The organism is Streptomyces marincola (assembly GCF_020410765.1).
In the GTDB taxonomy this organism is placed as follows: Bacteria; Actinomycetota; Actinomycetes; order Streptomycetales; family Streptomycetaceae; genus Streptomyces; species Streptomyces marincola.
The window spans coordinates 3,326,032-3,437,846 of sequence record NZ_CP084541.1 but is presented as its reverse complement, the minus strand read 5'-3'; the positions used below and the strand labels follow the sequence as shown (position 1 = coordinate 3,437,846).

The window sequence follows — 111,815 nt, the reverse complement described above, 5'->3', positions numbered from 1 at the left end:
TCCGGGGTCAGGAGCCCGTGGAGCCGGACGGCACGGAGTCGGTCGCCTCCGTCCACAGGTCCTGCTCGGCCTTGTCCGCCTGGATCTGGCGGTACACGAGGAGGCCGCCGATTGCGGCCAGGGCGACCAGGAGGAGCTTCTTCACCGCGCTACCTCGTCCTTCTTGAACGTGATCGGACCATCTGGCGCCCGATGATACCCAACGGCCAGAACGCGCAAAGGGCTCGGTGCGGGCGCGTGACTTCTCGCCGACGGCGAACAGCGTGCCGCGTGCGGAACTCCATCCCCGGTCGCTCCCCGTTTTCCCGACCGGATTTTCCTTGATAGCCGGGGACTTTGTGACCCCGTGTGCCCGGGTGGCGGCCCAACGGAATTACCGGTCGCGATCACCGGCCACGCGGTTCCCCGGCGCGGAGAGCGACGTGCCGCGGCGCCGCGGCGGGCCGCCGTCCGCGGGCCGCGCGAGTGCCGCGGCGGGCCCGGCGGAAAAACGCGCCCGCGCGCGAAAACCGGCCGCGGACGGCCCGCGATCCGGCGCATCCCGCGACGTGGGACCGAGGCGTTTTCCCCCGGTGTTCGAGGGCGTTCCGCGCGGGTATTCCCGCCGCCGGTTCTCGGCGGTTCCCTGCGCTTCCCACCGCGCGCGCCGTCCGTTCCGCAAGCGGACGGCGCGCCGTGCCGAAGCGGATTTCCCGCCGTGCTCGCGGCACGTTCCGCCGCGCTGCCCGCGCGGCCGGAAAGCGCGTCCGCGGCGCCCGTGCCCGAGCCCCGCGGCCCGTGCCCGCCCGCGCTCCTCCGGGCCCCGGGGAGGCGCCCGGATGCCCCCGGAGGACGGGAGGGGCGGGGCACCCGGCGCACGGCCGTGTGCGCGGCTGCAAGGGCTGCGGAACGCCCCCCGCGACCGGGGCGCCGGCGCGGCGAGCCGTTCCGCGCCGGCGCCCGGTTCGGCCCGCCCGCGGACGCAGAACGGCCCTGGTCCGATGACCAGGGCCGTTGTGCGCGATGTGGGGCTAACAGGACTTGAACCTGTGGCCTCATCCTTATCAGGGATGCGCTCTAACCATCTGAGCTATAGCCCCGCGCGGTGCACGGAAAGGCTAGCGCATGTGCACCCCGACGCCCAAATCGCTACTCGTCCTCCGCCAGCGTCACTTCGACGCCGCCCACGAAACCGGCCGAGAGGTTGTACAGGAACGCGCCCAGCGTGGCCAGCGCGGTCGCCAGCACCACGTCGATCAGCGCGATCACGGACGTGAACAGCATCACGCGCGACAGCGACAGGAAGGCCACCAGGTCGAAGCCGCTGTCGGTGTCCGTCTCGGTGGCCTCGGAGACCGTGTCCCCGATCGTCGAGAAGACCCCCATCGCGTCCATGACCATCCACAGCACGCCGACGGCGATGACCGTGCAGATCCCCAGGGCGATGGACAGCAGGAAGCTGACCTTCATCACCGACCACGGGTCCGCCTTGGCCACCCGGAGCCGCGCCTTGCGGGTCCTCGGGACCGTACGCGCGTCCGTGCGGGGCCTGCGGACCGTCGCCTGCCCCTGGACCCCGTGCGCGTCCTGCGGGGCTCCTGCGGCCTGCTGTGCCGCGCGGGGCTGGTGCTGCTGCTGGCCGACCGACGGGGTACCGCCGGGCGGGGCCGGGTACGCCTGCGGGGGGCGGTAGTGCTGCTGCGCGTCCTTGGCCGAGCCGCCCTGGCCCTGCGCGTAAGGATCCACGGGTCGTGCGCTGGTCATCGTGGTCCCCCCACGAGTCGAGTCCTCAGAAGATTTCTTCCGGGCGCGGGTGCGCCCCGAAGCCGTGCCGGAGGGGCCCGCGGTCGGCGGGCCAGAAGCAGAACGGTCCGCGGGCCGTTCGTCGTTCCCCGAGCCGCCCGCGGGGGCGCCCCTTCCGCTCACGCGCTACTCCTCATCGCCCGCGGCCTGCGCCGCCTCTCCGGGCGACTCGGCCTCGACTTCCTCGGCCTCACGGCCGGCCTCGGCGTTGCGGGCGATGCCGACGACGGCGTCCCGCTTCCCCAAGTTGATCAACTGGACGCCCATGGTGTCACGGCCGGTCTCCCTGACCTCGTTGACCCGCGTGCGGATCACTCCGCCGCCCAGGGTGATGGCCAGGATCTCGTCCGTGCTCTCCACGACCAGCGCGCCGACCAGCGAACCGCGGTCCTCCACGATCTTCGCGGCCTTGATCCCGAGGCCGCCGCGGCCCTGCACACGGTACTCGTCGACCGGCGTCCGCTTGGCGTACCCGCCGTCCGTGGCGGTAAACACGAACGTTCCCGTCCGCACCACGTTCATCGACAGCAGCTCGTCGCCCTCGCGGAAGCTCATGCCCTTCACGCCCGAGGTGGCCCGGCCCATCGGCCGCAACGAGTCGTCGGTCGCGGTGAACCTGATCGACTGCGCCTTCTTGCTGATCAGCAGCAGGTCGTCGTCGGGCGACACCAGTTCCGCCCCGATCAGCTCGTCGTCGCGGCCGTCCTCCATCTGGCGCAGGTTGATCGCGATGACACCGCCCGAGCGCGGCGAGTCGTAGTCCTTCAGCGCCGTCTTCTTCACCAGCCCGGACTTCGTCGCCAGCACCAGGTACGGCGCCGCCTCGTAGTCCCGGATCGCCAGGATCTCCGCGATCTGCTCGTCCGGCTGGAACGCCAGCAGGTTGGCCACGTGCTGACCGCGCGCGTCGCGCCCCGCGTCGGGCAGCTCGTACGCCTTGGCGCGGTAGACCCGCCCCTTGTTGGTGAAGAACAGCAGCCAGTGGTGCGTGGTGGAGACGAAGAAGTGGTCGACGATGTCGTCCTCGCGCAGCTTCGTGCCGCGCACGCCCTTGCCGCCGCGCTTCTGCGCCCGGTAGTCGTCCGTCCTGGTCCGCTTGACGTAGCCGCCCCGCGTGATCGTGACGACGATGTCCTCCTCGGCGATCAGGTCCTCGATGGACATGTCGCCCTCGAACGGGATCAGCGTCGTCCGCCGGTCGTTGCCGAACTTGTCGACGATCGCGGCCAGTTCCTCGGAGATGATGCCGCGCTGCCGCTCCGGGGAGGCGAGGATCGCGTTGTACTCCTCGATCCTGGCCTGGAGGTCGTCGTGCTCCGCGGTGATCTTCTGCCGCTCCAGCGCGGCCAGCCGGCGCAGCTGCATCTCCAGGATCGCGTTGGCCTGGATCTCGTCGATCGACAGCAGCCTGATCAGGCCCCCGCGCGCCACGTCGACGGTGGCGCTGCGCCGGATGAGCGCGATGACCTCGTCGATGTTGTCGAGCGCCGCGAGCAGGCCGCGCAGGATGTGCGCGCGCTCCTCGGCCTTCCGCAGCCGGTAGCGGGTGCGGCGGACGATGACGTCGATCTGGTGCGCGACCCAGTTGCGGATGAACGCGTCGAGCGACAGCGTGCGCGGCACTCCGTCGACGAGCGCCAGCATGTTGGCGCCGAAGTTCGTCTGGAGGTCGGTGTGCTTGTACAGGTTGTTCAGCACGACCTTGGCGACGGCGTCCCGCTTGAGGACGATCACCAGGCGCTGCCCGGTGCGCGATGACGTCTCGTCCCGGACGTCGGCGATGCCGCTGACCCGGCCGTCCTTGACCAGTTCCGCGATCTTCTGAGCGAGGTTGTCCGGGTTGACCTGGTAGGGGAGTTCGGTGACGACCAGGCACTGCCGGCCCTGGATCTCCTCGACCTCCACGACCGCGCGCATCGCGATCGAGCCGCGGCCGGTGCGGTACGCCTCCTCGATGCCGCTGCGGCCGACGATGAGGGCGCCGGTGGGGAAGTCGGGGCCCTTGATGCGCTCGATCAGCGCTTCCAGCAGCTCGTCCGGCGTGGCCTCCGGGTGTTCGAGGCACCACTGGGCACCGGCGGCGACCTCCCGCAGGTTGTGCGGCGGGATGTTCGTCGCCATGCCGACGGCGATGCCGGCCGAGCCGTTGATCAGCAGGTTCGGGATGCGCGCGGGCAGGACGGTCGGCTCCTGGTTCCGCCCGTCGTAGTTGTCCTGGAAGTCGACGGTCTCCTCGTCGATGTCCCGCAGCATCTCCATGGCGAGCGGCGCCATGCGGCACTCGGTGTACCGCATCGCGGCGGCCGGGTCGTTGCCGGGGGAGCCGAAGTTCCCGTTGGAGTCGACCAGCGGCATCCGCATCGCCCACGGCTGCGCGAGGCGCACCAGCGCGTCGTAGATCGAGGTGTCGCCGTGCGGGTGGTACGTGCCCATGACGTCGCCGACGACGCGCGCGCACTTGTAGTAGCCGCGCTCCGGCCGGTACCCGCCGTCGTACATCGCGTACAGCACGCGGCGGTGCACGGGCTTGAGCCCGTCCCGCACGTCGGGCAGCGCGCGCGACACGATCACGCTCATCGCGTAGTCGAGATAGGAGCGCTGCATCTCCGTCTCAAGCGTGACCGGCTCGATGCGCAGCGCGCCGGCCGCTTCGGCGCGCGATTCCTCGCCGGTGGAGGTGGTGGGGTTGTCGTCGGCCATGAGTGACGTCCGAGTCCTTTCGAGCAGGGTGGGGTGACCGGGTGCGCCCGGCCGTCAGATGTCCAGGAAACGGACGTCCTTGGCGTTGCGCTGGATGAACGACCGGCGGGCCTCCACGTCCTCCCCCATGAGGATCGAGAACAGGTCGTCGGCCGCCGCCGCGTCGTCCAGCGTCACCAGGCGCAGCACGCGGTGCGCGCGGTCCATGGTGGTCACCCGCAGCTCCTCGGCGTTCATCTCGCCGAGGCCCTTGAAGCGCTGGATCGAGTCCTCCCTGATCCGCTTGCCGCGCTCGCGGCCGAGCTGGATCAGGCTGTTGCGCTCGCGGTCGGAGTAGGCGTACTCGAACTCGTCCCGGCCCCACTTGATCTTGTACAGCGGCGGCTGCGACAGGTACACGTGCCCGGACTCGACCAGCGGGCGCATGAAGCGGAAGAGGAGGGTGAGCAGCAGGGTGTTGATGTGCTGGCCGTCGACATCGGCGTCGGCCATGAGGATGATCTTGTGGTAGCGGAGCTTCGAGATGTCGAAGTCCTCGTGGATGCCCGTGCCGAACGCCGAGATCAGCGCCTGCACCTCGGCGTTCTGGAGCACCTTGTCGATGCGCGCCTTCTCCACGTTCAGGATCTTGCCGCGGATCGGGAGGATCGCCTGGTACTGCGGGTCGCGGCCCGACTTGGCGCTGCCGCCGGCCGAGTCGCCCTCCACGATGAAGATCTCGCACTGCGCCGCGTCGTTCGACTGGCAGTCGCTGAGCTTGCCCGGCAGGGAGGCGGTCTCAAGCAGCCCCTTGCGGCGGGTCAGGTCGCGCGCCTTGCGGGCGGCGACCCGGGCGGTGGCCGCCTGGATGCTCTTGCGGATGATGTCGGCCGCCTCGGTCGGGTTGCGGTCGAGCCAGTCGGAGAGGTGCTCGTAGACGACCCGCTGCACGAAGGTCTTCGCCTCGGTGTTGCCCAGCTTCGTCTTCGTCTGGCCCTCGAACTGCGGCTCGGCCAGCTTGATCGAGATGATCGCGGTCAGACCCTCGCGGATGTCCTCGCCCGTGAGGTTGTCGTCCTTCTCGCGCAGCAGCTTCTTCTCCCGGGCGTACTTGTTGACCAGCTGGGTCATCGCCGCCCTGAAGCCCTCTTCGTGGGTGCCGCCCTCGTGGGTGTGGATGATGTTCGCGAAGCTGTACACGCTCTCGCTGTACTGGCTGTTCCACTGCATCGCGATGTCGACCGAGATGTTGCGCTCGGCGTCGTGCGCCTCGATCTCGATCACCGAGGGGTGCACCGGCTCGCCCTTGCGCGAGTTCAGGTGGCGCACGAAGTCCGCGATGCCGCCCTCGTAGTGGTACGTCACCGTGCGCGGCTCGTCACCGCCGTCGGGAGCCGCGGAGTCCGCGCCCGAGGTCTGCTTCGCGGCCTCGCGCTCGTCCGTGAGCGAGATCGTCAGGCCGCGGTTGAGGAACGCCATCTCCTGGAAGCGGCGCGACAGCGTCTCGAACGAGTACTCCGTGGTCTCGAAGATGTCGCCGTCCGCCCAGAACGTGACCGAGGTGCCCGTCTCGTCCGTCGCCTCGTTCCGCGCGAGGGGCGCCGTCGGCACACCGCGCCGGTAGTCCTGGGTCCAGCGGTAGCCGTCCGTGCGGATCTCCACCGCGACCTTGCTCGACAGCGCGTTCACCACGGAGACGCCGACGCCGTGCAGACCGCCCGAGACCGCGTACCCGCCGCCGCCGAACTTGCCGCCCGCGTGCAGCACCGTGAGCACGACCTCGACCGCGGGCTTGCCCTCCGACTGCACCACGCCCACCGGGATCCCGCGCCCGTTGTCCACGACCCGGACGCCGCCGTCGGCCAGCACCGTCACGTCGATGGTGTCCGCGTGGCCGGCCAGCGCCTCGTCCACGGAGTTGTCCACGACCTCGTAGACGAGGTGGTGCAGACCGCGCTCGCCGGTCGAGCCGATGTACATGCCCGGCCGCTTGCGTACCGCGTCCAGCCCTTCGAGCACCGTGATCGCACTGGCGTCGTAGGAGGGAAGCCCGTCCGCGGACGCGGCGGGGACGGCGGAGCTGGGAGTGTTGTTGTTGGCATCGCCGGAATCGGCCACGAAGCGCCCTTTCTGGCACAGCACGAGCCTGCTCCGGGCAACGGGAGCGGCTACGTCGTTCGACATGGTCCGCAACAGGGCGGGGTTACTCCAGTCTACCGCTAGCGCCAACCGTAATGGCGGTTTCCGGGCCCCTGGGTTCGCATGTGCCGCCCTGAACCGCCATCCAGTGACTCCCTATATGAGGCCCGGGGCCCTGATCCGCTCACAACGGCGCTCAGCGCTTCGGCCTGTCAACCTCTGCGAACGTGACCGGCATCACTCCCGCCCCCCGTTGCACATCCGTGCACGGGTGCCCCGAGCCCTGCCGCGGGCGGCGCCTCAGCCGTAGGTGTCGCCGGGGCCGCGGCTGCCGGGCGCGCGCAGCGGACCCGCCCGCCGCGTCGGGGCGGCGGGACCGAGCACCCGCAGCGACGTCACCGTGCCGCGCCCGAGATCCCCGTTCAGGCGGCGCAGCAACTGCGGGGCCAGCAGCCGCAGCTGGGTCGCCCACGCCGTCGAGTCGCAGCGCACCGTCAGCACGCGGGACTGCTCGTCGTATCCTTCCGGCGCGCAGTGCTGCGCCACGTCCGGGCCCACGAGATCCGGCCAGCGCCCCAGCACACCGCCCACCGCGATCGGCATCTCCCAGCCGCGCTCCACCGTCAGCCGCTCCACGGCGGCGCCCAGGAGCATCGGATCGCGCCCGCCGGGGCGCGCGCCCGAGCGCAACCCACCGCGACGCGCCTGCCTGCGCTGCTGCGTCACCGCGCCCCGCTCGCGCGCCTGCTCGCGGGCCGCGCGCAACGCCACGCGCGCCAGGTCGACGCCGGACAACTCGGCGCCGGCACCCGGCCCCTTCGCCCGCGCGCCGTCACTCACGGTCCACCTTCCCTCCGGCCACCGCGAAGCGGGCCCCCACGAGCCCCGCCGGAACGTCCTGCGGGACCGCCGCCGTCACCAGCACCTGCTCGCCCGGCGCCACCAGCTCCGCGAGCCGTTCCCTGCGCCGCGCGTCCAGCTCGGCGAACACGTCGTCGAGCACCAGCACCGGCTCGGGCCCCTCGCTCTTCAGCAACTCGTACGAGGCGAGCCGCAACGCGAGCGCGAGCGACCACGACTCGCCGTGGCTCGCGTACCCCTTCGCCGGCAAGTCACCGAGACCCAGCACGAGATCGTCCCGGTGCGGCCCCACGAGCGTCATGCCGCGCTCCATCTCCCGCGTCCGCGCCTCGCCGAGCGCGGCGAGCAGCAGCTCGTACAGCTCCTCGCGCGGCGCGGGCGCGCTCGCGACGCCCCGGTAGGCGAGCCCCACCGGGCCGCCCCCCGGCGCCACCTGCTCGTACGCCTTGTCCGCGAGCGGCAGCAGCGTGTCCACCAGGGCCAGCCGCTGCGCCAGCAACTCGGCCCCGGAACGCGCCACATGCTGGTCCCACACGTCCAGCGTCGACAGGTCGGCGCCCCGCCCGCCGCCGTGCCTGCGGGCCATCGCCGCCGACTTCAGCAGCGCGTTCCGCTGCTTGAGCACCCGCTCGTAGTCCGACCTGACCCCGGCCAGCCGCGGCGTCCGCGCCGTGGCCAGCTCGTCGAGGAAGCGCCTGCGCTCGCCCGGGTCCCCCTTCACCAGGTGCAGGTCCTCCGGCGCGAACAGCACCGTGCGCACCACACCGAGCACGTCCCTCGGCCGCACCGGGGAGGAACGGTTCAGCCTCGCGCGGTTGGCCCGGCCGGGGTTCAGCTCGATCTCGACGAGCTGCTGCCTGCCGCCCTCCGTGACGGCGGCCCGCACCACGGCCCGGTCGGCGCCCGCCCGCACCAGCGGCGCGTCGGAGGCGACCCGGTGGCTGCCCAGCGTCGCCAGGTAGCCGACGGCCTCGACCAGGTTCGTCTTGCCCTGGCCGTTCGGCCCGACGAACGAGGAGACGCCGGGGCCGAGCGGCACCTCGGCCCGCGCGTAGGAGCGGAAATCGGCGAGCGACAGATGCGTGACGTGCACCCCTGGGCCAACCTCCTGGATCGCGCGCCTGCCGGGCGCCGCCTGCCGTGTGCCGCGGCGCGCCCGGCGAGCGCGCCGCGTCGTCCCGTCCGAACGCCGCTACGCCGACTTGGCGTTCTCGACGGCGTGCCCGCCGAACTGCTTGCGCAGCGCCGCCACCATCTTCATCTGCGGCGAGTCGTCCTGCCGCGAGGAGAACCGGGCGAACAGCGACGCCGTGATCGCCGGCAGCGGCACCGCGTGGTCGATCGCCGCCTCCACCGTCCACCGGCCCTCGCCCGAGTCGGCCGCGTAGCCGCGCAGCTGGTCCAGGTGCTCGTCGTCGTCGAGGGCGCGGACCGCCAGGTCGAGCAGCCAGGAACGGATCACCGTCCCCTCCTGCCAGGAGCGGAAGACCTCGCGCACGTCGGTCACCTCGTCGGCCGCTTCGAGCAGTTCCCAGCCCTCGGCGAACGCCTGCATCATCGCGTACTCGATGCCGTTGTGCACCATCTTGGCGAAGTGCCCGGCGCCGACCTTCCCCGCGTGCACGGCGCCCGCGTCGCCCTCCGGCTTCAGCGCGTCGAACACCGGCTGCACCTTCGCCACGTGCTCGGCGTCGCCGCCGTACATCAGCGCGTAGCCGTTCTCCAGGCCCCAGACGCCGCCGGAGACGCCGCAGTCCACGAACCCGATGCCCCGGGCCGCCAGCTGCTCGGCGTGCCTGGCGTCGTCGGTCCACCGGGAGTTGCCCCCGTCGACGACCACGTCGCCCTCGGAGAGGAGGCCCGACAGCTCGTCGACCACCGACTGCGTGGCCTCGCCCGCGGGCACCATCAGCCACACGACGCGCGGGGCGTCCAGCGCGTCCACCATGTCCGCCAGGGAGTGGGCGTCGGCGGACGGGGTGTGCGGCGCGTACCCGACGACGGTGTGACCGGCCCGGCGAATGCGCTCGCGCATGTTTCCGCCCATCTTGCCGAGGCCGACGAGACCGAGCTGCATGAGGACTCCATTCATTGCGATATGTCCTGGGGCGAGCCTACGCCCGCGCTCCCGTGCACACCTGTGGGGTCCCACCGCTCAACGGAGCCGACCGCGCCGGAACGGCCAGGTCAGCGCGGCAACGGTCCGCCCGGCGGCGCCGCCCGCCCCGCCACGGGGGCGGAGCTCCGGGCCGGGCGCCCGACGGGTCAGCCGCTCAGGCGCACCGGCATGATCAGGTACTTGTACGCGTCGTCGGCCTCCGCGTCGACGGCCGGCCGGCCGCTGAGCAGCGCGGGCTTCGTCGAGGTGGTGAACGACAGCTGCGCCACCGGGGAGTCGATCGCGCTCAGCCCTTCGAGCAGGAACCCGGGGTTGAACGCGATGGAGATGTCGTCGCCGTCGAGCCGCGCGTCCACGCGCTCCACAGCCTGTGCGTCGTCGCTCGACCCGGCTTCGAGGATCAGCACGCCCTGCTCGAAGCTCAGCCGCACCGGCGTGTTCCGCTCGGCGACCAGGGCCACGCGCTTGACGGCCTCGACGAACGGCGCGGTCTCGATCACGGCCACCGAGTTGAACTCGGTGGGGAACAGCGTGCGGTACTTCGGCAGGTCGCCCTCAAGCAGCCGCGTGGTGGTGCGCCGGCCCGCGCCCTCGAAGCCGATGAGGCCCTCGCCCGCCCCGGCCCCCGCGAGCGCCAGCGAGACCGTGTCACCGCCGCTGAGCGACTTCGCCGTGTCCAGCAGCGTCTTGGCCGGGACCAGGGCCACCGCGGAGATGTCGGGCGTCTCCGGCTTCCACAGGAACTCCCTGACGGCGAACCGGTAGCGGTCGGTGGAGGCGAGCGTCACCGAGTCGCCCTCGATCTCGACGCGGACGCCCGTGAGCACCGGCAGGGTGTCGTCGCGGCCCGCGGCGATGGCCACCTGGGCGACGGCGGACGCGAAGACCTCGGCGGAGACGGTGCCCGTCGCGGTCGGCATCTGCGGCAGCGCCGGGTACTCCTCGACCGGGAGCGTGTGCAGGGTGAACCGGGAGGAGCCGCAGAGCACGGTCACGCGCACCCCGTCGGACGAGATCTCCACCGGGCGGTTGGGCAGGGAGCGGCAGATGTCGGCGAGCAGGCGGCCCGACACGAGGACCGTGCCGCCCTCCTCGACGTCGACCTCGACGGCGACGCGGGCGGACACCTCGTAGTCGAACCCGGAGAGGCTCAGGGACCCCTCCTCGGCCTTCAGCAGCAGCCCCGCGAGAACGGGCACCGGCGGTCGGGCCGGCAGGCTGCGGGCCGCCCAGGCCACCGCCTCCGCGAGCACATCGCGTTCCACCCGGATCTTCACTTCCGCCGCCTCCTGCTGTCGCTGGCCCCTCGCCTGATGGCTCCCTACCGGCCACCAGTCTGACGCACGGCACTGACAGTAGGCGCTTCCGCGAGTCAAATCGAAGCCGGGCGGGTAGGACGCCGAGGGCCGAGTTGTCCACAGCACCCACTTCGAAACGAGTCTCGCGGCTTATATCCGTAGTGGTAGTAGTAGGGCCTGTGGAAACGGTGGATAACCTCGTTTTCCCAGCTCAGGCCCGGTTTTTTGTACACAGGCCCTGTGGGCGGACCCGTGGATGAACGGGGGGTCCCTGTGGATGCCGCGAAGTTGTGCACAGGCCATCCCCAGGCGACCCCGACTTCTCAACAGGTTCATCCCCAGATTCGGGGCGGTTCCCCACAGGCCCGCGGGGCGCCCGCTGTGAGCTGATTCACTCGTCCCGGTGAGAGCGCGCGTTGCGTTGCCGAACAGTGGACAAACCTGTGGATTGCCTGTGTACAACTTCCCTTTGCCTGTGGGCGGGCGGTGGACAACGCTCCGCGGCCCGGATGCCCCGGTCGGCTTGTCCACAGCTGTGGACAACGGCTCTCCACATTCCCACAGGCACCTGACCTGTATCTTCGCCCTCCCAACCGCCTGCCTGTGGACGAGTCTTGGGACGACACGCCGTTCCCACAGGGTGTGGACGGCGAAAACCCGGCGGATCTGTGGAGAACGGGGGGTTGCGGGGCAAGAATCGAACAGCGCCCCCGAGGTGTCTCGGGGGCGCCGGCGGGAGGCGGGGGGCACGGGCGGGGACACCGCAAGGACACCGCGGAGACACCGCGGGGACCCCGGGGGGCGCGCCGGAGCGGCGCGGTCCGGGCGCGGGGCGGGCCGGTCAGCCGTTCTTGATGCGGTTGGTGAGCTCGGTGACCTGGTTGTAGATCGAGCGCCGCTCGGCCATCAGGGCGCGGATCTTGCGGTCCGCGTGCATGACCGTCGTGTGGTCGCGACCGCCGAAGTGCTGGCCGATCTTGGGCAGCGACAGGTCCGTCAGCTCGCGGCACAGGTACATGGCGATCTGCCGGGCGGTGACCAGGATGCGGCTGCGCGATGAGCCCGCGAGGTCGTCCACGGTCAGGCCGAAGTAGTCCGCGACGGCCGAGGTGATCGCGTCCGCGGTGATCTCGGGCGCGGCCTCCTCACCGCCGGGGATGAGGTCCTTGAGCACGATCTCGGTGAGCCCGAGGTCCACCGGCTGCCGGTTGAGGCTCGCGAACGCGGTGACGCGGATCAGCGCCCCCTCCAGCTCGCGGATGTTGCGGGAGATGCGCGAGGCGATGAACTCCAGGACCTCGGGCGGCGCGTTCAGCTGCTCCTGCACGGCCTTCTTGCGCAGGATCGCGATGCGGGTCTCCAGCTCGGGCGGCTGGACGTCGGTGATCAGGCCCCACTCGAAACGGTTCCGCAGCCGGTCCTCCAGCGTGATCAGCTGCTTCGGCGGCCGGTCGGAGGACAGCACGATCTGCTTGTTGGCGTTGTGCAGGGTGTTGAACGTGTGGAAGAACTCCTCCTGCGTCGACTCCTTGCTCGCCAGGAACTGGACGTCGTCGACGAGCAGGATGTCCATGTCGCGGTACCGCTTGCGGAAGGCGTCCGCCTTGCCGTCGCGGATGGAGTTGATGAACTCGTTCGTGAACTCCTCGGAGCTGACGTACCGCACCCGCGTTCCCGGGTAGAGGCTCCGCGCGTAGTGGCCGATGGCGTGCAGCAGGTGCGTCTTGCCCAGGCCGGACTCGCCGTAGATGAACAGCGGGTTGTACGCCTTGGCCGGGGCCTCCGCGACCGCGACGGCCGCCGCGTGCGCGAAGCGGTTGGACGCCCCGATGACGAAGGTGTCGAAGAGGTACTTCGGGTTCAGCCGGGCGGTCGGCTCGGGCGGACCGCCGGACGCGCTGCCCGGACCGCCCGCCGGCCGGTTCTGCTGCGGCACCGCGGGCGGCCCGGGGGCGGCGTACCGCTGCGGCTCGTCGTACCGCTTCTCCTCGTACCGCTTCTCGTCGTACCGCCGGTCCTCGTACGACGGCTCCTCGTACCGCTGCTGCTCGTAGCCCTGCTGCTCGTAGCCCTGCTGTTCGAAGGACTGCTGCTCGAACGCCTCGGGCCGCCCGTACCCCGGGTAGTCGCGGCGCTGCTCCCAGGTCACGGGCCGCGCGACGGGCCGGGGCGCGTGCGGGTGGTCCGGGTAGGCGGCCCGCGCGGCCGGCGGGCCCTGGTAGCCGCCGTCACCGCGGTACGCCTCGTGCGACTCGGCGGGCATCGGCGGGCGGGCGGGCTCGGCCGGCTGCCGCGGCTGGGGCAGCGTCTCCGCGGGCGGCGCGGTGACCGTGATCGCGAGGCGGATCGGCTGGCCGCACTCGCGGCTGAGCGTCTCGCTGACCAGCGGGGCGAGCCGCCCTTCGAGGACGCTCTTGGCGTACTCGTTCGACACGCCGAGCAGCGCGGTGCCGGACACCAGGGCCAGGGGCTGGCAGTCCTGGAGCCATCGGTGGTCCTTGGTCTCCAGGCGCTGACCGTCGGCGAGCATTGACGTCAGTGCGCGTGGCCAGACCGCGGAGAGGTCTGTGGGAAGGTCAGCCACGAGGGCACGCTCTCTCACTCGCAGGGGTGGTGCTGGCTTCGTCAGCCGCCCACGGGTGTGACGGCGAATGCGGTCGGGAAGGGATTCCGAGTTCAGCAACGGTAGTCAGCGCGAGGTACGCGCATCAAGTCATTGTCCACAGGGTGTGTACAACGCTGCGCCGTCCGGGTTTGACCGGCGGGATGCCGCGCGCGTACCGTTACGAGGTCGAGTCGTCGACGGATGCTGCCGCCTGCCTCCGAGGGTTTGAGAGGCGGCCGACTCGCGCGTTGCGATCCTCGTGGGCGCACGGTGACAGCCGTCGGCGGTCCACACCCTGTCTCGGCAAGCCCGTGCCGGAACACCGAAGAATTACTGGAGCCCCCGAGTGAGCAAGCGCACTTTCCAGCCGAACAACCGGCGCCGGGCGAAGACCCACGGCTTCCGGCTGCGGATGCGGACGCGTGCCGGCCGCGCGATCATCGCCAACCGTCGCAGCAAGGGCCGCGCCCGCCTGTCGGCCTGAGCGGCTGACCAGGTCCATGCGGTGCTGCCTGTCGAGAACCGGCTGAGGCGACGCGAGGACTTCGCGACCGCGATGCGTCGAGGGCGCAGGGCCGGACGCCCGCACCTCGTCGTCCATCTGAGCGGTGGAACGGACCCGCACTCGGTGGGAGAACCAGCTTCTCCGCCGCGTGCGGGTTTCGTCGTGAGCAAGGCCGTGGGAAATGCCGTCGTCCGCAACCGCGTGCTGCGCAGGCTGCGCCACCTGATACGGGACCGGGTGGCCGGGCTGCCCGCAGGTAGCCTGGTTGTGGTACGGGCCCTGCCTGGTGCGGGGGATGCGGCCTTCGATCAGTTGGCCCGGGACCTCGATGCCGCGCTGGAGCGGCTGCTGGGAGGGGTACGGCCATGAAGTACCCGCTGCTGCTGCTGATCAAGCTGTACCAGTGGACCATCAGCCCCCTGCTCGGCCCTGTCTGCCGTTACTACCCGTCTTGTTCCCACTACGGGTACGGGGCCATCGACCGGCACGGGGCCGTGAAGGGGACGGCTCTGACCGCTTGGCGCATCCTGCGGTGCAACCCCTGGTCCCGCGGTGGAGTCGACCACGTGCCTCCCCGGAAGCGCCCGGTCTGGCATCAGCGGGTGCGTGGCCGTCTGCGGCCCCGGGCCCTGTCCCACGCCGCACCCGGGGGTGCCCACAACAATGCCCAAGGAGCCTGACCCGTGGACACGATCAATTCGATCCTGAGTCCCCTGTACTGGGTTGTCACCCAAATCATCGTCCTCTTCCACCGGGGCTACAGCCTCGTCTTCGACGAGGACAGCGGATGGGCGTGGGGCCTGTCGATCGTGTCCCTGGTCGTCGTGATCCGCATCGCGCTGATCCCGCTCTTCGTGCGCCAGATCAAGGCGACCCGCAACATGCAGGCGCTCCAGCCGCGGATGAAGAAGATCCAGGAGCGCTACAAGAACGACCGGCAGCGTCAGTCCGAAGAGATGATGAAGCTGTACCGGGAGACGGGGACCAACCCCCTGTCGAGCTGCTTGCCGATCCTGGCGCAGTCGCCGTTCTTCATCGCCCTCTTCCAGGTGCTGAACCACATCGCGAACGACGACCAGGTCGGCGTGCTCAGCGAGGACGAGGTCGACAGCGCCCGGCAGGCGACGATCTTCGGCGCCCCCATCGCGGCCCGCTTCCTCGACAGCGCCGAGAAGCTCGCTGAGCTGGACGCCTCGCAGGGCACGGTGCGCATTGTCACCGTCATCATGATCATCCTGATGTCGGCGTCGCAGTTCTACACCCAGCGCCAGCTGATGACGAAGAACGTCGACCTCACGGTCAAGACGCCGTTCATGAATCAGCAGAAGATGCTCATGTACATCTTCCCGATCATGTTCGCCGTCTTCGGCATCAACTTCCCGGTCGGCGTCCTCATCTACTGGCTCACCACCAACGTCTGGTCCATGGGTCAGCAGATGTTCGTGATCACCCGGAACCCCACGCCCGGCAGCCTCGCCTACCAGCAGCGCCAGGAGCGGCTGCGGAAGAAGGGCAAGCTCAAGGAGGACCCGGCCGAGGTCGAGGCCAAGAAGGCGACCGAGACGGCCCGCGCGAACCGGACGCAGCCCAAGCGCCAGTCGAAGGCGCAGCGCCAGTCGGCCGCCGCCCAGCAGCCCAAGAAGCCGGCCACCCCGCAGGACGGCCAGGGCATCGACCTCGGGAAGCCGTCGGAGCCCGGACAGCAGCAGGCGAAGAAGACCGCCCAGCCGAACCGGCAGAAGGGCAGTCGACCGCAGCCGAAGAAGTCCCGGAACGGCAAGTCGAAGCCGTCCGCGAAGAGCAAGAAGTAGAGCGCGAGAAGGGTCCCACCTGTGACGGACACGAAGTCAACCGCAGCCGAGGACACCGACGTCCTCACCCGCCTTGAGCAGGAGGGCGAGATCGCGGCCGACTACCTTGAGGGGCTCCTCGACATCGCGGACCTCGACGGCGACATCGACATGGACGTCGAGGGCGACCGTGCCGCGGTCTCGATCATCGCGGAGGGCACCGCCCGCGACCTCCAGAAGCTCGTCGGCCGGGACGGGGAGGTACTGGAGGCCCTCCAGGAGCTGACCCGGCTCGCGGTGCACCGGGAGACGGGCGAACGCAGCAGGCTCATGCTCGACATCGCCGGGCACCGTGCCCGCAAGCGGGAGAAGCTGACCGCTCTCGGCAAGGAAGCGGCGCAGCAGGCCAAGGAGGCGGGCGAGCCGGTCAAGCTCAAGCCCATGACGCCCTTCGAACGCAAGGTGGTCCACGACGCCGTGGCAGCGGCTGGGCTGCGCAGTGAATCGGAGGGCGAGGAGCCGCAGCGCCGCGTGGTCGTCCTGCCGTGAGGCGCGACGGCGATCCGCAGGACGCGGCGGCGGAGCTGCCCGAGCCGCCCGCGGCGGCGCGCGAGGTCTTCGGGGACCGGCTGCCGGACGCCATCCGGTACGCCGGTCTCCTGGCCGACGTCGGTGTGGGCCGTGGACTGATCGGTCCCCGCGAGGTCCCGCGGCTGTGGGAGCGCCACCTGCTGAACTGCGCGGTCCTCTCCGAGGTCGTGCCCGAGCAGGTGACGGTGTGCGATGTCGGCTCCGGTGCCGGCCTGCCCGGCATCCCCCTGGCCCTGGTGCGGCCGGATCTTCGCATCACGCTCCTTGAGCCACTGCTGCGGCGGACCAACTTCCTGAACGAAGTGGTGGAGCTGCTCGGCCTTGAGGAGCAGGTCACCGTCGTGCGCGGGCGTGCCGAGGAAGTGATGAACACCTTCGTGCCGGTGCACGTCGTGACGGCTCGGGCCGTCGCCCCGCTGGACCGGCTCGCCGGTTGGGGGATTCCCCTGCTGCGGCCCTACGGGGAGATGCTGGCGCTCAAGGGCGACACGGCGGAGCAGGAGCTGAAAGGCGCGCGTGCCGCTCTGGCGAAGCTGGGCGTCGTGCGCAGCTCCGTGCTGCATGTCGGGGCCGGCCTGGTCGACCCGCTGTCCACGGTGGTACGGGCGGAAGTCGGCGAAAGCCCCGGTGGGGTGCGGTTCGCGGCCAAGCGGGCCAAGGCGGCGCGGCGTGGCGCGCGGAGCGGGCGGCGTTCCTCGTAAGGGGTCGGCGTGGGGCCCGGTGAGCGCACGGCGCTCACCGGGCCCCTTCGTATGGGCGGGCCGACACGACGCTCAAAGAGCCGAATATGCTCGGGGCGCGGAGTGTCTGGCCCGGCGACTCTCTGAAGCGTGGGCATCGTGTTTCACGTGAAACGCCGCTCGCTGCTCCAAGGAATCATCAGTCGTGGACGCGTAGCCGCTGAGCCACGCAACCGCCGCTCCCGCGCCACCTCCGAAAGTGTGACGGGGTTGTCCACAAAGGGGTCGCTGTCCACAAGTAAGCCGTCCTCGCTGGTTCGTAACCCCCGGGACATGGCAGGCTTTGAAACCACGAACCCTGCATGTGTCGAGGAGAGTGAACCATTGCGGTCCGACGCCAACATCGCTGGGCCGACGGCCGATCCGGTGCCTGGCCCCCGAGCCGAGCCGGTCGACGCTCCGGGAGGTGCGGTCGACCTGGCTCCGGCGGCTCCGCCGTCCCCAGGCCAGCTGCCGAGCCGCGCTGCCCAGCAGGCCGTTGCGGCGATGTACCGTTCCGGCGGCAGCCTGCCGCGACCGGAGCAGACCCGGATCATGGTCGTTGCGAACCAGAAGGGCGGCGTCGGGAAGACCACGACCACGGTCAACCTGGCCGCTTCCCTGGCCCTGCACGGCGCCCGTGTCCTGGTCATCGATCTTGACCCCCAGGGGAACGCCTCCACGGCTCTCGGGATCGATCACCACGCGGAGGTCCCGTCGATCTACGACGTGCTGGTGGAAAGCAAACCGCTCTCCGATGTCGTTCAGCCGGTGCGTGACGTCGAGGGGCTGTTCTGTGCGCCGGCGACGATCGACCTGGCGGGTGCGGAGATCGAGTTGGTCTCGGTGGTCGCCAGGGAGAGCCGTCTGCACCGGGCGATCAAGGCCTACGAGCAGCCCCTGGACTACATCTTCGTCGACTGTCCGCCCTCGCTGGGACTGCTCACGGTCAACGCCCTGGTGGCCGGCGCCGAGGTCGTCATCCCGATCCAGTGTGAGTACTACGCGCTGGAGGGGTTGGGCCAGTTGCTGAGGAACGTCGAGTTGGTGCGCGGGCACCTCAACCCGCGGCTGCATGTGTCGACGATCCTGCTGACGATGTACGACGGCAGGACTCGGTTGGCCTCGCAGGTGGCCGAGGAAGTGCGCAGCCACTTCGGTAGCGAGGTGCTGCGGACGAACATCCCGCGGTCGGTGCGCATTTCGGAGGCGCCCAGCTACGGGCAAACAGTGTTGACGTACGATCCGGGCTCCAGCGGATCGCTGTCGTATCTCGAAGCGGCCCGGGAGATCGCGCTGCGCGGCACGTCCGCCCAGCCAGCAGTGCCACCGCAGGATCAGCACAACCCGGTGAAGGGGACGCAGTGAGCGAACGACGGAGAGGGCTCGGACGAGGGTTGGGCGCACTGATCCCGGCCGCGCCCACGAGCGGGGAGCCACGGGACGCGGGTGGGGAGGTGACGGCGTCCACCTCACCGACCTCTGTTCCGTTGCTTACCGCGGACCGGGGCATGGTGATCCCCACGAACTCTCTGAGGGCGGACGAGGAGCCGGAGTCCGTTTCACGTGAAACGACGCCGCCGGCGACCGAGGCGCCGGAGCCCGTCGCTGAGATGGGAGTGGCCGGGGCGCACTTCGCTGAGCTTCCCCTGGATGCGATCACGCCCAATCCGCGGCAGCCGCGTGAAGTGTTCGACGAGGACGCACTGGCCGAGTTGGTCACCTCGATCAAGGAGGTGGGCCTGCTCCAGCCGGTGGTGGTCCGGCAGCTGGGGGCGGAGCGCTATGAACTGATCATGGGGGAGCGCCGCTGGCGCGCGTGCCGCAAGGCGGGTCTTGAGGTCATCCCGGCCATCGTGCGGGCCACCGAGGATGATCAGATGCTCCTCGATGCCCTGCTGGAGAATCTGCATCGGGCACAGCTCAATCCCCTCGAAGAGGCGGCGGCCTACGATCAACTGCTGCGCGACTTCAAGTGCACGCACGATGAGCTCGCCGTCCGGATCGGTCGTTCCCGACCGCAGGTCTCGAACACCTTGCGTCTGCTCCGGTTGTCTCCGGCTGTGCAGCGGCGTGTTGCCGCCGGCGTGCTGTCGGCGGGGCACGCTCGTGCCCTTCTGTCCGTGGACGACGCGGAGGAGCAGAACAGGCTGGCCCAACGCATCGTGGCCGAGGGGCTGTCGGTGCGAGCCGTGGAGGAGATCGTCACCCTCCAGGAGAGCGGGCCGACGAAGCCGGAGGGACGCAGCAGGGGGCCGCGGGCGGGGAAGCGTGTCTCCCCGGCGCTCGATCACCTTGCGGGACGGCTCTCGGACCGCTTCGAAACGCGGGTGAAGGTGGACCTGGGCCAGAAGAAGGGAAAGATCGTCGTCGAGTTCGCGTCGATGGAAGATCTGGAGCGCATCCTCGGCCAGTTGGCTCCCGGGGAGGGGCCGGTGCTGGTCGGGCAGAAGGATGAGGAAGGCACGGCGGAAGGCGCCGACTGAGTCCGTGGCCGTGACGTGGTGAGGGCCCGCACCGTTTCACATGAAACGGTGCGGGCCCTCACCACGTGCGGGACCGAGAGGCGGTCAGCCGATGAAGTCGCTGAGGTCGCGCTCGATGGCGGCCTTGGGCTTGGCACCCACGATGGTCTTCACGACGTCTCCGCCCTGGTAGACGTTCATCGTCGGAATCGAGAGGATGCCGTACTTCGCAGCGGTGGCCGGGTTCTCGTCGATGTTGAGCTTGACGACGGTGATCTTGTCGGCGTGCTCGGCGGCGATGGCCTCCAGGCTCGGGGCGACCTGGCGGCAGGGAGCGCACCACTCGGCCCAGAAATCGACCAGGACCGGCTTGTCGCTGTTGAGGACCACTTCCTCGAAGTCGGCGTCAGTGGCGGTCACGGTGGCACCGGCCATGATGCATCTCCTTCATTCTCGGTGTATCAGGTGGGGGTCGGGCTCTGTAGGGGCGCCGTCAGACCGTCACGTCGGAGGACGTCACGGCCGTGGCGTCGGCCAGGGCGGCGAGATAGCGTTCGGCGTCGAGCGCGGCGGAACAGCCCGTGCCCGCCGCGGTGATCGCCTGGCGGTACGTGTGGTCCACGACATCGCCGGCGGCGAAGACGCCCGGGACATTGGTACGGGTCGTAGGGGCGTCCACCTTGAGGTATCCCTCGGCGTCGAGGTCGAGCTGCCCCTTGAACAGTTCCACGCGGGGGTCGTGTCCGATGGCGACGAACAGGCCCGTCACCGCGAGCGGCGAGGACTCGCCGGTCTTGGTGTTGCGCAGGGTCAGGCCGGAGAGCTTTCCGTCCGCTCCGTGGATCTCGGCGACCTCGCTGTCCCAGACGAACGAGATCTTCGGGTCGGCGAAGGCACGCTCCTGCATGGCCTTGGAGGCGCGCAGCGTGTCCCGGCGGTGCACGATGCTGACCGAGCGGGCGAAGCGGCTGAGGAAGGTCGCTTCCTCCATGGCCGTGTCGCCGCCGCCGATCACAGCGATGTCCTGCTCGCGGAAGAAGAACCCGTCACACGTGGCGCAGTAGGACACACCGCGACCGGACAGCTCGTCCTCGTGCGGCAGCCCGAGCTTGCGGTGCTGGGACCCGGTGGCGACGATGACCGCCTTGGCGCGGTGCACGGTGCCGGCCGTGTCGGTGACCGTCTTCACCTCACCGGTCAGGTCGGCGGCGACGATGTCGTCCGGGACCAGCTCGGCACCGAATCGCTCGGCCTGCGCACGCATGTTGTCCATCAGGTCGGGACCCATGATCCCGTCCTTGAAGCCCGGGAAGTTCTCCACGTCGGTGGTGTTCATCAGCGCGCCGCCCGCGGTGACCGCTCCCTCGAAGACGAGCGGGTTGAGCGAAGCACGTGCTGTATAGAGCGCAGCGGTGTAGCCGGCGGGTCCTGAGCCAATGATGATCACGTTGCGGACATCGCTCACGGGTTTCTTCCTTGTCTCGGGGGTCTCGCCCAGGCCCCGGCGGGGCCCACAGTCCTTTAACGGCTCTTAGGGTCCCAGACATTCCCGGCACGGAGGTACGGTCATTCGCGAGGATAGCTCTCTCGGACCAGGATCTCCCCCGAAGCCGGTGAGGCCGTGGCCTCGCAGGTGGCGGCGACGACATAGGCGTCGACCTGTTCGGGGTCGGCGGCGTGCGGGAGTACCACGAGATAGGCGTTGACGCCGTCGTAGCGCTCCTCCTCCACGGCGAGTGGCGCCTCGGTGCGACCGATGGCGGCCACGACGCAGGCGGGAATGGCCGTGGCGGATTGCGTCTCGGGGCTGGGCCGATCGGGTGGGCCTTCGGCGCCCATCCCCTCCTCGGCCATCATCGGGCTGTTCGTCTCCGTCGTGGCCAGCAGCGCCTGGACCTGATCTTCCAGCGGTTCGCCGTCGGCGGCCTCGGGCACTTCTCCGCCCTCCATAGCCGCTTCGCTCCCACTGTCGCCCTCGTTGCCGCCGCCACTGCCACTGAGCGCCGGCAGGAGGGTGCCGCCCACGCCGAGGAAGACCACGGCACCTGCCGCGGCGAGCGCCAGGCGCGCGCGGCGCGCTCTGCGCTCAGCGGCCGAGACCGGGCGGGGCGTTGTTTCACGTGAAACGGAGGCGGCCGACGCCGCGGTCCGTTCGGCGGCGAGCGCGGTGTCGATACGGTCCGCGATGTCCTCCGGGATCGGGCCGGGGTCGGGTAGATCGCCCAGTGCCTGCCGGAGCGCGGCCAGATCGGCGTGGACGTCGGCGCAGGTGGCGCAGCGATCAAGGTGGTCGCGCAGGCGCGCCGCGTCATCGGGCGGCAGCAGATCCTCGTCGAGCGCGGCGATGTCGGCCGGCTCGGGGTGAGCCTCGTTCACGAATGTGTGCCTCCTCCCCGCATGGCGCCGGTATCCCCCGTGTCTCTTGCTGGTGGGACGGATGTACCAGGTGTCCGGTTCCTTGCCGGATCCTCCTCGGCAGCCCGGGGGTGCAGGTGCCGCAGCAAGGGGAGGAGCCGGGCCCGAGCGCGTGCGCACCGACTTTTGATCGTGCCCACGGGTACGTGGAGGATGTCGGCGGCCTCGGCCACGGAATAGCCCTGCATGTCGACGAGGACGAGTACCGCCCGTTGTTCCTCGGGGAGCTGGGTCAGCGCGGCGCTCAGTTGGCGGCGCAGGTCCTGGCGCTCCGCCGGCACCTCGGCGGACTCGTGGGGGGTGAGGAGGTTCTCCAGCCTCTCCGGCTCCGGCATGGGGTCGGTCCGCCGGGTCTTGGCCTTGCGCACGCGGTCCAGACAGGCGTTCACCGTGATGCGGTGCAGCCAGGTCGTGACCGCTGCCTGGCCCCGGAAGGTGTGAGCGGCGCGGTACGCGGAGACGAAGGCGTCCTGGAGCGCGTCGGCGGCCTCCTCCCGGTCGCCGAGGGTGCGCAGCGCCACGGCCCACAACCGGTCCCGGTGGCGGCGGACGATCTCGGAGAAGGCATCGGGATCACCCGCTATGTGCCGCTCAAGAAGCTCTTTGTCGGAGGGAACGGCGGGCTCGCCCGGTGCGTGATCGACCACGGCGGAACCTCCCCTGCTCCCCGGCCGGCTATCGGATGACGGTGACGTCGGTGATGCGGCCGCGGTAGTTTCCGTCGCCCCCCTGCGGCAGCTCGGTGAGCCAGACCAGTACGTAGCGGGTCTCGACGGGTTCGTCGGCTTCCAGGGTCAGGGAGTCTCCGGTGCCGTCGGAAAGGGGCTCGAACCCGTCGAGGCCGGACGGCATCGAGTCGGCGTCGGGCGCCGCGGCGCGGAACTCGACGGTGGTGCTGCCCATGGCCTCGACGGTGATGCCGGAGATCGGCTGCGTCTCCCCGAGGTCGAGAATGAGACCGAGGCCGTCCTTGAGATTGCCGAAGGACGGTCCGTAGTAGTTCTTCGTCTGCCAGGCGGTCGTGGGGTCGCCGTCGATCGCATGGGGAGCCAGCTCTGGGTTCTGCCCGCTTCCTGTGCCCTCGGGATCGAACTCGGTGACGCTCTCGACCTGGACCGGGCCGGCGGCGGGCGGCGCTTCCTCCCCCTGGACGGGGGGCGCCGCGGGCGGCGTGGTCTCGCTGGGAGGATCGCCCTTGAGCAGGGCGTCGGCCAACTGCCAGCTGCCGAGACCGAGGGCGGCGATGAGCAGTGCGGACACGCCCCACTTGAGGACCGTGCCGGCGCGGCCCGGCAGAGCCGGAGGGGCGGGCACCGCGGCCGGCCTGGCGGGCGGGACGGGCTGCTGCCGGTGCGCGCCCAGCTGGAATGTCGTGTGCTGGTAGCCGGCGAGCGCGGTCGGCGTCGGGTCGGGCGGCGGGATACGGGGCAGGGCGGCGAGTGCCGCGCTCAACTCCTGAGGCGTGGTGAACGGGGGATCCTGACTGGCCGCGGTGGCCCCGTTGTTGTCCAGCGCCCGCATCGCCAGCTCGGAAAGGCCGCGGTGAATGCCCGCCCGGACCTGTTCCGGCGTGGCCAGGGAGTCACGGGCGCTGAGGCCCGCGACGCCGTTGAGGCCGTAGGCACCGTCACCGTAGGGCCAGCGCTGGGTGAGCGCGGCGTACAGCAGCGCGCCCACGGCTTCCGTGTCCGCGCGCTGCGGTGTGGGCGAGGAGATGCCGCGCAGGGCGGCGTCGACGGCCAGGCCCCGAATGCGGAACTGGCCAGGGCCGGTGCGCAGGACGGTGGCCGGGGTGAGGCGGAGATGGGCGAGGTCCTTGCGGTGGGCGGCGGAGAGTGCCTGCGACACCTGGGTGGCCAGCGCGTATGCCTCATGGGCGTCCAGCGGCCCCGCTTGCAGTACGGTGCTCAGCGGTACCGCGTCGGGCAGCCATTCGTGGATGACGTGCACGAGGCCGTTCTCCTCGACGGCGTCCAGCACCTGCACGAAGCGCAGGTCGCCGAGGAGTGCCGTGGAGCGGGCCGCCGACAGGACGGTCCGGGCCCGGTCGTGCGTGGCGGGCAGCAGATGGATGCCCACGGCACGCCGCAGCTTCTCGTCGACCGCACGCCAGCTGCTGAAGCCGTCCAGTCGGGTGATGCACTCTTCGAGCCGGTAGCGCTTGGCCAACCGGTGGCCGCTGTGGACCTCGGGCGTCGAGGAGGGCGCGGTGGCCTCGGTGGCCTCGGGGGCCTCCTTCACGGCCGGTGAGACCGGCTCCGGGGCCTCGGAATCCGTGGCGTGCTGGGCGCTCGCTGGACGCTGCGACGAGCTCGTTGCCGTGCTCCGTTCCGCCACCGTGGCTCCCGCCTCCCCGTTCTCGGCTGTCGGATGCTTGACACTGCCAGAATCATTGTGCCGTTACTCGGTCACCCCGCACGACATGTGAGTACGCGCTCAGGTTGTACGGCACGTGGCGGGCGGGTGTCGGAGACGGACTCGTCCTGGAACGATCCCGCCGAAAGCGGTGGTCAGCGGCCCAACCGGGCTCGGGCCATTCCGACCAGCGCCGTCATTTCCTCGATGCGCATCCTGCGGGCCGCGAGATAGAAGACGCCGAGCAGCACGATACCGCCCACCGTGACGGCAACGAGAGAGCCCGTCAAACCATCCCCGAGACCGCGCTGGACGGCGAGTCCGGCGGCGCCGCCGAACAGCGCGGCGGGGACGCTCGCGCCGGCCAGCCGGATGTAGGTCCGCACGATGCGCGCGCCGTCCAGGTCGGCCGCCATCCGGGCACGCAGCCGGCGCCAGGCGACGCGGACGCCGATGGCGTAGGCGATGCCGTACGAGAAGGCCACGCCGGCCACCACCCAGCGGTCGGGCAGGACGAAGTAGCACAGCACGGAGAGGGCGATCCAGCAGACCGAGACGACGACGGTGTTGTAGAACGGCGTGCGCGTGTCCTCGTAGGCGTAGAACGCGCGCAGCACGACGTACTGGGCGGAGTAGGGGATCAGGCCGATCCCGAAGGCCATGAGGATGTAGCCGAAGGACCGGGCGCCGTCGGCCGTGCCGAAGAGCAGCGTGCACATCGGGATGCCGAGCGCGAGGAACGCGAACGAGATCGGGACGATCGCGACGGCCGAGGTCCGCAGCCCCTGGGAGAGGTCGTCGCGGACGGCCGCGGTGTCCCCGTCCGCCGCGGAGCGCGACAGGCGGGGCATGAGAGCGGCCATGAGCGACACCGTGATGATGGCCTGCGGCATCTGCCAGATCAGCAGCGCGCTGCTGTAGGCGAGGATGCCGGTGCCCGGGTGGCCCGCCTCCGCGGCGCTCTCCCCGGCGCGGGTCGCGATCTGCGTGACCACGACGAGGCCCGCCTGGTTGGCCAGCACGAACAGCAGGGTCCACTTCGCCATGGTGGCGGCCTTGCCGAGCCCTTTGCCGCGCCAGTCGAAGCGCAGACGCATCCGGAAGCCGCTCGCCCGCATGTAGGGGATGAGGGCCAGGGCCTGCACGACGAGGCCGAGCAGGGTACCGACGCCCAGCAGCCGCATGCCTTCCGGCGTGATGGTGGTGACGCTCAGCCCCGAGGTGCGCTGGGTGCCGTACACCCACAGGAACATGCCGAAGGTGAAGATCACCACGATGTTGTTGAGGACCGGGGTCCACATCATCGGGCCGAAGCTGCCCCGGGCGTTGAGGATCTGGCCCAGGACGACGTGCACGCCCATGAAGAAGATCGTGGGCAGGAAGTAGCGGGTGAAGGTGAGCGTGACATCGTTCGCGGGCCCGTTCTCGGCGAACGACGTCGACATCGTCCGCACCAGCAGCGGGGCGGCGAACATGGCGACGACGATGAGCGCGCCGAGGAGGACCATCACGAGGGTCAGCAGCCGGTTGGCGAAGGCCACACCCCCGTCCGCGTCGTTCTTCATGGCACGCACCAGCATGGGCACGAACACGGAGTTGAGCCCGCCGCCGATGATCAGGATGTAGATCATGTTCGGCAGGTTCCAGGCGACGGTGTAGGTGTCGCCGAGCACCGCCGAGCCCAGGGCCGCCACGAGCACGAGCTGGCGCACGAAGCCGGTCACGCGGGAGACGAGGGTGCCCGCCGCCATGACGGCGCTCGACCGGAGGAACGAGGAGGCGCGGCCCGGCTTCTTGGCGCTTGGCACCGGTTCCGGCGCCGGCTGCTCGGGCGCGGGCGGCTGCACCGGCGTCCCGTGCGGCGGCAGGCTGGGCGGCGGCCCGTCGGGCCGGCCCTGGCCGCCAGGTGCCGCGCCCTGGTCGCGGAACAGGTGGGCGAAGGCATCCGTCGCGGGCGGCTGCCCCTCGCCGGCCGGAGGGTGCGGGCCCGAAGGGCCGTTGTCGCCCGGCGACCGGCTCATCAGCCCGTCGATGCCGGTGAACTGGGTGGCGTCCTGGTCCTCGTGGCGCGGGTGGTGGGGCCCGGCGCCCGGGCCCGGCGGTGGTGGGGCGGCCCAGTGCCGCGGGTCCTGCGGGTAGGCGCCCGGAGCCGGCTGCTGGTAGGGGGCCGACGGATCGGGAACGCCTGCCTGCGAGGACGGCGGATAGGCGGAACGGTCGTACAGCGCCTCGCCGAGCGGGTCCTGGGCCAGTGGATCGCGGCCCGCGTACGGGTCGTGGTGGTAGCTGTCGGAGAGATAGGGGTCGTAGGAGGGCTGCTGTCCCTGCTGCTCCCCCTGGTGCCCCGGCCGGCCGTACCCGGGCTGCTGGTGGCCCTGCTGGTCAAAACCCTGCTGCCGGGAACCGTAGGGGTCGGGTGCGTGCGGCCCGGGCGCGTATCCGGGCGGCTGCTGGTGCTGGGCGGGCCCGTACCCGCCGTGGCCGTACCCGTTCTGCTCGTAGCCGCCGGACCCGTACCCAGGAGGAGGGTAGCCCTCCTGGTGGTAGCCGCTCCGACCGTAGCCGCCGGCGCCGTACCCGCTCTGGTCGTAGCCGCCCTGGCCGTACCCGTCCTGTTCGAATCCGCCCTGGCCGTATCCGGTCGGGTCATAGGTCGCCGGGTCGTACCCGGGGGGCTGGTACGGCGCCTGGTAGGGCTGCTGACCCGGGTAACCGGGGTGCTGGGGGTGCTGACCGTACGGCGGGTGCTGCGGGTGCTGGGCATGGTGGGGATGCCGGCCGTCGTAGCCCTCGGGCGCCTGGTGGTGCTCCGGCCGCTGACCGTGGTGTCCGTGCTGGTCGTTCCCCCAGCCGGACGGATCGCCGCCACCCGGCGCCTGGCCGCGTTCACGGTCGTACGGCGCATGCATCTCGCTACCCCACCTTTGGTTTCAAGGGCCGGTGCGGATTCCCGGCCGGCAGCTCACTCGTCGGGGTCCAGCCTCTCACTCCCCGGGCGGGCGCCGGTGGTTCCGTCGCCGGTGTCGGCACCGCTCTCACCCTGGGCGCCGTCCCGGTCCGCGCTCACCGCGACCGGCTCACGGGCGGCACGCTTGCGCTGGGTGTACATGCGGATACCGGCGAGCACGACGAGCAGCAGGCCGCCCGCGATGACCATCATGACCGCCGAGGTGATGGAGGTGACACTCGCCTGGAACTGGATCGGCTCCCCGTACGGCCTGTTGTCCGGCGTGTAGAGCTGCGCTTCCAGAAACGTCCGGCCGTTGGCCCGGGCCGTGGCGGAGAACTTGACCGACTGGCTGTGCCCGCCGCTCACGACGATCTCCTGCTGCTCGCTGACCTCAAGACCGAGCGTCCTGCTCGACGTCAGCCGCAGCTCCAGGTTGTGCACGTCCTGCACCAGGTTGTTCTGCACGGTGACCGGAATCGTGGCGCTGCGCCCCGAGAGAGTGATGGGTGACTTCGGGATCACGTGCACCCGTTCGGTGAGCCCCGTCAGGCCGTCCTGCACCGTCTCCCGGTAGTCGGCGGCCTCCTCCGCGTTCCCCCGCCAGGACGTCGACATCTCCCGCCGTATGGCGTTCCCGAACGGTGTCGCGACCCGGTCGTCGCGGGTCAGGATCACCTGGAAGTCCTCCAGCGTCCGCTGCGTCTCCCGCATCGCCTGGAAGGCGCTGGTGGGCAGCTCCTGCTCCCGCAGCTCCTGGGGGTAGTCCGAGGCCGGGGGCACCTCCCGGTTGGCGTCGGGGTCAGGCGTCGCGGCAGCGGCCTCGCTGAGGTCGGTGAACTGCACCCAGTCCGTCGAGTCCCGCGTCGCGAGCACCGCGTCGGCCATCGCCTGGGCCTGTACCGCGGTGGGCATCCGCTGCGGCGCCAGGACGATGCTGCGTTCATCGGCCGGGGCCTGCCGCGTGATGGCGAGCGTCTGGGCCAGCAGCAGCTGCCGCGCCAGCGCGGCGTCCGCCGCCCCCGCCATGTCCTCTTCGAACAGCGTGGACAGCCGGGCGTCCGCCACGATGGCCGTGGTGCCGTCCCCGATGGGCCGGGCGGCCGTCGGGGTGTAGTTCAGATCGCCGGGCCGGAGGCTGTCGCTGCGTGCGATGACGTGCTGAGCGCCGGCCGAGGTCGCCACCGACACGATGGAGGGGTCGATGGCTCCTTCCACCGGCCAGGCGAAGTCGGTGCTCGCGTCCACGTCGAGGACCGTCTGCACGGTCACCTCGGCCGCGTCGGTGGCCTTGGCAAGCTGGCCGAGGGCGCCCAGCACGTCCTTCCCCTGGTGCGCCAGGGAGGCCACGTCCGGGTCGGCGAACGGCAGCGCGACGACCTCCTTGCCCTGTACCGCCTCCTGGAGTTCGCGCAGCCACTCCCTGGCCCGCTCCTGCCCCGTCCCGTCGACCAGCCGGTCTCCGTCGTACACCTGGTAGGGCTCGGTCATGGCGTCCACGGAGGCCAGCAGGTCAGGATCGATCACCCAGGTCACCGGCAGGTCCGCCCCCAGGGACACCAACTGGTCGAGCCGGCCCCCCGGCGAGATCTCCGTGAGCAGCGCGTCGTCGCGGAACGCCGGGGTCTGCTCCTCGTCGGCACCGGTCTGCGCCGTGAGGTGAGTGGTGGAGATGAGCGGCCACAGCACGGTCAGGTCCGTGCGGGGGGACTCCTCGCCCGCGCCGGGCTGCCAGGGGAGCACCGTCCGGCCGACGCCGAGTATCTGGTCGCCCCACCGCTCGCGCTCGGTCTGCCCGGTGAGCCCGACCCCCAGTTCGTACACGCCGTCCGCGCCGAGCGAGAGGGCCGACACCGGGACGTCGAGGGAGAAGGTCGCCGACATGCCCGGCTGGATGGTGGGCAGGTCCTGGCCGTGGCCGACGACGATCGGCCCGGTGGCCGCGTCGAAGCCGGTGCGGGAGACCGCCTCGTCGATGCCGCTGCGGCCGGTGAGCGGCACGCCCTGCCGGGCGTCCACCCGGCTGTCCACGATCGGGGAGGTCCCCTCGTTCGTGATCGTGCCCCGGATGCTGAGCGTGTCGTCCTCGTCGGGCACTTCCGGGCCCAGGTCGGTGATCGCGACCGTCGCGGTACGGTTGCCGGTGCCCGTTTCCTGCGCGGGCGCCCCCGCGGGCGAGGCGGGTGCGCCGGCCGCCGAGGCCGGTACGAGCCCGGTCATGATCGGGAAACCGGTGACCACGGCGAGCAACGACACCAGCCGCTGCCGTCGTCGGCGGGTCGCTCCCCGCCGCTTCCCCGACACAGTCACGCGACAGCCCCATTCCCTCGTTCGCAACCGGCCCTCATGGTAACGAGGATCGGTCCCGCGGAGTGTCCAGGACCGGTGGGGCCCCGGGGGAGCCCTGGAGTGATCCGGTGCACGTACGCTGTGCTGTTGTGCCGAACGACAGGAATGAAACCCAGCACCGTCAGGAAGCGCCCGGGCTCGGCCAGGCGCAGCGCCAGGCCGTGGGTGAACTGCTGCGGGTCTCCCCCGTTGCCGACGACTTGGCGGAGCGCTTCGCGCAGGCCGGGTTCGCCCTCGCCCTGGTCGGCGGCTCGGTGCGCGACGCCCTGCTGGGGCGTCTCGGCAACGATCTGGACTTCACCACGGACGCGCGCCCCGAGGACGTGCTGCGCATCGTCAAGCCATGGGCGGACGCGGTGTGGGAGGTCGGAATCGCGTTCGGCACGGTGGGGTGCCGCAAGGCCGGGCCGTCCGGGAACGGCGACGGCCGGCAGGACTACCAGCTGGAGATCACCACATACCGGTCGGAAGCCTACGACCGAAGCTCGCGCAAACCCGAGGTGGTGTACGGCGACTCCCTCGTGGAAGATCTGCGGCGCCGTGACTTCACGGTCAACGCGATGGCCGTCGCCCTGCCGCGCAAGGAGTTCATCGACCCGCACCACGGACTCGCCGACCTCGCCCGGCGCGAGCTGCGCACGCCCGGGACGCCTGAGGAGTCCTTCTCGGATGACCCCCTGCGCATGATGCGTGCCGCCCGGTTCGCCGCGCAGCTGGGCTTCGACGTGGCCGAGCCCGTGCGCACCGCCATGGCGGACATGGCCGACCGCATCGACATCGTCTCCGCCGAACGCGTCCGGGACGAGCTGAACAAGCTACTCCTGAGCGACCACCCGCGCACGGGTATCACGCTGCTCGTCGAGAGCGGGCTGGCGGAGCGCGTGCTGCCCGAGATCCCCGCGTTGAGGCTGGAGCGGGACGAGCATCACCGGCACAAGGACGTCTACGAGCACAGCTTGACGGTCCTGGAGCAGGCGATCGATCTGGAGGACGGCGAGCCCGACTTGGTGCTGCGCCTGTCCGCGTTGCTGCACGACATCGGAAAGCCCAAGACACGGCGCTTCGAGAAGGACGGCCGGGTCTCCTTCCACCACCACGAGGTGGTGGGGGCGAAGCTCACCAAACAGCGGCTGACCCGGCTCAAGTACCCCAATGACATCGTCAAGGATGTGGCTCGTCTGGTCGAGCTGCACCTGCGGTTCCACGGTTACGGGACCGGCGAGTGGACGGATTCGGCCGTGCGCCGCTACGTCCGGGACGCCGGGCCGCTGCTCGACCGGCTGCACAAGCTGACCCGGTCCGACTGCACCACGCGGAACAAGCGGAAGGCACTCGCGCTCTCCCGGGCCTACGACAGCCTGGAAGAGCGCATCGAGCAGTTGAAGGAACAAGAGGAACTGGAAGCCATCCGGCCCGACCTCAACGGCAACGAGATCATGGACATCCTCGCCATCGGTCCCGGGCCCGAGATCGGCCGGGCCTACCGGCACATGCTCGAATTGCGGATGGAGCACGGCCCGCTGGGACGTGACGCGGCGGTGGCCGCGCTCAAGGAGTGGTGGGCCGCCCAGTAGCGCAGCGGCCCGACCGGCGGTCGGCGCTCACCTCAGCCGACCGCCACGCTCACTGTTTCACGTGAAACAGTCCTGCGGCGCAGCCCGTGCACGGCCAGAGCGGTGAGAGCGTAGAGCGCCGAGACCATGATGAGGAGGACGGCCGAGCGCCCGTCCGGCGGCAGCATCAACGCGGCGAGTCCCGCGGCGGCGACGAAGGCGATGTTGAACAGCATGTCGTACAGGGCGAAGACGCGCCCTCGGTAGGCGTCATCGACCGAGGACTGCACGACCGTATCGGTGACGATCTTCGATCCCTGAGTCGCCAGCCCGAGGACGAAGGCCGCGACCATGACGGGCACCGGCCGGAACCAGAGGCCGAGGGCCGGCACCAGGACCGCGGCCAGCGCGGCGCACAGCACGAACCAGCCGAGCGTGCCCCACCGAGCCACCATCCACGGGGAGATCAGCGCGGCGACGAAGAAGCCGGCCCCCGACACGGCGACCGCCATCCCCAGCCACGCCAAGCCGTCGCCGTCCTCGGCGCCGTTCGTCCAGGCGTGACGGCACAGCATGAGAACGGTCACGAGCAGCGCGCCGTAGCAGAAACGCATCAGGCCGAGGGCGCTCAGGGTCCAGGCGGCCTGCCGCCGGTCCGCAAGGTGCCGCAGTCCGGCGGCCAGACCGCGCGCGGTACTGGCGAGCGCAGCGGTCAGCTTCGGCCGCACGGCATCGGGCTCGGGACCGAGCAGGTCCCGGTGCATACGCAGCGCGGACAGGCCGGCCAGGACGTAGAGCACTCCCGCCAGGCCGAGCGCCAGCGCGTCCTCGACCCCCTGGCTGGCGCCGAAGAGTTGGACGACGAAGGCGGCGCCACCGCCGACCGTGGCGGCGAGCGTCCCGGCCGTGGGGGACAGGGAGTTCGCCACCACGAGTCGTTCACGGTCCACGACGCGCGGCAGACCGGCGGAGAGGCCGGCGAGGACGAAACGATTGACCGCGGTGACGGAGAGGGCGGAGAGATAGAAGAGCCAGTCCGGTACCTCGCTGATCACCAGGACGCACGTGCCGATGGCCAGCGCGGCGCGCAGCGCGTTGCCGTAGAGCAGTACCTGACGACGCCGCAGGCGGTCGAGCAGGACTCCGGCGAACGGGCCGAGCAGGGAGTACGGCAGGAGCAGTACCGCCATGGCGGCGGCGATGTCGGCGGGCGAGGTCTCCTGCTCGGGTGAGAAGACCACGTAGGTGGCGAGACCGACTTGGAAGACGCCGTCGGAGAACTGCGACAGCAGCCGGACGGTCAACAGCTTCCGAAAGCCGGGGAAGCGCAGCAGCGCGCGCAGGTCGACCAGGGTCGAGGTGCGCGCGGCAGGTTCATGTTTCACGTGAAACGTCATCCGGGGGAAGAGGGCGGCCGGTGGCGGGGGTGGGCAGTGTGCGCCCGGAGACGCCCCAGTCGACGAACGCGGTGGGGGCCGGCGGCTGCGTCGGTGCGGAGCGAAGGGTGAAGACGTCCTTCGCGCCGTCGAGGACGCCGCCGCCCGGGTCGTCGGAGCCGTCCTGGCGCACGGGGTCGCGTTCCGGCCTCAGGATGTCCCGCACGACGACCGCGCACAGGTAGGCGGTGCCCAACAGGTGCGCGAGGATCGCGAGTTGGTAGCCGCCTGCGGCGAGACCCTGCTGGTTCTCCCCGTTGAGACGGGCCAGGTACATCCAGACGCCGAGGAAGTACAGGACCTCGCCGCCCTGCCAGATGAGGAAGTCACGCCAGCGCGGTCGGGCGAGCGCGGCGAGCGGGATCAGCCACAGCACGTACTGCGGCGAGTAGACCTTGTTGGTGATGATGAACAGGGCGACGACGAGAAAGGCGAGTTGCGGGAGGCGCGGTCGGCGCGGTGCGCTGAGGGCGAGCGCGGTGATGGCCGCGCAGCCCAGCACGACCAGGGCGGTGGCGTAGATGTTCACGCCGTCGAGCTCCGCGTTGGTCCGTTGCTGAATGATCAGCCACACCGAGCCGAAGTCGACGGGCCGTTCCTCGCTGAAGGTGTAGAACGTGGCCCACCCCTCGCGAGCGGGGATGAGCACCGGCAGGTTGACGGCGAGCCAGGCCCCCGCGGCTCCGCCGACCGCGAGCCAGAACGCGCGCCACCGTCCGGCTCGCCAGCACAGCACGAAGATGGGGCCGAGGATCAGGATGGGGTAGAGCTTGGCCGCGGTGGCGAGGCCGAGGAGCACTCCGCCGAGCAGTGGCCGGCTGCGTGACCACATGAGCAGGGCCGCGCAGGTGAGGGCGACGGCCAGCAGGTCCCAGTTGATGGTGGCGGTCAGCGCCAGGGCGGGGGCCATGGCCACCAGGAGGCCGTCCCAGGGCCGGTGCCGGTGGGTACGCGTCACGCAGACCGCGATGACGACGGCGCAGATCATCAGCAGAGCGGCGTTCACGAGCCAGTAGGTCTGCGCGGGATGCGGGTCGCTCGTGCCCTCGGGGGTCAGCCAGGCGGCGACCTGCATGAACAGGCCGGTGAGCACGGGGTATTCGAGGTACTTGAGCCCGCTGGACAACTCCGCGGGGATGGACTCGAAGTACGGGGTGACCCCGTCGGCGAAGCCGCGGCCCTGATACAGATGCGGGATGTCGGAGTAGCAGGCGTGGGTGTACTGGTCCGTCGCGCTCTCGAACCAGCCGCTGCCGTAGCAGGGGGCCTTCTGCGCCATGCCGAGGGCGAAGACACCGATCGCGATCAGGGCGATCACCCGGACCGGCGCCCACCGGCCGCCACCGCGGCCGGCTCGCCGGCCGACGGGGCCGCCGATCAGCTCACTGCCGGCGGCGGCCACGTCGTCTTGCTCGGTGGGCCGTACGTCCGCTCGCGGGTTCGGATGCGCCATGTGCTCATCCTGCCGCACGGCCCACCTCAGGAGGGGCGGGACTGCTGTCAGCGACCGAACCAGTCGCCGTCATCCGTGGGGTCCGGATCCGGCGTCGGCTCGGTCGGGTCACCCGAGGGCTCACCGGGCCCGCCAGGTCCACCCGGGCCGCCGGTCGAGTTGTCGTCGTCGCAGGTGATGTCCCACGGAGCGCAGGTCTGCGTCGGCTCCTCGGTCGGCTCCTCCGTCGTCGGCTCCTCCGTCGGCTGCGTCGGTTCCTCGGTCGGCTCCTCCGTCGTCGGTTCCTCCGTCGGCTCCTCCGTCGGTTCCTCGGTCGGCTCCTCCGTCGGCTCCTCCGTCGGCGGCTCGACGCCGGTACCGCGGTGCTCCACACCGAGCTGCGAGGGGTCGGGCGGCGTCGGGAAGTCCTGGATCTCCTTGCCTTCCATCGCCTGCTGCATGAACGCGAGCCAGACGTCGAGCGGCAGCGAGCCACCGTTGATCCGACGCTCTCCCGCCGTGCCGTACATCGACATGAAGCCCATCTGCTCGTCGCCGACGAGCTCCTCCTGGGAGTCGGGCATGCGCCACATGCCGATGGCCGTGGACATCTGCGGCGTGTAGCCGACGAACCAGGCGCTCCTGTTGTCGTCGGTGGTGCCGGTCTTGGCGGCGACCGGCCGGCCCAGGGGCCGCACGTCACGGCCGCTGCCCTGGTCGCCCTCGACGACCTCGGTGAGCACGTCGGTGACGGTGTCGGCGATCGCGGAGTCGAAGACCTGCTCGGTCTCGGACTCGTAGGACCACTCCCAGCCCGAGCGGCTGTTCTCCGCGTGGGTCACCGAGTACGGGTCGGCCTGCTCGCCGCTGGCGGCGAAGGTCGCGTAGGCCGTCGCCATCCGGATCGGTCCCGGGGTCGAGACACCGAGCGCGAAGGTCGGCACCGTGTCGTCGGCCCGACCGAGGCTGTCGGGCAGCAGGCCGGCGTCCTCGGCCGCGACGCTGACGGTCGCGGGGCCGACATCCATGCCCAGTTGCACGAACGGGACGTTGGCGGAGACCTCCATGGCCTCGCGGATGGTGATGTCGCCCTGGTCCTTGCCCTCGAAGTTGGCCTGGAGCCAGGGCTCTTCCTCGCCCGTCTCCGCGTTCTCGACGACGACCGGGTCGCCGTTGTAGTTCAAGATCGGCAGCATGTCCTCGCTGCGGTACAGGCTCTCGGGGGAGACCTGGGTGCGCTGCTCCCTGGCCTGCTCGACCGGACCGTCCGGATCGCGCACGCCGTCCCGCATGGCCGCCGCCAGGACGAACGGCTTGAACGTGGACCCGACCTGGGCGCCCGGGTTGTCCGCGTTGTTCACGAAGTGCTGGGTGTAGTCCTCGCCGCCGTAGATGGCCACGATCGCGCCGTCGCCGGGGATCACCGCGGCGCCGCCGAACTGCACGTGCCGGTCCTCGTCCCGCGCCTCGGGGTCGATGTTGGCGTCGCGCACCTCCTCGACGGCCGCCTCCATGTCGTCCATCAGGTGCCGGTCGAACGTGGTGTGGATCTGGTAGCCGCCCTTGTTCAGCTCCTCACGCGTCACCGCGCCCTGGCTGATCAGGAACTGGTCGGCGAGGTTGGTGAGGTAGCCGATCTGCCCGGCCTTCTCCATCGCCGGGGTCGGCGGCTCCGGCATGGGGAAGCCTTCGGCGAGGATGGCCTCGTAGTCCGCCTGGTCGAGGTCGCCGACCGTGGCCCGGCGTTCGAGAATCCACGACCAGCGGGACTCGGCACGCTCAAGATTCTCCGGGTTGGTGTCGTTGACCTCGCCGCCGTCGCCCCCGATGAACGGGTCGTACAGCGCGGGGCCCTTCAGCAGGGCGGCGAGGAACGCGCACTCGCTGTCGGTGAGTTCGTGGGCGTCCTTGCCGTAGTACGCCTGCGCCGCGGCCTGGATGCCCAGGGCGCCGCGGCCGAAGTCCGAGGTGTTGAGGTAGCCCTCAAGGATCTCGTCCTTGGTGAACTGGGCCCCCACCTTGACCGAGAGCAGCAGCTCGCGCGCCTTGCGCTCGATCGTCTGGTCCTGGGTGAGGTACATGTTCTTGACGTACTGCTGCGTGATCGTCGAACCCGACTGCACATCGCCGCCGCGCGCCATGTTCAGCACGGCGCGGCCGATGCCCATGATGTCGATGCCCGGGTCGGTGCGGAAACTGGCGTTCTCCGCGGAGATCACCGAGTCCTGCATCGCCACCGGCATGTCCTTCAGGGCGAGCCGCTGCCGGTTGATGTTGCTCTCACCGGAGACGACCATCCGCTCGCCGTCCGCCCAGTAGTAGACGTTGGTCTCCTGGACGGCGACATCGTTGGGGTCGGGCACCTCGGTCAGGGCGTACGCCAGGCCGACGAGGCCGAACAGCATCACGAAGAAGGCCAGCGTCGACCCGAGCATCTGCTTCCACGAGGGCACCCAGCGGCGCAGGCCGCTGTAGCCGGACCGTGGATAGTCGATGAAGCGCTTCTTCCTGGCCGCCTCGGCGCGCCGCCGCCCGGAGCGGGCGGCGCCCTCCGCCGCGCTCGCCGTTTCGGCCGCGCGGCGGCGGCCTCCGCCGCGCTGCATGGCGCGGCGCGCCTCGGCGCGGCTGCCGTACGGCCGTTCCGGGGTCTCACCGGCTTCGCCCCCGTGCCCCGCTGGGGGCACGGGGGGCGGGCCGGCGCGGCGCCCGGAGGACCCCGTGGCCCGGCGACCGCGGGACTGCGGCGGCTTTCGACGGTGCTCGCTCATGGGACAGCTACCTCTCGGACAGACACATTCGCCTGGTAGGGGCGGGTACTTCGGTGGGCATCCGGTCCCCCGGTGTGCGGTCCGTCCACGGGTCGGGGCGCACTGCACCCGGAACGATGACGACGCTGGCCATCGCCGGGTTCCCGCTCACGGTGGTCTGCACGGGCTAAAGACTACGCAGACCCCGCGCGCCACCTTCCGCTGCCCTGCGAACAATTGGGGCATAACACCTCGGGAGGGGCGAAGTTGTGATCCCGGTCACCGTGCCCTCGCTTGCCGGGCCCGCCCCGCCGTTCTATCGTTGCGATGTATCGAGCTGATACATCGGCTCAATGCATCGCCTCAATGCATCGCACCACATTAAGCTCGGAAGGCACGGCACGACGGATGAGAACGGAGGTGACCTCCCGGGTGAGCAGGCGCTCAGGTGTCCTGGAGTTCGCCGTTCTCGGGCTCCTGCGCGAGTCCCCGATGCACGGGTACGAGCTGCGCAAGCGGCTCAACACCTCGCTGGGCGTCTTCAGGGCGTTCAGCTACGGCTCCCTCTACCCCTGCCTGAAGACACTGGTGCAACAGGGCTGGCTCACCGAGGAGACGGGCCACAGCCCGGACGACCCCCGGGCCACCCCGCTCTCCAACCGCCGGGCGAAGATCGTCTACCGGCTCACGGCCGACGGCAAGGAGCGCTTCGAGGAACTGCTGGGCCAGACCGGCCCGGACGCCTGGGAGGACGAGCACTTCGGTGTCCGCTTCGCCTTCTTCGGCCAAACCTCGCGGGACGTGCGCATGCGCGTCCTCGAAGGCCGCCGCAGCCGGCTGGAGGAGCGCCTCGCCAAGATGCGCGCCTCCATGGCCCGCACGCGGGAGAAGCTCGACGCCTACACGCTGGAGTTGCAGCGGCATGGCATGGAGTCGGTGGAACGCGAAGTCCGCTGGCTCAACGAGCTGATCGAGAGCGAACGCGAGGGGCGCCCGCACCGCGCCTCCCCGCAGGACAGGGCCCCGGGAGAGCCGGACGGCATCCAGGGGCGCCACCGGGCGGGGTCGTCCGAGGACGACACCACCACCTGAACACACCCCCCCGCAGCCGTGCGGGGTCACGTCGAGAACACACAGGGAGCAACCGGAATGGGTTCGGTTCGCGTAGCCATCGCCGGCGTGGGCAACTGCGCCGCATCGCTGGTACAGGGCGTCGAGTACTACAAGGACGCCGCCCCGGACAGCCGGGTCCCGGGCCTGATGCACGTCCAGTTCGGCGACTACCACGTCTCGGACATCGAGTTCGTCGCCGCGTTCGACGTCGACGCCAAGAAGGTCGGCATCGACCTCAGCGACGCCATCGGCGCGAGCGAGAACAACACCATCAAGATCTGCGACGTGCCCCCGACCGGCGTGACCGTGCAGCGCGCCGAGACCCACGACGGTCTCGGCCGGTACTACCGCGAGACCATCGTCGAGTCCGACGACGAGCCCGTCGACGTCGTCCAGGTCCTCAAGGACACCCGCGCCGACGTCCTCGTCTGCTACATGCCGGTCGGCTCCGAGGAGGCGGCCAAGTACTACGCGCAGTGCGCCATCGACGCGAAGGTCGCGTTCGTCAACGCGCTGCCCGTCTTCATCGCCGGCACCAAGGAGTGGGCCGACAAGTTCACCGAGGCCGGCGTGCCGATCGTCGGTGACGACATCAAGTCGCAGGTCGGCGCCACGATCACGCACCGCGTGATGGCCAAGCTGTTCGAGGACCGCGGCGTCGTCCTCGACCGCACCATGCAGCTGAACGTCGGCGGCAACATGGACTTCAAGAACATGCTGGAGCGCGACCGGCTGGAGTCCAAGAAGATCTCCAAGACGCAGGCCGTCACCTCCCAGATCCCCGACCGCGAACTGGGCGAGAAGAACGTCCACATCGGCCCGTCCGACTACGTCGCCTGGCTCGACGACCGCAAGTGGGCCTACGTCCGCCTTGAGGGCCGCGCGTTCGGCGACGTTCCGCTGAGCCTGGAGTACAAGCTGGAGGTCTGGGACTCCCCCAACTCCGCCGGCGTGATCATCGACGCGCTGCGCGCCGCGAAGATCGCCAAGGACCGCGGCGTCGGGGGCCCGATCCTCTCCGCGTCCTCCTACTTCATGAAGTCCCCGCCCGTGCAGTACTTCGACGACATCGCGCGCGAGAACGTCGAGAAGTTCATCCGCGGCGAAGTCGACAGCTGAGCCCCGCCCGGAGCCGATCGCCCTCGCGGGCGTCAGGCCCCGGCACCCGCCCGGCCCCGCCCGGGGCCGCGCCCCGGACGAAGCGGCAGCCCCGCCCCCATTGCGGGGCTGCCGCCGTCCCTGTGCCGTCGGCGGGCAGCCGCCGACGGGCCCCCGCCGCCTTGGCTCACTCGTCGACCAGGCGGTCCACCTGGGTCGTCGTGTGCCGCAGGATCGCCTTGAACTCGTCACCCACCTTGGGCCCCTGGGACTCGGCGGGCACGAACAGGATCGACACCTGCATGTGCGGCGGCTCCGCGAACCACCGCTGCTTGCCGTCCCACACGAACGGCGACAGGTTCCGGTTCACCGTGGCCAGGCTCGCCCGCGCCATGCCCTTGGCGCGCGAGGTCATGCCGTGCAGCGCCTTCGGGGCCTCAAGGCCCACGCCGTGCGACGTGCCGCCCGCGACCACCGCGAGCCACCCGTCCCCCGGCGCCTTCTGCTGCCGGTAGCCGAAGCGGTCGCCCTTGCCGACCGGCGTCACGTCCAGCACCGCGCCCCGGTACTCGGTGGCGCCGTGGTCACCGAGCCACAGCCGGGTCCCGATCCGCGCCCGGAACGTCGTCTGCGGGAACTGCTGGCGCAGCCGCCGGAGTTGGTCCGCCGTCAGGTGGCTCACGAACATCGTGTCGAGCGGCAGCCTGGCCGCGCGCAGCCGGTCCATCCACTCGATGACCTCCTCGACCGCGTCCGTGCCGTCCGTGCGGTCGAGCGGCAGGTGGATGGCGAAGCCCTCAAGGCGCACGTCGTCCAACGCGGCCTGGAGCTTGCCGAGGTCGGAGGGCGACACGCCGTGCCGCCGCATCGTGCTCATCACCTCGACCACGACCCGCGACCCGACGAGCCCGTACACGCCGTCGACCGACGATGCCGAACGGACCACCCGGTCGGGGAGCGGAACGGGCTCCTCCGTGCGCCGGTACGGAGTCAGCACCAGGATGTCGCCGCTGAAGCGGTCCTTCATGGCCGCGGCCTCGTACGTGGTCCCCACCGCGATCGTGTCGAGGCCCATCATGGCCACCTCGTCGGCGAGCCGGTCGTGGCCGAAACCGTAGCCGTTGCCCTTGCACACGGGCACCAGACCCGGGAAATCGGCCAGAATCGACCGCTGGTGCGCCCGCCAGCGGCCGGTGTCGACGTAAAGGGTGAGCGCCATGGCGGGGGAGACCCTCTCTCTCGTGAGCCCTGCGAACGAATCAGCGCCGCGACATGTAGATGTCGAGCGCCTTGTGGAGCAGCTTGTTCAGCGGGAAGTCCCACTCACCGAGGTACTCGGCCGCCTCGCCGCCCGTTCCTACCTTGAACTGGATCAGACCGAAGAGATGGTCGGTGTCCTCCAGCGAGTCACCGATGCCCCGCAGGTCGTACACGTCCGCCTGAAGCGCGTACGCGTCCTGCAACATGCGCCACTGCATCGCGTTGGACGGTCGCACCTCGCGCTTGTGGTTGGCGGAAGCACCGTACGAATACCACACATGACCGCCCACGATCAGCATGGTCGCGGCGGCGACGGCCTCGCCCTCGTGCACCGCGAAGTACAGGCGCATGCGGTCGGGGTCCTCGTCGTTCAGCGTCCGCCACATCCGCTCGAAGTACATCAGCGGACGCGGCCTGAACTTGTCGCGTTCCGCCGTCACCTCGTACAGCTGCTGCCACACGGGGAGGTCCTCGTAGCCGCCCCTGACCACCTCGACGCCGGCCTTCTCCGCCTTCTTGATGTTCCGGCGCCACAGCTGGTTGAAACCCTTGTGGACCTCGTCGAGGGAACGACCGCGCAGCGGGATCTGGAACACGTACCGCGGCTGCACGTCGCCGAAGCCCGCGCCCTCGTCCTCGCCCTGCTGCCAGCCCATGCGCCGCAGCCGGTCGGAGACCTCGAACGCGCGCGGCTCGATCACCGTGGCCTCGACATCGCGCAGCCGCTTCACCTCGGGGTTCTGGATGCCCGCCTTGATCGCCGCCGCGCTCCACCGCCTGATGACCACGGGGGGGCCCATCTTCACCGAGAACGCGCCCTGCTGCTTCAGGTGCGCGAGCATCGGCCGGAGCCACTCCTCCAGGTTCGGCGCGTACCAGTTGATCACCGGGCCCTCCGGCAGGTACGCGAGGTACCGCTTCAGCCGCGGCAACTGCCGGTAGAGCACCAGGCCGACCCCCACCAGCTGCCCGGAGCGGTCGAACCAGCCGAGCGACTCGGAACGCCACTCGGCCTTCACATCGCCCCACGCGGGCACCTGCATGTGACTCGCCGAGGGCAGCGAGCCGATGTACGCCAGATGCTGCTCGCGACTGATGGTCCTCAGGGTCAGGCTCATATGGGGGGCTCCTCCGGCGTCAATCGCAGGGTCTGGCCGGAAGCCTAACCGCGCGGCACCCGCCGTGGGACGGCGCGGTCCCACCCCGCGCCGCGTGCCCCTTCGGCCGTCCGGCCCCCGCCCGCGGGCAGCGCGGACCGGGCGGGAGCGCCCCCGCCGCCCCCGCCCGGCCCGCGGGGCCGGGGCCGGTCTCAGCCCAGCCAGCCGCCGAACGGGCCGCCGTGCGCCACGCCCAGGTAGAAGCCGAGGGCGGCGGCCCCGAGGCCCAGCACGGCGAGGAAACGCTGGCCGGTCGTCGCCGAGATCAGCTGGGCCCAGGCGCCGGCCGCGATACCGGCCAGGCCGGCCCAGCTGCTCACCAGGTGCAGGCCGGGAAAGGCCGCGGTCACCACGGCGAGGAGGCCGAGCACGAACGCGACCGAGGCGAACCGGTTCTCGACCGGATGCGCACGGCCATCGGTGTTCAGGTAGGTCGTCGGATGCGCGAGCTGCGCCATGACGGCACCTCCAGGACTTGTGTGCGTGACTCGCTCCGGGGGCTCGTTCCCCGGGCGCGGGGCACGGCCCTCGCGCGGGCGCACGCCGCCGCGCCCCCCGGGTACCCGCCGGCCCGGCGCCCTACCGTTCCGTGCGGATTTCGGCGCGCGGGCCGCGGGCGGGTACGGTGTACTGTCCGCCCTCCGGTCCGCGTCCACGCGGGCCGCCGAGAGCGGCACACGCATCACGACCCTCCTGCCACGGATCGTCCGTGGCCGCCCGAGTCCAGAGGAGGTGGGTTTTCGCATGCGTCACTACGAGGTGATGGTGATCCTCGACCCCGATCTGGAGGAGCGCTCCGTCGCCCCCCTGATCGAGAGCTTCCTTTCCGTCGTCCGCGAGGGCAACGGGAAGGTGGAGAAGGTCGACACCTGGGGCCGTCGCCGTCTCGCCTACGAGATCAACAAGAAGCCCGAGGGCATCTACTCGGTCATCGACCTCCAGGCGGAGCCGGACATCGTCAAGGAACTCGACCGTCAGCTCAACCTGAACGAGTCGGTCATGCGGACGAAGGTCCTGCGCCCCGCCACTCACTGAGCGCGGGACGTCCAGTAGCACTGTCAGTGCCATACGTAATCATCGCAGCAACAGCAGTTAACCCGCGCCGAGAGGTACCCCCATGGCAGGCGAGACCGTCATCACGGTCGTCGGCAACCTGGTCGACGACCCCGAGCTGCGCTTCACCCCGTCCGGTGCGGCCGTAGCGAAGTTCCGCGTCGCCTCGACGCCACGGATCTTCGACCGGCAGACGAGCGAGTGGCGGGACGGCGAAAGCCTGTTCCTGACCTGCTCGGTCTGGCGCCAGGCGGCGGAGAACGTCGCCGAGTCGCTCACCAAGGGCACCCGGGTCATCGTGCAGGGCCGTCTCAAGCAGCGGTCGTACGAGGACAGGGACGGTGTCAAGCGCACGGTCTTCGAGCTGGAGGTCGACGAGGTCGGCGCCAGTCTCCGCAGTGCCACGGCGAAGGTCACCAGGGCCGCGGGCCGCGGCGGTGGCCAGGGCGGCGGCCCCGGTGGCGGTTGGGGCGGCGGCCCCGGCGGCCAGCAGGGCGGTGGCGGCGGGGCGCCCGCGGGCGACCCGTGGGCGACCGGTGCCCCGGCCGGCGGCGGCCAGCAGGGCGGCGGCGGCCAGGGTGGCGGCTGGGGCGGCGGTGGCGGCGGTGGCTACTCGGACGAGCCGCCCTTCTAGGTCACGCGCGGACGCCTTCCGCGCCGTACCCACTTCTTTTTGAACTCACCGGAGAGACACCATGGCGAAGCCGCCCGCGCGCAAGCCGAAGAAGAAGGTTTGCGTGTTCTGCAAGGAGAAGATCTCCTACGTCGACTACAAGGACACGAACCTGCTGCGGAAGTTCATCTCCGACCGCGGCAAGATCCGTGCCCGCCGGGTCACCGGCAACTGCACCCAGCACCAGCGCGATGTCGCCACGGCCGTGAAGAACAGCCGTGAGATGGCGCTGCTGCCCTACACCTCGACCGCTCGCTGAGGAAGGGGACCGAAGCGTCATGAAGATCATTCTGACCAGTGAGGTCTCCGGCCTCGGTACGGCCGGCGACGTCGTCGATGTCAAGGACGGGTACGCCCGTAACTACCTGCTGCCCCGCGGTGCCGCGATCCGCTGGACCAAGGGCGGCGAGAAGGACGTCGAGCAGATCCGCCGCGGTCGCAAGATCCGTGAGATCGCCTCGATCGAGCAGGCCAACGACGTCAAGGCCCAGCTGGAGGGCGTGACCGTCCGGCTGAAGGTCAGGGCGGGTGCGGGCGGGCGCCTCTTCGGCTCCGTCACCCCGGCCGACATCGTGTCCGCGGTCAAGACCGCGGGCGGGCCCGACGTGGACAAGCGCCGCATCGAGCTGAGCACGCCGATCAAGAGCCTCGGCTCGCACCGGGTCTCCGTCCGGCTGCACCCCGAGGTCGTGGCGCACGTCGGCCTCCAGGTGGACGCCGCCAAGTGAGTCCGTGCCGTGGCCGGGTCCCGTCCGGGGGCCCGGCCACGGCCGTCACGCCCGGACCGCCCCGGCGACGACCCAGCGCCCGGTCCTCGCGCGCAGCGCGAGGGTGACCAGCCGGGTGCCCATCATCAGCCCCGCGATGGCCCACCACAGGGCGGTGATCCCGCCCCCGGCCACCGGCACGAGCAGGGCCACGGGTGCGAACACGGCGAGGGTGAGCAGCATCGCCCAGGCCAGGTACGGCCCGTCCCCCGCTCCCATGAGGACGCCGTCGAGGACGAACACCACGCCCGCGACCGGCTGGGTCAGCGCCACCACGAGCAGGACGGGGAGCAGCAGGTCGCGCACCTCCTGATCCCCGGTGAACGCCCGCAGGACCAGGGGGCTCGCCGCGACGACCAGGACGGCGAGCAGGGCGCCGGTGGCCACGCCCCAGCCGACCATGCGCCGGCAGGCGGCCCGCGCGCCCGCGGTGTCCCCCGCGCCCAGCAGGCGGCCGACGATGGCCTGTCCCGCGATGGCGATGGCGTCCAGGGCGAACGCCAGGAGCGTCCACAGGGTGAGCGCGATCTGGTGGGCCGCCGCGTCGGTGTCACCGAGCCGGGCGGCCACCGCGGTGGCGATCAGCAGCACGGCCCGCAGCGAGAGCGTGCGGACCAGCAGCGGAACGCCGGCCCTGGCGTTGGCGAGGATGCCCGTGCGGCTCGGGCGCAGGTCGGCCCCGTGCCGCCGCGCGCCGCGGACGACCACGCGCAGGTAGACGGCGGCCATGCCGTACTGGGCGAGCACGGTGCCCCAGGCCGAGCCGGCGACGCCGCCGTCGAGGCCGTAGATGAACAGGGCGTTGAGGACGATGTTGGCCGAGAACCCGCCGATGGCGACGTACAGCGGGGTCCTGGTGTCCTGGAGGCCGCGGAGCACGCCGGTCGCGGCGAGCACGATCAGCATGGCCGGCATGCCGAGTGCGCTGATCCGCAGGTAGTCGGTGGCGTGCGGGGCCGCGGTCGCGGACGCGCCGAACGCGTCGACGAGGGCGGGTGCCGCCGGCACGAGGGCGGCGACCAGCAGCAGGCCGAGGACGACGGCGAGCCAGATGCCGTCCATGCCCTGCCTGATCGCGGTGGCGAGCCGGCCGGCGCCGACGCTGCGGGCGACCGAGGCGGTGGTGGCGTAGGCGAGGAAGACGAAGACGTTGACCGCGGTGGTCAGCAGGGCGGCGGCGATGCCGAGGCCGGCGAGCTGGGGGGTGCCGAGGTGCCCGATCATCGCGCTGTCGGCCATGAGGAACAGCGGTTCGGCGACGAGCGCGCCGAAGGCGGGGAGGGCGAGCGCGAGGATCTCGCGGTCCTGGCCGCGGGCCCGTTTCCGCCGGTCACCCGCGAGGGGAGCGGCGGGCGGTGACGGTGGGGACATGGTCCGATCCAAACATCCACAGGTAATGGACGCAAGGGGTCCAGGGTCCTTACTCATCACACGGCGGCACGTGGCCGCGCGTGGTGCGGCGGGAAGCCGTTCCGTGTGCGCCGCACCGCTTGGTCACTCATGCGTGCGAAGGGTGAAGGCGCAGCTCACGCGGGGTGCGACGCGAGCCGTTCGCCGGGCGTCGCGCGTGCCGCCCGATCGTTGTCCACAGGAATCGGACCGTTGTCCACAGGGTGTGATCTGAAATCCACATAGCCTGTGGATAACTCTGCCCGCCCCGGCCCGCCGCGCCGCCCGCCCGGCTGCCGGGACCGGGGCGACGGCGCGGGCCTCGGCTCGGCGAGAATGTCAGAGCCGTGCCGTAGGAAAGAAGCGCACGGCGGTTCGAAGCCGGAGGGAGGCGGGGTCGGTGGCTGATCTCGACGAGCACGCGGGGCCATGGGGCGGGCCCGACACCGGGGAGGCCCCTCCCGTCGCGCGACCGCGGCACAGCCCGGAGGGCGGCGACGAGGAGCGCGCGGAGTTCGAGCGGCTGCCGCCCCAGGACCTCGCGGCCGAGCAGTCGGTGCTCGGCGGCATGCTGCTGTCCAAGGACGCCATCGCCGACGTGGTCGAGGTCCTGCGCGGCCCCGACTTCTACAAGCCCGCGCACGAGACGATCTACACGGCGATCCTCGACCTGTACGCGAAGGGCGAGCCGGCCGACCCCATCACCATCTCCGCCGAGCTGACCAAGCGCGGCGAGCTGGCACGCGTCGGCGGCGCCGGCTACGTGCACCAGCTGGTCAACACGGTGCCGACGGCGGCCAACGCGGAGTACTACGCCGAGATCGTGCACGACCGCGCGGTGCTGCGGCGGCTGGTGCAGGCCGGCACGCGCATCACCCGGATGGGGTATGCGGCGGACGGCGACGTCGACGACATCGTCAACGCCGCGCAGGCCGAGGTCTACGCCGTCACCGAGCAGCGGACGGCCGAGGACTACCTGCCGCTCGGCGACATCATGGAGGGCGCGCTCGACGAGATCGAGGCCATCAGCAACCGCAGCGGCGAGATGACCGGCGTGCCCACCGGGTTCACCGACCTCGACTCCCTGACCAACGGGCTGCACCCCGGCCAGATGATCGTGATCGCCGCGCGGCCCGCGATGGGCAAGTCGACGCTCGCGCTCGACTTCGCCAGGGCCTGTTCGATCAAGCACAAGCTGCCGAGCGTCATCTTCTCCCTGGAGATGGGGCGCAACGAGATCGCGATGCGCCTCCTGTCGGCCGAGGCGCGCGTGGCGCTGCACCACATGCGTTCCGGCAGCATGACCGACGAGGACTGGAACCGCCTGGCCCGGCAGATGGCGGAGGTCAACGAGGCCCCGTTGTACATCGACGACTCGCCCAACCTGTCGATGATGGAGATCCGGGCCAAGTGCCGCCGCCTGAAGCAGCGCAACGACCTGCGGCTCATCGTCATCGACTACCTCCAGCTGATGCAGGCGGGCGGCAGCCGCCGCCCCGAGAGCCGGCAGCAGGAGGTGTCCGAGATGTCCAGGAACCTGAAGCTGCTGGCCAAGGAGCTTGAGGTGCCCGTGGTGGCGCTCTCCCAGCTGAACCGCGGACCCGAGCAGCGCACCGACAAGAAGCCGATGGTCTCCGACCTCCGTGAGTCGGGATCGATCGAACAGGACGCCGACATGGTCATCCTGCTGCACCGCGAGGACGCCTACGAGAAGGAGTCGCCGCGCGCGGGCGAGGCGGACCTGATCGTGGCCAAGCACAGGAACGGCCCGACGGCGACGATCACCGTGGCGTTCCAGGGCCACTACTCGCGCTTCGTCAACATGGAGGGCGGCTTCTGACCCGAGGCGGTCGGGCGGGTGCCCCGACCGGCCGCGGGCGGGCCCGGTGTCACGGCCGGAAGAGCCGCCAGAACGCCAGGGCCGTCTCCTCGGCCGGGGCCGGGACCTCGTCCGTGATCCAGGTGGCGAGCACGCCGATCAGGGCGCCGGCCAGGTAGGCGGCGTGCGTCTCCGGCGGCACGTCGTCGAAGCCCGGGGGGCGCCGTCCGGCGCGGAAGGAGGCGGCGAGTTCGGCCGTCAGCCGCTCCCGCATGCGCGCGGCGAACCGGGCGCTCCCCTGGGGCCCCAGCATGTGCCGGTACAGGGCCGCGCTGTCGGTGACGTGCCGGAACAGCGTCTCCAGCGGCTGGGGCACCTCGTCGCGCGGGGCGTCGAGCGGGCACAGGGCCGCCGCGCCCGCCACCTGCGCGACCGCCTCCTCCATGGCGTCCGTCACCAGCGCGTTCACGTCGGGGAAGTGCTGGTAGACCGTGGTCCGGTTCACGCCGGCCCGCTTCGCGACCTCCGACATGGTGATCGCCGCGGGGTCCTTGGCGGTGGCCAGCTCAAGTACGGCCGCGCGCAGCCGGGTCCTGCTGCGCACGGCGCGGGGATCGTCCGGGTTCATGGCACGTACGTTAGCCAACGAATGTCGGTTTACTGGCCGACAACTGTTGGATAGTGTCTCCGCCATGCGTATCGAGATCTGGGCGGACGTGGTCTGCCCCTGGGCGTACATCGGCAAGCGGCGGCTGGAGAAGGCGCTGGCGGCGCCGCGGGCCGCGGGGGCCGGGGCCGAGGTGGTCTGGCGCCCCTACCGGATCGACCCGACCGCTCCTGACGCGGCGGTCCCCTTCGAGGAGGCCCGGCGCGACCCCGCGGCGGACGCCGCGCTGCGGCAGTGCGCGCCCGGGCTGTCCCCGGACGAGAACCGGGCGCGCGTCTCCCGCGCCGCGGCGGACGAGGGTCTTGGGCCGCGGTTCGGTGCGGCCTGGCGGGCCGGAAGCCACGACGCCCACCGGCTGCTGCACCTGGCCCTCGGACACGGCGGCCCCGCGCTCCAGAACGAGGTGGCCGAGCAGGTGATGAGGGCGCACTTCGTCGACGGGGACGACATCGGCGACCGGCGCCGCCTCGGCGCCGTGGCCGCCCGTTCCGGCTTCCCCGAGGGCGCCGCGCTGCTCGAAACCGGCGCGGGCGACCACGAGGTGCGCGAACTCCTCCTGATCGGGCGGGCCAGGGGCATCGCGACCTCGCCGACGATCGTGGCCGGCGACCGCGCGCTGGCCGGCGCCCAGCCGCCCGAGGTGATCGCGGACTTCGTCGCGGCGGGCGAACCGGCCCGCCCGCTGCCCGACGAGGTGCGGCGGCTGCGCTGGGCCGAATCGCTGCTCGACCAGCGCGATCCGCTCGGCGCGCTGACCCTGCTGCGGCCCCTGCTCGACCAGCACGCGGCAGACCTCAACGTGCGCAGGGCCGCGGCCCGCGCCTACTACCACTCCGCCCAGCTGAACCGGGCGCGCGCCGTTCTGGAGCGGCTCGTCGACGAGGCGCCCGACGACGCGTACGCGCGGCTGATGCTCGGCCGTGCCCTCCAGCGGCTGGGCAGGGAGGACCTGGCCGCGCCGCACCTGAGGACGGCCGCGGCGATGTCGCCCGCGTTCGCCTGACCGGGCGGTCGCCCGGCCGGGAGCGGGCGGGGGACGCGGGGGAGCCGGGGTACTCAGCCGGTGGCGCCGCCGGCGGGCCGGGCGGGCTGGATGAGGTCGAAGAGGTTCCCGTAGCGGTCGGTGAAGACCGCGACCGTGCCGTACGGTTCCGTCCTCGGCGGGCGCACGAAGGTGACGCCCGCGGCGGTGAGGCGGTCGACGTCGGCCGCGAAGTCGTCCGTGTGCAGGAAGAACGCGACGCGCCCGCCGGTCGGGTCGCCCACGCGCTCGCGCTGGCGCGGCGTCGCGGCCCGGGCCAGCAGGAAGCCGGTGGCCGCGTCCGGGTCCGGGGCGACGACGACCCAGCGCTTGCCGGGCGGCTCGGGCGGCCCGAGCGGGGTGTCCTCGCGGAGGGTGAAGCCCAGCGCGCCCGTGTAGTGGGCGATGGCTTCGTCGTAGTCGGGAACGACCAGGGTGATCAGGGCCAGGTGGCGCATGGGTCGACGCTGCCACGCCGCCCCCGGCCGGCGGGCACCGGCCCCGCCGCGCGGTCGCGCCGCGTTTGTCAGTGGCGTGCGGCATGCTCGACGGTGTGTACAGGGAACGGGCCTCGCGCCTGGGGGACGGCGCGGTGGTGTGGCACAGCAGGGCGGACGCGACCTCGTCGGGCCGGGTCCTGCCCGACGGCTGCATGGACCTGCTGTGGCGGGACGGGGAGTTGTCCGTGGCGGGTCCCGACACGCGGGCGCACGTGTGGACGGTCACGGACGGGCAGCGGTGCACCGGTCTGCGTCTCGCGCCCGGGGCGGGTCCGCTCGTGCTCGGGGTGCCGGCCGACCAGCTGACGGACCGGCGCGTGCCGCTCGGCGCGCTGTGGGGCGACGCGCGGGCGCGCGAGCTCGCCGAACGGCTCGCGGCGGCGCCGCGACCCGGCGAGGCGCTTGAGGCGCTGGCCGAGGAGCGGCTGCTGCGCGCCGGGCCGCCCGCGGGGGAGGGCGCGTGGCGGCGCGCGGTGGTGGAGGCGACCGGCGCCGGCCGGGGGGTGGCCGAGACCGCGTGGCGGCTCGGCCTGAGCGAGCGGCAGCTGCGGCGGCGCAGCCGCGCGGCGTTCGGCTACGGGCCGAAGACGCTCGCGCGGGTGCTGCGGATGCAGCGGGCGCTCGCCCTGGCCAGGGAGGGCACGCCGCTCGTGGCGACGGCCGCGCTCGCCGGGTACGCGGACCAGGCGCACCTGGCGCGCGAGGTGCGGGAGCTGGCCGGGGTGCCGATATCGGCGCTGCTGGCCGGGCGGGTCGGTGACCCGGCGCCGCGCGAGCTCGCGGCGGCTCAGGAGCCCGCCTGACCCGTTTCGAGCCAGGCGAACAGGTCGATGCCGTTGCCGTCCGGGTCGAGCACGACGGCGTACCGCTGCCCCCAGAACGCGTCCCACGGCTCCTTCTCCCCCGTGTACCCGGCCCGCACCAGGTCGGCGTACTGCGCGTCGACGTCGGCCGGGCTGTCGCAGAGGAACGAGAGGACGATGCGCCGCGCGGTCGGCCGGTCGCCGCCCGAGGCGCCGTCGCCGAAGACCTTCGCGTCGTCCCAGGCGAGGCGGAGGCCGCTCGGCAGCGTCGTCTCCACGTGCGGTTCGCTCTCCGCGCCCTCGGGGATGTCGAGGCCGAGGCGCCGGTAGAAGGCGAGGGAGGCGGGGATGTCGTCGCTGACGATGCCGATGAGGTCGAGTCGAGGTGTCATGGCGGCAGCCTAGGCAGCGGCGGACCGGCCGGTCTTGAACGAACCGGACGTGCCGCCCGCCGTCCGGTGCCCGCCGTCGGTGCCCGGTGCGCGCCTGCGGAAGCCCCTGGCACCGGACCGTTCCGCACGGTAAGTGTGACGCCATGACACACACGCACATGGACCTGCTGCCCGCCACCCGCCGCGCCCTCGACCACCGCCTCGCCGTGACCCAGGCGGAGGGCCGGGCGCCCTCCGTGGTCGCCGCGGTCGTGCGGGAGGGCCGGGTGGTGTGGTCAGGAGGGCGCGGCGAGCTGCCGCCGGGGGCCGACCCGGCCGACGTCCAGTACCGCGTCGGGTCCATCACGAAGTCCCTGACGGCGGTGCAGGTGCTGCGGCTGCGCGACGAGGGGCTGCTCGATCTCGGGGACCCGGTGGGCCGGCACGTCGCCACGCCGCACGGCGGCACGGCCACCGTGGCCCAGCTGCTCGGGCACACGGCGGGGCTCGCGGCCGAGGCGCGCGGCCCGTGGTGGGAGCGCACGGACGGCGCGTTGCGCCCCGAACTCGCCGACATCTTCGGCGAGCGGCCCCAACGGCACCCGGCGGGACGGCGGTTCCACTACTCGAACCCCGGCTACGCGCTGCTCGGCGCGCTGATCGAGACGCTGCGCGGCGCGTCCTGGGCGGAGGTGCTGCGCGCCGAGGTGCTGGCGCCGCTCGGCATGACGCGCACCGGCCCGCTGCCCTCGGCGCCCCACGCCAGGGGCTGGGCGGTCCACCCCTTCGCCGACGTGCGCCAGCCGGAGCCGGCGGTCGACCTCGGCCGGCTCGCCGCCGCGGGCCAGTTGTGGTCGACGACGGGCGACCTGGCCGCGTTCGCCGCCTTCCTCCTGGACGGCGACGACCGGGTGCTCGGCCCGGCCGCGCTCGCGGAGCTGCGGACGCCCGCGGCGGCGCCCGAGCCGGCGGACTGGGACACCGGCTACGGCCTCGGCGTTCAAGTGGCGCGGCGGCAGGGCCGACTGCTCGTGGGGCACGGCGGCTCCCTGCCCGGCTTCGTGGCCAGCGTGTGGGTGAGCCCGGCGGACCGGGTGGGCGCGGTGGCGCTGGCGAACGCGACGTCCGGCGTCGCGACGGCCGCGCTGACCGCCGGGCTGATCGACCTGGTCGCCACGAACGAGCCGCTGCCGCCCGAGCCGTGGCGCCCGGCGCGCGAAGCGGACCCCGAGCTGGTCGCGCTCACCGGCGTGTGGCACTGGGGCTCCGCGCCGTGCGCGCTCCGGTTGCACGACGGGCGCGTCCTGTCGCTCGGGCCGTTGGCGGACGGGGGGCGCAGGTCGCGGTTCCTGCCGGCCGCGGACGGGACGTGGACGGGGACCGACGGCTACTACGCGGGGGAGACGCTGCGGGTGGCGCGCCGCGCGGACGGCTCCGTCGACCACATCGACGTGGGGTCGTTCGTGTTCACGCGCGAGCCCTACGAGCCGGGCGCGGACGTGCCGGGCGGCAGCGACCCCGAGGGCTGGAGGTGACGGGAGAGGGCGCACCGGGACCGCGCCGGGGGGCGAAACAGAAGAATCACGCGTATCGGGAGAGGACTTGTGTCTCAGCCGTATAACGGTAGGGTCGGTTCCGCGTCCTGGCGGCTTGAAGCCGTTCAGTTTATGGGATGCGGGGGGCTCGATGGCCGGGTTTCCGGTTAACCACCCGCTCCCGGTGACCGCGCTGACACGCTGTGCCACCGGGAGTTGATCGAGGCGAGGCAGGGTCATGACCGCACTATCGGCCGACGACGGCGCCATCACCACCGGGAGCGACCACGTGCCCGGGCGAGGGCGGCGGGCGCCCTCGCCCGACGCCGTCGCGATCAGGCGCACACTGGCCGAGATCGAGCCGGTCGCGGACGAGGCGACCTCCTACTTCTACGCGCTTCTCTTCCTGCACAACCCGGGGCTGCGCGACCTGTTCCCGGCCGCGATGGACACGCAGCGCGACCGGCTGTTCGGCGCGCTGCTGACCGCGGCCGAGCACATCGACGACACGGTCATGCTCACCGAGTACCTGGAGCAACTGGGCCGCGGGCACCGCAAGTACGGCACCAGGTCCGAGCACTACCCGGCCGTGGGCGAGGCGTTGATGTACGCGCTGGAACGCTACGCGCCCCGGACGTGGGACGCGGAGAGCGAGGCGGCGTGGGTGCGCGCGTACACGGTCTTCAGCCAGACGATGATCGACGCCGCCGCGGCGGACGAGCTGCACGCGCCGCCGTGGTGGCAGGCGGAGATCGTGTCCCACGAACGGCGCACGAGCGAGGTCGCGGTGGTGACCGTGCGGCCCGACCAGCCCTACCCGTACCGCGCCGGGCAGTACGCGAGCGTCGAGACGCCCTGGTGGCCGCGGGTGTGGCGGTCCTACTCGTTCGCGTCGAGGCCGCGTTCCGACGGGCTGCTGTCCTTCCACGTCAAGGCCGTGCCCGCGGGCTGGGTCTCGCGCGCGCTCGTGCACCGGGCCAGGCGCGGGGACGTGCTGCGGCTCGGGCCGCCCAGCGGGTCGATGGCCGTCGACCACGCGTCGAGCCGCGGGCTGCTGTGCGTGGGCGGCAGCACGGGCATAGCGCCGATCAAGGCGCTGGTCGAGGACGTCGCCGAGCACGGGAGGCGGCGGCCGGTCGAGGTGTTCTTCGGCGCGAACCGCGACGCGGACCTGTACGACCTCGACTCCTTCCTCGATCTGGAACGGCGCCTGCCGTGGCTGTCCGTTCGCCCGGTCGTCGCCCACCTGGCGACGCGCGGGTTCGCCGGCCAGCTCCCGGAGGCGGTGCGGCAGTTCGGGCCGTGGCGCGAGTTCGACGGCTACCTGTCGGGGCCGCCGCAGATGATCAGGAAAAGCGTGGACGCGCTGGTGTCCTCGGGTGTCCCTCAGGACCGTATATGGCACGACTTCCTGGGGACCCTCGTATCCTCCGGTGGCAGGTGACCGAGATCCGGGGCGTGCTGAAACGTTCCTGGACGTGCTGAGAAGTGATGTAACCAGATGTCAGGGATAGCAGGCATGGGCAACGAGGGAGGCGGGCAGCCCCCGGCGCTCCCGGGACGACGGCGTGGCAGCGAGGGGGAACGCGCCCTCCAGCGCCGCCTGGGGACCGAGCGACGCGCCGAGCGCTTCTACGACGAGCAGGTGCTCGATCACCTGAACGAGCGGATGCGGGAGTTCGTCGCCCGGCAGGAGATGTTCTTCCTGGCCACATCGGACGCGCGCGGCGAGTGCGACAACACGTTCCGCGCCGGGCCGCCCGGCTTCCTGCACGTGCTCGACCCGGGCGCGCTCGCGTTCCCTGAGTACCGGGGGAACGGCGTGCACGCCTCCCTGGGGAACATCACCGAGAACCCGCACGCCGGGCTGCTGCTGATGGACTTCGACCGGGCCAGGATCGGCCTGCACATCAACGGGCGGGCGCAGGTCGTCACGGACGCCGAACTGCGCGCGGAGCACCCGGAACTGCCGACGGACACGATCCCGGGGCGGCGCGCGGAGCTGTGGGTGCGCATCGAGGTCGAAGAGGCGTACATCCACTGCGCCAAGCACATACCGCAGTTGGTGAAGGCCACGCGCCGCACGGCGCGGGAGTGGGGCACCGACGACTACAAGCGCAAGGGCGGCGACTTCTTCGGTGCGGCGCGCGACGCGCAGGCGCGCCGGGAGGGCGCGCCCGAGGGCGTGTCGTCCGACCGGCGGCCGGCCGGACCGCCCCGGCGCCCGGAGCCCGACGTGCCGACCGCGCCCCCGGCGCCCGCGCCGGTCGCTTCCCTGCCCCCCGCGCCCGCGCCCGAGCCCGCGGGGCACGTGCCCGTCGCGCCGCCGCCCGCCGCCCTGCCCGCGCCTTCCCCGGTCGCGCCGCCCCCGCTGCCCGCCGCGCCGGAACCGGTGTCCGCGTCCTCCTGGCCGCAGCCCGCCGCCCCCTCGCTGCCCGCCGCGCCCGTGGCGCCCGCGCTCGGGCCCGCCGGCCCGGCGGGGCCTGACGGCGGCTCCCCCGCGACCCCCCAGGAACGTTCGCGGGAACGTCCGCGGGAACGCGCCCCCGAGGGGCCGGACGCGCCGCTCCCGCCACGCCTCCCGCGCCGCATCCCCGCCCGGTCGCTCGAACGCTCCTCTCCCGAGCCGTTCTCCGCGTTCCACCGGCCCGCGCAGACGTCCCGACCCGCGCCGCCTCCGCCGCCCCCACCCACGCCGCCGCCCCCACCCACGCCGGCGCCCTCTCCCACGCCGGCGCCCTCTCCCACGCCGGCGCCCTCTCCCGTCTACGCGCCGCCTCCCGCTCCCCCGCCCGCCCCCGCCGTGCCGCCCGCGGCGCAGGCACCGCCGCCCGCCGTGCACGAGCCGCCCGCCGTGCACGAGCCGCCCGCCGTGCACGAGCCGCCCGCCGTGCACGAGCCGTCGACCGTCCCGCAGCCGCCGCCGGACGTGCAGGCGTGGCAGGAGGAGGCGCGGCGCGCGCTCGAACGCGCCAGGAGCCGGGGCAGCGGCAGCGGGGGCGGCTGGTTCGGCTGAGCGCTCGGGGACGAGGGTCCCGCCACCCGTGCCGCCGGGTTCAGGACCGGCCCGCGAAATCGGGCGCCAGGAGCGCCAGGACCCCCGCGACGTTGCGCGTCAGGTAGGCGCGGAGCGAGGCCGGGACCAGGTTCACCGACGTGAGCCCCTCGGGCGTGAACGGCAGCCGCACGGTCTCGTACGTGCCGCGCGGCGCGTCGACCTCAGGGCCGTGCCGCAGCGCGGGGTCGAGGGCGGCGAGGCGGCACGCGAAGAAGTGCTGCACCTTCAGCCCCGGCGGGGTGCCCTCCCCCGGCTCAGGGGTGTGCGCCACGGTGTCGACGAACGCGGGCACCACGTTCGTGATCTCCGCCCCGAGCTCCTCGCGCAGCTCCCGGCGCAGGGCGTCGAGCACGGAGCGGTCGGACGGCTCGACCCCGCCCCCCGGCGTGATCCAGTAGGGCGCGCGCCCCGGTCTGGTGCGTTTGATGACGACGAGGTGCGGGCCGTCCAGCAGGATGGCGCGGGCGGTGCGTTTGACCACGGGTTCCGCGGGGGGCATGGCCATCATGTGGCCCGCCCGGGCCGCGCCGAAACCTTCAGCCGCGGGCCGCGCCGCCCCCGCGGGCCGCGGTGTCGAGGGCCTGCCGGACGTCGGCCACGAGGTCCGCGGTGTCCTCGACGCCGACCGAGAGCCGCACGAACCCCTCGGGCACGGCGTCGCCGCCCCACCGGCCCCTGCGCTCCGCGGTCGACCGCACCCCGCCGAAGCTCGTCGCGTCGTCCACCAGGCGCAGCGCGGCGAGGAAGCGTTCGGCGTGCGCGCGGTCGGGCAGCGTGAACGACACGACGCTGCCGAACCGCCGCATCTGCCGCGCCGCCACGGCGTGCGCCGGGTCCTCGGGCAGGCCCGGGTAGCGCGGGTCGTCCACCTCGGAACGCTCGCGCAGCAGGGTGGCGACGGCGAGCGCGTTGATCTGCTGGCGTTCGACGCGCAGGTGCAGCGTGGCGATGCCGCGGTGCGCCAGCCACGCCTCCATGGGGCCGAGGATGGCGCCCGTGGTGGTGCGCCAGGAGCGCAACGCCTCCGCGAGCGCCGGGTCGCGGGCCACGGCGTAGCCGAGCAGGACGTCGCCGTGGCCGTTCAGCGCCTTGGTGCCGCTGGCCACGGACAGGTCGGCGCCCAGGCCGAGCGGGCGCTGGCCGAGCGGCGTGGCCAGGGTGTTGTCGACCGCGACCAGCGCGCCGCGCGCGTGGGCCGCGTCCGCGAGGCGGCGGATGTCCGCCGTGTCGAGGCCGGGGTTGGACGGCGTCTCGATCCACAGCAGCCGCACGTCGTCGTCGAGCAGCGCGAGCTGCGCGTCCCCGGCGGTCGGCGCGGTGCGGACGGTGACGCGGAACTCCTCAAGCCGCGCGCGCAGGCGCGGCAGCAACTGGTAGCCGTCCGACGGCAGCACCGCCGTGTCGCCGGGGCGCAGCAGGCCGAAGAGCACCGCCGCGGTCGCGGCCATGCCGGACGGGAAGACGACGGCCTCGGCGTCGTGGTCGGGGGATTCGAGCCCGGCGACGGCGGATTCGAGCGCGGACCACGTCGGGTTGTTCTCACGGCCGTACCCGTAGGGCGCGTCGGCCGGATCGCCGGGCAGGTGGAAGTGGGCGGCGAGCACAGGGCCGGGCAGCGGTGGCTGATAGGCGGCGGGCTCGGGCAGCCCGGCGCGTACGGCGCGTGTTCCGTCCCCGGTCATCCCGGTCCTCCGTGCGGTCGTGCCGCCGTCTTCCTCGGGCTCCGGCGGCTGCGCTGCGGCGCGGTCGTCGTGGACGCGCGCTCCCTGGCCGCACGAGTGTACGGGTATGGGCGGGTAGGAGGGGAAACGGGGCGTGCGCGCCCGGCGGTTCCGGCCACGCCCGCGTGTTCTCCGCGCGTGTCCCGGCGAGGCGCGGGGGCGTGCGCCCGGGCGGCTGCGGCGCGCGGCCGGTGGTCCGCGGGCGTGCCGCCGCGCGCGGGCGCGCGTTCAGGCGGCGAGCGCCGCGCGTGCGGTGGCGCCGCTCTCCGGACCGTAGGCGCCGCCGAACAGGGCGGCGTGGATCAGCACGTGGTGCAACTGGTGCAGGGGCGCGCGGGCACGCCGGCCCGGCAGCGGGCGCACGTCCTCGTAGGCGCGGATCAGGCGGTCGAAGTGCGGGCAGCCGGACAGTTCGAGGAAGGCCAGGTCGGCCTCGGGGTGGCCGCCCTGGGCGGCCGGGTCGATCAGGTGCGGGCGGCCGTCGGGCGTCCACAGGATGTTGCCGGCCCACAGGTCGCCGTGGATGACGGCGGGCGGCTGCGGTGGCCCCGCGACCCGGTCGATGCCGTCGCACAGCCGCTCGACGTCGCGCGCGTCCTCCGCCGCGATGCCGCCGCTGTCGACGGCGAGCCGCAGCAGCGGCAGCAGCCGGTGCTCCGCGTGGTAGGCGGGCCAGCCGGCCGGGTCGGTGACGGGCGGTGCCGGGGTGGTCAGCGGCACGGGCCCGAGGTAGAGCGGTCCCGCGGTGCCGTAGTGGGGTGCGGGCGTGGCGTGCAGGGCGGCCAGCTCGGACCCGAGGCGTTCCGCCTGGGCGGGCGTGGGGGCCGCCGTGTCGACCCATTCGAGGACGAGCAGGTCGGGGAACGCGGCCAGCACGCCGGGCACCGCGACGGTGCCCGTGCTGCGCAGCAGGTCGAGGCCGGCGGCCTCCGCGGCGAAGAAGTCCGGCGGCGGCTGCGGCACCGTTTTGGCGAACACGGTGCGTCCGTCGTCGAGTTCGACCCGGTAGGCGGCGCAGATGTCGCCGCCGGGGACCGGGCGCGCGGCGACGGGCGCCGCGCCGCTCAGCCCGGCCACGCGCCGGCCGAGCGCCGCCGCGCGCGGGTCGGCGCCCGGGTCGGCGCCCGGGCCGGTCACGGTGCCTCCCCGGCCCCTGGCCGGCGTCGGCGAATGGTGTCGAGCAGGTCGGGCACGGCCTCCTCGATGAGGGCGAGGCAGTCGGCGAAGCCCTCGTCCTCGCCGTAGTAGGGGTCGGGCACGTCGAGGTCGCCGGCCCGCAGCAGCCGTACCTTCGCGGCCTGTTCAGGACTCGGCGCCAGGCGGCGCAGCGCGCGGGCGTGCCCCCGGTCGAGCGCCACGACGAGGTCGTACCTGGGGAACCACTCGGCCTCGAACTGCCTGGCGGTGTGGTCCGCCGGCCGCGCGTCGTACCCCGCCGCGGCGAGCGCCGCGGTGGCGCGCGGGTCGGCGGGGTCGCCGGCGTGCCAGCCGCCGGTGCCCGCGCTGTCGACGACCACGTGCGCGCCGAGGCCGGCCTCGGCCAGGCGGGCGCGCAGCACGGCCTCGGCCATGGGCGAACGGCAGATGTTCCCGCTGCACACGAAGCAGACCCGGTAGGGCTCGCCGGGACCGGCCGCGGGGCCGGAGACCGTCGGGTCAGTCACGATCGAACACCATGTTGACCGCCCAGGACACGACGGAGATGATCAGTCCGCCGAGGAACGCGGACCCGAACCCGTCGACCTCGAACGCGTCGCCGGCGAGCCAGCCGGTGAGCATCAGCATCAGGGCGTTGATGACCAGGGTGAACAGCCCGAGGGTGAGGATCAGCACGGGCAGGGACAAGAACTTGACGACGGGCTTGACGATCATGTTCACCAGGCCGAAGATCAGCGCGACGACGAGCAGCGTCACCACCTGTCCGCCGGTGCTGGGATCGTCCTTCCCCAAGGTGATGTCGTCCACCAGCCAGACGGCGGCGGCCAGGGCCAGCGCGTTGGCGAGGAACCGCACGAGAATGCTTGTCATACAGGAGATCGTTTCAGATGGCACCGGGGGCGCAAGGGGAATGAGGACATGAAGGAGTTCCGGCTGGATCAGCTGGAGGCGGAGCGGATCGCGAACGACGGCGCGTACCTGCGTTTCCTTCGCGAACGCAACATGTCGGTGGGGCTCTACGCGCTCGACGCGGGCGCGTCCGACGCCCAGCGCCCGCAGGCGCAGGACGTGGTCAACTTCGTGGTGAGCGGCCGGGCGGCGATGACCGTCGGCGAGGAGACGACCACGGTGGCGCGCGGCAGCGTCGTCTACGTGCCGGCCGGGGTGCGGGCCAGGTTCCACCACATCAGCGAGGACCTGCGGGTCCTCGTGGTGTTCTCGCCGCCCGAGGGCTGAGGCGGGGCAGGGGCGCCCGGCCCCGCCGGGGCGGCGGAGCCGGCGTCTCAGGGTCGGCGTCAGGGAACGGTCAGGGGAGGACGGGGGCCGGGGGGCCTCCCGGCGCCGCCCCGGCACGCATAGCATCGAGACCGACACCGGGGGGCGAGGACACGCGCGGAACAGGAGCCGTGGCAATGAAGGAAACGTTCATGACACTGCCGGGGTGGGTGCGGTGGGTCGCCATCCCCGCGCTCGCGCTCCTGGTCTTCGGCACGCTGCTGATCGGGCTGATCACGTGGGTGCTCGGGCTGCTGTTCCGGATCTTGCTGTTCGCCGCCCTGGTCGCCGTCCTGATCTTCGTGGTGCGCAAGTTCACTTCTTCCTCCTCCTCCGGTGGCGGGTGGTAGGCGCGGCCGTCCCGCCGCGCGGCGGCCGGTCGGCGTTCACCACGAGCGCCGCGAGCAGCGTCGTCACCGGCACGGAGGCGACCAGGCCGATCGAGCCGACCAGCGTCCGCACGATCTCCTCCGAGACCAGTTCGCTGAACGCCACGGTGCCGACGCTGCTGTTCGCGATGGTGAAGAGCAGCAGCAACGGCAGCGCGGCGCCCGCGTAGGCGAGCACGAGCGTGTTGACGACCGAGGCGATGTGGTCCCGGCCGATCCGCATGCCCGCCCGGTACAGTTTGAGCCAACTCGCCCCGGGATCGGCCTGTTTCAGCTCCCACACGGCTGATGTCTGCGTCACCGTCACGTCGTCGAGCACGCCGAGCGAACCGATGAGGATGCCGGCCAGCAGCAGGCCGCGCACCTCGATCGCCGGATAGAGGCTGTGCACCAGGCCGGTCTGGTCGTCGGTGTTGCCGGTCAGGGAGGCCCAGCCGATGAACAGCGAGCCGAGCACCCCGATCAGCAGCAGCGACACCAGTGTGCCGACCACGGCGACCGAGGTCCGGGCGTTCACCCCGTGGCACAGGTACAGCGTCACCAGCATGATCACGCTGCCCCCGACCACGGCCACGACCAGCGGGTTCGAGCCGTGCAGGATGGCGGGCAGGATGAACAGCGTCAGCACCGTGAAGCTGACCACGAGCCCCACGAGCGCGAGCAGTCCGCGCAGCCGGCCGACCGCGACCACGGCGAGCGCGAACACCACGGCGAGCAGCAGTATCGGGGTGTCGCGCTTCACATCCGTGACGTGGTATTGCAACTCCTCGGGCGCGTCGGGCGCGTAGGCCACGACGACTTCCTGGCCGGCGTCGTAGCGCTGGGTCGCGTCGGGGGGCACCATCTCCTGGAACGTGCGCCCGGCGTGCGGGCCCGAGGTGACCTCGACCGTCGCCTGCTCGCACACGCCGCCCACTCCGCGCGGCACCTGAACGCCGACGTCCTCGCAGGCGACTTCGTCGACGGCCGTCACCCGCGCCTGCTCATGCTGCTGGTCGAACCCGACCCCCGTGCGTTCCTGCTGCTCAGGGGCTCCGCCCGGCCACAGCAGCACGAGGCCGGCCACCATGGCGGAGGCGAACGGGATCAGCACGGCCGCTATCACCCGCCGCAAGTGGCCCGAGACGGGCGCCACCGGCCCACCGTGGTGGGCGTGGCCGTGCGGAAGGGGCGGGCGGGCGTGCGGGTCGAGCGTGGGTTCGTCGCGTCCGGTCACGTGCCGATCATCGCGTAAAACGCCCGGCCCACTGTTCAGCCCGGCCGGTGTGCCGTTAGCGTGGAGGCGCGAGTTTGCACATCGCGGGAGCTCCGAGCACGGGGCTGAGAGGGCGCTGGAGCTGCGCCGACCGCCGAACCTGTTACCGGGTAATGCCGGCGTAGGGAGTAGGTCTCATGACCACGCGGGACACACGTTCGTCTTCTGCCGCCATCGGATCGCACAAGGCGTATCTCACCGGCTCGCGCCCGGACCTGCGGGTCCCGGTGCGGCGCGTCCACCTCACCGACGGCAACGCCGTCACCCTGTACGACACCTCGGGCCCCGCCACGGACCCGGCCGTCACCACCGACGTCCGCCGCGGCCTGCCGCCGCTGCGCCACCGCTGGATCGCGGAACGGCGCGCGGACGGCACCGGCGACGTCACGCAACTGGCGTATGCCAGGCGGGGAGTCGTGACGCCGGAGATGGAGTTCGTCGCGCTCAGGGAGAACGTCGCGCCGGAGTTCGTCCGCGACGAGATTGCCGCGGGACGGGCCGTGCTGCCGGTCAACGTCAACCACCCGGAGTCCGAGCCGATGATCATCGGCAAGAACTTCCTGGTGAAGGTCAACGCCAACATCGGCAACTCCGCGGTGACCTCGTCCGTCGAGGAGGAGGTGGAGAAGATGACGTGGGCGACCCGCTGGGGCGCCGACACCGTCATGGACCTCTCCACCGGCCGCGACATCCACACCACGCGCGAGTGGGTGCTGCGCAACTCCCCGGTGCCCATCGGGACCGTGCCGCTCTACCAGGCGCTGGAGAAGACCGGCGGCCGGGCGGAGGAGTTGAACTGGGAGATCTACCGGGAAACGGTCATCGAACAGGCCGAGCAGGGCGTGGACTACATGACGGTGCACGCCGGCGTGCTGCTGCGCCACATCCCGCTGACCGCGCGCCGCAAGACGGGCATCGTGTCGCGGGGCGGCTCGATCATGGCGGCCTGGTGCCTGGCGCACCACGAAGAGAGCTTCCTGTACACGCACTTCGCGGAACTGTGCGAGATCTTCCGCTCCTACGACATCACCTTCTCGCTGGGCGACGGCCTGCGGCCCGGCTCGATAGCCGACGCCAACGACGAGGCGCAGTTCGCGGAACTGCGCACGCTGGCCGAGCTGAACCGCATGGCCAAGGACCACGACGTGCAGACGATGATCGAGGGCCCCGGGCACGTTCCGATGCACAAGATCAAGGAGAACGTCGACCTCCAGCAGGAGCTGTGCGAGGAGGCGCCGTTCTACACGCTCGGCCCGCTGACCACGGACATCGCGCCCGCCTACGACCACATCACCTCCGGCATCGGTGCGGCGATGATCGCGTGGTGGGGGACGGCGATGCTGTGCTACGTCACGCCCAAGGAGCACCTGGGCCTGCCCGACCGCGACGACGTGAAGACCGGCGTGATCACGTACAAGATCGCCGCCCACGCCGCCGACCTCGCCAAGGGGCACCCGGGCGCCCAGGTCTGGGACGACGCGCTGTCCGACGCGCGGTTCGAGTTCCGCTGGGAGGACCAGTTCAACCTGTCGCTCGACCCGGAGACGGCCCGCGCCTACCACGACGAGACGCTGCCGGCCGAGCCGGCGAAGACGGCGCACTTCTGCTCGATGTGCGGGCCGAAGTTCTGTTCGATGAAGATCAGCAGGGACGTGATGGACACCTACGGGCCCGGGCGGGCCGACGACCTGTCCGACGACGAGATCGAGGCGGGCATGTTGGCCAAGTCCAAGGAGTTCGCGGAGTCGGGCAATCGCGTCTACCTCCCGCTGGCCTCCGACTGACGTCGCCCTCGCTGGGCCTGCCCTGCCTGACCCGGCAGGGCGGGCCCAGCGTCACGCAACGCCTAACGCGCCGCCTCGGCCCTGCGCAGCGCTGCCCGGTGCTCGTGGGTCCAGAGTGCGCCCCGCTGCTCCGCCGGGAGTCCCGCCAGCCCGGCCGACAGGTGATGCGCCGCTTCGTCGTAACGCCGCAGCGCGAGGGTGCTGAGTCCCAGATTTATCCTGTTGAATTCGGGGGTCAGCCAGTAAGCGGTCTCGGGCGGCGGAATGGCGGCGGCTTCCTCGGCCAGTCGCTCGGCTTCCTCGACGAGTCGCAGGGCGCGGGTCGACTCGTTCAGGTGTGCGTATCCCGCGGCTGCCTGCAAGGTGTCGCCCATGCGCTGAGCCGGGTGGGCGCCGGGCGTGGCAGCCGCCGCGGAGAACCAGCGGGCGACTGCCGGGTGATTTCCCTGCCGGCGGGCGAGGTATCCCCGGAAATTCAGGGCCTGGGCCGCGAGCGTGCCGTTGCCGATGTCGTCGGCGATGTGCAGTGCCTGGCCGAGCAGGGTTTCCGCCTCCCTGCCGCGCCGCACTTGGGCAAGCAGCCAGCCACCGAACTGGGCGAACTCCGAGGCCACTTCCGCGAGGGCGTTCCTGTGGGCGCCTCTCGCGCTCCTGAGGAGCCCCGTCACCTCTTTCACCTGCGCGAGCGTGGCGGGGATGATGGTCTGCGGGAGCACGGCGTCGTCCAGCCGCCGGTAGGCCGCCAGTTCTGCTTGCCGTTGAGGACGCGCGACAGGTAACCCGTGTCGTAGGCGATGGCTCTGGACGCCGCCCGTATTGAGTAGCCATGCTCCGACAACGCACGTCGTGCCACTTCTCCGAATGCGTCGTCCACCGCGCGCCTCCCCAGCATAGGCAGCGCCGGTCAACTCCCGTGTGACCCGGCGCAGGAGAAGGTTCCGGCCGCCCAGCGCACGAATCCGCGCTTGCGGCACGCCGGACAGTCCGCGGCGGCGGCGAGTCCCGCTCCCGGCCGCGGCGGGCCGGGCGGGCACACTGTCGGGATGACTGGCATATTCCTGAGCAAGGGTGCGAACGTTCCGGTAGCCGCCGATTCCGTGCGTGCGGAGTTGAGTTGGGACGCGTCGGCGCCCGGTGCGCCGGACGCCGACGCGTCGGCGCTGCTGCTGACGGGGGACGGCAAGGTGCGCGGCGACGGCGACTTCGTCTTCTACAACCAGCCCGTGCACGCCTCGGGCGCCGTCCGGCACGCGGGCAAGCGGCCCGGTGCGGACGCGGTCGAGGTGGACCTGCGCGCACTCGAACCAGGGATTGAACGCGTGGTGCTGGCCGCCTCGGCGGACGGCGGCACGTTCGGCGAGCTGAGCGGGCTGCGGCTGGTGCTCTCGGACGCCGTCGGCGGCGCGGAGCTGGCGCGGTTCGACATGAGCGCGGAGCGCGAGACGGCGTTCGTCGGCGGGGAGTTGTACCTGCGGAACGGGCAGTGGAAGTTCCGCGCGGTGGGTCAGGGGTACGACACGGGCCTGGAAGGGCTCGCGACCGACTTCGGCATCGCCGTCGAGGAGGAGGAGCCGGAGGCGCCCGCGCCTGCGCCCGCGCCCGTTCAGGTGCCAGTGCCGCCCGCGCCCCCCGCGCCCGCGCCCGTTCAGGCGCCCGCGCCGCCGAGTGCTCCGGCGCCCGCGCCGCCCGTTCAGGCGCCCCCTGCGCCCGCCGGCGCGGGGAACGGGCTTGAGAAGCTGCCCGGCGAGATGCGGGAGCGGCTGTCGCTGCGCAAGCAGCGGGTGGCGGTCAGCCTCGACAAGCACGGGGCGCCGCCCGGTGTGCGGGCGCGGATCGTGCTGGTGCTGGACGCGTCGGGCTCGATGACGTCGCTGTACCGCAAGGGCGTGGTCAAGGACACGGTCGAGCGCATGGCGGCCGTGGCCGCCGCACTGGACGACGACGGCCGGATGCAGGCGTGGACGTTCGCCAGCAACCCCGCCCAGCTGCCGGACCTGGACCTCGGCGAGCTGCCCGCGTGGCTCGACCTGCACGTCCGCGTCGGCGGCGACAACCCGTGGTCGCGCCCCGCGGGCGGCTCGTTCTTCCGCAGGAAGAAGGAGCCGCGGGCGGCGCCCCCGGTCCGGCAGCCGGGCCAGATCGACATGAAGCTGATCGGCTACGGCAACGAGGAGCAGAAGGTCATCCACCTCGTCCGCACCTACGTGCGCAAGCGCCCGGCCGACGAGCCGACCCTGGTCCTCTTCTTCTCCGACGGCGGTGTCCACCGCAACCGCGAGATCGAGCAGCAGTTGCGGGGGGCGGAGGACGAGCCGCTGTTCTGGCAGTTCGTCGGCCTCGGCAGGTCGAACTTCGGGGTGCTCAAGAAGTTCGACGAGCTGCCGGGCCGCCGCATCGACAACGTCGGGTTCTTCGCCGTCGACGACATCTCCCGGGTGTCCGACGAGGAGCTGTACGACCGGCTGCTCTCGGAGTTCCCGAAGTGGCTGAAGGCGGCGACGGCGCTCGGGATCATCCGGAGGTAGGCGCACGCGCCGGGCCGGAGCCGGAATCGTTCCGGTCCGCGACCTCGCATTAATCGCATCGTGTGCCGAATGGGCTGGGGGAACGCTTCCCGTAGGCCGACCGAGGATGTCGACGTTCGGGCACCCGGGTGGGCGCGTGTGACCGGTGAATGATCGCACTATGTCACCGCTTGATACTCGGGTGCCCGCGCTGCTGCTCCGTCTGGACCGGAACCCGTTCCACCACGGTTCCCTCGGCGCGGTGAGGTCATTGGGGCGTGCGGGGGTCGAGGTGCACGCCTTTGTGGAGGGCGCGCGCAGCCCACTGGCCCGCTCCCGTTATCTGCGGTGCGCCCACGTGTTCACGGGGGACCCGCACACGGCCGGCGACATCGAACGGGCGCTGACCCGCGCCGCCGCGCGCATCGGGCGGCCCGCCGTGCTGATCCCCATGGACGACCTGGGGGCGCTCGCCGCCCACCGGCTCGCGCCCCGGTTGCGCGGCGCGTACCTGCTGCCCCGCGCGCCGGCCGAGCCGCTGGAACGCGCCGCGGACAAGGCGGAACTCGCGGAGCTGTGCCGTGAGGTGGGCCTGGCGCATCCGCCGACCGCCGTTCCGGACAGCGCGGCAGAGGCGGTGGCGGCGCTGCGCCGCCTCGGCCCGCCCGTGGTGGCGAAGTGGAGCCGCCCGTGGCTGCTGCCGCCGGGCGGCGCGCTGCGCAGCACCACCGTGGTGTCGGGCGCGGAGCAGGTGCGGCGGCTGTTCGCGTGCGCGCCGCGCGCGGGCAGCAGGCTGCTGCTCCAGCGGCTGGTGCCCGGGGGCGCGGGCGCCGACTGGTTCTTCCACGGCTGTTTCGCGGCGGACGGCACGCTGCTGGCCGGGGGCACCGGGCGCAAAGACCTGGCGTGGCCGCCGGGTGCCGGGCTGACGGCGGTCGGCAGCCGCGTGCCGAACGCGGAGGTGGCACGGGCCGCGCGGCGCCTGGCGTCCTGCCTCGGCTACCACGGCGTGCTCGACGCCGACTTCCGCTGGGACGCCGCCGCGCGCGCCTACCACCTGCTGGACGTCAACCCGCGGCCGGGAGCGCAGTTCCGGCTGTTCACGGAACGGTCGGGGCTCGACGTGGTGCGGGCCCTGCACCTCGACCTGACCGGGCGTTCGGTGCCGGCCGCCCCGGCCGCTGCCGCGCCAGGACGGGTGTTCGTCGCCGAGAACTACGGGCTGCCCGCCGCGCTGGCCGCCGGGCGGCGGTGGCGGCGGGCGGGCCGGGAGGTGGAGTGGGCGTGGTTCGCGGCCGACGACCCGGCGCCGTTCCTCGCGATGGCGGGCGCCTGGCCGCGGCGCGGGCCGCTGCGCCCCCGGCGCGGGCGGCGCCATGCGAGCGGGGGGCGGCGCCCGGCAGGCGGCGGGCCGCTGCGGCCCCGGCGCGGGCGGGGCGCGGCGGGCGGCGTGATCACCGGAACGAGCGACGAGAAGGACGTGACGCGATGCATGACCTCGTAGTGGTGGGTGCCGGGCCCTACGGCCTGTCGATCGCCGCCCACGCCGCGGCGGCCGGGCTCGACGTGCGGGTGCTCGGGCGGCCGATGTCCGCCTGGCGCGACCATATGCCGCCCGGGATGTTCCTCAAGTCCGAGCCATGGGCCTCGAACCTCTCCGAGCCCGCGGGCACCGACACCCTGGCCGCCTACTGCGCGGGCCGCGGCCTGCGCGCGGAGCACGGCAGTCCGCTGCCGATCGGGACGTTCACGGCGTACGGGATGTGGTTCGCCGACCGGCTGCCGCTGCCGGTCGAGGACCGCGCCGTCACGGCCGTCAGACCGTGGGCTGACGGCTTCCGCGTGGAGACAGGCGACGACCTGCCGCCGCTGCCGGCCCGCTGCGTGGCGCTGGCGGCCGGGGTGCTGCCGTTCGCCTCCGTGCCCGCGCCGCTGGCCTCGCTGCCCCCGGGACTCGTCAGCCACAGCAGCGACCACGGCGACCTGTCCGGGTTCGCGGGCAGGGACGTCGCGGTGATCGGCGCCGGGCAGGCGGCCCTGGAAACGGCGGTGCTGCTCGCCGAGGCCGGGGCGCGGCCGACCGTGGTGGCCCGCGCCCCCGCGTTGAACTGGAACACCACGCCCCAGCCCCTGCGCCGTGGCGTGCGGGCCGTGCTGAGCGCCCCGTTCCGCGCCCCGCACAGCGGCCTCGGCACCGGCTGGTCGAGCTGGGCCTGGTCGGAACTGCCCTGGGCGGTCCGGCACCTGCCCGCCGGCGTGCGCGCGCACGTGGCGGCGACCGCGCTCGGCCCCGCCGGCGCGTGGTGGCTGCGGGAACGGTTCGACGGTGCCGTCCCGGTGCGTCTGGGCCACCGGCTGACGCGGGCGGAGGCGACGCCCGACGGCCGCGTGCGGATCGAGGTGGCGACGCCCGAGGGCCGGGACGCCGTGACCGCCGCGCACGTCATCGCGGCCACGGGCTTCGAGCCCGACCTGCGGCGGCTGCGGCTGCTCGACCCCGCGCCGCGCGACCGGCTGCGCACGGTCCGCGGCACGCGGGCGCCCGCGCTCGACGGCGGGTTCGAGTCGTCCTGGCCCGGGCTGTTCTTCGCGGGGCTGCTGACGGCGCCGGTGTTCGGCCCGGCGATGCGGTTCGTGCACGGCGTCTCGTTCACGGCGCGGGCGCTGACCCGCGGAGTGGAGCGCAGGATCGGCGCGGGCCACGGGCCGCGCGTTCCCGCGCCGGGGCGCGCCCCGGCACGCGCTGCGGCCCGGGCGCGCCGGTCGGCGGTGGCCCGGGCCGTCGAGTGACCGCGGAGGCGGGCGTCGCGCTGCGGTCGCGTCGCGGCGCCCGGCCGTCAGGCAGCGGCGAGCTGCGTGGCCAGGCTCTTGGCCCGCGCCCTGGCCTCCTCGTGCGCCGCGGCGGCGGACGCCTCGGCCTGGTCGACCAGGGCGGCCATGGCGGGGGTGACCGGTGCGAGGGTCAGCTCGGGGACGATGAAGCCGACGTCGAGCCTGAGCTGCTCGCCGAGGACGAACTCCAGGTAGGGCTGGACGTAGTCCCGGCCGTTCATGGGGGTGCCGGGCCGGTAGGAGCCGCCCCGGCTGGTGACGACGGTGACCGGCTTGCCCGCGATGGTCGAGGAGTCGCCCATGGTGCGGCCGACGACCATCACGTGGTCGAGCCACGCCTTGAGCGAGGAGGGCACCGAGTAGTTGTAGAGCGGGGCGCCGAGCAGCACCGCGTCGGCCGACTCCAGCTCGGTGACCAGGCCGTCGCGCAGCTCGAACCCGGCCTGCTGCGCGGGCGTGCGATCCTCGGGGGCGATGGAGCCGGAGTGGAACGCCTCGGCGCTCAGGTGCGGCAGCGGGTCGGCGGCGAGGTCGCGGTAGACGATCTCGCCCTCCGGATGCTGCTCCTCCCATGCCTGGCGGAAGCTGGCGGCGACGGCCCGGGAAACGGACTTGTCGCCATTGAACGAGGTGTCGATGTGCAGCAGCGTGGCCACGGGAACTCCTGGGCGTGAGACGGTGGCGTAACATTAGGAAGTATCAGAAGCGCAGTAGGTAGCGCTTCCGCTGTAACTATTTTTAGCACAGGTACTTACTTTTCTGCACCAGCTACCTCTCCGGTAGGGTGGTCTCATGCTGGAAGAATCGGACAATCGGGGCGAAGTGCTCCCGGCGGCCGGGCGGGACGGCGCCTCCCTGTGCTCGGCGCCCGACACCGCCGTGCTGCGCGTGTTCGGGCTGCTCGGCAAGCGGTGGACCGGCGTGCTGATCGCCGCGCTCATGAACGGCCCCGGCTACTTCACCGAGCTGAAGCGGGCCGTTCCCGGCATCAGCGAACGCATGCTCTCCGACCGGCTCAGCGAACTGGCCGACGAGGGGCTGGTCACCCGGCGGGTCCAGGAGGGCCCGCCCCTGCGCGTCAGCTACTGCCTCACGCCCGCGGGGCGAGCGCTGAGCCCCGCCCTCAAGGAGCTGACCCGCTGGGCCGAGGCCCACCTGGAGGGCGCGGCCGGGCGGTGCCCGGAGGAGTTCCGCGACGGCGCGTGAGCCGTTGCCGGGCGGACCGCCGTCCGCCGGACCGCGGCGCGGCCGGGCGAGCGCATAGGCTGAGCGGGTGACCCAGGCGCACACGCAGGACAACGACGAGGCGACCGGCCGGCTCGAACGTGCCGTCCACGCGGCCGAGACGGCGCTGATCGAGTTCGAGATCGCGGTCGAGACGTTCCGCATCGAGGTGGAGAACTACTCCCGCCTCCATGAACGGCGGCTCGGCCCGCTGTACACGCGTCTCGAAGAGCTGGAGGCGGAGATCGCCGAGGCCGTCGCGGCCCGCACCGGCGCGCCGGAGGACGAGGCCAGGGCCCGGCAGGCCAGGGCCGCCATCGCGCCCATGCCGCAGGTCTCCGAGCTGTTCCAGGGGTGGCTCGACGCCGACGGCTTCACCCCCGAGGGCTACGCCATGCTGACGGAGCAGTCCGTGCAGGAGCCGCCCCGGGTCAGGCCGGGCGAGGAGGCCCGCGGGATCTACCGGGAGCTGGTCCGCGCGTGCCACCCGGACCTCACGGTCGACGCGGGCGAGCGGGACCGCAGGGACGCGTTCCTCACCCGCGTGAACCAGGCGTACGCGCGCGGAGACGCCGACGCGCTGCGCGAGCTGGCCGAGGAGTGGGCGCGCGGCCCCGACACCAACCCGGCGCGCAGCCGCGGCGAGGAGCTGTACGCGCGCCTCGAATGGCTGGCCCACCGCAAGGAACTGCTCGCGGACGCCGCCGCGGCCCTGGAGGACAGCGCGATCGGCTCCATGCTGCGGATGGCGGGCGACGACCCGGACCGCATGCTGGAGGAGGTCGCCGGGCAGCTGCGGCAGCGGATCGCCGACCGCGAGGCGGAACTGGCCGGACTGCTCGCCGGATAGCGGCGGTAGGGTCGGGGCATGAGCTTCGCACTTCCCACCGTGACGGCCGACGCCGTGCCCGCGGGCGCGCCGCTGCTCGATGTCCGCGAGCCCGAGGAGTGGGCGGCGGGCCACGCCGAGGGCGCGCTGCACATCCCGATGGGGCAGGTCGTCGAGCGCATGGGCGACATCACGGAGCACGCGGGCGACGGCACGCTGCACGTGGTCTGCAAGGTCGGCGGCCGGTCCGCGCAGGTCACCGCCTACCTCGTGCGGAACGGGATCGACGCGGTCAACGTGGACGGCGGCATGCACGCCTGGCAGGCGTCCGGCCGCCCCCTGGTCGCGGAGAGCGGGGGCGACCCGTTCGTCCTGTGAGCCGTGACACGCCGGTCCCCCTCGTCCGGTCACGCATCTCCGCTTGAAATCAGAACTTGGTCTGAGTACTCTCTGAGTATGGCTACCGCGCGTCTGGAAGCAGAGACGGAGTCCGTCTCCTTCACCGACCTCTCCCGCAACCCCAAGGGTGTCGCAGCCAAAGCCGCCGCCCTGGGGCGCTTGCGCGTCACGCACCGGGACGCGCCCGACATGCTCCTGACGACGGCCGCGCGCGCGGAGTACGCCGAGGAGAACCTGACCACGGCCTCGCGGCTCTTCCTCGCGCTGATGAAGCAGGATGAGGGCGCCAGGACGCTTCTTCTCGCGCTCCCCGAGGTGTTCCCGTGGGTGCGGCATCTCGACGCGGAGGAGGTTCGGGCCTTCACCGTCGAGCTTCTTGAGGCGCTGTCGGACGCCGCCGAACTGGACGCGGGGGAAGCCGTGCACCGCGCCATCGTCTCCTGGCGTGCCACGGCCCGTATCAACGCCGACCCCGATCAGCTCAGAGATTCGCTGCGCCCGCTCGACGGCGACGACCTCGGCCCGGTCGAGGTGCGTGAGTGAGCCCGAAGAAAGGCGATCGGGTCAGCGTTCCACCCCTCGACGGGTGGGACGTCGTCTTCGGGACGACGGACGCGGTGACGGGCTGGGAGGAGCTGTGCCGGGTGGCGTTGCCGAACGCGCGTCGTTGCCTGGACGCCCTTCGCACCGACCCCCTGTCCCGGTCCAACTGGAGTCGCCAGCACCAGCTACGAGGCCGGCACGCCACGAAAATGTGGAAGGGCTCCCACTTGGAGCAGTGGGAGTACGAGGTCACCAGCGGTGGTCGAGTGCGCTACCTGGTCAGCGCGGAGACGGGCACGGTGATCCTCGTGTACGCCTCCCCGAGGCATCCGAAGGACACGGAGTGACCTGAGCCGGGGCCGCGGGCCGGGCGGGGCGCCACCGCCCGGCGGCGCGCTTCCCTCGCGCTCCGTCAGGGCGCCAACCGCTTGAGGCGCGTCACCGCCTCGCGCAGGACCTCCTCGCGTTTGCAGAAGGTGAAGCGGACCTGGGCGCGGCCGGTGCCCGGGGTGTCGTAGAAGACCGCGTTGGGCACGGCGACGACGCCGCAGCGGCCGGGCAGCGCGCGGCAGAACGCGAAGCCGTCCCGTTCGCCGAGCGGCGTGACATCCGTGGTGACGAAGTACGTGCCCTGCGGCCGGTACACCTCGAAACCGCTGTCCGCGAGCCCGTCGGCCAGCAGGTCGCGCCGGGCGCGCAGGTCCTCCCTGATCCCGGTGAAGTAGGCGTCCGGCAGGGCGAGCGCCTCGGCGACGGCGTACTGGAACGGCCCCGCGCTCACGTAGGTGAGGTACTGCTTGGCCGTGCGGACGGCGGCGACCAGGGCGGCCGGCGCCGTGACCCAGCCGACCTTCCAGCCGGTGAACGAAAAGGTCTTGCCGGCCGACGAGATCGACACCGTGCGCTCGCGCATGCCGGGCAGCGCGATCAGCGGAACGTGCTCGCCGTCGAACACCAGGTGCTCGTACACCTCGTCCGTCACCACCAGCAGGTCGTGCTCGACGGCGAGCGCGGCGATGGCGGCGCGCTCCTCGGCGGTGAGGACCATGCCGGTCGGGTTGTGCGGGGTGTTGAGGAGCAGGAGGCGGGTGCGCGGGGTGATCCTGGCCCGCAGTTCGTCGAGGTCGGGGCGGAAGGACGGGGCGCGCAGCGTCAGGGGCACGCGCCGGGCGCCCGCCATCGCGACGCAGGCGGCGTAGGAGTCGTAGAACGGTTCGAAGGCGATCACCTCGTCGCCCGGTTCGAGGAGGGCGAGCATGGCCGCGGCGATGGCCTCGGTGGCGCCCGCCGTGACCAGGACCTCGGTGCCGGGATCGAAGTTCAGGCCGTAGAAATGCCGTTGGTGCGCGGCGATCGCGTTCCTCAGCTCGGGAACGCCAGGGCCCGGCGGGTACTGGTTGCCGCGGCCGTCCCGCAGCGCGCGCACGGCGGCCTCGCGGATCTCCTCGGGCCCGTCCGTGTCGGGGAAGCCCTGGCCGAGGTTGATCGCGCCGGTCTCGACGGCGAGCGCGGACATCTCGGCGAAGATCGTCGTCCCGTGCCCCTCAAGCCGCCGGTTCAGCAGTGGCCTGCCGCTCATGTTCCCACCGTCCTCGCCTGTTCCCGCCCGTGCTCGCCCGTTCCCGCGCGGGTCCTCCGTTGCTTCCGGTGCCATCCTCGCGGAGGAGGCGGGCCGCGGTCACCCCGCGGTCACCCGGGGGAGGGGCGCGCGGCGGGCGGTCCGGGGGTGCGGGGGCGGTCAGGCGTCGAAGTCCAGCTCGACGCGTTCCGTCAACGGGCGCGACTGGCAGGCGAGTACGTAGCCGGCCGCCACCTCGGACTCCTCAAGCGCGAAGTTGCGCGCCATGTCGACGCGGCCCTCGGTGAGCCGCGCGCGGCACGTGCCGCAGACGCCGCCGCGGCAGGCCCAGGGGGCGTCGGGCCGGTTGCGCAGCACGGCGGTCAGCAGCGTCTCGTCCGCCGCCACCGGCCAGCTCGCGCGACGGCCGTCGAGCGTCGCCGTCAGCGTGCCCGCGGCCCCGCCGGGCCTCGGCGCGCCCCCGGGCGCGGGCGGCGTCGCGCCGGCGTGGAACAGCTCGGTGCGCACGCGTTCGCGCGGCACGCCCAGCGCGCGCAGCGCCCCGCGCGCCGCGTCGATGAGCCCTGGCGGTCCGCACAGGTACCAGCCGGCCACGTCGGCGCAGCGCAGCAGCGCGGGCAGCAGGGCGCGCAGGCGGTGCTCGTCGAGGCGGCCGGGCGCGAGACCGGCGCCGCGCTCCTCCCGCGTGAGCGCGTGCAACGACTGGAACCGGCCGGGGTGGCGGTCCTTCAGGTCGGCCACCTCGTCGAGGAACATCGCGCTCGCCGCGCTGCGGTCGCTGCGCAGCAGCGTGAAGCGGGCCGACGGCTCGGCGGCCAGCAGCGTCGCCGCCATGGAGAGCACGGGCGTGATGCCGCTGCCGCCGGCGACGGCGGCGAAGTGCCCGGGGCGCGGCGGCAGCGTGAACCGGCCGCGCGGCGGGAGCACGTGCACGGTGTCGCCCGGCGCGAGTTCACGCGCAGCGCCGCCGGAGAACGCGCCGCCCGGGAGGTGCCTGATGCCGACGGTCACGTGGCCGGCGCCGGCCGGGCTCGCGATGGAGTAGGTGCGCCGCAGCGCGCCGTGCCGGAACGTCAGGTGCTGTCCGGGCACGTGCCGGAACGCGGCGCGCAGCGGCGGCGGCACCGCGAGCGTGAGGGCCACGGCGTCCTCGGCCGCGGGTTCGGCGCGCGTGACGGTCAACGGGTGGAACATCACCGCTCCTTCACGTGGTCGAACGGCTCGCGGCAGGCGGCGCAGTGCCGCAGCGCGCGGCACACCGTTCCGGAGAAGGCGCTCACCAGCGCGGTGTCGGCGCTGCCGCAGCGCGGGCAGAGGACCGGCGGCCGTGCGGGCGCGGAGAGTTGGACGAGCACGGGGCCGCCGGGGCGCGGGGGCGCGATCCCGGCGGCGGCCAGCTTGCGCCGGCCCTCCGGCGTGATGTCGTCGCTGCTCCACGGCGGGTCGCGGACGACGCGCACGGTGACGTGCCGTTCGCCGTGGGCGCGCAGCACGCGTTCGACGTCCGCGGCCATGGCCTCGACGGCCGGGCAGCCGAGCCACGTCGGCGCCAGCTCGACCACGACCTCGCCGGTGTGCTCGCCGCGCCGCACCGCGCGCAGGACGCCGAGGTCGGAGAGCGTCACCATCGGCAGCTCGGGGTCGGGCACGGCGCCGGCCAGCGCGGCGAGGCCGGTCACCACGCCGCCCCCGGGTGGCTGCGGTGCAGGTGCTGCATCTCGGCGAGCAGCCTGCCGAACGCCTCGGTGTGCAGGCCGCGCCGCCCGCCGCCGGTGAACGGGGCGCCGGGGGGCGGCGGTTCGCCCGGCACGGGCAGCGTCGCGGCGCGCAGGGTCCCGGTGACGTGGGCGGTCCAGTCGGCCCGCAGCGCGGCCGGGTCGAGCCAGTCGAGTCCCGGCACCGGCTCGAACAGCTCGCCGGTGTGCCGCCACAGGGCGGCGACCGCGCGCGCGGCCCGCGCGTGGCTCTCGGCCGTCCCGTCCCCGAGCCGCAGCGTCCACGTCACGGCGTGGTCCAGGTGGTAGGCGATCTCGGGCCCCGCCGCGGCGGCGATGGCGGCGAACGGTCCCGGGCGCTCCGCGAGGCGCGCGAACAGCGGCCGTTGCCAGGCGCTGAAGAACAACTGCCGCACCATCGTGTGGGCGAAGTCGCCGTTCGGCAGCTCGACCAGCCGGACGTTGCGGAAGGCGCGCGCGTCGCGGCGGAACGCGAGCGCGTCCTCGTCGCCCGCGAGGGAGAGCAGCGCGCGCGCCTGTCCGAGCAGGTCGAGCGCGAGGTTGGCGAGCGCGACCTCCTCTTCCAGGACCGGCGCCGAGCCCGCCCACTCGGCCAGCCGGTGGGACAGGATCAGCGCGTCGTCGCCCAGGGCGAGCGCCGTCTCCCGCGTGCCGGGGGGCGCGTCCCCCGCGGTTCCGGCGGTCCCGGCGGCCCCGCGCGGTCCGGTGGCCGTTGCGTCGGCCGTTCCACCCGCCGTTCCACCCGCCGTTCCGGCGGTCCCGGTCGCTTCGTCGCTCACAGGTGCCGCACCCCCTCGGGAACCTCGTAGAACGTGGGATGCCGGTAGGGCTTGTCCGCGGTGGGCCGGAAGAACGGGTCGCGCTCGTCCGGCGACGAGGCGGTGACGGCCGCGGCCGGGACCACCCACAGCGAGACGCCCTCGCCGCGGCGGGTGAACAGGTCGCGGGCGTTGCGCAGGGCGAGCTCCGCGTCGGGCGCGTGCACGCTGCCCGCGTGCGTGTGGGCCAGCCCCCGCCTGGGCCGCACGAACACCTCCCACAGCGGCCACCCCGCGCCGGGCCCTGGCTCCGCCTCGTCCTCCGCCGCCCGGCTCACGACGCGCCCGCGCCAACGGTCGGGGCCGTGGGAACGTGCGGGGCGGCGCCGCCCCTCGGGTGCTTGGCGGCGTAGGCGGACGCCGCCTCGCGCACCCACGCGCCCTCCGCGTGCGCCCGGCGGCGCCGGGAGACGCGCTCCTCGTTGCAGGGCCCCTCACCGGCCAGCACCGCGCGGAACTCCGCCCAGTCGACGGGCCCGAAGTCCCAGTGGCCGCGCTCCTCGTTCCACCGCAGCTCGGGGTCGGGCAGGGTGAGCCCGAGCGCCTCGGCCTGCGGCACGCAGATGTCGACGAAACGCTGCCGCAGCTCGTCGTTCGTGTGCCGCTTGATCCGCCACGCCATCGACTGCTCGGTGCGCGGCGAGGCGTCGTCGGGCGGCCCGAACATCATCAGCGACGGCCACCACCAGCGGTCCACCGCGTCCTGCGCCATGGCCCGCTGCGCGCTCGTGCCGTGCGCCAGCGTGTGCAGCAGCTCGTAGCCCTGCCGCTGGTGGAACGACTCCTCCTTGCAGATCCGCACCATCGCGCGGGCGTAGGGACCGTAGGAGCAACGGCACAGCGGCACCTGATTGGTGATCGCGGCGCCGTCCACGAGCCAGCCGATCGCGCCGACGTCGGCCCAGGTCAGCGTCGGGTAGTTGAAGATGGACGAGTACTTGTGCCGACCCGCGTGCAGCTTGTCGAGCAGTTCGTCCCGGCTCGTGCCCAGCGTCTCGGCCGCGCCGTAGAGGTACAGGCCGTGGCCGGCCTCGTCCTGCACCTTCGCGATCAGGATGGCCTTGCGGCGCAACGAGGGGGCGCGCGTGATCCAGTCGGCCTCCGGCTGCATGCCGATGATCTCGGAGTGCGCGTGCTGCGCGATCTGCCGGACCAGCGTGGCCCGGTAGGCGTCGGGCATCCAGTCGCGGGGCTCGATCCGTTCGTCGGCCGCGATGGTCCGTTCGAAGGCCGCCGCGTGGCCCGCCGTGTCGTTCGCCGTGTGGTCCCGAGTGCCGTCGCCGGCGTGCTCCGTCTCCGCTCGCGCGTTCACCGCTCAGCCCTCCGTGCCGACCGATCGTTCGGTTCGATGGTGAGGGGGCGGTACCGGAGTGTCAAGGTGCCCGGGGGGCAGGTACGGTGCTCGGGTCACAGCGAGAGCAGTTCTTGTGGGGGAGCGGACCGAGCATGCTGCCATCCGACACGGCACCGGGAGGCGGGACGCCGACGGAGTCCGTGCGCCTCTCCGCCCTCTCCCTCCCCGCCCGCCTCGTCATCGCCGTCGCGGTGGGCGGCGTGGGCACGTTCATGACCTGGCACCTGGCGATGGTGTTCCTGTTCGTGGCCCCGTCGAACACCGTCTCCGAGGAGCACGGCGACACCGTGCGCGGCTACATGTACCCGGAGTTCGAGCAGAACTGGAAGCTGTTCGCGCCCAACCCCCTCCAGCGCAACGAGGGCCTGTCCGTGCGCGCCGAGGTCCGCGAGGCGGACGGCTCGACCCGCGTCACCGACTGGATCGACCTGACCGCCATGGACATCGACGGCATACGGCACCAGCTGCTGCCCAGCCACACCGCGCAGAACACGCTGCGCCGCGCCTGGGACTTCTACTCCGGCTCGCACGACGACGACGGCGACCCGGTCGGCCTGCGCGGGGAGCTGTCGGAGGCGTACGTGCACCGCATCGCCCTGCTCCGCATCCAGGACAGCGTCGACCTCGGCACCGTGGAACGCGTCCAGTTGCGCTCGACGGTCCAGCGCGTGCCCGCGCCCGCCTGGCGCCCCGAGGACTTCGACACCGCGCCCGTGCACGAGGAACTGGACTGGTGGGTGGTGACGACCGAGGACCTGCCGCAGGGCGAGCTGGCCTCGGACCGGACGGCCGAGGAGGCGCGGCGATGAGCGTTCCCGCGCAGCGGACGAAGTCCCCGGGCGGCGGAACGGGCGGTGGCGCGCTGGGCGGCGGCGGGACGGGGGCCGGTGGAACGGGCGGCGGAACGGGGGCGGGCGGATCGCCGCCCTCGCCGTTCCGCGACCTGGGCGGCCGGTTCGACGCGGCGCTCGCGCGCGGCATCGGCAACGTCACGCGCCGGGCGCTCGGCCCGTACCAGACGGCGATCGTGCGGATCGGCTTCGCGACGACCGTGCTGCTCTTCCTGCTGCACGAGTGGCCCAACCGGCACCAGCTGTACGGCCCCGACAGCCCCTGGGGCTTCGACCTGGCGACCCGGTTCGTCGACGGGAACGGCGCGTTCACGGTCCTGCTGTGGTGGGACTCGGTGCCGTGGTTCGAGCTGGTCTACCACCTGACCATGGTCGCCGCGGTCGCGATGCTGCTCGGCTGGCGGACCCGCGCCACCTCCGTGCTGCTCATGATCGGCGTGCTCTCGCTCCAGAACCGCAGCGTGTTCATGGGCGACGGCGGGGACAACGTCATCCGGCTGATGGTGATGTACCTGGTCCTCACCCGCTGCGCGCAGGTGTGGTCCCTCGACGCGCGCCGGCGTGCGCGCTGGGCGCCCGGGCGCCCGGAGACGAACGACCCGGTGGGCATCGCGCTGTGGGCCGTGCTCGGGGCGCTGCTGCTCGCCGCCATGCTCGGCGGGAAGCTCGACAGCCTCGTGTGGAGCCTGTTCTTCGGCGGCATGTGGCTCGTGCACGGCTTCTGGTGGCTCGTGCGGCGGAACGCGCCAGGTGAGCCGCGCATCGTCTCCGACATCGTCGCCAACCTCGTCCACAACGCGACGCTGCTGGTGATCATGGCGGAGGTCTGCATCATCTACGCCACCGCCGGCTGGTACAAGATCCAGGGCTCGCGCTGGCAGGACGGCACCGCCGTCTACTACCCGATGCAGCTCGACCACTTCAACGTCTGGCCTGCCGTCAACGACCTGCTGGCCGGCAGCGGCCTCATCATCACGGCCCTCACCTACGGGACCGTGATCACGCAGGTGGCGTTCCCGTTCGCGCTGCTCAACCGGCGCGCGAAGAACGTGCTGCTCGTGGTGATGATCGCCGAGCACATCGGCATCGCCGTGCTGCTCGGACTGCCGTTCTTCTCCCTGGCCATGATCGCCATGGACATCGTCTTCCTGCCGACCGTCTTCCTGCTGTGGCTCGGCGGTCGCGCGCAGCGCGCGACCGACCCCGTGCGCCGGCGCCTGCGCGGCCTGCGTGGGCCGCGCCCCGCGCCGCCCGGGCAGCGCCAGGCTGCGGCGGGCGACCGGCAGCCGGCCTGGGCCGAGAAGCCGTGACGCCCACCGCCGCCTGGCGCGACCTGGCAGCGGGCGGCGCCGTGCTGCTCGACGGCTTCCACGCGCTGAAGCACGCGGTGCGCTTCGGCGCCGACGTGCCCCTGGCGCTGACGGCCGACAGGAACGCCGCCCTTGCCCTGGCCGACGACCTCGCGCCCGACCTGGCGGACCGGCTCGGCGCGCTGCTCACGCCGGTGGCGCCGGACGAACTGGCCGCGCTCGTTCCCCGGCCGCACCCCACCGGTGTGGCCGCGCTCGCGCGTCCCGCGCCGCGCACGCCGGCGCCCGGCGCGCGGCCGGTCGTCGTGCTGGAGAACCCGCGCCACCTCGGCAACATCGGCGCCGTCGTGCGCCTCGTCGCCGGCACGGGCGCCGCTGGCGTGCTCACCACGGGAACCGTCGACCCGTGGCACCCCGCCGTGCTGCGCGCCGCCGCCGGGCTGCACTGGGCGACGGCGGTCGGCCGCGTCGCCGGGCCGGAGGCGTTGCCGCCCGGCCCGCTGTACGCGCTCGACCCGGCGGGCACGGACCTGCGGGAGACGGCCCTGCCGCCCGGCGCGCTGCTCGCGTTCGGCTCGGAACGCTCGGGGCTGAGCGCGGAGCTGAAGGCGCGGGCCACCGCGCTCGTCTCGCTGCCGATGCGCGAGGGCGTCTCCAGCTACAACCTGGCCACCAGCGTGGCGATGACCCTCTACCACTGGCTCGCCGCCGCTCCCCGCTGAGCCGCTCCCCGCTGAGCCGCGCGGCCCCACACCGGCCGTCGCCGTCGCCGTCGCACGAACGGTGCCCGTCGGACCACTGAGTCCCGCGAGCCCGGGCAGGAGCGGGGGAACGCGCGTGCCCATGGAGTGGGTTCCGCGTCACCCGAACGGGGTCCTTTGTTGCGCAAGGCGGAGGAAGTTCGCGCGGTCCCGGCCCGCGCAGCGCGCACAGTGGACGTTCGCGACGACCGAAGGACGTCAAGGAGGACGCGTGTCCTGGGCTGACGGCGAGTGCGTGGTCGACACCCGGAGCGGCCGGGTGGGCCGAGTCACCGGACGTGACGGAACGTGCCTGCACCTGCGACCGCTCAGCGACGGGCGGCCGTGGGACTGCCCGCAGGAGCGGCTGCGGGCGGCCACCGAGTGGGAGCAGCGCAACGCGGACGTGCTGGACGCGACCTGGCGGTACTGGCGGCCCGCGGTCGGCCGGTAGGCCGGTGGGCCAGGGAGAGGACGACGACGAGACACAAAACGTTCGGTCGCGTCGTCCACAAGCGTCCGCGACCGCATGCTCCGTACCGCGATGCCGGCTCAGGCCGCCATGTCGGCTTCGGGCTGGAGCGCGGGGCCGAGCAGCAGGCCACCGTCCAGGACGAATTCCGAGCCCGTGGCGAACGACGCGTCCTCCGAGGTGATGAACAGCAGCATGCGGGTGATCTCGGAGGGTTCGGCGAGGCGGGGGATGGCGAAGGGGTCGGGCGAGTAGAAGTCGGCGATGGCCGGCCGGCCCGCGACGGTGGGTTCGTTGATCAGCGGGGTGGAGACGACGCCGGGGTGGAGGGAGTTCACCCGGATGTTGTCCCGCCCCAGCTCCAGAGCGGCCGTCCTGGTCAGCCCGCGCACGGCCCACTTGCTGGCGGTGTACGGGGCGTAGAAGGCCGTGCCGATGTGGGCCATGGTCGAGGCGATGTTGACGATGGTTCCGCCACCGCCCCTGCGCATCGACGGAGCCACGGCCCTGATGCCGAGGAACTGGCCGGTGACGTTGACGCTGAGAACGCGCTCCCAGGTGCGGAGTTCGGTGTGCTCGACGGGGGCCGCCGGGTTCTGGATGCCCGCGTTGTTCACCAGGATGCTGATCGGCCCGAAGTGGCCCTCGACGTCTCGCACCACCGCGGCCCAGTCGTCCTCGCTGGTGACATCCAGGTGGACGGACAGAGCCCGCTGACCGAGCTGAGCAGCGAGATCGCGGCCGGCGTCGTCGTCGCGGCCGGCGATGACGACGTTCGCCCCCTCGGCGTGGTAGCCCCGCACATGGCTGCTGCCCATGCCCCCGCTGCCGCCCGTGACGATGACGGTCCGGCCCGCAAAGCGTTCCATGCTGCTTCCTTCCCAGCTCACCTTGATGGTGAGCCGAGTGGCTCACCCCCTCTCTCAAGGTAGAGGCAGGGCTAGAGGTGAGTCAAGTGACTCACCTCGTAGCGAGAGGCATACTGGAGGGCATGACGGCACAGCCTTCGGAGTACCACCGGCGTGTGGCAGCGCAGAAGCGGACGTCCATCATCGAGGCGGCCACGAAGCTGTTCCTCGACTCCGGCTACGACGGCACCTCGCTGGCCCGCATCGCCGAGGCGGCCGGGGTGTCGAGGGCGACTCTGTTCAAGCAGTTCGCCACCAAGGCGGCCCTGTTCGAGGCGATCGTCACCGAGTACTGGAAGGTCGACGAGGAGGAGGCGCCCCTCCCCGAGCCGGGGAACCTCCGCGCGGGGCTCGAAACCATCGGACGCCGCTATGTGGCGCTGCTCACCCAGCCCGGCATGGCCGCCCTCTTCCGCATCGTCATCGCCGAGGTGCCGCGCTTCCCTGAGCTCGGCGAGACCCAGTTCAAGCTCGGCAAGATGCCCTACTTCGAGTCGGTCCGCCGCTACCTGGCGGCGGAGAACGCCGCCGGTACGGCCCTGCTCGACGATGCGGAGATGGCGGCGACCCAATTCCTCGGGATGATCTCCACCTACGTGTTCTGGCCGCGGATGCTGCTCGCACGCTGGGAGCCCGACGACTCCGCCCTCACCAACGCGGTCGACCAGGCGGTGCTGACCATGCTCGCCCGATACGGCGCGCCGGGGCCCCGCGGCGCCTGAGACACCAGGTGCCCCACCGAGGCCACAGGCCGATCGCTGGACAGCCCTCAGTTGACGAAGAAGACGTACGCCGTGATGTGCAAGTGCGTCGGCCACGCGACCTCGCCCCGCAGGATCACGGTGTGGGAGTCCGTCGGCACGACGTTGTGGACGGTCAGGACCGCCTCCCCGAGGTGCGGGGTGGCCTGCTCGTCGAGTTCGGTGAGGGACGCGAAGACGTAGGAGGAGCGGGTCAGTCCCTGCTGCACGTTCATGTGCGCGACGAACATTCCCTGGGCGCGGAAGGAAAAGGCGGCCCACCCCTGGGCGGGGGCTGCCGCGTCCCGCCGCGGAGCGGCTGCCATCGGCTCGATCAGGCCCTCCATGTCCTCACCCATGAGGTCAGCCTTTCTGACGGAACCCCCGGCGGGATGTCCATCGTGCGGACGTCCGAGCCACGGGCTCAAGCGCTGGTCGGCCGTACGGGTGAGGTCCGCCGGGGGCGCGGGCGCGCTCAGGCCGTGTACTGGTACGCGGGGTAGGTCAGGTAACCCGCGTCGCCGCCCTGGTAGTACGTCGCCTCGTCGACGGGGGCGAGCGGGAGCCCGGCGCGCAGGCGCTCGACGAGGTCGGGGTTGGCGATGAAGGCGCGGCCGAAGCCGATGAGGTCGGCGCCGAGGCCGAGCCAGCGGTCGGCGGCGGCCCGGTCGGTCTGCTTCGGGCCCATGGGGAACACCGGGTTCATGATGAGGGTGCCGGGCCACGCGCGGCGCAGGGGCAGCAGGACCTCATCGCCCATGGTGGCTTCGAGGTGGATGTACGCCACCCCGAGGCGGGCCAGCTCGCGGAGCAACTCCGCGTAGAGCGCGGGCGTGTCCGTCTCCTCGACGCCCCAGAACGCCCCGCCGGGCGAGAGGCGGATGCCGGTCCGCTCCGCGCCGACGGCCTCGACGGCCGCGGTCGTCGCCTCGACGGCGAAGCGGATGCGGTTGGTCACCGAGCCGCCGTAGCGGTCCGTGCGCAGGTTGGCGTTCGAGGACAGGAACTGCGAGATCAGGTAGCCGTTGGCGCCGTGCAGTTCGACGCCGTCGAAGCCGGCCTCGACGGCGCGGCGGGCGGCGTCTCCGAACGACTCGGCGTGCTCGGGGACTTCAGCCGTCTCCAGGGCGCGCGGCATCGGGGCGGGCTTGGGCCCGGCCGGGGTGAACACGTCCCCTACGGCCGCGACGGCCGAAGGACCGACGGGCCGCATCCCGGTCGTGTCGGGGTGGGAGACCCGCCCGCCGTGCATGAGCTGGGCGAAGATCCGGCCGCCGTTGGTGTGCACGGCGCCGGTCACCTGGCGCCACGACTCGGTCTGCTCGTCGGTGTGCAGGCCCGGCGTCCCCGGGTTGGACTGCCCGATCAGGCTGGGCTGCACCCCCTCGCTCACGATCAGGCCGGCCGACGCCCGCTGGGCGTAGTACGCGGCCATCGAGGGGGTGGCCAGGCCGCCGGCCGCGGCCCTGACCCGCGTCATCGGTGCCATCACCACGCGGTTGGGCAGGGCCAGTTCGCCGAGCCGGAAGCTGTCGAAGAGGGTCGTCATGTCTGGACTCCGTCGTGAGGGGCGTGCGGGGAGGCGCCCGGCTCCCGGGCACCACCGGAACGCTAAAACCTGACATCGACGTGAGATGCAAGCCGGTGTGGCGCACGTCACGACGGGCGGGTGTGGCCGTGGCTCCGGAGCCGTGGCGCGCCGGTGGGCGCGCTGGGCCAACGGGCTTCGGTGCACGGCCGGTTGGCGCCCCCGGCGGCGGGTACCCGGAGAGGTCCTGGCGGGCGTTCGAGCGAACGCGCGCGGGGAGACGGCGAGGGAGAGGGAGCGGGAGGAAGACCCATGCGGAAGCGGGGCGAGGCGCCCGGCGGCGACATCGACTGGGAGGGCGAGAGACGCCGGATCGACAGTTTGTGGACGACCACGGCCCTGCTGCTCGCGGAAGGGGCGGTGCTGATCGCGGTCGGCGCGTTCGTGTTCGAGCCGTTGCCCCTGCTGATCGCCGCCGGCGTGTGGGTGCTGATCACGGCGGTGGTGATGGCCGTCGTGCGCCGCACGCGCCGTCGCGTGGCGGCGGACATCGGTGTGTCGGAGCGGTACGTGGGCGTGGTGGGCCGCCGCATCAGGAGGGAACGCGTGCCGGACGACCCGGTCGCCCGGCACGCCATGAGCCGCCTGCTGGAGCGGCAGCGTCGCCAGCTGTCCGGGCGGCGTTGGCTGTGGCCCGTGCTCGCGGTGCTCTACGGCTCCCTCGCCGTGGCGCAGGGGCTCGGCGGCGGCTGGGGTGCGGCGGTGATGTGGGGCCTGGCCGCCGTGCTCGCGTGCGCGGCGTCCGGCATGCTGCGCACGCAGCGGGCCAGGCTCGATCGCGTGGAGCGCCGGCTGCGGCAGGCGGAAGCGCCCGCGGCGGCGGCCACGGAGGAGCCGGAGCCGGAGCGGGAGGGCGCGTGGCGCCCCGCCGGGCGGGTCCCGACGGGGCGCGGGCGGAGAGGGAACGACCAGGCCGAGCGGTGACCGGCGCGCGCCCCGGACGAACGCGAGCCGGCGTGCCCCGGACGAACGCGATCCGGCGCGCGCCCGGGACGAACGCGATCCGGCGCGCCGAGGCGGGCCGCTCACGCCGGGCGGCGGATCTCCACGGTCCTGAACCTGGGCGTGATGAAGGCGCCGTCGACCAGCGCGGCGTTGGCGGCCGGGTTGCCGCCCGAACCGTGGAAGTCGGAGAACGCGGCGGTCTGGTTGACGTAGACGCCGCCGGTCAGGTTGAGCGACAGCTGCGCGCACTCGTCGAGGCAGGCGTCCGTCAGCTCGCGCGCGACCCGTTCCGACGTGGTGTGGCCGAGCACGGTGAGCGCGCCGCGTTCGCGCACCGTGCGGCGCAGCAGCGCGACGGCCGCGTCCGTGGAGTCCACGGCCACGGCGAAGGAGACCGGCCCGAAGCACTCGGCCATGAAGGCGCCTTCGGCGTCGGGGTCCGCCGCGTCGACGGCCACGATCAGCGGGGTGCGCACGGTCGCGTCCGGGTGCTCGGGGTGCCGCACCGCGCGGGAGGCGAGCGCGACCCGGCCGGCCCGTTCCGCCCCGGTCATCCGGTCGAGCACCTGCGGGCCCACCAGGGCGCCGAGCAGCCCGGCGGCCCGCGCGTCGTCGGCGAGCAGCCCGGACACCGCCGCCGCGAGGTCCGCGACGACCTCGTCGTACGACTTGGGCCCGGCGTCGGTGGCGATGCCGGCGCGCGGGATCAGCACGTTCTGCGGCGTGGTGCACATCTGGCCGCTGTAGAGGGACAGGGAGAACGCCAGGTTCGCCAGCATGCCGCGGTAGTCGTCGGTGGAGTCGAGGACCACCGTGTTGACCCCGGCCTTCTCGGTGAACACCTGCGCCTGGCGGGCGTTCTCCTCCAGCCAGTCCCCGAACGCCGTCGAGCCGGTGTAGTCGATGATCCTGATCTCGTCGCGCAGCGCGAGCGTCCTGGCGATGCCCTCGCCGTCGCGTTCGGCCGCGAGCGCGACCAGGTTCGGGTCGAACCCGGCGTCGGCCAGCGTCTCGCGCGCGACGTGCACGGCGAGCGCGAGCGGCAGCACGGCCCGCGGGTGCGGCTTGACGAGGACCGGGTTGCCGGTGGCGAGCGAGGCGAACAGGCCGGGGAACCCGTTCCACGTGGGGAAGGTGTTGCAGCCGATGACCAGCGCGATGCCGCGCGGCACCGGCACGAACTCCTTGACCAGCGCCAGCGGATCGCGCTTGCCCTGCGGCTTGGTCCACGCCGCGCGCTCCGGCGTGCGCGTCTGCTCGGCGAACGCGTAGGCCACCGCTTCGAGCCCGCGGTCCTGCGCGTGCGGGCCGCCCGCCTGGAGCGCCATCGGGTACGCCTGCCCCGTGGTGTGCATGACCGCCTGCGCGAACTCCGGGGTGCGCGCGTTGATCCGGGCCAGGATGTCGAGGCACACCAGGGCGCGCCGCTCGGGCCCGGCCGAACGCCACGCGGGGAGCGCCGCCCGCATCGCGGGGAGCAGCACGTTCGGATCGGCGTGCGGATAGCGGACGCCGAGCGGGAAGCCATAGGGTGAGACCTCGCCGCCCACCCAGTCGTCGGTGCCCGGCTGGCCGAGGTCGAACGTGGTGTCGCACAGCGCCCGGAACGCGGCCGAGCCGTCGTCCTGGTAGGCGCGCGGGTGCTCGGGGTGCGGGGACCAGTGAGCCCGGCTGCGGATGGTCTCGACGGCGGTGTCCAGCGTGGCGCGGTGCGAAGGGGCCATGGCACGATACTGCTGCCGAACGAACGGTCGGTGCAAGAGTGCGGCCTGGCACCGCGGCGGCGCGTGCCGGCGGCCGTGCGGCGGCGCGTGCGGTGTGCGCGCCACGGCGTGCGCGGTGTGCGCGCCGAGCCCGGGACGGCGGTCGTCGCGGGGAACGCGCGGGAACGACCCGGGGAACGGAGCGACGCGACATGGCAGGCAGGCGCGAGACCCACACGCCGCAGTCGCTGCTCGAAGTGGCCGTCGCGGTGTTCAACGAACGCGGCTACGACGGCACGTCGATGGAGCATCTGAGCCGGGCCGCGGGCATCTCCAAGTCCTCCATCTACCACCATGTTCCGGGCAAGGAGGACCTGCTGCGGCGCGCCGTTGACCACGCGCTCGACGGCCTGTTCGCCGTGCTCGACGAGCCCGCCGCGCGGACCGGCCGACCCGTCGACCGGCTCGAACACGTCGTGCGCCGCACCACCGAGGTCCTCATGGAGCGGCTGCCCTACGTCACGCTGCTGCTGCGGGTGCGCGGCAACACCGAGACGGAGCGCAGGGCGCTGCGCCGCCGCCGCGAGTTCGACCACCGGGTGGCCGAGCTGCTGCGGCGGGCGGCGGCCGACGGCGACCTGCGGCCGGAACCCGACGCGCGGCTGGCGACGCGGTTGCTGTTCGGGATGATCAACTCGGTCGTCGAGTGGTACCGGCCGCAGCGCGGCGGGCCGCGCGTCGCGGCCGAGGTCGTCGAGGCGGTCGTGGCCGTGGCGTTCACGGGGCTGCGGGCGGCGCCCCGGGCCGCGGGCGCGGGCGGGGCGGTCTCCGGCGAGGCGGGTGCGGGCGGCGCGGGTGCGGGCGAGGCCGATCCGGGCGGCATGGCTTCGGAGGGCGCGCCTCAACTACGCTGACGCCCGCGGGGGATGACGCACCACAGGCATCACAGGCACCATACGCACCGAACACGCACCGAATCGGGTGGGCCCGGAGCACCGGGCCCGCCCGGCCATCGAGCAGGACCGACGACTCAGCAGGCCGAACGTGCGCGGCGGGTGCCCCGCGGCGCACGCGTGCCCGTCCACCGACCCTGGAAGTCCATGCATCCCCACGCGCAGCCCCACCGCCCCGCCGCCGCACCGGCCTGGCGAGTGCCCGACTGGCAGGAGGCGGAGGACTTCGTCCGCCTGTTCCACACAGAACAGCCCGAGCAGCCGGTGCCGTTCGGCACGCGGCTGCGCCAGATACGCGAAAGCCTCGACCACACGGGCACCTACCGGCACACGCCCGCCGAGCTTGAGTTCGGCGCGCGGGTCGCGTGGCGCAACGCGAGCCGCTGCATCGGCCGCCTGTACTGGAAAAGCCTGCGCGTCCTCGACCGGCGCGCCGCGCTGACCGGCGCCGAGATACACGGACACCTCCTCGACCACCTGCGTCTCGCCACCAACGAGGGCCGCATCCGCCCGCTGATCTCGGTGTTCGCCCCGGCCACCCCGCACCGACCCGCGCCCCGGGTGTGGAACGCGCAGCTCATCCGCTACGCCGGTTACCGCGCGGCCGACGGCAGCCCGGTGGGCGACCAGGCGCACACCGCGTTCACCGATGTCGTACGGCGCATGGGCTGGCAGGCGCCGGGCGGCTGGTTCGACGTGCTGCCGCTGGTCGTCCAGACGCACGGCGACAAGCCGCAACTGTTCGACGTGCCACGGGACCTGGTGCTCGAAGTGCCCATCGAGCACCCCGAGGACCCGCGATTCGCCGCACTCGGCCTGCGCTGGCACGCGCTGCCCGCCATCTCCAACATGCGGCTGTCGATCGGCGGCATCGACTACCCCCTGGCCCCGTTCAACGGCTGGTACATGGGCACCGAGATCGGGGCGCGGAACCTGGTCGACCCCGACCGCTACAACCTGCTGCCCGTCGTCGCCGGGCTGCTCGGGCTCGACACCTCGCGCGAGACCACCCTGTGGCGCGACCGCGCGCTGGTCGAACTCAACCTCGCCGTCCTGCACTCGTTCGAGCGCGCCGGCGTGAAGATCAGCGACCACCACACCGAGTCCCACCGCTTCCTCACCCACCTCGCGCGCGAGGAGGCGCAGGGGCGCGTGGTGCCCGCCGACTGGTCGTGGATCGTGCCGCCCGTCTCCGGCGGCCTGACCCCCGTGTACCACCGGTACTACGACGAGGCGGACCTGCGGCCGAACTTCTACCTCGACGACGAGGCCCGCGCGCTCGCCGAAGGCCGCTGCCCGGTGGCCCACTGAGCGCTCGCGGTGGTGAGCGCGCGGCACCGGCCGCGCCCGCGGTGGGCGCGCGGCACTCGCCCTCCGGCGGTGCGGTCGCGTCGCGGGCGCGGCCCGGCCGCGGCCTCAGCGGTGGGCCGGCGGGCGGCCGGGCAGCAGGTCCTGTTCCTCGAACACCAGCAGCGTCCGGGTGCTCAGCACCTCGGGCATCGCCTGGATGCGGGTGAGCACCAGCTCGCGCAACGCCCGGTTGTCCGCCGTGTGGACGAGCAGCAGCACGTCGAAGTCGCCGCTGACCAGGGCGATGTGCGCGGCGCCCGGCAGGGCCTGGAGCTTGGCGCGCACCGAACGCCAGCTGTCCTGCACGATCTTCAACGTGATGTACGCGGAGGCCGCCTGGCCCGCCCGCTCGTGGTCGACGCGGACCGAGAAGCCGCGTATCACCCCGTCCTCGATGAGGCGGTTGATGCGCGCGTAGGCGTTCGCCCGCGAGATGTGCACCTGCTCGGCGACCGAACGCACCGACGCGCGCCCGTCGGCGCGCAGCAGCCGCAGGATCGCCGCGTCGATCGGGTCGAGGGGACGGGCGGGGGGCGCCGAGTCCACGGCCGCTGCGTCGTGGCTGGGCAACTGGTCGTCAGGCATGCGTTTCCGGCTCCCTCCCTGGACGTCCTGCCCCCATACCACGTCATACCGGGCCAGGTGTCCACAGGGCCTCCCGGCCGGTAGCCAAGCTGCCTTCTCAACCGAACAATCGGTAGGGAGGGTAGCGCGCCGCGAGGAGGTGCCCGCCATGACCGTCTCCGACCTGACCGTCGCACAACCGCCGACACCGTCGCCGGACGAGGAACCGTTCCGGCTGCTCGGCACCACGCCCCCAGACCCCGGCCTGTGGCCGCGGCTGTACCGCGCACTGGTGCGCGGCCGGCGGTTCAACACGCAGGCCACCGCGCTCACCCGGCAGGGCAGGCTGGCCGTCTACCCGTCGTCGACCGGGCAGGAGGCGTGCCAGGTGGCCGCGGGGCTCGCGCTCGGCCCGCGCGACTGGCTGTTCCCCAGCTACCGCGACACGCTGGCCGCCGTCACCCGCGGGCTCGACCCGGTGGCCGTGCTCGGCCTGCTGCGCGGCGACTGGCACACCGGGTACGACCCGCGCGCCGCCCGCGTCGCGCCGCTGTGCACCCCGCTGGCCACCCAACTCCCGCACGCCGTCGGCCTGGCGCACGCCGCTCGGCTGCGCGGCGACGACGTCGCCGTGCTCGGCCTCGTCGGCGACGGCGGCACATCGGAGGGCGACTTCCACGAGGCGCTGAACTTCGCCGCCGTCTGGCGCGCCCCCGTCGTCTTCCTCGTGCAGAACAACGGCTGGGCCATCTCCGTCCCGCTGGCCAAGCAGACCGCGGCCCCCAGCATCGCGCACAAGGCCGTGGGGTACGGAATGCCGGGCCGGCTCGTGGACGGCAACGACGCGCCCGCCGTGCACCACGTGCTGACCGAGGCGCTGCGCCGGGCGCGTTCCGGTGGCGGCCCGACGCTCGTCGAGGCGCTGACCTACCGCATCGACGCGCACACCAACGCCGACGACGCGACCCGCTACCGCGACGAGGCCGAAGTCGCCGCCTGGCGCGCCCGCGACCCGCTGGCCCGGCTCGAACAGGAGCTGCGGCGGCACGGGTTGCTCACCGACGCGGCCGAGGCGGAGGCGCGCGCGGACGCGGAACGGCTCGCCGCCACGCTGCGCGAGGCGCTGGGCAGGGACCCGGAACTCGCGCCCGGCGACCTGTTCGCCCACGTCTACGCCGCGCCGACGCCGCACCTGCGCGAGCAGGCGGCCGCGTTCGCCGCAGGAACGGGCGTCGCCGGGACGTCTGCCGCAGGAACGGGCGTCACGGGGACGGGGCACGGTCGTGCGGGCGCGGGAGCCGGGTCGTGACCGCGCCCGCCGCCTTCTCGATGGCGCGGGCCCTGAACCGCGCGCTGCGCGACGCGCTCGCCGACGACCCGGACGTGCACCTGCTCGGTGAGGACATCGGCGCGCTCGGCGGGGTGTTCCGCGTCACCGACGGGCTGACCGCCGAGTTCGGCGAGGACCGCTGCACCGACACACCGCTCGCCGAGGCGGGCATCCTCGGCACGGCGACCGGGATGGCGATGTACGGGCTGCGGCCGGTGGTGGAGATGCAGTTCGACGCGTTCGCCTACCCGGCGTTCGAGCAACTGGTCTCGCACGTCTCCCGGATGCGCAACCGCACCCGGGGCGCGCTGCCGCTGCCGCTGACCGTGCGCGTTCCCTACGGCGGCGGCATCGGGGGCGTGGAGCACCACAGCGACTCGTCCGAGACGTACTACATGGCCACGCCGGGCCTGCACGTCGTGACCCCGGCGACCGTCGCGGACGCCTACGGGCTGCTGCGGCAGGCCATCGCGTCCGACGACCCGGTGATCTTCCTCGAACCCAAGCGCCTCTACTGGTCCAAGGGCGAACTGGCCCCCGGCGGCGGCGCGGTGGAGCCGTTCGGACGGGCCGTGGTCCGCCGCGCGGGCGCGGACGCCACCCTCATCACCTACGGACCTGCCCTGCCGGTGTGCCTTGAGGCGGCGGAGGCGGCCCGTGCGCGCGGCCTCGACGTGGGCGTGCTCGACCTGCGCACCCTCGTGCCGTTCGACGACGAGACGGTCTGCGCCGAGGTGCGCCGCACCGGGCGAGCGGTGGTGGTGCACGAGGCCGCCGGGTTCGCCGGTCCCGGGGCCGAAATCGCCGCCCGGGTCTCGGAACGCTGCTTCCACCACCTGCGCGCGCCCGTGCTGCGCGTCACCGGCCTCGACATCCCGTATCCGCCGCCGCTGCTCGAACACCACCACCTGCCCGACGCGGCCCGCGTCCTCGACGCGGTCGCCCGCCTCCAGTGGGACCTCGTATGACGACCACGCGGAACACACCCGCCGAGTCCGCCGAGTCCGCCGACGCCGCCGCCGGGCGGGGGGCGGCGGTGCGCGAGTTCCGGCTGCCCGACCTGGGCGAGGGCCTGACCGGGGCCGAGATCACGCGCTGGCTCGTGGACGTCGGCGACCGCGTGGAGATCGACCAGCCCGTCGTCGAGGTGGAGACGGCCAAGGCCCAGGTCGAGGTCCCGTGCCCGTACGCGGGCACCGTCACCGAACGCTTCGGCGCCACCGGCGCGGAAGTCCCCGTCGGCAGCCCGCTGATCCGGGTGGCCGCCGACGCCGAGCCCGGCCGGGACCCCGTCCTGGTCGGCTACGGACCCCGGCCCCCGGCTCCTTCCCCCACCGCCGCGGACCAGGTCGCCCCCGCGCGCGAGGAGCCGGGGGGCGGTCCGCTTGCCGGGGAGGGCCGCGAACGGCCGGTGGCCGTCGCCTCGCCGCTGCTGCGCCGCCTGGCCCGCGACCGGGGCATCGACCTGCGGCGGGTGACCGGCTCGGGACCCGGCGGGCTCATCGTGCGGGGAGACCTTGAAAAAGCAGCAGAGGAAGCGGCAGAAAAAGCAGCAGGGAATGCGGCAGAGCAGGCAGCGGAAAAGGCTTCCCCGAAGGCCGCGGAACGAGCCGCGGAGCAGGCCGCGGGCGGGGGCGCGGAACGGGCCGCCGCTGGCGACCCCGCCGGGGCGGCCGGGGCGCCCGCCGCGGGCGTGCGGACCCCGCTGCGCGGCGTGCACGCGGCGATGGCGGAACGCGTCGCCCTCGCCCAGCGCGTCCCGGCCGCGACCTGCTGGCTGGACGCCGACGCCACCGAGCTGCTCGCGGCCAAGCGGCGCACGGAACTTCCACTGCTCGCGCTGCTCGCCCGCATCTGCGTGGCCGCCCTCGCGCGCCACCCCGGGCTGAACGCCACCTTCGACCCCGAGGGACCGGCCGTCGTACGGCACCCGTCGGTGCACCTGGGCATCGCCGTGCAGACCGACCGCGGGCTGCTCGTGCCCGTGGTCCACGACGCCCACACGCTCGGCACCGGCGCACTCGCGGCCGAACTCGCCCGCGTCACCGAGCAGGCCCGCGCCGGGACGCTGCCACCCGCCGCGCTCGGCGGATCGACCTTCACCCTCAACAACTACGGCCCGCTCGGCGTCGACGGCTCCACGCCGCTGCTCAACCACCCCGAGGCGGCCATGCTCGGCGTCGGCCGCATCGTGCGCAAACCCTGGGAGCACCGGGGCCGGCTCGCGCTGCGCCACGTCGTGCAGCTCTCCCTCACCTTCGACCACCGCGTCTGCGACGGCGGCACCGCCGCCGGGTGCCTGCGCGAGGCCGCCGCCCTCGTCGAGGAGCCGCTGCTCCTGCTGCGCGAGGTCTGACGGGGGGCGAGTACCGTTCCGGCATGGCTTCCTACGATGCCGTGGTACTCGCCGGCGGCGCGGCCCGCCGCCTCGGCGGGGCGGACAAACCGGCCGTCCGGGTCGGCGCCCGCTCCCTGCTCGACCGCGTGCTCGCCGCCTGCCCCGACGCCGCCGCCACCGTCGTCGTCGGGCCGCGCCGCCCCACCGCGCGACCCGTCGTGTGGGCGCGCGAGGACCCGCCGGGCGGGGGGCCGCTCGCGGCCCTGCACGCCGGACTTCGGCACACGCGGCACCCGCTGGTCGCGGTGTTCGCCGCCGACCTGCCGTTCCTGACCACCGGAACCGTCCACCGCCTGCTCGCCGTGCCCGAGGGTGCCGACGGCGCGTTGCTGCACGACGCCGAGGGCCAGGACCAGCCCCTCACCGCTGTCTACAGGGCCGAGCCGCTGCGCCGTGAACTGGCGCTGCTGGCATCCGAGTTCGGAACGCTCGCCGGGCTGCCGCTCAAGCTCCTGCTGTCCGGCCTCACTCTCGGCCGCCTGCCCTCGCCCGGCGATCTGGACTGCGACACCTGGGCGGACATCGCCACGGCGCGCGCCAGGATCAGGGACGATGGGAACGTGCTCGACGAATGGATCGCCGCGGTCAAGACCGAACTCGGCATCGACCCCGATGTGGACACCACCGCGCTGCTCGACGCCGCCAGGGACGCCGCACACGGCGTGGCCCGCCCGGCGGCCCCGCTGACCACGTTCCTCATCGGGTACGCGGCGGCCCTGCACGGGATGTCGCCCGTCGAGGCGGCACGCAAGGTCACCGCGCTCGCCGGAACCTGGCAGCAGGAGCAGCAGGAGGAGCCAGGGAGATGACCGACGAGTTCGACGACGCGCTCGCCCTCGCCAACGGCCCGGCCGCTGCCGCCGCCCGAGGCGCCGGACGCCGCGGCGTCGCGCGGCCGAGAACGGCCGCTTCCCCCACCCCCGCGCCCGCCGACCCGCTGGCCGCCGTCCAGGACGAGGCGCCCGCCGGGCAGGTCAGGCCCGCCTGGGAGAGCGCCAGGGCGACGGCCTACCGCGCGGTGCGCCCGCTGCCGCCGCGCCGGCTGCCCCTCGACCTCGCCCTCGGGCACACCCTCGCCGCGCCGCTGGCCGCCCTGACCGACCTCCCCGCGTTCGACACCTCCGCCATGGACGGCTGGGCGGTCGCGGGCCCCGGGCCCTGGCGGCTGACCGCGGAGGGGCCCGGCCTGCTGGCCGGCTCGCCCGGCACCGCGCCGCTCACCGACGGCGAGGCGGTGCCCATCGCCACCGGCGCCCGCGTGCCCGAGGGCGCCACCGCGGTGCTGCGAGCCGAGCGGGGGGACGTGGCGCACGGCCGCCTGCACGGCGCCAGCCCGCAGCCTGGCTCCGACATCCGCCCGCGCGGCCAGGAGTGCCGCAGCGGCACGGAGCTGCTGCCGGCCCGCGCCACTCTCACGCCCGCCGCGCTCGGCCTCGCCGCCGCGGCCGGCTACGACCAACTGGCCGTCCGGCCGCGCCCGCGCGCCGAAGTGCTCGTCCTCGGCGACGAACTCCTGTTCCGCGGGCTGCCGCACGACGGCCGCATCAGGGATGCCCTGGGCCCGATGACCGGCCCCTGGCTGACCGCGCTCGGCGCCCAGGTGATGGTGACCCGCAGGCTCGGCGACGACGCCGAGGCCCTGCACGAGGCGATGAGCACCAGCCGCGCCGATGTCATCGTCACCACCGGGTCGACCGCCGCCGGCCCCATGGACCACCTGCGCGCCGTCCTGTCCCGCCTCGGCGCGCACCTCCTCGTGAGCGGCGTCGCCGTCCGCCCAGGACACCCCATGCTGCTCGCCGAACTGCCGGGCGGCACCCCGCTGGTCGGCCTCCCCGGCAACCCGCTCGCCGCCGTCTCCGGCCTGCTGACCCTGGCCGAACCGCTGCTGCGCGCGCTCGCCGACCGCCCGTCCGCCCCGCAGCGGCACGCGCGGCTGGCCGACGACGTCCGCGGCCACCCAGAGGACACCCGCCTCGTCCCCGTCGAGCTGCCCGAGCCGGGCGTGGCCATGCCGCTCGCCTACGCGGGCCCGGCGATGCTGCGCGGCATCGCCGCCGCCGCCGCGCTCGCGGTGATCCCGCCGGGCGGCGCCCGGGCCGGGGACCGGGCCCGCCTCCTCGACCTGCCGGCGACATGAGACTGCCCACCCCCGGGGGGCGCAGGGACGAGGACGACGACGACAGCAGTCACGCGCTCGGCGTCAACCTGCCGCGCGGCGTGGCGGGGCCGCTGGTCCAGGTCATCCGCCGGCTGTGCATGGCCCTGGTCGTGCTGCTCACGGCCGTCGTCCTGGTCTGGGCCGATCGCGGCGGCTACACCGACAACCATGACGGCCACGTCGGGTTCATCGACGTGCTCTACTACGTCACCGTCTCCCTGTCGACCACGGGCTACGGCGATGTCGTCCCGGCGTCCGACGGCGCCAGACTCATCACCACCTTCCTGATCACACCGCTCCGTGTGCTGTTCCTGATCATCCTGGTCGGCACCACACTCGAAGTGCTGACCGAGCGCACCCGCGACCAGTGGCGGCTGGCTCACTGGAGGAAGACCTTGCGCGACCACACCGTCATCGTCGGCTTCGGCACCAAGGGCAGGTCCGCGGCGGAAACGCTGATGAGCGCCGGCCTCGGCCAGGACCGCATCGTCGTCGTCGACCCGAACGCCGCCGTCGTCGAACAGGCCAACGCCGAGGGCTATGCCGGCGTCGTCGGCGACGCGACCCGCAGCAGTGTGCTGACCCGGGCCCGAGTGGGCCGCGCCCGGCAGGTCGTCATCGCCACCCAGCGCGACGACACCGCCGTGCTCGTGGCGCTGACGGTCAAGCAGCTGAGCGCGTCGGTGCGCATCGTCGCCTCGGTGCGCGAGGAGGAGAACGTGCCGCTGCTGAAGCAGTCCGGCGCGGACTCCGTCATCACGAGCGCGAGCGCCGTCGGCCGGCTTCTCGGGCTGTCGATGATCAGTCCCAACTCGGGCGCGGTGATGGACGACCTGATCCAGCACGGCCAGGGCCTGAGCCTGCGCGAACGCCCGGTCACCAAGGCGGAGGCCGGGCGCTCCCCGCGTGAGTGCGAGGACTTGGTCGTCGCCGTGATACGGGGTCACCGCCGCATCGGCTTCGACGAACCCGAGGCGCAGCGGCTTGAGCTGACCGACCGGGTCGTGGTCATCCACCGGGTCAGGCCGGACGAGAGCAAGGCCATCGAGGAGAAGCGCGACAAGGAACGCGGCCCCGGCTCCTGGCGCATCCCCCGCCGCTGACCCGCCCCCCGCCGACCGCGGCAGGCCGCCGCGCCGCCGCGTGGAGCCAACGGCCGCCACAGCCAGCGCCGCGGCCACCGCCACCGACAACGCCCCCGCCACCGCCGTCAGCACCGCCGGCCCCCGCCACCGGCCGGCGTCCGCCACGACCCGGCCGCCTCCCGGCACCGCACCGGACACCGACCGGCCTGGACCGGACACCGACCGGCCTGGACCGGACACCGACCGGCCTGGACCGGACACCGGCGGGCCCGCTACGCCCGGGCACCGAAGTCCGCCGCGTGATCGCGTGCCCATTGGGCGAACGTCCGCGCCGGGCGCCCGATCGCGTCGGCCGCGGTCGGCAGGTCGGTACCGCCCGCGAGCGGGTCCTGTGCCGGTATCGCGTCGGGGTCGGCAGGCTCGCCCGAGTAGTCCTCGTAACCGAGCAGGAAGTCGGCGTTCTCCGCGGCGAAGCCGCCCTGGGCCAGATACCGCTCGCGCGCCTCCGCCGGAGTGACCTGCTCCAGTGTCACCTCCTCCCCCAGCGCCGCCGCGATCGCCGCCACCTGCGCCCTGCGGGTCAGCAGCTCGGGCCCGTTCAGCACGGGGGCCGTGCCCACGTGCCCGTCGGTCAGCAGGGCCTCGGCGGCCACGTCCGCGATGTCGGCCTCGTGCACGGGGCACCAGGCCACGTCGGGGAACGGCTCGCGCACCACGCGCTCCGCGCGGATCGAAGGCCCCCACAGCCACAGCTTGTTGAGCATGAACTCACCGGGCCGCACGAACGTCCACTCAAGGCCCGCGTCCGCCACCGCGCGCTCCACCGGCAGGTGGAAGTCGGTGTCATGGCCGGCCGCCACCGCGCCCGAGGACAGCACCACCACCCGTCGAACGCGCGCCCGGGCCATCAACTCCGCGACCTCGCGCGCCGTCCCGGGAACAGGAAAGAGGTACACCCGCTCCGTGTCGCGCAGGGCCGGGCCGAGGGAACCGGGGTCGGACAGGTCGCCGCGCACCGTCCCGACCCCGTCGGGCAGCACCGCGGCGGCGGCCACCGGATCACGGGCCAGCGCCCGCACCCGGGCCCCCGCGGCCAGAAGCCGGGCCGTCACCAGGCGCCCCACCTGCCCTGTCGCGCCCGTCACCAGAATCGTCATGGAATTACCGTACGGCATACGGGAATGTAAAATCAAGCCCATGACAGGGGAACGCAGCGGGACCGGGGACCCCACGCGCACGCTCGAACTGCTGTGGCGCGGCGGGCCGCACGGGACGGGCGACCGCCCGGCCCGGGGCCGCAAGCCGCGCATCACGGTGGACGGAATCGTCGCCGCCGCCGTCGCGGTCGCCGACCGGGACGGGATCGCGGCCATGTCGATGCCCCGCGTCGCGGAATCCCTCGGCGTCGGCACCATGTCCCTCTACACGCACGTACCGGGCAAGGCCGAGCTGATCGACCTCATGGTGGACGCGGTCCTCGCCGAACGCGACCTGCCGCGGGCCGGGCGGCCGGGCGGGGCCGACTGGCGTTCGCGCGTGGAGCTGTACGCCGAGCGCACGCTCGCCCTGCACCGGCGCCACCCGTGGCTGCGGCAGGTGTCGCTGGTGCGCCCGCCGCTGGGTCCGGGGCTGCTGGCCCAGGAGGAGTTCCTGATCGCGGCCCTGTCGGGCAGCGGGCTGCCCGCCGCCGAGATCGCCCCCGCGGCGGGCGCCGTCGCCGCCGCGGTGGACTCGGCGGCCGGCGCGGAGGTCGAGTACGCGCACGCGGAACGGGCCGAGGGGCAGTCGGACGACGCCTGGTGGGCGGCCCGCGCCTCCTTCTGGGAGCACCACTTCGACCCCGAGGGCCATCCGGCCATCGCCGCGCTGTGGCAGGCCGGAGGGCTCGACCGGAGCGCCAGGGAAGCGGCGCGCGCGGCCGGCGCGTTCGGGCTCGCCCGCCTCCTCGACGGCATCGAGGCGCGCGCCCGCGCGGCGGCGGAACCGGGCGCGGGCCCGCCGCGGTGACCGGTGTCACGGGTCCCGGCGGTGTGGTGACCGGCGCCGCGACCCCCAGTGATGCGAGTCCCAGCGGTGCGGGCCCCGGCACCGCGAGCCCCGGCGGTGCGGTGGCCGGCGCCCTTCCCGCGGATTACCTGGCCCGGCTGGCCGCCACCGCGGGGACCGGCGAGCCGGTGCTGCTCGCCGACCGGCCGGACGGCACCGTCGTGCGGATCGGGGACGTGGTCGCCAAGGCCCACGCGGCGGACAGCGACGCGGCGGCCCTCGCCGTCCGCGTCGGGGCCGCCGCGCACCCGGCGCTCGCGCACGTCCTGCTGCCGCCCCTGCCGCCCGGCGGGCTGTCCCTGCTGCACGACGGGCGGCCCGCCTCGTTATGGCCGCTCGGCACGCCCGTCGACCCGGCGGCCGTGCCGTGGGAGGCGGCGGGCGCGCTCCTGGCCGCGCTGCACGCCGTGCCGCCGGCAGCGGTCCCGGGACCGCTGCCGCCCGCGGGCGGACCGGCGCGCGCGGCGCGCGCCCTGGCCGACCTGACCGGAACGCCGACGGACCCGGCCTACGCGGCCGTGCGCGAGGCCGCGGCCCGCATTCTGTCGGCGATGCCCGCACCGCGCCCCGTCGCCCTGTGCCACGGCGACTTCCACCTCGGGCAGCTGGTGCGGCGGCGGGGCGCCGAGGGGGCGTGGCGGCTCATCGACGTGGACGACCTGGGTGTCGGTGATCCCGCGTGGGACCTGGCCAGGCCGGCCGCGTGGTTCGCGGCCGGGCTGCTGCCCGCCCAGGACTGGCTGCGCCTGCTGAACGCCTATCAGGCGGCGGCCGGTACCGAGGGCGAGGACCCGTGGCCGGCCCTCGACGCGCCCGCCCGCGTGGCGACGGCCCAGCAGGCGGCCCGGGCGCTGGTGCGCGCGGCGCGGCGCGGCGTCCGCCCGGGGGAGGAGGACGAGGCGCTGTTCGACTCCTGCCTCAGGATCGCGGCGCTGCCGTAGGGTGAGCAAGCCAGCGAATCGACCATGGAGCCGATGATGCAGTGTCCCAAGTGCGGTGCACATATGCAGACGTTCAACCGGAGCGGGGTGCAGATCGAGCAGTGCGGCGGCTGCCGCGGCATCTTCCTCGACTACGGCGAGCTTGAGCACATCAGCCAGCTGGAGGCCAAGTGGACCCCCCAGGCGGCTGCCCCGCCCCCGCCGCCGCAGCAGGCCTACCCGCCGCCGCCCGCTGCCCCGGGTGCCTACCCGCCGCCCGGCGGACCGGCGTGGGGCGCGCCGCAGCACGGCCACCACGGCGGGCACGGCCACCACGGCGGGCACTACCAGCACCGCAGGAAGGGCGGCCTCTCCGGGCTGTTCTTCTCCTCGTGACGCTTCACCCCTCGCGTCCTGGCGGCCGTTCCTCGACTCCGCCGGCGTGCGGCCGGGCCCCGAGGCCGTGAGCCCTCGCTGTTCCCCGCTGCCGTGACCGTTCGATCGGTCGGCGGATGAGCGCCGCGAGCCGCCGCGGGAAGCCGCCGTGGCCGGAATCCGACCACGGCGGCTTCGCGGGGGAGCGGGTCAACGCGCCGCCAGATCACCGCTCCCGGCCTTGACCGCGGACACGAAGCCGGTCCAGCCGGCCGTGCCGAAGACGAGCACAGGGCCGGCCGTGTCCTTGGAGTCCCGCACCGGGACGAAGCCCGAAGCGGCGGCCTGCCGCGCGTATTCGAGGCAGGCGCCCCCGTTCTGACTGCTGTGGCTCGACTTGACCCACTGGACTCCTGCCAGGTCGGTCCTGCTGTTCATCCGGAGTACTCCTCCAACATCACCTTTTTGATGAGCGCCCGCGATTGGTCGGGCGACATGGCGTCGGCGCGCAGCCGTTCGTAAGCCGCTGATGCCTCAACCACGTGCACGGAGGAGTCAATCACACGGCCGCCGCTCCACGATTCCTCGTAGAGCAGCGGAGGATCCTCGCTGAACCGCAGAAGGATGAAACTTTCCGCCGCGGGGGCGGCTCCGGTGGAGAACGGCAGCACCTGAAGGGTGGTCTGCGGAGATTCCGCCGCGCGGAGCAGGCGGCTCAACTGCTCGCGCATGACGGTGATTCCGCCGATCTGACGGCGCAGGCACGACTCGTCGAGAATCACCCACAAGAGTGGCGGATTGGCGCGCTCAAGGGCTTCCTGCCGCCGCATCCGGGCCTCCACCTTCCGTTTGACCCACTGCTCCGACGAAGTCGGGTGCGCACGGCGGTAGATGGCGTAGGCGTAGTCCTCGGTCTGGAGGATGCCGGTGACGAGGTTCGCGCTGTAGTCGAGGATCGACTCCGCCAGTGCCTCCCACCTGACGAACGGCTCGAACCACGACGGGTGTTCGCGACTGTTGATACGTTCGCGCATGCGCGCGAAAAAGCCGGACGTATTGAACACGCGATCGCACGCCGCCGCGAACTGGGCACTTCCGAGCATCAGTCCGTTCTCCACTTTGGAGATGTACGGCGGCTGGTAGTGCGTTTCGTCCGCGAGTCCCTTCTGGGTCAGCTTGGCGTGCAGCCGCGCCTCCCTGACCTCCAGTCCGAAATAGGCGTAGCCGTCGCTCGGTTCGCAGCCGCTGAACTCGTTCACTTGTTTGTCTTCCTGACTTTCCGGATCGTTCGGAAACCCGAAAGGTGGTGTCACGGGGACGTCGGAGGGTGATGGTTGGGGTACGCAAGGTGAATACCCACGGTGGACGGAGCGGTCACATGAAGCCGGGCAATCTCAGCGAGGAAGAACATCCGATTTCCTGTACGAGTTCTCACGCTCGCGCGGGCGCGTGCACGGGGTGGCAGGCGTGAGCGCGAGCGTCCATGTCGCGCTGCGCGGCATCGTGTTCTCCGGTCTCAGCGGCTGGCCGCTGCCGCAGCGCGCGCCCGAGGGCAACGACTGGGTGACCGGCCGCTGCTGGCTGTACTGCCGGCGCGAGAACGTCAGCGTGCTGTGGATCGGCCCGCTGCGCACCCCGTCCCTGGAGAGCGAGCTGTACGCCTGCGGCCAGTGCATCGCGGAGCTGGTCAGCCTCGCGCGCGAGGAACGGCGCCGCCGCGAGCTGCCGGAGCACCGGGTGTGCGAGCACCGTGAGCTGGAGCGCAGGGACGGAAAAACGTTTTGCAGCGGATGCGCGCGCCAGATCTATCTGTAACGTCCTGGGCATGCGTGCGATCACTGTTCCGGAACCGGGTGGTCCCGAGGCGCTGGTGTGGGCCGAGGTCGACGACCCGGTGGCCGGACCCGGAGAAGTGCTCATCGACGTCGTGGCGGCCGGGGTCAACCGGGCCGACGTCCTCCAGCGGCAGGGCCACTACGACCCGCCGCCCGGCGTCTCGCCCGTCCCCGGCCTCGAATGCTCGGGGCGCGTCGCCGCGCTCGGCGACGGGGTGGACGGCCTGCGGGTGGGGGACGAGGTGTGCGCGCTGCTCGCGGGGGGCGGGTACGCCGAGCGGGTCGCCGTTCCCGCGGGGCAGGTGCTGCCGGTGCCTGGCCGCGTCGGCCTCGTGAACGCGGCGGCGCTGCCCGAGGTGGCGTGCACGGTGTGGTCGACGGTGTTCATGGGGGCGGGCCTGCGGCCGGGCGAGACGCTGCTGGTGCACGGGGGCGCCAGCGGCATCGGGACGATGGCGGTGCAGCTGGCGAAGGCGGTGGGCGCGCGGGTGGCGGTGACGGCGGGCAGCACCGAGAAGCTGGCCCGTTGCCGCGAACTGGGCGCCGACGTGCTCATCAACTACCGGGAGCAGGACTTCGCGGAGGAGCTGGAGAACGAGGTCGACGTCGTGCTCGACATCGTCGGCGCCGCGTACCTCGAACGGAACGTGCGGGTCCTCGCCCCGGGCGGGCGGCTGGTGATCATCGGCTTCCAGGGCGGGGTGCGGGCGGAGTTCGACCTGCGGCGCCTGCTGGCGAAACGCGCCTCGGTCGCGGCGGCCTCGCTGCGGGCCAGGCCCGTGGCCGAGAAGGCGGCGATCGTGGCGCAGGTGCGCGACCACGTCTGGCCGCTGCTCGCCGACGCCCGGGTCGTGCCCGTGATCGACCGGCGGCTGCCCCTCGCCGACGCGGCCGAGGCCCACCGGGCGATGGAGGCGAGCGACCACGTGGGGAAGATTCTGCTGACCGCCTGAGTGGCGGCGTTTGCCCGAGATGCCGGATGTGCTCGCCTGTGTGACGCTGGACACATCGTCGGTCGGTGCGGGTGAAGGGTCGGGCGCTGTGAGGGTGTGGGCGGGAATCGCGATGGCCGCCGCGGCCGTCATAGCTCTGTGCGTTCCCTCGGCCCTCGCCGGGGACCCGCCGAGCGGGAGCGGCGTGGCCCGCGTGGGCGCGGAGCGCGTGGGCGAGGAGCGCGTCGTGCCGGACGGGCGCGGCGCGGTGCCCGGCGGCGCCCGGGTCCGCGCCGGTGAGGCCCCGGCCGGGGTCGATGCCGGAGTCGATGCCGGCGGCCCCGCGCCGTCCCGGACGTCCGGCGCGTTCGCCGCCCGGCCGGGCGGCGAGGTGCTGCCGGTGCTGCCGCTGGGCGCGGGGCTCGCGTGCCTGGGCCTCGGCCTCGGCGCCCTCGGCCTCCGCCTGCGGCGCGTGTGACGCGGCGCCCGAACGGCCCGCGCTCTCCCGGCGGTTCCTGCGCGGTCGGCGGACCCGGTGCCGTCGCGGCCCCGCCCCCGGGGCGCAGGTCCTGGGGTCGCCCGCCGGCCGTCGGCCGTTGCGCGTTCGACAGCGGCGAGGCCGTTTGCCTACCGGGATAATACTGAGTATAGATACTCGGTATGTCGATCCGTCACGGGCTTCTCGCCCTCCTGGAGAGCGGGCCGCGCTACGGCTCGCAGCTCCGCACAGAATTCGAGTCGCGCACCGGCTCCACCTGGCCGCTCAACATCGGGCAGGTGTACACCACGCTCGGCCGCCTCGAACGCGACGGCCTGATCGTCCCCGAGGGCGGCGGCGACGCCAAGCAGCAGCTGTACGCCATCACGGAGGCCGGGCGGCGGCACCTCGACGAGTGGTTCGCGCGGCCCGTTGACCGCTCCCAGCCGGCGCGGGACGAGCTGGCCATCAAGCTGGCCATGGCCGTCGGCACCCCCGGCGTGGACGTGCGGGCCATCATCCAGGGGCAGCGCCGCCACACGGTGAAGGCCATGCAGGACTACACCAGGCTCAAGGCGCGCGCGCTCGCCGGCGGCCCCGCGTCCCGGGACGACATCGCCTGGCTCCTCGTCCTCGAACAGCTCATCTTCCAGGCCGAGGCGGAGAGCCGCTGGCTCGACCACTGCGAAACGCGCCTGCTGCGGCTCGCGGCCGAGGCCCCGCGGCACGCCCCGCCGCCGCCCGCGGGGAACGCGCCCGAGGACCCCGCCCCGGCCGAGACCGGCCGCACCCGCGGGGGAGCCGCCTCGTGACCGCCACCGACCACGACCCCGCCGCCGCGCCGGGCCAGGACGCGCCCGTCCTCGCCCTGCACGGCGTCTCCCGCGTCCACGCCAGCGGGGTGGCCGCCGTGCACGCGCTGCGCGGCGTCGACCTCAGCGTGCACGCGGGCGAACTCGTCGCCGTCATGGGCCCCTCGGGCTCCGGCAAGTCCACGCTGCTCACCCTCGCCGGCGGCCTCGACACCGCGACGGAGGGCCGCGTCCTCGTCGAGGGCCGCGACCTGGGCACGCTCGGCCGCTCCGAGCTGGCCAAGGTGCGCCGCACCGCCGTCGGCTACGTGTTCCAGGACTACAACCTGATACCGGCCCTCACCGCCGCGGAGAACGTCGCGCTCCCCCGCGAGCTCGACGGCGTCGCGAGCCGCACCGCCCACCGCGAGGCCCTGGCCGCGCTCGTCGAGATCGGGCTGCCCGAGGTGGCCGACCGGTTCCCCGACGAGATGTCGGGCGGCCAGCAGCAGCGCGTCGCCATCGCCCGCGCCCTCGTCGGCGAACGGCGCCTGGTGCTGGCCGACGAGCCCACCGGCGCGCTGGACTCCGAGACGGGCGAGACCGTCCTCGCGCTGCTCCGCAAGCGCTGCGACGAGGGCGCCGCGGCCGTTCTCGTCACGCACGAGCCCCGTTACGCCGCCTGGGCCGACCGCGTGGTCTTCCTGCGCGACGGCACGATCGTGGACCAGTCCGTGTCCCACTCGGCCGAGTCGCTGCTCTCCGGCGGAGGGCCGCGGTGAGCCGGATCGCCACCTGGCGGCTCGCGCTGCGCGTCGCGCGCCGCGACGCCCTGCGCGCCAAGGGCCGCAGCGCCCTGGTCGTCGCCATGATCGCCCTGCCCATCGTCGGCGTGACCGGCGCCGACATCGCCTTCCGCAGCGGCGATGTCTCGCAGGCCGAGGAGCTGACCCGCCTCATGGGCGGGGCCGATGCCGAGTTCCAGCAGGCCGCCGCCGGCCCCGTGTGGCAGTCGCCCGACAACGGGCAGATGCACGCCGAGGACGGGGTCTGGGACGCCCCCGACGAGCGCACGCCCGAGGACATCGCCGGCGTGCTGGCCGGGCTGCTGCCCCCGGGCACCGAACTGCGCGCGAACGAGACCGCGCGCGGCGTCGTCCACAGCAGGTCGGGGCTCATGCCGACGAGCGTCCGGAAGGTCGAGCCAGGACCCCACACCGAGGGCATGCTGACCCTGCTGCGCGGCGACTTCCCCGGCGCGGACGACGAGGTGGCCGTCACCCAGGCGTTCCTCGACAACAGCGGCCTGTACGTCGGCTCACGGCTGCGCTTCGAGGACGACGACACCTCCTACCGCATCACCGGCGCCTACGAGCTGCCCGGCGACCTGGGCGCGGACGAGGTGCTCGCCCGGCCGGGCGCGGAGCCGCCGCGGTCCGAGGACTCGGTCACGGTGACGTACCTGGCCGACGTGCCCGAGGGCGGCGTCACCTGGGACATGGTCATGGCCGCGAACGAGCACGGCCTGACCGCCACGTCCAAGTCCGTCGTCGCCGACCCGCCGCCCGACGACCAGGTGCCGCTGTTCCGCGAGCTGGGGCGGAGCGAGGCCTGGGGGGCGACAACTCCGAGATGGTCGTCGTCGCCGTCGTGGTCGTCTCGCTGATCGTCCTGGAGATCTGCCTGCTGGCCGGTCCCGCGTTCGCCGTGGGCGCGCGCCGCTCCCGCCGCCAGCTCGGCCTGATCGGCGCGAACGGCGGCGACCGCCGCCACCTGCGGGCCGTCATGCTGGCCGGCGGCATCGTGCTCGGGGCGGCGGCGGCCGTCATCGGCCTCGCGCTCGGCACCCTGCTGGCACTGGCCGCCAGGCCGTGGATCGAGGAGCGGAACGGCAGCCGTTTCGGCGCGTGGGACTTCCGGGTGCCCGAGCTGGCCGGGATCGCCCTGCTCGCCGTTCTCGTCGGACTGCTCGCCGCGGTCGTGCCCGCGATCGGCGCCGCACGGGCCGACGTGCTGGAATCGCTCACCGGTCGGCGCGGCGTGCGCCGCACCGGGCGCGCCCTGCCCGTGGTCGGCACGGTCGCCGTGGTCCTCGGCGTCCCGCTCACCCTGGTGGGCGGCCTGATGTGGAACAGCGCGCCCGCCGTCGCGGGCGGCGCGATCCTCACCGAACTCGGCCTCGTCGCGCTCACCCCGCTGCTCGTCGGCGCGTTCGGCCGCCTCGGCCGCAGGCTGCCGCTGACCGCGCGGCTCGCCCTGCGGGACGCCGCGCGCAACCGCGGCAGGACCGCGCCCGCCGTCGCCGCCGTGCTGGCCGCCGTGGCCGGGGCGGTCTCCGTCGCCACCGTGATCGCCAGCGACGACGCCGAGGGGCGCGGCGAATACGTGGCCGAGCTGCCCGAAGGCACCGTCGCCATCAACGCCGGGTGGCGCGACGAGGGCAACCTTGAGCTGGCCGCGCGGCTCGCCGAGCAGCACCTGCCCGTGGAGACGCGCGCCGACCTCGCGATGCTCCCCCCGGGACCCGAGAGTTCGGCGCTTCTCGTCATGCCCGAGGGCGCCGAGTGCCCGCTGTGGGAGCTGGAGGCCGAGTCGATGACACCGGCCGAGCGGCGCGAGCTCCAGGAGGACCCGCGCTGCGCCGAAGGTTCCGCCGCCGACATGGTGGCCGTCGCGGGTCCCGAACTGCTCGACGTGCTGGACATCGGCGGCCCCGAAGCGCGCGCCGCGCTCGACCGCGGCGACGCGGTGGTGCTGGCCGAGCACCTGGTCGCCGACGGCCGGATCGAGGTGGCGGTGTTCGAGGAAGAGGCGGGGTATGACGAGTCGGGCGAGTTCATCAGGCCCCCGGACCGCACCCTCGCCTTCCCCGCCCACGTCGTGGATGCCGAGAACATGCCGTTTGGGTACGGCGCGGTCGTCTCGCCCGAGACCGCGCGTGCGGCCGGCACGGACGCGTTGGTCGACCAGGTGCTGATGTCCACCACGCGCACGCCCACGGGGGAGGAGGAGCAGGCGCTGGCGGGCGCGCTCTCGGACCAGCTGGGCTCGGACCCGCACCTGTACATCGAGAACGGCTACGAGGGCGACGCGGACCTCGGCCTGCTGATCCTTTCGCTGGCCGCCCTGGTGATCACGCTGGGGGCCGCGGGCATCGCGACCGGTCTCGCCCAGGCCGACTCGGAGGCCGACCTGAGAACGCTCGCCGCCGTCGGCGCGGCGCCCCGGCTGCGCAGGGCCCTCTCCGGACTTCAGTGCGGGATGGTCGCGGCCATGGGGGTGTTCCTCGGCGCGCTGTCGGGGCTCGTGCCCGCCGTGGGCATCGTGCTGGTCCTGCACCGCGATGAGCTGGACTACTGGGAACGCGGCTGGGACGAGGGCTGGGAAACGCTGGAGAGCCGGCCCGAGCTGTACCTGGAGCTGCCGTGGGGCACGTTCGCCCAGCTCATCGTCGTCGTGCCGCTCGTCGCCTGCCTCATGGCCGCGCTGCTGACCCGCTCCCGGGTGCCCCTCGCGCGGCGGGCCGGGTGATCCGCGTTGCATGATGGGGGTATGACACAGCCGAGCAACGACGCACCGCAGGAGAAGTCCCAGATTCTGGTCGTGGGGCCGGACGGGATGGCGCTCAGCGGTGTCGCGCCCCAGGGAAACGGTGAAGGCGACGGGGGGCCGAACGAGACGCCCCTGACCGAGATGGTGGAGCAGCCGGCGAAGGTCATGCGGATCGGCAGCATGATCAAGCAGCTGCTCGAAGAGGTGAAGTCGGCGCCGCTCGACGAGGCGAGCCGGGCCCGGCTGAAGGAGATCCACGCCAGCTCGGTCAAGGAGCTGGAGGAAGGGCTCGCGCCCGAGCTGGTGGCGGAGCTGAGCCGCCTGTCGCTGCCGTTCACGGATGACAGCGTGCCCACCGACGCCGAGCTGCGCATCGCGCAGGCGCAGCTGGTCGGCTGGCTCGAAGGGCTGTTCCACGGCATTCAGACGGCGCTGTTCGCGCAGCAGATGGCGGCCCGCGCGCAGCTCGAACAGATGCGGCGGGCCCTGCCGCCCGGCGCGCTGGGCGACGAGGGGCAGGAGAGCGACGACCCGCGCGGCGGCGCGCGTTCCGGCCCCTACCTGTAGGCGCGCGCCCGCGGAGCACGGGGAACGGGGGCGGCGACCACGCGGTCGCCGCCCCCGTTCGTGCGCGGGTGTGCCGCCGGTCAGGCCCAGGTGATCAGCCGCTTGGGCCGCTCAAGCACGGCCGCCACGTCCGCGAGCACCTTCGAGCCCAGCTCGCCGTCGACGAGCCGGTGGTCGAAGGACAGCGCGAGCGTGGTGACGTGCCGGGGCTTGACCTTGCCCTTGTGGACCCACGGCTGCTCGCGGATCGCGCCGAACGCGAGGATCGCGGCCTCGCCCGGGGTGAGGATCGGGGTCCCGGTGTCGACGCCGAAGACGCCGACGTTGGTGATCGTCACCGTGCCGTCCCGCATGTCGGCCAGCGGTGTCCTGCCCTCCTTCGCGGTGGCGACCAGGTCGCCGAGCGCCCGCGACAGCTCGGGCAGGGTCATGGCCTGCGCGTCCTTGATGTTCGGGACGATCAGGCCGCGCTGGGTGGCCGCGGCGATGCCCAGGTTGACGTAGTCCTTGTAGACGATCTCCTGGTTCTCCTCGTCCCAGGCCGCGTTCACCTCGGGGTTGCGGCGGATGGCGACGAGCAGGGCCTTGGCGACCAGCAGCAGCGGGTTGACGCGGAGCCCGGCGAAGTCCGGGTCCTCCTTCAGCTCGCCGACCAGGCGCATCGTGCGCGTCACATCGACCGTGATGAACTCGGTCGCGTGCGGCGCGGTGAACGCGCTCGACACCATCGCCTGCGCCGTCGCCTTGCGCACGCCCTTGATCGGTACCCGGCGTTCGCGGATCGCGGCCAGCGACTGCGGCTCAACGGCCGGCACGGAGCCGGCCGCCGGCGCGTGGTCGGCGGCTGGCTGCCCGTTCCTGGAGGCGCGGTCGTGGTCGGCCGCGGCGCCGGGTGCCGGGCGCCTGGCGGCGGCGTGCACGTCGTCGCGGGTGACGATCCCGTCCGCGCCGGTCGGCGTGACGCCCGCGAGGTCGACCCCGAGGTCCTTGGCCAGCTTGCGGACCGGGGGCTTGGCCAGCGGCCGTCCGTTCTCCCGCGCCGCCTGCCCGCGGGACGCGGCCTGCGGCTCGGGAACGGGGGCCGGTTCCGGAACGGCCGCCGGCTCGGGAGCGGCCGGCTCCGGGATGCGCGGCTTGCGCGGCCTGCGCCTGCCCGACGGCGCCGAGACGCCGTAGCCGACGAGCACGGGCTGCCTGCCCTCGCCCGCCGGGGGCTCGCCGTTCCCGCCGCCCTCCCCGGCCGCGCCGCCGTCCGCCGCCGCCGGAGCCGCGGGTGCCTCGGCGCCCGGCGGCGGCCCCGCGCCCGGGTCGGTGTCGACCGTGATGATCGGGGTGCCGACATCCACGGTGGTGCCCTCGGGGAAGAGGATCTCGCGCACCGTTCCGTCGTAGGGGATGGGCAGCTCGACCGCCGCCTTGGCGGTCTCGACCTCCACCACCGTCTGCCCGTCGCTGACCGTGTCGCCCGGCGCGACGAGCCACTTCAGGATCTCCGCCTCGGCGAGTCCTTCGCCCACGTCCGGCATTCTGAACTCGCGGTAGCGCTGTGCTTCAGCAGCCATCGTCACGACTCTCCTCAGCCTCTCCCTCAGTACGCCAAGGCGCGGTCGACGCTGTCCAGCACCCTGTCAAGCCCGGGAAGGTACTCCTCCTCCAGCCGCGCGGGCGGATACGGCGCGTGGAAACCGCCCACGCGCAGCACCGGCGCTTCCAGATGGTAGAAGCAGCGCTCCGTGATGCGGGCGGCGATCTCGCCGCCGGAGCCGAAGAACACCGGCGCCTCGTGCACCACCACCAAGCGGCCGGTCCGTTCGACCGACCGCTGGAGGGTGTCGAAGTCGATCGGCGAGACCGACCGCAGGTCGACCACTTCCAGCGAGACGCCGTCCTCCTCGGCCGCGCTCGCCGCGGCGAGCGCCGTCTTCACCGAGGGCCCGTAGGCGGCGATCGTCAGGTCATCGCCCGGCCTGACCACCTTGGCCGCGTGCAGGGGGCCTGGGATGCCCTCGCGGTCGACCTCGCCCTTGTCCCAGTACCTGGCCTTCGGCTCGAAGAACACCACCGGGTCGTCGCACTGGATCGCCTGCTGGAGCATCCAGTACGCGTCCGACGCGTCGGAGGGGGTGACGATCTTCAGGCCGGCGACGTGCGCGAACAGGGCCTCGGGGGACTCGCTGTGGTGCTCGACCGCGCCGATGCCGCCCCCGTAGGGGATGCGGATGACGACGGGCAGCCGGACGGCGCCCAGGGAACGGGCGTGCATCTTGGCGAGCTGGGTGACGATCTGGTCGTACGCGGGGAACACGAAGCCGTCGAACTGGATCTCGGCGACCGGCCGGTAGCCGCGCAGGGCCAGGCCGATGGCGGTGCCGATGATGCCGGACTCGGCGAGCGGCGTGTCGATGACCCGGTCCTCGCCGAAGTCCTTCTGGAGCTGGTCGGTGATGCGGAAGACGCCGCCGAGCCGGCCCACGTCCTCGCCCATGACCAGGACCTTCGGGTCGGTTTCGAGCGCCGTGCGCAGCGAGGCGTTGAGCGCCTTCGCGAGCGCCATCTTCTCGGCCGCCATGTCAGTTCCCCTCGTGCTGGTCGGCGAACGACGCGAGGTAGGCGCCGTACTGGGCCCGTTCCTCGTCGACGAGCGCGTGCCCGTCGGCGTAGGTGTGCTCGAACATCGCCATGCCGTCGGGGTCGGGCATGGTGCGGATCACCTCGCGCACCCGCTTGGCCAGCGCGTCGCTCTCGGCCTGGAGCTCGGAGAAGAACGCGTCGTCCGCCGCGTCCTCCCGCTCGATCAGGCGGCGCAGTCGCAGCATCGGGTCCTTCGCCTCCCAGGCTTCGAGCTCCTCCTTGGGGCGGTAGCGGGTCGGGTCGTCCGAGGTGGTGTGGGCGCCCATGCGGTAGGTGAACGCCTCGACCAGGATCGGGCCCTGCCCGGTCCTGGCGTGCTCGGCGGCGGCGCGGGTGACGGCGAGCACCGCGAGCACGTCGTTGCCGTCGACGCGGACGCCGGGGAAGCCGTAGCCCTGGGCCCGCTGGTAGAGCGGCACGCGGGTCTGGCGTTCCGTGGGCTCGGAGATCGCCCACTGGTTGTTCTGGCAGAAGAACACGACCGGGGCGTTGTACACGGCGGCGAACGTGAACGCCTCGGCCACGTCGCCCTGGCTCGACGCCCCGTCCCCGAAGTAGGCGAGCACCGCCTCGTCGGCGCCGTCCTTGAGCACGCCCATCGCGTAGCCCGTGGCGTGCAGCGCCTGCGAGCCGATGACGATGGTGTAGAGGTGGAAGCGGTTGCTCGCGGGGTCCCAGCCGCCGTGGTTGACGCCGCGGAACATGCCGAGCAACTGCGCCGGGTCGACCCCGCGGCACCAGGCGACGCCGTGCTCGCGGTAGGTGGGGAAGACGTAGTCCGTCTCGCGCAGCGCGCGGCCGGAACCGATCTGCGCGGCCTCCTGGCCGAGCAGCGAGGGCCAGAGCCCCAGTTCGCCCTGCCGCTGGAGCGCGGTCGCCTCCGCGTCGAACCTGCGGGTCAGCATCATGTCGCGGTACAGGCCGCGCAGTTGCTCGGGCGTGGTGTCGAGGGCGTAGTCGGGGTGCTCGACCCGCTCCCCCTCGGGCGTGAGCAGCTGGACCATCTCCGGCCGCTCGGCCTGCCGCTTCCCCGCCGGCTTCCGGCTCGCGGCCGTCCTCCTGGGGGCGGCCGGCTTCTTGCTCGCGGCCGCCTTCCCGCTCGCGGCCGGTTTCCGGCTCGCGGTCGTCTTCCCGCTCGCGGCAGTCGTCTCGGCCGCGGCGCGGCGCGGCTTCCCGCGTGCGGCGGTGCTCTCCACGGTCACTCGTGCTCCTCCGTCGGTCCGGCCCCCGGGGTCCACCGGGCGGCCAGTGCGGCTGACCCGGTCCCGTACGGCGCACGGGGGTGTGTGCGGCGCGGACGGAACCGAGCGGTCCTGTGTCGCGTTCCCGTCCCGTTCCGCGGGCCCCATCAGAGCACGGTATCCAGTGCCGCCACAAGCTGTGAAAAGGGGGTCTGACCTGCGGATTTACCTGGATTTCCAAGTATCTGGCGGCAGCTGGGGGAACAGTACGGCTCCCAGCCTCGCAGGGCGCCGGGACACTTGCACGTTAACCCGGGTGCGCGGGCGTCCGGAAGAGTGCGGAGCGGAGCGGGTGGCCGGTGACTGTGTGACACTGAGCAGGTGGGCGAAGACGGAAAAGTCACCGTATTCCTCCTCGACGATCACGAGGTGGTGCGGCGCGGCGTGCACGAGCTGCTCGCGATGGAGCCGGACATCGAGGTCGTGGGCGAGGCGGGCACCGCCGCCGACGCGCTGGCCCGCATCCCCGCCGCGCGTCCTGACGTCGCCGTGCTCGACGTGCGGCTGCCGGACGGCAGTGGCGTCGAGGTCTGCCGGGAAATTCGTTCGAGGGATGAGTCGATCAGCTGTCTGATGCTCACGTCCTACGCGGACGACGAGGCGCTGTTCGACGCGATCATGGCGGGCGCCTCGGGATACGTGCTCAAGGCCATCCGCGGCACCGAGCTGCTGACCGCCGTCCGGGACGTGGCCGCGGGCAGGTCGCTGCTCGACCCCGAGGCCACCCGGCGCGTCCTCGACCGGCTGCGCGGCGGCGACACGGCGGACGGCGACGACCGGCTCGAACGGCTGACGGACCAGGAGCGGCGCATCCTCGGCCTCATCGGGGACGGGCTGACCAACCGCGCGATCGGCCAGGAGCTCAACCTCGCCGAGAA

108 protein-coding genes, 1 tRNA gene and 1 pseudogene (1 of these 110 running past the window's edge) are annotated in these 111,815 nt (G+C 72.9%); 58 read left to right on the top strand and 52 right to left on the bottom strand.

Annotated elements, in window-relative coordinates; genetic code table 11:
• Window positions 1-7: 7 nt before the first annotated feature.
• The 10 genes from LC193_RS14795 to dnaA all read right to left on the bottom strand — a co-directional run bounded on the left by LC193_RS14795 (window position 8) and on the right by dnaA (window position 13,462).
• Window positions 8-145, bottom strand: coding sequence for a DLW-39 family protein (locus LC193_RS14795; RefSeq protein WP_176582914.1), 138 nt, complete (start codon window positions 143-145; stop codon window positions 8-10).
• Between the two features lie 860 nt (window positions 146-1,005).
• Window positions 1,006-1,079 (bottom strand) — tRNA-Ile (locus LC193_RS14790).
• A 49-nt stretch (window positions 1,080-1,128) separates the two neighbouring features.
• A complete protein-coding gene (locus tag LC193_RS14785; protein WP_318842159.1) occupies window positions 1,129-1,743 on the bottom strand; it encodes a DUF3566 domain-containing protein in 615 nt (204 codons plus the stop codon).
• Window positions 1,744-1,908: 165 nt separating this feature from the next.
• Window positions 1,909-4,482: a DNA gyrase subunit A gene (gene gyrA, locus LC193_RS14780; RefSeq protein ID WP_226074629.1), complete on the bottom strand. Its 2,574-nt coding sequence runs from the start codon at window positions 4,480-4,482 to the stop codon at window positions 1,909-1,911.
• A 54-nt stretch (window positions 4,483-4,536) separates the two neighbouring features.
• A complete protein-coding gene (gene gyrB, locus LC193_RS14775) occupies window positions 4,537-6,603 on the bottom strand; it encodes a DNA topoisomerase (ATP-hydrolyzing) subunit B (RefSeq protein WP_226078627.1) in 2,067 nt (688 codons plus the stop codon).
• 297 nt (window positions 6,604-6,900) lie between these two features.
• Window positions 6,901-7,440: a DUF721 domain-containing protein gene (locus LC193_RS14770; protein WP_226074628.1), complete on the bottom strand. Its 540-nt coding sequence runs from the start codon at window positions 7,438-7,440 to the stop codon at window positions 6,901-6,903.
• On the bottom strand, window positions 7,433-8,554 hold the full coding sequence (gene recF / locus LC193_RS14765) for a DNA replication/repair protein RecF (RefSeq protein WP_226074627.1): 1,122 nt from the start codon (window positions 8,552-8,554) through the stop codon (window positions 7,433-7,435). Before recF ends, LC193_RS14770 begins: the two co-directional genes overlap by 8 nt.
• A 99-nt stretch (window positions 8,555-8,653) precedes the next feature.
• The gene (gene gnd, locus LC193_RS14760; RefSeq protein ID WP_226074626.1) at window positions 8,654-9,538 is read right to left on the bottom strand and encodes a phosphogluconate dehydrogenase (NAD(+)-dependent, decarboxylating); all 885 of its coding nucleotides are present in this window, start codon (window positions 9,536-9,538) and stop codon (window positions 8,654-8,656) included.
• 188 nt (window positions 9,539-9,726) lie between these two features.
• Window positions 9,727-10,857, bottom strand: coding sequence for a DNA polymerase III subunit beta (gene dnaN, locus LC193_RS14755; protein WP_086159624.1), 1,131 nt, complete (start codon window positions 10,855-10,857; stop codon window positions 9,727-9,729).
• A gap of 862 nt (window positions 10,858-11,719) precedes the next feature.
• Window positions 11,720-13,462, bottom strand: a complete 1,743-nt coding sequence (dnaA, locus tag LC193_RS14750) for a chromosomal replication initiator protein DnaA (protein WP_226074624.1) — start codon at window positions 13,460-13,462, stop codon at window positions 11,720-11,722.
• A 367-nt stretch (window positions 13,463-13,829) separates the two neighbouring features.
• Between dnaA and rpmH the strand changes: the two genes are divergently transcribed.
• The 8 genes from rpmH to LC193_RS14710 all read left to right on the top strand — a co-directional run bounded on the left by rpmH (window position 13,830) and on the right by LC193_RS14710 (window position 19,574).
• Window positions 13,830-13,967, top strand: coding sequence for a 50S ribosomal protein L34 (gene rpmH, locus LC193_RS14745; RefSeq protein WP_016472057.1), 138 nt, complete (start codon window positions 13,830-13,832; stop codon window positions 13,965-13,967).
• Between the two features lie 21 nt (window positions 13,968-13,988).
• On the top strand, window positions 13,989-14,357 hold the full coding sequence (gene rnpA, locus LC193_RS14740; protein WP_086159626.1) for a ribonuclease P protein component: 369 nt from the start codon (window positions 13,989-13,991) through the stop codon (window positions 14,355-14,357).
• Complete coding sequence (yidD, locus tag LC193_RS14735) at window positions 14,354-14,668, top strand: membrane protein insertion efficiency factor YidD (protein ID WP_086159627.1); 315 nt, start codon at window positions 14,354-14,356, stop codon at window positions 14,666-14,668. The genes rnpA and yidD overlap by 4 nt, the downstream gene beginning before the upstream one ends.
• Before the next feature lie 12 nt (window positions 14,669-14,680).
• The gene (yidC, locus tag LC193_RS14730) at window positions 14,681-15,799 is read left to right on the top strand and encodes a membrane protein insertase YidC (RefSeq protein WP_226078625.1); all 1,119 of its coding nucleotides are present in this window, start codon (window positions 14,681-14,683) and stop codon (window positions 15,797-15,799) included.
• Between the two features lie 21 nt (window positions 15,800-15,820).
• Window positions 15,821-16,327: a Jag family protein gene (locus tag LC193_RS14725; RefSeq protein WP_086159628.1), complete on the top strand. Its 507-nt coding sequence runs from the start codon at window positions 15,821-15,823 to the stop codon at window positions 16,325-16,327.
• On the top strand, window positions 16,324-17,070 hold the full coding sequence (rsmG, locus tag LC193_RS14720; RefSeq protein WP_226074623.1) for a 16S rRNA (guanine(527)-N(7))-methyltransferase RsmG: 747 nt from the start codon (window positions 16,324-16,326) through the stop codon (window positions 17,068-17,070). Before LC193_RS14725 ends, rsmG begins: the two co-directional genes overlap by 4 nt.
• A 312-nt stretch (window positions 17,071-17,382) precedes the next feature.
• Window positions 17,383-18,456, top strand: coding sequence for a ParA family protein (locus LC193_RS14715; RefSeq protein WP_086159630.1), 1,074 nt, complete (start codon window positions 17,383-17,385; stop codon window positions 18,454-18,456).
• Window positions 18,453-19,574: a ParB/RepB/Spo0J family partition protein gene (locus LC193_RS14710; RefSeq protein ID WP_226074622.1), complete on the top strand. Its 1,122-nt coding sequence runs from the start codon at window positions 18,453-18,455 to the stop codon at window positions 19,572-19,574. Before LC193_RS14715 ends, LC193_RS14710 begins: the two co-directional genes overlap by 4 nt.
• Window positions 19,575-19,658: 84 nt before the next feature.
• Here LC193_RS14710 and trxA read toward each other — a convergent pair whose 3' ends face one another.
• From trxA to LC193_RS14675, 7 genes are all read right to left on the bottom strand, one after another.
• On the bottom strand, window positions 19,659-19,988 hold the full coding sequence (gene trxA, locus LC193_RS14705; RefSeq protein ID WP_086159632.1) for a thioredoxin: 330 nt from the start codon (window positions 19,986-19,988) through the stop codon (window positions 19,659-19,661).
• Window positions 19,989-20,046: 58 nt separating this feature from the next.
• Window positions 20,047-21,018: a thioredoxin-disulfide reductase gene (gene trxB / locus LC193_RS14700; protein ID WP_226074621.1), complete on the bottom strand. Its 972-nt coding sequence runs from the start codon at window positions 21,016-21,018 to the stop codon at window positions 20,047-20,049.
• Between the two features lie 101 nt (window positions 21,019-21,119).
• A complete protein-coding gene (locus tag LC193_RS14695) occupies window positions 21,120-21,929 on the bottom strand; it encodes an anti-sigma factor family protein (protein ID WP_226074620.1) in 810 nt (269 codons plus the stop codon).
• A complete protein-coding gene (gene sigM / locus LC193_RS14690) occupies window positions 21,926-22,615 on the bottom strand; it encodes an RNA polymerase sigma factor SigM (protein WP_226074619.1) in 690 nt (229 codons plus the stop codon). Before sigM ends, LC193_RS14695 begins: the two co-directional genes overlap by 4 nt.
• Before the next feature lie 28 nt (window positions 22,616-22,643).
• On the bottom strand, window positions 22,644-24,305 hold the full coding sequence (locus LC193_RS14685) for a protein kinase family protein (RefSeq protein ID WP_226074618.1): 1,662 nt from the start codon (window positions 24,303-24,305) through the stop codon (window positions 22,644-22,646).
• Between the two features lie 173 nt (window positions 24,306-24,478).
• Complete coding sequence (gene murJ / locus LC193_RS14680; protein ID WP_226074616.1) at window positions 24,479-27,232, bottom strand: murein biosynthesis integral membrane protein MurJ; 2,754 nt, start codon at window positions 27,230-27,232, stop codon at window positions 24,479-24,481.
• Between the two features lie 53 nt (window positions 27,233-27,285).
• Window positions 27,286-29,580 (bottom strand): DUF6049 family protein, encoded by a 2,295-nt coding sequence (locus LC193_RS14675; RefSeq protein ID WP_226074614.1) that lies wholly within the window; start codon window positions 29,578-29,580, stop codon window positions 27,286-27,288.
• 128 nt (window positions 29,581-29,708) lie between these two features.
• On the opposite strand from LC193_RS14675, the gene LC193_RS14670 reads away from it, so the two are divergent.
• Window positions 29,709-31,193, top strand: coding sequence for a CCA tRNA nucleotidyltransferase (locus LC193_RS14670; RefSeq protein ID WP_226074613.1), 1,485 nt, complete (start codon window positions 29,709-29,711; stop codon window positions 31,191-31,193).
• Window positions 31,194-31,225: 32 nt separating this feature from the next.
• Here LC193_RS14670 and LC193_RS14665 read toward each other — a convergent pair whose 3' ends face one another.
• The 3 genes from LC193_RS14665 to LC193_RS14655 are packed head-to-tail and all read right to left on the bottom strand — an operon-like array spanning window position 31,226 to window position 36,643.
• Window positions 31,226-32,557 carry an MFS transporter gene (locus LC193_RS14665; RefSeq protein ID WP_226074612.1) on the bottom strand — a complete coding sequence of 444 codons (1,332 nt, stop codon included), beginning with the start codon at window positions 32,555-32,557 and terminating at the stop codon, window positions 31,226-31,228.
• Window positions 32,547-34,061: a glycosyltransferase family 87 protein gene (locus LC193_RS14660; RefSeq protein WP_226074611.1), complete on the bottom strand. Its 1,515-nt coding sequence runs from the start codon at window positions 34,059-34,061 to the stop codon at window positions 32,547-32,549. Before LC193_RS14660 ends, LC193_RS14665 begins: the two co-directional genes overlap by 11 nt.
• Before the next feature lie 47 nt (window positions 34,062-34,108).
• Complete coding sequence (locus LC193_RS14655) at window positions 34,109-36,643, bottom strand: transglycosylase domain-containing protein (protein WP_226074610.1); 2,535 nt, start codon at window positions 36,641-36,643, stop codon at window positions 34,109-34,111.
• A gap of 576 nt (window positions 36,644-37,219) precedes the next feature.
• Between LC193_RS14655 and LC193_RS14650 the strand changes: the two genes are divergently transcribed.
• Both LC193_RS14650 and LC193_RS14645 read left to right on the top strand, forming a co-directional pair.
• Entirely contained in the window at window positions 37,220-37,879 is a 660-nt protein-coding gene (locus LC193_RS14650; RefSeq protein WP_226074609.1) for a PadR family transcriptional regulator, read from the top strand.
• 57 nt (window positions 37,880-37,936) lie between these two features.
• On the top strand, window positions 37,937-39,019 hold the full coding sequence (locus LC193_RS14645) for an inositol-3-phosphate synthase (protein WP_086159643.1): 1,083 nt from the start codon (window positions 37,937-37,939) through the stop codon (window positions 39,017-39,019).
• A gap of 166 nt (window positions 39,020-39,185) precedes the next feature.
• Here the strand turns inward: LC193_RS14645 and LC193_RS14640 are convergent, their stop codons facing one another.
• From LC193_RS14640 to LC193_RS14630, 3 genes are all read right to left on the bottom strand, one after another.
• The gene (locus tag LC193_RS14640; RefSeq protein WP_226074608.1) at window positions 39,186-40,217 is read right to left on the bottom strand and encodes an alanine racemase; all 1,032 of its coding nucleotides are present in this window, start codon (window positions 40,215-40,217) and stop codon (window positions 39,186-39,188) included.
• Window positions 40,218-40,257: 40 nt separating this feature from the next.
• Entirely contained in the window at window positions 40,258-41,376 is a 1,119-nt protein-coding gene (locus LC193_RS14635; RefSeq protein WP_226074606.1) for a lipid II:glycine glycyltransferase FemX, read from the bottom strand.
• A 191-nt stretch (window positions 41,377-41,567) separates the two neighbouring features.
• A complete protein-coding gene (locus tag LC193_RS14630; RefSeq protein WP_226074604.1) occupies window positions 41,568-41,873 on the bottom strand; it encodes a hypothetical protein in 306 nt (101 codons plus the stop codon).
• Between the two features lie 286 nt (window positions 41,874-42,159).
• Here LC193_RS14630 and rpsF point away from each other — a divergent pair, with 286 nt between their 5' ends.
• The 4 genes from rpsF (at window position 42,160) to rplI (ending at window position 43,869) form a co-directional block, all read left to right on the top strand.
• Complete coding sequence (gene rpsF, locus LC193_RS14625) at window positions 42,160-42,450, top strand: 30S ribosomal protein S6 (RefSeq protein ID WP_086159647.1); 291 nt, start codon at window positions 42,160-42,162, stop codon at window positions 42,448-42,450.
• An 82-nt stretch (window positions 42,451-42,532) separates the two neighbouring features.
• The gene (locus LC193_RS14620) at window positions 42,533-43,102 is read left to right on the top strand and encodes a single-stranded DNA-binding protein (protein ID WP_226074603.1); all 570 of its coding nucleotides are present in this window, start codon (window positions 42,533-42,535) and stop codon (window positions 43,100-43,102) included.
• Window positions 43,103-43,163: 61 nt separating this feature from the next.
• A complete protein-coding gene (gene rpsR / locus LC193_RS14615; RefSeq protein WP_003978893.1) occupies window positions 43,164-43,400 on the top strand; it encodes a 30S ribosomal protein S18 in 237 nt (78 codons plus the stop codon).
• 19 nt (window positions 43,401-43,419) lie between these two features.
• Window positions 43,420-43,869, top strand: a complete 450-nt coding sequence (gene rplI, locus LC193_RS14610) for a 50S ribosomal protein L9 (RefSeq protein ID WP_226074600.1) — start codon at window positions 43,420-43,422, stop codon at window positions 43,867-43,869.
• A 45-nt stretch (window positions 43,870-43,914) separates the two neighbouring features.
• Here the strand turns inward: rplI and LC193_RS14605 are convergent, their stop codons facing one another.
• Window positions 43,915-45,279, bottom strand: a complete 1,365-nt coding sequence (locus tag LC193_RS14605) for an MATE family efflux transporter (RefSeq protein ID WP_226074598.1) — start codon at window positions 45,277-45,279, stop codon at window positions 43,915-43,917.
• A 418-nt stretch (window positions 45,280-45,697) separates the two neighbouring features.
• Between LC193_RS14605 and dnaB the strand changes: the two genes are divergently transcribed.
• Window positions 45,698-47,137 (top strand): replicative DNA helicase, encoded by a 1,440-nt coding sequence (dnaB, locus tag LC193_RS14600; RefSeq protein ID WP_086159650.1) that lies wholly within the window; start codon window positions 45,698-45,700, stop codon window positions 47,135-47,137.
• A 49-nt stretch (window positions 47,138-47,186) separates the two neighbouring features.
• Here the strand turns inward: dnaB and LC193_RS14595 are convergent, their stop codons facing one another.
• The gene (locus LC193_RS14595; protein ID WP_226074597.1) at window positions 47,187-47,744 is read right to left on the bottom strand and encodes a TetR/AcrR family transcriptional regulator; all 558 of its coding nucleotides are present in this window, start codon (window positions 47,742-47,744) and stop codon (window positions 47,187-47,189) included.
• 64 nt (window positions 47,745-47,808) lie between these two features.
• Between LC193_RS14595 and LC193_RS14590 the strand changes: the two genes are divergently transcribed.
• Window positions 47,809-48,786 carry a DsbA family protein gene (locus LC193_RS14590; RefSeq protein ID WP_226074596.1) on the top strand — a complete coding sequence of 326 codons (978 nt, stop codon included), beginning with the start codon at window positions 47,809-47,811 and terminating at the stop codon, window positions 48,784-48,786.
• 53 nt (window positions 48,787-48,839) lie between these two features.
• On the opposite strand, the gene LC193_RS14585 is transcribed toward LC193_RS14590, so the two are convergent.
• Window positions 48,840-49,262 carry a VOC family protein gene (locus LC193_RS14585; protein WP_226074595.1) on the bottom strand — a complete coding sequence of 141 codons (423 nt, stop codon included), beginning with the start codon at window positions 49,260-49,262 and terminating at the stop codon, window positions 48,840-48,842.
• A gap of 95 nt (window positions 49,263-49,357) precedes the next feature.
• Here LC193_RS14585 and LC193_RS14580 point away from each other — a divergent pair, with 95 nt between their 5' ends.
• Entirely contained in the window at window positions 49,358-50,107 is a 750-nt protein-coding gene (locus LC193_RS14580) for a helix-turn-helix transcriptional regulator (RefSeq protein ID WP_226078623.1), read from the top strand.
• Here the strand turns inward: LC193_RS14580 and LC193_RS14575 are convergent.
• Entirely contained in the window at window positions 50,092-50,499 is a 408-nt protein-coding gene (locus LC193_RS14575; RefSeq protein ID WP_226074594.1) for a VOC family protein, read from the bottom strand. The two genes, LC193_RS14580 and LC193_RS14575, sit on opposite strands and share 16 nt — an antisense overlap.
• A gap of 143 nt (window positions 50,500-50,642) precedes the next feature.
• On the opposite strand from LC193_RS14575, the gene LC193_RS14570 reads away from it, so the two are divergent.
• The 3 genes from LC193_RS14570 to LC193_RS14560 all read left to right on the top strand — a co-directional run bounded on the left by LC193_RS14570 (window position 50,643) and on the right by LC193_RS14560 (window position 55,029).
• A complete protein-coding gene (locus LC193_RS14570; RefSeq protein ID WP_226074593.1) occupies window positions 50,643-52,013 on the top strand; it encodes a serine hydrolase domain-containing protein in 1,371 nt (456 codons plus the stop codon).
• 238 nt (window positions 52,014-52,251) lie between these two features.
• Window positions 52,252-53,457: a globin domain-containing protein gene (locus tag LC193_RS14565; RefSeq protein WP_226074592.1), complete on the top strand. Its 1,206-nt coding sequence runs from the start codon at window positions 52,252-52,254 to the stop codon at window positions 53,455-53,457.
• Between the two features lie 75 nt (window positions 53,458-53,532).
• The gene (locus LC193_RS14560; RefSeq protein ID WP_226074591.1) at window positions 53,533-55,029 is read left to right on the top strand and encodes a pyridoxamine 5'-phosphate oxidase family protein; all 1,497 of its coding nucleotides are present in this window, start codon (window positions 53,533-53,535) and stop codon (window positions 55,027-55,029) included.
• A 40-nt stretch (window positions 55,030-55,069) separates the two neighbouring features.
• Here the strand turns inward: LC193_RS14560 and LC193_RS14555 are convergent, their stop codons facing one another.
• The 5 genes from LC193_RS14555 to LC193_RS14535 all read right to left on the bottom strand — a co-directional run bounded on the left by LC193_RS14555 (window position 55,070) and on the right by LC193_RS14535 (window position 58,820).
• On the bottom strand, window positions 55,070-55,570 hold the full coding sequence (locus tag LC193_RS14555; RefSeq protein ID WP_226074590.1) for an NUDIX domain-containing protein: 501 nt from the start codon (window positions 55,568-55,570) through the stop codon (window positions 55,070-55,072).
• A gap of 37 nt (window positions 55,571-55,607) precedes the next feature.
• Window positions 55,608-56,753 carry a cystathionine gamma-lyase gene (locus tag LC193_RS14550; RefSeq protein WP_226074589.1) on the bottom strand — a complete coding sequence of 382 codons (1,146 nt, stop codon included), beginning with the start codon at window positions 56,751-56,753 and terminating at the stop codon, window positions 55,608-55,610.
• 267 nt (window positions 56,754-57,020) lie between these two features.
• Window positions 57,021-57,929: a fructosamine kinase family protein gene (locus tag LC193_RS14545; protein WP_318842158.1), complete on the bottom strand. Its 909-nt coding sequence runs from the start codon at window positions 57,927-57,929 to the stop codon at window positions 57,021-57,023.
• The gene (locus LC193_RS14540; protein ID WP_226074588.1) at window positions 57,926-58,456 is read right to left on the bottom strand and encodes a low molecular weight protein-tyrosine-phosphatase; all 531 of its coding nucleotides are present in this window, start codon (window positions 58,454-58,456) and stop codon (window positions 57,926-57,928) included. The genes LC193_RS14545 and LC193_RS14540 overlap by 4 nt, the downstream gene beginning before the upstream one ends.
• Entirely contained in the window at window positions 58,449-58,820 is a 372-nt protein-coding gene (locus LC193_RS14535) for a phage holin family protein (RefSeq protein WP_226074587.1), read from the bottom strand. The genes LC193_RS14540 and LC193_RS14535 overlap by 8 nt, the downstream gene beginning before the upstream one ends.
• 48 nt (window positions 58,821-58,868) lie before the next feature.
• On the opposite strand from LC193_RS14535, the gene LC193_RS14530 reads away from it, so the two are divergent.
• Together LC193_RS14530 and LC193_RS14525 are read left to right on the top strand one after the other, a co-directional pair.
• Window positions 58,869-59,186 carry a cupin domain-containing protein gene (locus tag LC193_RS14530; RefSeq protein WP_086159658.1) on the top strand — a complete coding sequence of 106 codons (318 nt, stop codon included), beginning with the start codon at window positions 58,869-58,871 and terminating at the stop codon, window positions 59,184-59,186.
• 176 nt (window positions 59,187-59,362) lie between these two features.
• The gene (locus LC193_RS14525) at window positions 59,363-59,575 is read left to right on the top strand and encodes a DUF5326 family protein (protein WP_086159659.1); all 213 of its coding nucleotides are present in this window, start codon (window positions 59,363-59,365) and stop codon (window positions 59,573-59,575) included.
• Here LC193_RS14525 and LC193_RS14520 read toward each other — a convergent pair.
• Complete coding sequence (locus LC193_RS14520) at window positions 59,541-60,830, bottom strand: YibE/F family protein (RefSeq protein WP_226074585.1); 1,290 nt, start codon at window positions 60,828-60,830, stop codon at window positions 59,541-59,543. The genes LC193_RS14525 and LC193_RS14520 overlap by 35 nt on opposite strands.
• 176 nt (window positions 60,831-61,006) lie before the next feature.
• Here LC193_RS14520 and thiC point away from each other — a divergent pair, with 176 nt between their 5' ends.
• Window positions 61,007-62,653 (top strand): phosphomethylpyrimidine synthase ThiC, encoded by a 1,647-nt coding sequence (gene thiC / locus LC193_RS14515; protein WP_226074583.1) that lies wholly within the window; start codon window positions 61,007-61,009, stop codon window positions 62,651-62,653.
• 62 nt (window positions 62,654-62,715) lie between these two features.
• Here the strand turns inward: thiC and LC193_RS14510 are convergent, their stop codons facing one another.
• Entirely contained in the window at window positions 62,716-63,369 is a 654-nt protein-coding gene (locus tag LC193_RS14510; protein WP_226074581.1) for a hypothetical protein, read from the bottom strand.
• 327 nt (window positions 63,370-63,696) lie between these two features.
• Between LC193_RS14510 and LC193_RS14505 the strand changes: the two genes are divergently transcribed.
• The 3 genes from LC193_RS14505 to LC193_RS14495 all read left to right on the top strand — a co-directional run bounded on the left by LC193_RS14505 (window position 63,697) and on the right by LC193_RS14495 (window position 67,947).
• Window positions 63,697-65,178 carry a VWA domain-containing protein gene (locus tag LC193_RS14505; RefSeq protein ID WP_226074579.1) on the top strand — a complete coding sequence of 494 codons (1,482 nt, stop codon included), beginning with the start codon at window positions 63,697-63,699 and terminating at the stop codon, window positions 65,176-65,178.
• A gap of 160 nt (window positions 65,179-65,338) precedes the next feature.
• Window positions 65,339-66,661, top strand: a complete 1,323-nt coding sequence (locus tag LC193_RS14500; protein WP_226074577.1) for a carboxylate--amine ligase — start codon at window positions 65,339-65,341, stop codon at window positions 66,659-66,661.
• Window positions 66,646-67,947 (top strand): NAD(P)-binding domain-containing protein, encoded by a 1,302-nt coding sequence (locus LC193_RS14495; protein WP_226074575.1) that lies wholly within the window; start codon window positions 66,646-66,648, stop codon window positions 67,945-67,947. Before LC193_RS14500 ends, LC193_RS14495 begins: the two co-directional genes overlap by 16 nt.
• A gap of 47 nt (window positions 67,948-67,994) precedes the next feature.
• Here the strand turns inward: LC193_RS14495 and LC193_RS14490 are convergent, their stop codons facing one another.
• Window positions 67,995-68,645: an FMN-dependent NADH-azoreductase gene (locus LC193_RS14490; protein WP_226074573.1), complete on the bottom strand. Its 651-nt coding sequence runs from the start codon at window positions 68,643-68,645 to the stop codon at window positions 67,995-67,997.
• 136 nt (window positions 68,646-68,781) lie between these two features.
• On the opposite strand from LC193_RS14490, the gene LC193_RS14485 reads away from it, so the two are divergent.
• The 5 genes from LC193_RS14485 to LC193_RS14465 all read left to right on the top strand — a co-directional run bounded on the left by LC193_RS14485 (window position 68,782) and on the right by LC193_RS14465 (window position 71,331).
• Window positions 68,782-69,195 (top strand): winged helix-turn-helix transcriptional regulator, encoded by a 414-nt coding sequence (locus LC193_RS14485; RefSeq protein ID WP_318842157.1) that lies wholly within the window; start codon window positions 68,782-68,784, stop codon window positions 69,193-69,195.
• Window positions 69,196-69,262: 67 nt separating this feature from the next.
• Window positions 69,263-70,063 carry a hypothetical protein gene (locus tag LC193_RS14480; RefSeq protein ID WP_226074571.1) on the top strand — a complete coding sequence of 267 codons (801 nt, stop codon included), beginning with the start codon at window positions 69,263-69,265 and terminating at the stop codon, window positions 70,061-70,063.
• An 18-nt stretch (window positions 70,064-70,081) separates the two neighbouring features.
• Window positions 70,082-70,420: a rhodanese-like domain-containing protein gene (locus LC193_RS14475; RefSeq protein WP_226074569.1), complete on the top strand. Its 339-nt coding sequence runs from the start codon at window positions 70,082-70,084 to the stop codon at window positions 70,418-70,420.
• A 78-nt stretch (window positions 70,421-70,498) separates the two neighbouring features.
• Window positions 70,499-70,984 carry a prevent-host-death family protein gene (locus tag LC193_RS14470; RefSeq protein WP_226074567.1) on the top strand — a complete coding sequence of 162 codons (486 nt, stop codon included), beginning with the start codon at window positions 70,499-70,501 and terminating at the stop codon, window positions 70,982-70,984.
• Window positions 70,981-71,331, top strand: a complete 351-nt coding sequence (locus LC193_RS14465; protein WP_226074565.1) for a hypothetical protein — start codon at window positions 70,981-70,983, stop codon at window positions 71,329-71,331. Before LC193_RS14470 ends, LC193_RS14465 begins: the two co-directional genes overlap by 4 nt.
• A gap of 65 nt (window positions 71,332-71,396) precedes the next feature.
• Here LC193_RS14465 and LC193_RS14460 read toward each other — a convergent pair whose 3' ends face one another.
• The 6 genes from LC193_RS14460 to paaA all read right to left on the bottom strand — a co-directional run bounded on the left by LC193_RS14460 (window position 71,397) and on the right by paaA (window position 76,429).
• Window positions 71,397-72,563, bottom strand: coding sequence for a pyridoxal phosphate-dependent aminotransferase (locus tag LC193_RS14460; RefSeq protein ID WP_226074563.1), 1,167 nt, complete (start codon window positions 72,561-72,563; stop codon window positions 71,397-71,399).
• A 159-nt stretch (window positions 72,564-72,722) separates the two neighbouring features.
• Window positions 72,723-73,757 carry a 2Fe-2S iron-sulfur cluster-binding protein gene (locus LC193_RS14455; protein WP_226074561.1) on the bottom strand — a complete coding sequence of 345 codons (1,035 nt, stop codon included), beginning with the start codon at window positions 73,755-73,757 and terminating at the stop codon, window positions 72,723-72,725.
• A complete protein-coding gene (gene paaD / locus LC193_RS14450; protein ID WP_226074559.1) occupies window positions 73,757-74,242 on the bottom strand; it encodes a 1,2-phenylacetyl-CoA epoxidase subunit PaaD in 486 nt (161 codons plus the stop codon). Before paaD ends, LC193_RS14455 begins: the two co-directional genes overlap by 1 nt.
• Entirely contained in the window at window positions 74,239-75,078 is an 840-nt protein-coding gene (paaC, locus tag LC193_RS14445) for a 1,2-phenylacetyl-CoA epoxidase subunit PaaC (protein WP_318842156.1), read from the bottom strand. The genes paaD and paaC overlap by 4 nt, the downstream gene beginning before the upstream one ends.
• Window positions 75,075-75,395 carry a 1,2-phenylacetyl-CoA epoxidase subunit PaaB gene (gene paaB, locus LC193_RS14440; protein ID WP_226074557.1) on the bottom strand — a complete coding sequence of 107 codons (321 nt, stop codon included), beginning with the start codon at window positions 75,393-75,395 and terminating at the stop codon, window positions 75,075-75,077. Before paaB ends, paaC begins: the two co-directional genes overlap by 4 nt.
• Entirely contained in the window at window positions 75,392-76,429 is a 1,038-nt protein-coding gene (gene paaA, locus LC193_RS14435) for a 1,2-phenylacetyl-CoA epoxidase subunit PaaA (protein ID WP_226074554.1), read from the bottom strand. Before paaA ends, paaB begins: the two co-directional genes overlap by 4 nt.
• A 134-nt stretch (window positions 76,430-76,563) precedes the next feature.
• Here paaA and LC193_RS14430 point away from each other — a divergent pair, with 134 nt between their 5' ends.
• The 4 genes from LC193_RS14430 (at window position 76,564) to LC193_RS14415 (ending at window position 79,826) form a co-directional block, all read left to right on the top strand.
• Entirely contained in the window at window positions 76,564-77,280 is a 717-nt protein-coding gene (locus LC193_RS14430; protein ID WP_226074552.1) for a DUF5819 family protein, read from the top strand.
• On the top strand, window positions 77,277-78,632 hold the full coding sequence (locus LC193_RS14425; RefSeq protein ID WP_226074550.1) for an HTTM domain-containing protein: 1,356 nt from the start codon (window positions 77,277-77,279) through the stop codon (window positions 78,630-78,632). Before LC193_RS14430 ends, LC193_RS14425 begins: the two co-directional genes overlap by 4 nt.
• Complete coding sequence (locus tag LC193_RS14420) at window positions 78,629-79,354, top strand: TrmH family RNA methyltransferase (protein WP_226074548.1); 726 nt, start codon at window positions 78,629-78,631, stop codon at window positions 79,352-79,354. The genes LC193_RS14425 and LC193_RS14420 overlap by 4 nt, the downstream gene beginning before the upstream one ends.
• Before the next feature lie 250 nt (window positions 79,355-79,604).
• Window positions 79,605-79,826, top strand: coding sequence for a hypothetical protein (locus LC193_RS14415; protein WP_226074546.1), 222 nt, complete (start codon window positions 79,605-79,607; stop codon window positions 79,824-79,826).
• Window positions 79,827-79,924: 98 nt separating this feature from the next.
• Here the strand turns inward: LC193_RS14415 and LC193_RS14410 are convergent, their stop codons facing one another.
• Window positions 79,925-80,713: an SDR family oxidoreductase gene (locus tag LC193_RS14410; RefSeq protein WP_226074544.1), complete on the bottom strand. Its 789-nt coding sequence runs from the start codon at window positions 80,711-80,713 to the stop codon at window positions 79,925-79,927.
• A gap of 122 nt (window positions 80,714-80,835) precedes the next feature.
• Here LC193_RS14410 and LC193_RS14405 point away from each other — a divergent pair, with 122 nt between their 5' ends.
• Complete coding sequence (locus tag LC193_RS14405) at window positions 80,836-81,474, top strand: TetR/AcrR family transcriptional regulator (protein WP_226074542.1); 639 nt, start codon at window positions 80,836-80,838, stop codon at window positions 81,472-81,474.
• A gap of 47 nt (window positions 81,475-81,521) precedes the next feature.
• Here the strand turns inward: LC193_RS14405 and LC193_RS14400 are convergent, their stop codons facing one another.
• Window positions 81,522-81,851 carry a hypothetical protein gene (locus LC193_RS14400; protein WP_226074540.1) on the bottom strand — a complete coding sequence of 110 codons (330 nt, stop codon included), beginning with the start codon at window positions 81,849-81,851 and terminating at the stop codon, window positions 81,522-81,524.
• A 116-nt stretch (window positions 81,852-81,967) separates the two neighbouring features.
• On the bottom strand, window positions 81,968-83,041 hold the full coding sequence (locus LC193_RS14395) for an alkene reductase (protein ID WP_226074539.1): 1,074 nt from the start codon (window positions 83,039-83,041) through the stop codon (window positions 81,968-81,970).
• Between the two features lie 291 nt (window positions 83,042-83,332).
• Here LC193_RS14395 and LC193_RS14390 point away from each other — a divergent pair, with 291 nt between their 5' ends.
• Window positions 83,333-84,004 (top strand): hypothetical protein, encoded by a 672-nt coding sequence (locus LC193_RS14390; RefSeq protein ID WP_226074538.1) that lies wholly within the window; start codon window positions 83,333-83,335, stop codon window positions 84,002-84,004.
• Between the two features lie 101 nt (window positions 84,005-84,105).
• Here the strand turns inward: LC193_RS14390 and paaN are convergent, their stop codons facing one another.
• Window positions 84,106-85,749, bottom strand: a complete 1,644-nt coding sequence (gene paaN / locus LC193_RS14385; RefSeq protein WP_226074537.1) for a phenylacetic acid degradation protein PaaN — start codon at window positions 85,747-85,749, stop codon at window positions 84,106-84,108.
• A gap of 191 nt (window positions 85,750-85,940) precedes the next feature.
• Between paaN and LC193_RS14380 the strand changes: the two are divergent.
• A pseudogene (locus LC193_RS14380) lies at window positions 85,941-86,522 on the top strand (TetR/AcrR family transcriptional regulator); the annotation flags it as partial.
• Window positions 86,523-86,828: 306 nt separating this feature from the next.
• Entirely contained in the window at window positions 86,829-87,992 is a 1,164-nt protein-coding gene (locus tag LC193_RS14375) for a nitric oxide synthase oxygenase (RefSeq protein WP_226074536.1), read from the top strand.
• Between the two features lie 105 nt (window positions 87,993-88,097).
• Here the strand turns inward: LC193_RS14375 and LC193_RS14370 are convergent, their stop codons facing one another.
• On the bottom strand, window positions 88,098-88,616 hold the full coding sequence (locus LC193_RS14370; RefSeq protein WP_226074535.1) for an Lrp/AsnC family transcriptional regulator: 519 nt from the start codon (window positions 88,614-88,616) through the stop codon (window positions 88,098-88,100).
• Window positions 88,617-88,764: 148 nt separating this feature from the next.
• Between LC193_RS14370 and pdhA (LC193_RS14365) the strand changes: the two genes are divergently transcribed.
• From pdhA (LC193_RS14365) to LC193_RS14340, 6 genes are read left to right on the top strand one after another with little or no spacing between them, the layout of a single operon-like run.
• The gene (gene pdhA / locus LC193_RS14365) at window positions 88,765-89,904 is read left to right on the top strand and encodes a pyruvate dehydrogenase (acetyl-transferring) E1 component subunit alpha (protein WP_226074534.1); all 1,140 of its coding nucleotides are present in this window, start codon (window positions 88,765-88,767) and stop codon (window positions 89,902-89,904) included.
• A 20-nt stretch (window positions 89,905-89,924) separates the two neighbouring features.
• Entirely contained in the window at window positions 89,925-90,893 is a 969-nt protein-coding gene (locus LC193_RS14360) for an alpha-ketoacid dehydrogenase subunit beta (protein WP_226078607.1), read from the top strand.
• Window positions 90,890-92,281, top strand: a complete 1,392-nt coding sequence (locus LC193_RS14355) for a dihydrolipoamide acetyltransferase family protein (RefSeq protein WP_226074532.1) — start codon at window positions 90,890-90,892, stop codon at window positions 92,279-92,281. Before LC193_RS14360 ends, LC193_RS14355 begins: the two co-directional genes overlap by 4 nt.
• 23 nt (window positions 92,282-92,304) lie before the next feature.
• The gene (locus LC193_RS14350) at window positions 92,305-93,132 is read left to right on the top strand and encodes an NTP transferase domain-containing protein (protein ID WP_226074530.1); all 828 of its coding nucleotides are present in this window, start codon (window positions 92,305-92,307) and stop codon (window positions 93,130-93,132) included.
• Complete coding sequence (locus LC193_RS14345) at window positions 93,129-94,463, top strand: molybdopterin molybdotransferase MoeA (protein WP_226074528.1); 1,335 nt, start codon at window positions 93,129-93,131, stop codon at window positions 94,461-94,463. The genes LC193_RS14350 and LC193_RS14345 overlap by 4 nt, the downstream gene beginning before the upstream one ends.
• Window positions 94,460-95,587, top strand: a complete 1,128-nt coding sequence (locus LC193_RS14340) for a potassium channel family protein (protein ID WP_226074526.1) — start codon at window positions 94,460-94,462, stop codon at window positions 95,585-95,587. Before LC193_RS14345 ends, LC193_RS14340 begins: the two co-directional genes overlap by 4 nt.
• Before the next feature lie 254 nt (window positions 95,588-95,841).
• Here the strand turns inward: LC193_RS14340 and LC193_RS14335 are convergent, their stop codons facing one another.
• Window positions 95,842-96,726, bottom strand: a complete 885-nt coding sequence (locus LC193_RS14335; protein WP_226074524.1) for an SDR family oxidoreductase — start codon at window positions 96,724-96,726, stop codon at window positions 95,842-95,844.
• Window positions 96,727-96,766: 40 nt separating this feature from the next.
• On the opposite strand from LC193_RS14335, the gene LC193_RS14330 reads away from it, so the two are divergent.
• The 3 genes from LC193_RS14330 (at window position 96,767) to LC193_RS14320 (ending at window position 98,931) form a co-directional block, all read left to right on the top strand.
• Window positions 96,767-97,576: a TetR/AcrR family transcriptional regulator gene (locus LC193_RS14330; protein ID WP_226074523.1), complete on the top strand. Its 810-nt coding sequence runs from the start codon at window positions 96,767-96,769 to the stop codon at window positions 97,574-97,576.
• A 101-nt stretch (window positions 97,577-97,677) separates the two neighbouring features.
• Complete coding sequence (locus LC193_RS14325) at window positions 97,678-98,556, top strand: phosphotransferase family protein (RefSeq protein ID WP_226074521.1); 879 nt, start codon at window positions 97,678-97,680, stop codon at window positions 98,554-98,556.
• A 33-nt stretch (window positions 98,557-98,589) separates the two neighbouring features.
• A complete protein-coding gene (locus LC193_RS14320; protein WP_226074519.1) occupies window positions 98,590-98,931 on the top strand; it encodes a TFIIB-type zinc ribbon-containing protein in 342 nt (113 codons plus the stop codon).
• Window positions 98,932-99,120: 189 nt separating this feature from the next.
• Here the strand turns inward: LC193_RS14320 and LC193_RS14315 are convergent, their stop codons facing one another.
• Window positions 99,121-99,348 (bottom strand): DUF397 domain-containing protein, encoded by a 228-nt coding sequence (locus LC193_RS14315; RefSeq protein WP_226074518.1) that lies wholly within the window; start codon window positions 99,346-99,348, stop codon window positions 99,121-99,123.
• The gene (locus LC193_RS14310) at window positions 99,345-100,169 is read right to left on the bottom strand and encodes a helix-turn-helix domain-containing protein (RefSeq protein ID WP_226074517.1); all 825 of its coding nucleotides are present in this window, start codon (window positions 100,167-100,169) and stop codon (window positions 99,345-99,347) included. The genes LC193_RS14315 and LC193_RS14310 overlap by 4 nt, the downstream gene beginning before the upstream one ends.
• 208 nt (window positions 100,170-100,377) lie before the next feature.
• Here LC193_RS14310 and LC193_RS14305 point away from each other — a divergent pair, with 208 nt between their 5' ends.
• The 8 genes from LC193_RS14305 to LC193_RS14270 all read left to right on the top strand — a co-directional run bounded on the left by LC193_RS14305 (window position 100,378) and on the right by LC193_RS14270 (window position 107,065).
• The gene (locus LC193_RS14305; RefSeq protein ID WP_226074516.1) at window positions 100,378-100,725 is read left to right on the top strand and encodes a hypothetical protein; all 348 of its coding nucleotides are present in this window, start codon (window positions 100,378-100,380) and stop codon (window positions 100,723-100,725) included.
• Between the two features lie 10 nt (window positions 100,726-100,735).
• Window positions 100,736-101,698, top strand: a complete 963-nt coding sequence (locus tag LC193_RS14300) for an NAD(P)H-quinone oxidoreductase (protein ID WP_226074515.1) — start codon at window positions 100,736-100,738, stop codon at window positions 101,696-101,698.
• Window positions 101,699-101,810: 112 nt separating this feature from the next.
• Window positions 101,811-102,155 (top strand): hypothetical protein, encoded by a 345-nt coding sequence (locus LC193_RS14295; protein WP_226074514.1) that lies wholly within the window; start codon window positions 101,811-101,813, stop codon window positions 102,153-102,155.
• A 182-nt stretch (window positions 102,156-102,337) separates the two neighbouring features.
• Complete coding sequence (locus tag LC193_RS14290) at window positions 102,338-102,967, top strand: PadR family transcriptional regulator (RefSeq protein WP_226074513.1); 630 nt, start codon at window positions 102,338-102,340, stop codon at window positions 102,965-102,967.
• Entirely contained in the window at window positions 102,964-103,728 is a 765-nt protein-coding gene (locus LC193_RS14285) for an ABC transporter ATP-binding protein (protein ID WP_226074512.1), read from the top strand. The genes LC193_RS14290 and LC193_RS14285 overlap by 4 nt, the downstream gene beginning before the upstream one ends.
• Window positions 103,725-104,612, top strand: a complete 888-nt coding sequence (locus tag LC193_RS14280; protein WP_226074510.1) for a hypothetical protein — start codon at window positions 103,725-103,727, stop codon at window positions 104,610-104,612. The genes LC193_RS14285 and LC193_RS14280 overlap by 4 nt, the downstream gene beginning before the upstream one ends.
• A complete protein-coding gene (locus tag LC193_RS14275) occupies window positions 104,579-106,477 on the top strand; it encodes an FtsX-like permease family protein (RefSeq protein WP_226074508.1) in 1,899 nt (632 codons plus the stop codon). The genes LC193_RS14280 and LC193_RS14275 overlap by 34 nt, the downstream gene beginning before the upstream one ends.
• A 21-nt stretch (window positions 106,478-106,498) precedes the next feature.
• Window positions 106,499-107,065 carry a bacterial proteasome activator family protein gene (locus LC193_RS14270; protein WP_318842155.1) on the top strand — a complete coding sequence of 189 codons (567 nt, stop codon included), beginning with the start codon at window positions 106,499-106,501 and terminating at the stop codon, window positions 107,063-107,065.
• Between the two features lie 80 nt (window positions 107,066-107,145).
• On the opposite strand, the gene LC193_RS14265 is transcribed toward LC193_RS14270, so the two are convergent.
• Genes LC193_RS14265 through pdhA (LC193_RS14255) form a run of 3 tightly spaced genes read right to left on the bottom strand, consistent with a single transcriptional unit; the run spans window position 107,146 to window position 110,898 of the window.
• A complete protein-coding gene (locus LC193_RS14265; protein WP_226074506.1) occupies window positions 107,146-108,627 on the bottom strand; it encodes a dihydrolipoamide acetyltransferase family protein in 1,482 nt (493 codons plus the stop codon).
• Between the two features lie 26 nt (window positions 108,628-108,653).
• Window positions 108,654-109,634: an alpha-ketoacid dehydrogenase subunit beta gene (locus LC193_RS14260; RefSeq protein ID WP_226074505.1), complete on the bottom strand. Its 981-nt coding sequence runs from the start codon at window positions 109,632-109,634 to the stop codon at window positions 108,654-108,656.
• 1 nt (window position 109,635) lies between these two features.
• Window positions 109,636-110,898, bottom strand: a complete 1,263-nt coding sequence (gene pdhA, locus LC193_RS14255; protein WP_226074503.1) for a pyruvate dehydrogenase (acetyl-transferring) E1 component subunit alpha — start codon at window positions 110,896-110,898, stop codon at window positions 109,636-109,638.
• A gap of 360 nt (window positions 110,899-111,258) precedes the next feature.
• Between pdhA (LC193_RS14255) and LC193_RS14250 the strand changes: the two genes are divergently transcribed.
• Window positions 111,259-111,815, top strand: partial view of a response regulator gene (locus LC193_RS14250; RefSeq protein WP_226074501.1) — the 5' portion only. 106 nt of this gene lie beyond the right edge of the window; 557 of the gene's 663 nt are visible here — the first part of the coding sequence; the start codon lies at window positions 111,259-111,261; the stop codon falls past the right edge of the window.

What these genes read in the sequence shown, in the direction of transcription:
- LC193_RS14785 (WP_318842159.1), bottom strand. Translation starts at nt 1,743, where the DNA reads ATGACCAGCGCACGACCCGTGGATCCTTACGCGCAGGGCCAGGGCGGC.
- gyrA (WP_226074629.1), bottom strand. Translation starts at nt 4,482, where the DNA reads ATGGCCGACGACAACCCCACCACCTCCACCGGCGAGGAATCGCGCGCC.
- gnd (WP_226074626.1), bottom strand. Translation starts at nt 9,538, where the DNA reads ATGCAGCTCGGTCTCGTCGGCCTCGGCAAGATGGGCGGAAACATGCGC.
- yidD (WP_086159627.1), top strand. Translation starts at nt 14,354, where the DNA reads ATGAAGTACCCGCTGCTGCTGCTGATCAAGCTGTACCAGTGGACCATC.
- LC193_RS14715 (WP_086159630.1), top strand. Translation starts at nt 17,383, where the DNA reads ATGGCAGGCTTTGAAACCACGAACCCTGCATGTGTCGAGGAGAGTGAA.
- trxA (WP_086159632.1), bottom strand. Translation starts at nt 19,988, where the DNA reads ATGGCCGGTGCCACCGTGACCGCCACTGACGCCGACTTCGAGGAAGTG.
- murJ (WP_226074616.1), bottom strand. Translation starts at nt 27,232, where the DNA reads ATGCATGCGCCGTACGACCGTGAACGCGGCCAGGCGCCGGGTGGCGGC.
- LC193_RS14660 (WP_226074611.1), bottom strand. Translation starts at nt 34,061, where the DNA reads ATGGCGCATCCGAACCCGCGAGCGGACGTACGGCCCACCGAGCAAGAC.
- LC193_RS14655 (WP_226074610.1), bottom strand. Translation starts at nt 36,643, where the DNA reads ATGCAGCGCGGCGGAGGCCGCCGCCGCGCGGCCGAAACGGCGAGCGCG.
- LC193_RS14645 (WP_086159643.1), top strand. Translation starts at nt 37,937, where the DNA reads ATGGGTTCGGTTCGCGTAGCCATCGCCGGCGTGGGCAACTGCGCCGCA.
- LC193_RS14640 (WP_226074608.1), bottom strand. Translation starts at nt 40,217, where the DNA reads ATGGCGCTCACCCTTTACGTCGACACCGGCCGCTGGCGGGCGCACCAG.
- LC193_RS14635 (WP_226074606.1), bottom strand. Translation starts at nt 41,376, where the DNA reads ATGAGCCTGACCCTGAGGACCATCAGTCGCGAGCAGCATCTGGCGTAC.
- LC193_RS14630 (WP_226074604.1), bottom strand. Translation starts at nt 41,873, where the DNA reads ATGGCGCAGCTCGCGCATCCGACGACCTACCTGAACACCGATGGCCGT.
- rpsF (WP_086159647.1), top strand. Translation starts at nt 42,160, where the DNA reads ATGCGTCACTACGAGGTGATGGTGATCCTCGACCCCGATCTGGAGGAG.
- LC193_RS14620 (WP_226074603.1), top strand. Translation starts at nt 42,533, where the DNA reads ATGGCAGGCGAGACCGTCATCACGGTCGTCGGCAACCTGGTCGACGAC.
- rpsR (WP_003978893.1), top strand. Translation starts at nt 43,164, where the DNA reads ATGGCGAAGCCGCCCGCGCGCAAGCCGAAGAAGAAGGTTTGCGTGTTC.
- rplI (WP_226074600.1), top strand. Translation starts at nt 43,420, where the DNA reads ATGAAGATCATTCTGACCAGTGAGGTCTCCGGCCTCGGTACGGCCGGC.
- LC193_RS14605 (WP_226074598.1), bottom strand. Translation starts at nt 45,279, where the DNA reads ATGTCCCCACCGTCACCGCCCGCCGCTCCCCTCGCGGGTGACCGGCGG.
- LC193_RS14595 (WP_226074597.1), bottom strand. Translation starts at nt 47,744, where the DNA reads ATGAACCCGGACGATCCCCGCGCCGTGCGCAGCAGGACCCGGCTGCGC.
- LC193_RS14590 (WP_226074596.1), top strand. Translation starts at nt 47,809, where the DNA reads ATGCGTATCGAGATCTGGGCGGACGTGGTCTGCCCCTGGGCGTACATC.
- LC193_RS14585 (WP_226074595.1), bottom strand. Translation starts at nt 49,262, where the DNA reads ATGCGCCACCTGGCCCTGATCACCCTGGTCGTTCCCGACTACGACGAA.
- LC193_RS14575 (WP_226074594.1), bottom strand. Translation starts at nt 50,499, where the DNA reads ATGACACCTCGACTCGACCTCATCGGCATCGTCAGCGACGACATCCCC.
- LC193_RS14570 (WP_226074593.1), top strand. Translation starts at nt 50,643, where the DNA reads ATGACACACACGCACATGGACCTGCTGCCCGCCACCCGCCGCGCCCTC.
- LC193_RS14565 (WP_226074592.1), top strand. Translation starts at nt 52,252, where the DNA reads ATGACCGCACTATCGGCCGACGACGGCGCCATCACCACCGGGAGCGAC.
- LC193_RS14560 (WP_226074591.1), top strand. Translation starts at nt 53,533, where the DNA reads ATGGGCAACGAGGGAGGCGGGCAGCCCCCGGCGCTCCCGGGACGACGG.
- LC193_RS14555 (WP_226074590.1), bottom strand. Translation starts at nt 55,570, where the DNA reads ATGCCCCCCGCGGAACCCGTGGTCAAACGCACCGCCCGCGCCATCCTG.
- LC193_RS14550 (WP_226074589.1), bottom strand. Translation starts at nt 56,753, where the DNA reads ATGACCGGGGACGGAACACGCGCCGTACGCGCCGGGCTGCCCGAGCCC.
- LC193_RS14535 (WP_226074587.1), bottom strand. Translation starts at nt 58,820, where the DNA reads ATGACAAGCATTCTCGTGCGGTTCCTCGCCAACGCGCTGGCCCTGGCC.
- LC193_RS14530 (WP_086159658.1), top strand. Translation starts at nt 58,869, where the DNA reads ATGAAGGAGTTCCGGCTGGATCAGCTGGAGGCGGAGCGGATCGCGAAC.
- LC193_RS14525 (WP_086159659.1), top strand. Translation starts at nt 59,363, where the DNA reads ATGAAGGAAACGTTCATGACACTGCCGGGGTGGGTGCGGTGGGTCGCC.
- thiC (WP_226074583.1), top strand. Translation starts at nt 61,007, where the DNA reads ATGACCACGCGGGACACACGTTCGTCTTCTGCCGCCATCGGATCGCAC.
- LC193_RS14505 (WP_226074579.1), top strand. Translation starts at nt 63,697, where the DNA reads ATGACTGGCATATTCCTGAGCAAGGGTGCGAACGTTCCGGTAGCCGCC.
- LC193_RS14500 (WP_226074577.1), top strand. Translation starts at nt 65,339, where the DNA reads ATGTCACCGCTTGATACTCGGGTGCCCGCGCTGCTGCTCCGTCTGGAC.
- LC193_RS14495 (WP_226074575.1), top strand. Translation starts at nt 66,646, where the DNA reads ATGCATGACCTCGTAGTGGTGGGTGCCGGGCCCTACGGCCTGTCGATC.
- LC193_RS14485 (WP_318842157.1), top strand. Translation starts at nt 68,782, where the DNA reads ATGCTGGAAGAATCGGACAATCGGGGCGAAGTGCTCCCGGCGGCCGGG.
- LC193_RS14475 (WP_226074569.1), top strand. Translation starts at nt 70,082, where the DNA reads ATGAGCTTCGCACTTCCCACCGTGACGGCCGACGCCGTGCCCGCGGGC.
- LC193_RS14470 (WP_226074567.1), top strand. Translation starts at nt 70,499, where the DNA reads ATGGCTACCGCGCGTCTGGAAGCAGAGACGGAGTCCGTCTCCTTCACC.
- LC193_RS14460 (WP_226074563.1), bottom strand. Translation starts at nt 72,563, where the DNA reads ATGAGCGGCAGGCCACTGCTGAACCGGCGGCTTGAGGGGCACGGGACG.
- LC193_RS14455 (WP_226074561.1), bottom strand. Translation starts at nt 73,757, where the DNA reads ATGTTCCACCCGTTGACCGTCACGCGCGCCGAACCCGCGGCCGAGGAC.
- LC193_RS14430 (WP_226074552.1), top strand. Translation starts at nt 76,564, where the DNA reads ATGCTGCCATCCGACACGGCACCGGGAGGCGGGACGCCGACGGAGTCC.
- LC193_RS14425 (WP_226074550.1), top strand. Translation starts at nt 77,277, where the DNA reads ATGAGCGTTCCCGCGCAGCGGACGAAGTCCCCGGGCGGCGGAACGGGC.
- LC193_RS14410 (WP_226074544.1), bottom strand. Translation starts at nt 80,713, where the DNA reads ATGGAACGCTTTGCGGGCCGGACCGTCATCGTCACGGGCGGCAGCGGG.
- LC193_RS14405 (WP_226074542.1), top strand. Translation starts at nt 80,836, where the DNA reads ATGACGGCACAGCCTTCGGAGTACCACCGGCGTGTGGCAGCGCAGAAG.
- LC193_RS14400 (WP_226074540.1), bottom strand. Translation starts at nt 81,851, where the DNA reads ATGGGTGAGGACATGGAGGGCCTGATCGAGCCGATGGCAGCCGCTCCG.
- LC193_RS14395 (WP_226074539.1), bottom strand. Translation starts at nt 83,041, where the DNA reads ATGACGACCCTCTTCGACAGCTTCCGGCTCGGCGAACTGGCCCTGCCC.
- LC193_RS14390 (WP_226074538.1), top strand. Translation starts at nt 83,333, where the DNA reads ATGCGGAAGCGGGGCGAGGCGCCCGGCGGCGACATCGACTGGGAGGGC.
- paaN (WP_226074537.1), bottom strand. Translation starts at nt 85,749, where the DNA reads ATGGCCCCTTCGCACCGCGCCACGCTGGACACCGCCGTCGAGACCATC.
- LC193_RS14375 (WP_226074536.1), top strand. Translation starts at nt 86,829, where the DNA reads ATGCATCCCCACGCGCAGCCCCACCGCCCCGCCGCCGCACCGGCCTGG.
- LC193_RS14370 (WP_226074535.1), bottom strand. Translation starts at nt 88,616, where the DNA reads ATGCCTGACGACCAGTTGCCCAGCCACGACGCAGCGGCCGTGGACTCG.
- pdhA (WP_226074534.1), top strand. Translation starts at nt 88,765, where the DNA reads ATGACCGTCTCCGACCTGACCGTCGCACAACCGCCGACACCGTCGCCG.
- LC193_RS14360 (WP_226078607.1), top strand. Translation starts at nt 89,925, where the DNA reads ATGGCGCGGGCCCTGAACCGCGCGCTGCGCGACGCGCTCGCCGACGAC.
- LC193_RS14355 (WP_226074532.1), top strand. Translation starts at nt 90,890, where the DNA reads ATGACGACCACGCGGAACACACCCGCCGAGTCCGCCGAGTCCGCCGAC.
- LC193_RS14350 (WP_226074530.1), top strand. Translation starts at nt 92,305, where the DNA reads ATGGCTTCCTACGATGCCGTGGTACTCGCCGGCGGCGCGGCCCGCCGC.
- LC193_RS14345 (WP_226074528.1), top strand. Translation starts at nt 93,129, where the DNA reads ATGACCGACGAGTTCGACGACGCGCTCGCCCTCGCCAACGGCCCGGCC.
- LC193_RS14340 (WP_226074526.1), top strand. Translation starts at nt 94,460, where the DNA reads ATGAGACTGCCCACCCCCGGGGGGCGCAGGGACGAGGACGACGACGAC.
- LC193_RS14335 (WP_226074524.1), bottom strand. Translation starts at nt 96,726, where the DNA reads ATGACGATTCTGGTGACGGGCGCGACAGGGCAGGTGGGGCGCCTGGTG.
- LC193_RS14330 (WP_226074523.1), top strand. Translation starts at nt 96,767, where the DNA reads ATGACAGGGGAACGCAGCGGGACCGGGGACCCCACGCGCACGCTCGAA.
- LC193_RS14320 (WP_226074519.1), top strand. Translation starts at nt 98,590, where the DNA reads ATGATGCAGTGTCCCAAGTGCGGTGCACATATGCAGACGTTCAACCGG.
- LC193_RS14315 (WP_226074518.1), bottom strand. Translation starts at nt 99,348, where the DNA reads ATGAACAGCAGGACCGACCTGGCAGGAGTCCAGTGGGTCAAGTCGAGC.
- LC193_RS14300 (WP_226074515.1), top strand. Translation starts at nt 100,736, where the DNA reads ATGCGTGCGATCACTGTTCCGGAACCGGGTGGTCCCGAGGCGCTGGTG.
- LC193_RS14295 (WP_226074514.1), top strand. Translation starts at nt 101,811, where the DNA reads ATGGCCGCCGCGGCCGTCATAGCTCTGTGCGTTCCCTCGGCCCTCGCC.
- LC193_RS14290 (WP_226074513.1), top strand. Translation starts at nt 102,338, where the DNA reads ATGTCGATCCGTCACGGGCTTCTCGCCCTCCTGGAGAGCGGGCCGCGC.
- LC193_RS14275 (WP_226074508.1), top strand. Translation starts at nt 104,579, where the DNA reads ATGGTCGTCGTCGCCGTCGTGGTCGTCTCGCTGATCGTCCTGGAGATC.
- LC193_RS14270 (WP_318842155.1), top strand. Translation starts at nt 106,499, where the DNA reads ATGACACAGCCGAGCAACGACGCACCGCAGGAGAAGTCCCAGATTCTG.
- LC193_RS14265 (WP_226074506.1), bottom strand. Translation starts at nt 108,627, where the DNA reads ATGGCTGCTGAAGCACAGCGCTACCGCGAGTTCAGAATGCCGGACGTG.
- LC193_RS14260 (WP_226074505.1), bottom strand. Translation starts at nt 109,634, where the DNA reads ATGGCGGCCGAGAAGATGGCGCTCGCGAAGGCGCTCAACGCCTCGCTG.